The 113,225-nt window shown below is 60.2% G+C and carries 104 protein-coding genes, 1 other RNA gene and 3 pseudogenes (2 of these 108 only partly in view); 60 read left to right on the top strand and 48 right to left on the bottom strand.

From position 1 onward, the window contains the following. Positions 1-833, top strand: partial view of a polyphosphate kinase 1 gene (gene ppk1 / locus AACY49_RS06965; RefSeq protein WP_339522576.1) — the end only. It extends 1,390 nt beyond the left edge of the window; the window shows 833 of its 2,223 coding nt (coding positions 1,391-2,223); the start codon falls outside the window, past its left edge; it ends in the stop codon at positions 831-833. 173 nt (positions 834-1,006) lie between these two features. Here the strand turns inward: ppk1 and ppx are convergent, their stop codons facing one another. The 5 genes from ppx to AACY49_RS06940 all read right to left on the bottom strand — a co-directional run bounded on the left by ppx (position 1,007) and on the right by AACY49_RS06940 (position 5,614). Continuing rightward, positions 1,007-2,509 carry an exopolyphosphatase gene (gene ppx, locus AACY49_RS06960; RefSeq protein WP_258698550.1) on the bottom strand — a complete coding sequence of 501 codons (1,503 nt, stop codon included), beginning with the start codon at positions 2,507-2,509 and terminating at the stop codon, positions 1,007-1,009. A 245-nt stretch (positions 2,510-2,754) separates the two neighbouring features. Beyond that, positions 2,755-3,492 carry an amino acid ABC transporter ATP-binding protein gene (locus AACY49_RS06955; RefSeq protein WP_320392949.1) on the bottom strand — a complete coding sequence of 246 codons (738 nt, stop codon included), beginning with the start codon at positions 3,490-3,492 and terminating at the stop codon, positions 2,755-2,757. Continuing rightward, complete coding sequence (locus tag AACY49_RS06950; RefSeq protein WP_320392950.1) at positions 3,479-4,129, bottom strand: amino acid ABC transporter permease; 651 nt, start codon at positions 4,127-4,129, stop codon at positions 3,479-3,481. The genes AACY49_RS06955 and AACY49_RS06950 overlap by 14 nt, the downstream gene beginning before the upstream one ends. Then, positions 4,126-4,806 (bottom strand): amino acid ABC transporter permease, encoded by a 681-nt coding sequence (locus AACY49_RS06945; protein WP_258698553.1) that lies wholly within the window; start codon positions 4,804-4,806, stop codon positions 4,126-4,128. The genes AACY49_RS06950 and AACY49_RS06945 overlap by 4 nt, the downstream gene beginning before the upstream one ends. 22 nt (positions 4,807-4,828) lie before the next feature. Further along, a complete protein-coding gene (locus AACY49_RS06940) occupies positions 4,829-5,614 on the bottom strand; it encodes a transporter substrate-binding domain-containing protein (protein WP_339522572.1) in 786 nt (261 codons plus the stop codon). Positions 5,615-5,871: 257 nt separating this feature from the next. Here AACY49_RS06940 and AACY49_RS06935 point away from each other — a divergent pair, with 257 nt between their 5' ends. From AACY49_RS06935 to AACY49_RS06915, 5 genes are all read left to right on the top strand, one after another. After that, a complete protein-coding gene (locus AACY49_RS06935; protein ID WP_258698555.1) occupies positions 5,872-6,579 on the top strand; it encodes a FadR/GntR family transcriptional regulator in 708 nt (235 codons plus the stop codon). Between the two features lie 120 nt (positions 6,580-6,699). After that, positions 6,700-7,029, top strand: coding sequence for a thioredoxin TrxA (gene trxA, locus AACY49_RS06930; RefSeq protein WP_003206727.1), 330 nt, complete (start codon positions 6,700-6,702; stop codon positions 7,027-7,029). A gap of 247 nt (positions 7,030-7,276) precedes the next feature. Beyond that, positions 7,277-8,536 carry a transcription termination factor Rho gene (rho, locus tag AACY49_RS06925; protein WP_007899384.1) on the top strand — a complete coding sequence of 420 codons (1,260 nt, stop codon included), beginning with the start codon at positions 7,277-7,279 and terminating at the stop codon, positions 8,534-8,536. A gap of 138 nt (positions 8,537-8,674) precedes the next feature. Continuing rightward, positions 8,675-10,141 carry a 4-hydroxy-3-polyprenylbenzoate decarboxylase gene (gene ubiD, locus AACY49_RS06920; RefSeq protein ID WP_258698556.1) on the top strand — a complete coding sequence of 489 codons (1,467 nt, stop codon included), beginning with the start codon at positions 8,675-8,677 and terminating at the stop codon, positions 10,139-10,141. Continuing rightward, on the top strand, positions 10,141-11,109 hold the full coding sequence (locus AACY49_RS06915) for a CDP-6-deoxy-delta-3,4-glucoseen reductase (protein ID WP_339522569.1): 969 nt from the start codon (positions 10,141-10,143) through the stop codon (positions 11,107-11,109). Before ubiD ends, AACY49_RS06915 begins: the two co-directional genes overlap by 1 nt. A gap of 14 nt (positions 11,110-11,123) precedes the next feature. On the opposite strand, the gene AACY49_RS06910 is transcribed toward AACY49_RS06915, so the two are convergent. After that, complete coding sequence (locus AACY49_RS06910; RefSeq protein ID WP_320392953.1) at positions 11,124-11,600, bottom strand: sn-glycerol-3-phosphate transporter; 477 nt, start codon at positions 11,598-11,600, stop codon at positions 11,124-11,126. A gap of 351 nt (positions 11,601-11,951) precedes the next feature. Between AACY49_RS06910 and AACY49_RS06905 the strand changes: the two genes are divergently transcribed. Further along, positions 11,952-12,620 carry a gamma-glutamylcyclotransferase gene (locus AACY49_RS06905; RefSeq protein WP_339522566.1) on the top strand — a complete coding sequence of 223 codons (669 nt, stop codon included), beginning with the start codon at positions 11,952-11,954 and terminating at the stop codon, positions 12,618-12,620. Here the strand turns inward: AACY49_RS06905 and AACY49_RS31770 are convergent. Together AACY49_RS31770 and AACY49_RS06890 are read right to left on the bottom strand one after the other, a co-directional pair. Continuing rightward, positions 12,596-13,179 (bottom strand): annotated as a pseudogene (locus tag AACY49_RS31770) (hypothetical protein). The gene AACY49_RS06905 and the pseudogene AACY49_RS31770 sit on opposite strands and share 25 nt — an antisense overlap. A 205-nt stretch (positions 13,180-13,384) precedes the next feature. Beyond that, positions 13,385-14,362, bottom strand: a complete 978-nt coding sequence (locus AACY49_RS06890; protein ID WP_339522563.1) for an NADPH:quinone oxidoreductase family protein — start codon at positions 14,360-14,362, stop codon at positions 13,385-13,387. Between the two features lie 150 nt (positions 14,363-14,512). On the opposite strand from AACY49_RS06890, the gene AACY49_RS06885 reads away from it, so the two are divergent. Next, on the top strand, positions 14,513-14,920 hold the full coding sequence (locus AACY49_RS06885; RefSeq protein ID WP_258698560.1) for a flagellar basal body-associated protein FliL: 408 nt from the start codon (positions 14,513-14,515) through the stop codon (positions 14,918-14,920). A gap of 100 nt (positions 14,921-15,020) precedes the next feature. Here the strand turns inward: AACY49_RS06885 and AACY49_RS06880 are convergent, their stop codons facing one another. The 4 genes from AACY49_RS06880 to AACY49_RS06865 all read right to left on the bottom strand — a co-directional run bounded on the left by AACY49_RS06880 (position 15,021) and on the right by AACY49_RS06865 (position 20,403). After that, on the bottom strand, positions 15,021-16,139 hold the full coding sequence (locus AACY49_RS06880; RefSeq protein WP_320392957.1) for an ABC transporter permease: 1,119 nt from the start codon (positions 16,137-16,139) through the stop codon (positions 15,021-15,023). Continuing rightward, positions 16,139-18,862, bottom strand: a complete 2,724-nt coding sequence (rbbA, locus tag AACY49_RS06875; protein WP_339522560.1) for a ribosome-associated ATPase/putative transporter RbbA — start codon at positions 18,860-18,862, stop codon at positions 16,139-16,141. The genes AACY49_RS06880 and rbbA overlap by 1 nt, the downstream gene beginning before the upstream one ends. Further along, positions 18,859-19,824 (bottom strand): HlyD family secretion protein, encoded by a 966-nt coding sequence (locus tag AACY49_RS06870; RefSeq protein ID WP_258698563.1) that lies wholly within the window; start codon positions 19,822-19,824, stop codon positions 18,859-18,861. The genes rbbA and AACY49_RS06870 overlap by 4 nt, the downstream gene beginning before the upstream one ends. A gap of 129 nt (positions 19,825-19,953) precedes the next feature. Beyond that, complete coding sequence (locus AACY49_RS06865; RefSeq protein WP_339522557.1) at positions 19,954-20,403, bottom strand: EVE domain-containing protein; 450 nt, start codon at positions 20,401-20,403, stop codon at positions 19,954-19,956. A gap of 194 nt (positions 20,404-20,597) precedes the next feature. Between AACY49_RS06865 and AACY49_RS06860 the strand changes: the two genes are divergently transcribed. Continuing rightward, complete coding sequence (locus AACY49_RS06860; RefSeq protein ID WP_007899400.1) at positions 20,598-20,747, top strand: hypothetical protein; 150 nt, start codon at positions 20,598-20,600, stop codon at positions 20,745-20,747. A 35-nt stretch (positions 20,748-20,782) separates the two neighbouring features. Here the strand turns inward: AACY49_RS06860 and AACY49_RS06855 are convergent, their stop codons facing one another. The 4 genes from AACY49_RS06855 to AACY49_RS06840 form a co-directional block, all read right to left on the bottom strand. Then, entirely contained in the window at positions 20,783-21,388 is a 606-nt protein-coding gene (locus AACY49_RS06855; RefSeq protein ID WP_339522554.1) for a 5-formyltetrahydrofolate cyclo-ligase, read from the bottom strand. 85 nt (positions 21,389-21,473) lie between these two features. After that, a non-coding RNA gene (gene ssrS / locus AACY49_RS06850) (6S RNA) lies at positions 21,474-21,652 on the bottom strand. Between the two features lie 30 nt (positions 21,653-21,682). Further along, on the bottom strand, positions 21,683-22,000 hold the full coding sequence (locus tag AACY49_RS06845) for a cell division protein ZapA (RefSeq protein WP_258698566.1): 318 nt from the start codon (positions 21,998-22,000) through the stop codon (positions 21,683-21,685). Further along, entirely contained in the window at positions 21,997-22,206 is a 210-nt protein-coding gene (locus AACY49_RS06840) for a TIGR02449 family protein (protein ID WP_007982902.1), read from the bottom strand. The genes AACY49_RS06845 and AACY49_RS06840 overlap by 4 nt, the downstream gene beginning before the upstream one ends. 123 nt (positions 22,207-22,329) lie before the next feature. On the opposite strand from AACY49_RS06840, the gene AACY49_RS06835 reads away from it, so the two are divergent. From AACY49_RS06835 to gcvH, 9 genes and pseudogenes are all read left to right on the top strand, one after another. Further along, positions 22,330-22,884, top strand: a complete 555-nt coding sequence (locus AACY49_RS06835; protein ID WP_258698567.1) for a YecA/YgfB family protein — start codon at positions 22,330-22,332, stop codon at positions 22,882-22,884. A 27-nt stretch (positions 22,885-22,911) separates the two neighbouring features. After that, complete coding sequence (gene pepP, locus AACY49_RS06830) at positions 22,912-24,246, top strand: Xaa-Pro aminopeptidase (protein WP_258698568.1); 1,335 nt, start codon at positions 22,912-22,914, stop codon at positions 24,244-24,246. Continuing rightward, the gene (ubiH, locus tag AACY49_RS06825) at positions 24,243-25,430 is read left to right on the top strand and encodes a 2-octaprenyl-6-methoxyphenyl hydroxylase (protein WP_339522552.1); all 1,188 of its coding nucleotides are present in this window, start codon (positions 24,243-24,245) and stop codon (positions 25,428-25,430) included. The genes pepP and ubiH overlap by 4 nt, the downstream gene beginning before the upstream one ends. 16 nt (positions 25,431-25,446) lie before the next feature. Further along, positions 25,447-25,536: pseudogene (locus AACY49_RS06820) on the top strand (tetrameric acyl-CoA thioesterase); the annotation flags it as partial. Between the two features lie 9 nt (positions 25,537-25,545). Further along, a complete protein-coding gene (locus AACY49_RS06815; protein ID WP_258700641.1) occupies positions 25,546-26,763 on the top strand; it encodes a 2-octaprenyl-3-methyl-6-methoxy-1,4-benzoquinol hydroxylase in 1,218 nt (405 codons plus the stop codon). 247 nt (positions 26,764-27,010) lie between these two features. Continuing rightward, a complete protein-coding gene (locus AACY49_RS06810) occupies positions 27,011-28,015 on the top strand; it encodes an extracellular solute-binding protein (RefSeq protein WP_258698571.1) in 1,005 nt (334 codons plus the stop codon). Positions 28,016-28,155: 140 nt separating this feature from the next. Then, a complete protein-coding gene (locus AACY49_RS06805) occupies positions 28,156-29,772 on the top strand; it encodes an ABC transporter permease (RefSeq protein ID WP_339522549.1) in 1,617 nt (538 codons plus the stop codon). Between the two features lie 156 nt (positions 29,773-29,928). Next, the gene (gcvT, locus tag AACY49_RS06800; RefSeq protein ID WP_258698573.1) at positions 29,929-31,011 is read left to right on the top strand and encodes a glycine cleavage system aminomethyltransferase GcvT; all 1,083 of its coding nucleotides are present in this window, start codon (positions 29,929-29,931) and stop codon (positions 31,009-31,011) included. Between the two features lie 50 nt (positions 31,012-31,061). Further along, a complete protein-coding gene (gene gcvH / locus AACY49_RS06795; RefSeq protein WP_258698574.1) occupies positions 31,062-31,445 on the top strand; it encodes a glycine cleavage system protein GcvH in 384 nt (127 codons plus the stop codon). A gap of 98 nt (positions 31,446-31,543) precedes the next feature. Here gcvH and AACY49_RS06790 read toward each other — a convergent pair whose 3' ends face one another. After that, complete coding sequence (locus tag AACY49_RS06790; protein WP_339522544.1) at positions 31,544-32,683, bottom strand: DegT/DnrJ/EryC1/StrS family aminotransferase; 1,140 nt, start codon at positions 32,681-32,683, stop codon at positions 31,544-31,546. Between the two features lie 153 nt (positions 32,684-32,836). Here AACY49_RS06790 and gcvP point away from each other — a divergent pair, with 153 nt between their 5' ends. After that, the gene (gene gcvP / locus AACY49_RS06785; protein ID WP_339522542.1) at positions 32,837-35,710 is read left to right on the top strand and encodes an aminomethyl-transferring glycine dehydrogenase; all 2,874 of its coding nucleotides are present in this window, start codon (positions 32,837-32,839) and stop codon (positions 35,708-35,710) included. Positions 35,711-35,886: 176 nt separating this feature from the next. Here gcvP and AACY49_RS06780 read toward each other — a convergent pair whose 3' ends face one another. The 5 genes from AACY49_RS06780 to AACY49_RS06760 form a co-directional block, all read right to left on the bottom strand. Further along, a complete protein-coding gene (locus AACY49_RS06780; RefSeq protein ID WP_258698576.1) occupies positions 35,887-36,207 on the bottom strand; it encodes a DUF2388 domain-containing protein in 321 nt (106 codons plus the stop codon). A 68-nt stretch (positions 36,208-36,275) separates the two neighbouring features. After that, positions 36,276-36,713, bottom strand: coding sequence for an NfeD family protein (locus tag AACY49_RS06775; protein WP_339522539.1), 438 nt, complete (start codon positions 36,711-36,713; stop codon positions 36,276-36,278). An 11-nt stretch (positions 36,714-36,724) separates the two neighbouring features. Continuing rightward, a complete protein-coding gene (locus AACY49_RS06770; protein ID WP_339522537.1) occupies positions 36,725-37,639 on the bottom strand; it encodes an SPFH domain-containing protein in 915 nt (304 codons plus the stop codon). 243 nt (positions 37,640-37,882) lie between these two features. Next, positions 37,883-39,667: a GspE/PulE family protein gene (locus tag AACY49_RS06765; RefSeq protein ID WP_258698579.1), complete on the bottom strand. Its 1,785-nt coding sequence runs from the start codon at positions 39,665-39,667 to the stop codon at positions 37,883-37,885. A gap of 102 nt (positions 39,668-39,769) precedes the next feature. Continuing rightward, positions 39,770-40,108 carry a hypothetical protein gene (locus AACY49_RS06760; protein WP_258698580.1) on the bottom strand — a complete coding sequence of 113 codons (339 nt, stop codon included), beginning with the start codon at positions 40,106-40,108 and terminating at the stop codon, positions 39,770-39,772. A 126-nt stretch (positions 40,109-40,234) separates the two neighbouring features. Between AACY49_RS06760 and AACY49_RS06755 the strand changes: the two genes are divergently transcribed. Next, positions 40,235-40,699 carry an Lrp/AsnC family transcriptional regulator gene (locus AACY49_RS06755; RefSeq protein WP_339522534.1) on the top strand — a complete coding sequence of 155 codons (465 nt, stop codon included), beginning with the start codon at positions 40,235-40,237 and terminating at the stop codon, positions 40,697-40,699. A 127-nt stretch (positions 40,700-40,826) separates the two neighbouring features. On the opposite strand, the gene AACY49_RS06750 is transcribed toward AACY49_RS06755, so the two are convergent. Then, on the bottom strand, positions 40,827-42,194 hold the full coding sequence (locus AACY49_RS06750) for a CYTH domain-containing protein (protein ID WP_258698581.1): 1,368 nt from the start codon (positions 42,192-42,194) through the stop codon (positions 40,827-40,829). A 320-nt stretch (positions 42,195-42,514) separates the two neighbouring features. Here AACY49_RS06750 and argE point away from each other — a divergent pair, with 320 nt between their 5' ends. Together argE and argA are read left to right on the top strand one after the other, a co-directional pair. Further along, positions 42,515-43,684, top strand: coding sequence for an acetylornithine deacetylase (gene argE, locus AACY49_RS06745; RefSeq protein ID WP_339522531.1), 1,170 nt, complete (start codon positions 42,515-42,517; stop codon positions 43,682-43,684). Between the two features lie 266 nt (positions 43,685-43,950). Next, entirely contained in the window at positions 43,951-45,249 is a 1,299-nt protein-coding gene (argA, locus tag AACY49_RS06740; RefSeq protein ID WP_339522529.1) for an amino-acid N-acetyltransferase, read from the top strand. Between the two features lie 162 nt (positions 45,250-45,411). On the opposite strand, the pseudogene tauA reads toward argA, so the two are convergent. After that, positions 45,412-45,651, bottom strand: a pseudogene (gene tauA / locus AACY49_RS06735) (taurine ABC transporter substrate-binding protein); the annotation flags it as partial. A 454-nt stretch (positions 45,652-46,105) separates the two neighbouring features. Between tauA and AACY49_RS06730 the strand changes: the two are divergent. The 8 genes from AACY49_RS06730 (at position 46,106) to AACY49_RS06695 (ending at position 53,275) form a co-directional block, all read left to right on the top strand. Continuing rightward, positions 46,106-47,452: an OprD family porin gene (locus tag AACY49_RS06730; RefSeq protein WP_258698583.1), complete on the top strand. Its 1,347-nt coding sequence runs from the start codon at positions 46,106-46,108 to the stop codon at positions 47,450-47,452. 293 nt (positions 47,453-47,745) lie between these two features. Then, on the top strand, positions 47,746-48,384 hold the full coding sequence (locus tag AACY49_RS06725; protein ID WP_258698584.1) for a peroxiredoxin: 639 nt from the start codon (positions 47,746-47,748) through the stop codon (positions 48,382-48,384). A 211-nt stretch (positions 48,385-48,595) separates the two neighbouring features. Then, on the top strand, positions 48,596-49,189 hold the full coding sequence (gene ssuE, locus AACY49_RS06720) for an NADPH-dependent FMN reductase (RefSeq protein ID WP_258698585.1): 594 nt from the start codon (positions 48,596-48,598) through the stop codon (positions 49,187-49,189). A gap of 101 nt (positions 49,190-49,290) precedes the next feature. Beyond that, on the top strand, positions 49,291-50,256 hold the full coding sequence (locus AACY49_RS06715; protein ID WP_258698586.1) for a sulfonate ABC transporter substrate-binding protein: 966 nt from the start codon (positions 49,291-49,293) through the stop codon (positions 50,254-50,256). 25 nt (positions 50,257-50,281) lie between these two features. Then, entirely contained in the window at positions 50,282-51,430 is a 1,149-nt protein-coding gene (gene ssuD, locus AACY49_RS06710; protein WP_007939251.1) for an FMNH2-dependent alkanesulfonate monooxygenase, read from the top strand. A 9-nt stretch (positions 51,431-51,439) separates the two neighbouring features. Continuing rightward, positions 51,440-52,222: an aliphatic sulfonate ABC transporter permease SsuC gene (ssuC, locus tag AACY49_RS06705; protein WP_258698588.1), complete on the top strand. Its 783-nt coding sequence runs from the start codon at positions 51,440-51,442 to the stop codon at positions 52,220-52,222. Then, the gene (gene ssuB, locus AACY49_RS06700) at positions 52,219-53,025 is read left to right on the top strand and encodes an aliphatic sulfonates ABC transporter ATP-binding protein (protein ID WP_339522525.1); all 807 of its coding nucleotides are present in this window, start codon (positions 52,219-52,221) and stop codon (positions 53,023-53,025) included. Before ssuC ends, ssuB begins: the two co-directional genes overlap by 4 nt. A gap of 34 nt (positions 53,026-53,059) precedes the next feature. Further along, positions 53,060-53,275, top strand: coding sequence for a TOBE domain-containing protein (locus AACY49_RS06695; RefSeq protein WP_003229256.1), 216 nt, complete (start codon positions 53,060-53,062; stop codon positions 53,273-53,275). A 192-nt stretch (positions 53,276-53,467) separates the two neighbouring features. Here AACY49_RS06695 and AACY49_RS06690 read toward each other — a convergent pair whose 3' ends face one another. Continuing rightward, the gene (locus tag AACY49_RS06690) at positions 53,468-54,100 is read right to left on the bottom strand and encodes a TetR/AcrR family transcriptional regulator (protein ID WP_339522523.1); all 633 of its coding nucleotides are present in this window, start codon (positions 54,098-54,100) and stop codon (positions 53,468-53,470) included. Between the two features lie 292 nt (positions 54,101-54,392). Next, a complete protein-coding gene (locus AACY49_RS06685) occupies positions 54,393-55,769 on the bottom strand; it encodes a glutamine synthetase family protein (RefSeq protein WP_320392979.1) in 1,377 nt (458 codons plus the stop codon). Positions 55,770-56,047: 278 nt separating this feature from the next. On the opposite strand from AACY49_RS06685, the gene AACY49_RS06680 reads away from it, so the two are divergent. From AACY49_RS06680 to AACY49_RS06645, 8 genes are all read left to right on the top strand, one after another. Continuing rightward, positions 56,048-56,824: a gamma-glutamyl-gamma-aminobutyrate hydrolase family protein gene (locus tag AACY49_RS06680; RefSeq protein ID WP_339522520.1), complete on the top strand. Its 777-nt coding sequence runs from the start codon at positions 56,048-56,050 to the stop codon at positions 56,822-56,824. Between the two features lie 37 nt (positions 56,825-56,861). Then, entirely contained in the window at positions 56,862-58,220 is a 1,359-nt protein-coding gene (locus AACY49_RS06675) for a glutamine synthetase family protein (protein ID WP_258698592.1), read from the top strand. Between the two features lie 57 nt (positions 58,221-58,277). Beyond that, positions 58,278-59,642 (top strand): aspartate aminotransferase family protein, encoded by a 1,365-nt coding sequence (locus AACY49_RS06670; protein ID WP_258698593.1) that lies wholly within the window; start codon positions 58,278-58,280, stop codon positions 59,640-59,642. 182 nt (positions 59,643-59,824) lie between these two features. Next, positions 59,825-60,922 carry a polyamine ABC transporter substrate-binding protein gene (locus AACY49_RS06665; protein ID WP_217857542.1) on the top strand — a complete coding sequence of 366 codons (1,098 nt, stop codon included), beginning with the start codon at positions 59,825-59,827 and terminating at the stop codon, positions 60,920-60,922. A gap of 187 nt (positions 60,923-61,109) precedes the next feature. Further along, on the top strand, positions 61,110-62,207 hold the full coding sequence (locus AACY49_RS06660) for a polyamine ABC transporter substrate-binding protein (RefSeq protein ID WP_258698594.1): 1,098 nt from the start codon (positions 61,110-61,112) through the stop codon (positions 62,205-62,207). 61 nt (positions 62,208-62,268) lie between these two features. Then, positions 62,269-63,411, top strand: a complete 1,143-nt coding sequence (locus AACY49_RS06655) for an ABC transporter ATP-binding protein (protein WP_258698595.1) — start codon at positions 62,269-62,271, stop codon at positions 63,409-63,411. A gap of 35 nt (positions 63,412-63,446) precedes the next feature. After that, positions 63,447-64,328: an ABC transporter permease subunit gene (locus tag AACY49_RS06650; protein WP_258700642.1), complete on the top strand. Its 882-nt coding sequence runs from the start codon at positions 63,447-63,449 to the stop codon at positions 64,326-64,328. Continuing rightward, complete coding sequence (locus tag AACY49_RS06645; RefSeq protein ID WP_258698596.1) at positions 64,325-65,215, top strand: ABC transporter permease subunit; 891 nt, start codon at positions 64,325-64,327, stop codon at positions 65,213-65,215. The genes AACY49_RS06650 and AACY49_RS06645 overlap by 4 nt, the downstream gene beginning before the upstream one ends. 227 nt (positions 65,216-65,442) lie before the next feature. Here the strand turns inward: AACY49_RS06645 and AACY49_RS06640 are convergent, their stop codons facing one another. Together AACY49_RS06640 and AACY49_RS06635 are read right to left on the bottom strand one after the other, a co-directional pair. Beyond that, the gene (locus AACY49_RS06640) at positions 65,443-67,845 is read right to left on the bottom strand and encodes a penicillin acylase family protein (protein WP_339522513.1); all 2,403 of its coding nucleotides are present in this window, start codon (positions 67,843-67,845) and stop codon (positions 65,443-65,445) included. Between the two features lie 103 nt (positions 67,846-67,948). Beyond that, positions 67,949-68,527 carry a DUF6436 domain-containing protein gene (locus AACY49_RS06635; RefSeq protein ID WP_258698598.1) on the bottom strand — a complete coding sequence of 193 codons (579 nt, stop codon included), beginning with the start codon at positions 68,525-68,527 and terminating at the stop codon, positions 67,949-67,951. Positions 68,528-68,624: 97 nt separating this feature from the next. Between AACY49_RS06635 and AACY49_RS06630 the strand changes: the two genes are divergently transcribed. Then, positions 68,625-69,572, top strand: a complete 948-nt coding sequence (locus AACY49_RS06630) for an alpha/beta hydrolase (RefSeq protein WP_339522510.1) — start codon at positions 68,625-68,627, stop codon at positions 69,570-69,572. 128 nt (positions 69,573-69,700) lie between these two features. Here the strand turns inward: AACY49_RS06630 and AACY49_RS06625 are convergent, their stop codons facing one another. Next, complete coding sequence (locus tag AACY49_RS06625) at positions 69,701-70,453, bottom strand: DUF2059 domain-containing protein (protein ID WP_320392989.1); 753 nt, start codon at positions 70,451-70,453, stop codon at positions 69,701-69,703. Positions 70,454-70,586: 133 nt separating this feature from the next. On the opposite strand from AACY49_RS06625, the gene AACY49_RS06620 reads away from it, so the two are divergent. Both AACY49_RS06620 and AACY49_RS06615 read left to right on the top strand, forming a co-directional pair. Continuing rightward, entirely contained in the window at positions 70,587-71,219 is a 633-nt protein-coding gene (locus AACY49_RS06620; protein WP_258698601.1) for a 2OG-Fe(II) oxygenase, read from the top strand. Between the two features lie 2 nt (positions 71,220-71,221). Next, positions 71,222-71,707: a DUF523 domain-containing protein gene (locus AACY49_RS06615; RefSeq protein WP_258698602.1), complete on the top strand. Its 486-nt coding sequence runs from the start codon at positions 71,222-71,224 to the stop codon at positions 71,705-71,707. 31 nt (positions 71,708-71,738) lie between these two features. Here AACY49_RS06615 and AACY49_RS06610 read toward each other — a convergent pair whose 3' ends face one another. Beyond that, complete coding sequence (locus AACY49_RS06610; RefSeq protein WP_320392992.1) at positions 71,739-72,323, bottom strand: transporter substrate-binding domain-containing protein; 585 nt, start codon at positions 72,321-72,323, stop codon at positions 71,739-71,741. A gap of 136 nt (positions 72,324-72,459) precedes the next feature. Here AACY49_RS06610 and AACY49_RS06605 point away from each other — a divergent pair, with 136 nt between their 5' ends. Further along, positions 72,460-72,885: a DUF4399 domain-containing protein gene (locus AACY49_RS06605; RefSeq protein ID WP_258698604.1), complete on the top strand. Its 426-nt coding sequence runs from the start codon at positions 72,460-72,462 to the stop codon at positions 72,883-72,885. A gap of 130 nt (positions 72,886-73,015) precedes the next feature. Here AACY49_RS06605 and serA read toward each other — a convergent pair whose 3' ends face one another. Beyond that, entirely contained in the window at positions 73,016-74,245 is a 1,230-nt protein-coding gene (gene serA, locus AACY49_RS06600; RefSeq protein ID WP_223488214.1) for a phosphoglycerate dehydrogenase, read from the bottom strand. Positions 74,246-74,450: 205 nt separating this feature from the next. On the opposite strand from serA, the gene AACY49_RS06595 reads away from it, so the two are divergent. The 4 genes from AACY49_RS06595 (at position 74,451) to AACY49_RS06580 (ending at position 78,842) form a co-directional block, all read left to right on the top strand. Continuing rightward, a complete protein-coding gene (locus AACY49_RS06595) occupies positions 74,451-75,845 on the top strand; it encodes an FAD-binding oxidoreductase (protein WP_339522501.1) in 1,395 nt (464 codons plus the stop codon). A gap of 36 nt (positions 75,846-75,881) precedes the next feature. Then, complete coding sequence (locus AACY49_RS06590; RefSeq protein WP_258698605.1) at positions 75,882-76,547, top strand: fumarylacetoacetate hydrolase family protein; 666 nt, start codon at positions 75,882-75,884, stop codon at positions 76,545-76,547. Positions 76,548-76,802: 255 nt separating this feature from the next. Next, positions 76,803-77,732: an SdiA-regulated domain-containing protein gene (locus AACY49_RS06585; protein ID WP_258698606.1), complete on the top strand. Its 930-nt coding sequence runs from the start codon at positions 76,803-76,805 to the stop codon at positions 77,730-77,732. Positions 77,733-77,924: 192 nt separating this feature from the next. Further along, complete coding sequence (locus AACY49_RS06580) at positions 77,925-78,842, top strand: SdiA-regulated domain-containing protein (protein ID WP_339522498.1); 918 nt, start codon at positions 77,925-77,927, stop codon at positions 78,840-78,842. A 145-nt stretch (positions 78,843-78,987) separates the two neighbouring features. On the opposite strand, the gene rpiA is transcribed toward AACY49_RS06580, so the two are convergent. Continuing rightward, the gene (gene rpiA, locus AACY49_RS06575; protein WP_111448403.1) at positions 78,988-79,662 is read right to left on the bottom strand and encodes a ribose-5-phosphate isomerase RpiA; all 675 of its coding nucleotides are present in this window, start codon (positions 79,660-79,662) and stop codon (positions 78,988-78,990) included. A 349-nt stretch (positions 79,663-80,011) separates the two neighbouring features. On the opposite strand from rpiA, the gene ilvA reads away from it, so the two are divergent. Together ilvA and AACY49_RS06565 are read left to right on the top strand one after the other, a co-directional pair. Continuing rightward, positions 80,012-81,526, top strand: coding sequence for a threonine ammonia-lyase, biosynthetic (gene ilvA / locus AACY49_RS06570; protein WP_258698608.1), 1,515 nt, complete (start codon positions 80,012-80,014; stop codon positions 81,524-81,526). Positions 81,527-81,565: 39 nt separating this feature from the next. Continuing rightward, complete coding sequence (locus AACY49_RS06565; RefSeq protein ID WP_339522494.1) at positions 81,566-81,994, top strand: DUF2269 domain-containing protein; 429 nt, start codon at positions 81,566-81,568, stop codon at positions 81,992-81,994. A gap of 121 nt (positions 81,995-82,115) precedes the next feature. Here AACY49_RS06565 and AACY49_RS06560 read toward each other — a convergent pair whose 3' ends face one another. Beyond that, on the bottom strand, positions 82,116-82,772 hold the full coding sequence (locus AACY49_RS06560) for an HAD family hydrolase (RefSeq protein ID WP_339522493.1): 657 nt from the start codon (positions 82,770-82,772) through the stop codon (positions 82,116-82,118). Positions 82,773-82,915: 143 nt separating this feature from the next. Between AACY49_RS06560 and AACY49_RS06555 the strand changes: the two genes are divergently transcribed. Both AACY49_RS06555 and ptsP read left to right on the top strand, forming a co-directional pair. After that, positions 82,916-83,395, top strand: a complete 480-nt coding sequence (locus AACY49_RS06555) for an RNA pyrophosphohydrolase (RefSeq protein ID WP_007897732.1) — start codon at positions 82,916-82,918, stop codon at positions 83,393-83,395. Between the two features lie 22 nt (positions 83,396-83,417). Continuing rightward, positions 83,418-85,697: a phosphoenolpyruvate--protein phosphotransferase gene (ptsP, locus tag AACY49_RS06550; RefSeq protein ID WP_258698611.1), complete on the top strand. Its 2,280-nt coding sequence runs from the start codon at positions 83,418-83,420 to the stop codon at positions 85,695-85,697. Between the two features lie 162 nt (positions 85,698-85,859). On the opposite strand, the gene AACY49_RS06545 is transcribed toward ptsP, so the two are convergent. After that, on the bottom strand, positions 85,860-86,606 hold the full coding sequence (locus AACY49_RS06545; RefSeq protein ID WP_339522490.1) for an NRDE family protein: 747 nt from the start codon (positions 86,604-86,606) through the stop codon (positions 85,860-85,862). A gap of 134 nt (positions 86,607-86,740) precedes the next feature. Between AACY49_RS06545 and AACY49_RS06540 the strand changes: the two genes are divergently transcribed. The 3 genes from AACY49_RS06540 to AACY49_RS06530 all read left to right on the top strand — a co-directional run bounded on the left by AACY49_RS06540 (position 86,741) and on the right by AACY49_RS06530 (position 89,451). After that, positions 86,741-87,523 (top strand): sulfite exporter TauE/SafE family protein, encoded by a 783-nt coding sequence (locus AACY49_RS06540; RefSeq protein WP_339522488.1) that lies wholly within the window; start codon positions 86,741-86,743, stop codon positions 87,521-87,523. 83 nt (positions 87,524-87,606) lie between these two features. Next, complete coding sequence (gene lgt / locus AACY49_RS06535) at positions 87,607-88,416, top strand: prolipoprotein diacylglyceryl transferase (RefSeq protein WP_339522486.1); 810 nt, start codon at positions 87,607-87,609, stop codon at positions 88,414-88,416. 63 nt (positions 88,417-88,479) lie between these two features. After that, positions 88,480-89,451, top strand: a complete 972-nt coding sequence (locus tag AACY49_RS06530; protein ID WP_339522484.1) for a thymidylate synthase — start codon at positions 88,480-88,482, stop codon at positions 89,449-89,451. 122 nt (positions 89,452-89,573) lie between these two features. Here the strand turns inward: AACY49_RS06530 and cadR are convergent, their stop codons facing one another. After that, positions 89,574-90,023, bottom strand: a complete 450-nt coding sequence (gene cadR / locus AACY49_RS06525; protein ID WP_258698615.1) for a Cd(II)/Pb(II)-responsive transcriptional regulator — start codon at positions 90,021-90,023, stop codon at positions 89,574-89,576. A gap of 84 nt (positions 90,024-90,107) precedes the next feature. Here cadR and AACY49_RS06520 point away from each other — a divergent pair, with 84 nt between their 5' ends. After that, on the top strand, positions 90,108-92,393 hold the full coding sequence (locus AACY49_RS06520; RefSeq protein ID WP_339522481.1) for a heavy metal translocating P-type ATPase: 2,286 nt from the start codon (positions 90,108-90,110) through the stop codon (positions 92,391-92,393). A gap of 102 nt (positions 92,394-92,495) precedes the next feature. Here AACY49_RS06520 and AACY49_RS06515 read toward each other — a convergent pair whose 3' ends face one another. Together AACY49_RS06515 and AACY49_RS06510 are read right to left on the bottom strand one after the other, a co-directional pair. After that, positions 92,496-93,872, bottom strand: a complete 1,377-nt coding sequence (locus AACY49_RS06515; RefSeq protein ID WP_258698617.1) for a GTPase/DUF3482 domain-containing protein — start codon at positions 93,870-93,872, stop codon at positions 92,496-92,498. Next, positions 93,865-95,244: a DUF2868 domain-containing protein gene (locus tag AACY49_RS06510; protein WP_339522478.1), complete on the bottom strand. Its 1,380-nt coding sequence runs from the start codon at positions 95,242-95,244 to the stop codon at positions 93,865-93,867. Before AACY49_RS06510 ends, AACY49_RS06515 begins: the two co-directional genes overlap by 8 nt. 85 nt (positions 95,245-95,329) lie before the next feature. Here AACY49_RS06510 and AACY49_RS06505 point away from each other — a divergent pair, with 85 nt between their 5' ends. Continuing rightward, positions 95,330-95,842 (top strand): dihydrofolate reductase, encoded by a 513-nt coding sequence (locus AACY49_RS06505; RefSeq protein ID WP_339522476.1) that lies wholly within the window; start codon positions 95,330-95,332, stop codon positions 95,840-95,842. A 120-nt stretch (positions 95,843-95,962) separates the two neighbouring features. On the opposite strand, the gene AACY49_RS06500 is transcribed toward AACY49_RS06505, so the two are convergent. After that, positions 95,963-97,354: an L-cystine transporter gene (locus AACY49_RS06500; protein ID WP_339522474.1), complete on the bottom strand. Its 1,392-nt coding sequence runs from the start codon at positions 97,352-97,354 to the stop codon at positions 95,963-95,965. A gap of 238 nt (positions 97,355-97,592) precedes the next feature. Here AACY49_RS06500 and AACY49_RS06495 point away from each other — a divergent pair, with 238 nt between their 5' ends. Further along, the gene (locus tag AACY49_RS06495) at positions 97,593-98,660 is read left to right on the top strand and encodes a haloacid dehalogenase-like hydrolase (protein WP_339522472.1); all 1,068 of its coding nucleotides are present in this window, start codon (positions 97,593-97,595) and stop codon (positions 98,658-98,660) included. 202 nt (positions 98,661-98,862) lie between these two features. On the opposite strand, the gene ilvD is transcribed toward AACY49_RS06495, so the two are convergent. From ilvD to AACY49_RS06470, 5 genes are all read right to left on the bottom strand, one after another. Continuing rightward, positions 98,863-100,704, bottom strand: a complete 1,842-nt coding sequence (gene ilvD, locus AACY49_RS06490; RefSeq protein ID WP_339522470.1) for a dihydroxy-acid dehydratase — start codon at positions 100,702-100,704, stop codon at positions 98,863-98,865. 257 nt (positions 100,705-100,961) lie between these two features. Then, a complete protein-coding gene (locus AACY49_RS06485) occupies positions 100,962-102,182 on the bottom strand; it encodes an MFS transporter (protein ID WP_339522468.1) in 1,221 nt (406 codons plus the stop codon). Continuing rightward, complete coding sequence (locus AACY49_RS06480) at positions 102,175-103,152, bottom strand: diiron oxygenase (RefSeq protein WP_339522466.1); 978 nt, start codon at positions 103,150-103,152, stop codon at positions 102,175-102,177. The genes AACY49_RS06485 and AACY49_RS06480 overlap by 8 nt, the downstream gene beginning before the upstream one ends. Beyond that, positions 103,149-104,228, bottom strand: coding sequence for a SagB/ThcOx family dehydrogenase (locus AACY49_RS06475; RefSeq protein WP_258698625.1), 1,080 nt, complete (start codon positions 104,226-104,228; stop codon positions 103,149-103,151). The genes AACY49_RS06480 and AACY49_RS06475 overlap by 4 nt, the downstream gene beginning before the upstream one ends. Before the next feature lie 435 nt (positions 104,229-104,663). Further along, positions 104,664-105,860 carry a class I SAM-dependent rRNA methyltransferase gene (locus tag AACY49_RS06470; protein ID WP_017341306.1) on the bottom strand — a complete coding sequence of 399 codons (1,197 nt, stop codon included), beginning with the start codon at positions 105,858-105,860 and terminating at the stop codon, positions 104,664-104,666. A gap of 345 nt (positions 105,861-106,205) precedes the next feature. On the opposite strand from AACY49_RS06470, the gene AACY49_RS06465 reads away from it, so the two are divergent. Genes AACY49_RS06465 through AACY49_RS06455 form a run of 3 tightly spaced genes read left to right on the top strand, consistent with a single transcriptional unit; the run spans position 106,206 to position 108,239 of the window. Next, a complete protein-coding gene (locus AACY49_RS06465; protein ID WP_258700643.1) occupies positions 106,206-107,018 on the top strand; it encodes an HDOD domain-containing protein in 813 nt (270 codons plus the stop codon). Positions 107,019-107,048: 30 nt separating this feature from the next. Further along, positions 107,049-107,861, top strand: a complete 813-nt coding sequence (gene mutM, locus AACY49_RS06460) for a bifunctional DNA-formamidopyrimidine glycosylase/DNA-(apurinic or apyrimidinic site) lyase (RefSeq protein WP_052964970.1) — start codon at positions 107,049-107,051, stop codon at positions 107,859-107,861. A 54-nt stretch (positions 107,862-107,915) separates the two neighbouring features. After that, positions 107,916-108,239: a multidrug transporter gene (locus AACY49_RS06455; RefSeq protein ID WP_258698627.1), complete on the top strand. Its 324-nt coding sequence runs from the start codon at positions 107,916-107,918 to the stop codon at positions 108,237-108,239. A 92-nt stretch (positions 108,240-108,331) separates the two neighbouring features. Here the strand turns inward: AACY49_RS06455 and AACY49_RS06450 are convergent, their stop codons facing one another. From AACY49_RS06450 to AACY49_RS06430, 5 genes are all read right to left on the bottom strand, one after another. Further along, positions 108,332-108,583, bottom strand: coding sequence for a YfhL family 4Fe-4S dicluster ferredoxin (locus AACY49_RS06450; RefSeq protein ID WP_003195146.1), 252 nt, complete (start codon positions 108,581-108,583; stop codon positions 108,332-108,334). Between the two features lie 148 nt (positions 108,584-108,731). Further along, a complete protein-coding gene (gene coaD / locus AACY49_RS06445) occupies positions 108,732-109,211 on the bottom strand; it encodes a pantetheine-phosphate adenylyltransferase (RefSeq protein ID WP_040071510.1) in 480 nt (159 codons plus the stop codon). A gap of 115 nt (positions 109,212-109,326) precedes the next feature. Then, on the bottom strand, positions 109,327-110,922 hold the full coding sequence (locus AACY49_RS06440) for a GMC family oxidoreductase (protein WP_339522456.1): 1,596 nt from the start codon (positions 110,920-110,922) through the stop codon (positions 109,327-109,329). 128 nt (positions 110,923-111,050) lie between these two features. Beyond that, complete coding sequence (locus AACY49_RS06435) at positions 111,051-111,596, bottom strand: twin-arginine translocation pathway signal protein (protein WP_320393013.1); 546 nt, start codon at positions 111,594-111,596, stop codon at positions 111,051-111,053. Between the two features lie 28 nt (positions 111,597-111,624). After that, positions 111,625-113,055 carry a coniferyl aldehyde dehydrogenase gene (locus AACY49_RS06430; protein ID WP_339522454.1) on the bottom strand — a complete coding sequence of 477 codons (1,431 nt, stop codon included), beginning with the start codon at positions 113,053-113,055 and terminating at the stop codon, positions 111,625-111,627. A 141-nt stretch (positions 113,056-113,196) separates the two neighbouring features. Here AACY49_RS06430 and AACY49_RS06425 point away from each other — a divergent pair, with 141 nt between their 5' ends. Beyond that, a protein-coding gene (locus AACY49_RS06425; RefSeq protein ID WP_258698631.1) for a TetR/AcrR family transcriptional regulator crosses the window boundary here: on the top strand, positions 113,197-113,225 show its start. 643 nt of this gene lie beyond the right edge of the window; 29 of the gene's 672 nt are visible here — the first part of the coding sequence; its start codon is at positions 113,197-113,199; the stop codon falls past the right edge of the window.

The following is a 113,225-nucleotide window of genomic DNA, read 5'->3' as shown; positions in this document are numbered from 1 at the left end:
TGGCCAGCCGTCTGCAAGCGGCCGGTGCGGTGGTGATTTATGGCGTGGTGGGCTTCAAGACCCACGCCAAGATGATGCTGATCTTGCGTCGTGAGGCTGGCGAGATTGTCCGTTACGCCCACTTGGGGACCGGCAACTACCACGCGGCCAACGCCCGCCTGTACACCGACTACAGCCTGCTGACCTCCGACGATGCCTTGTGCGAAGACGTCGGCAAACTGTTCAGCCAGTTGATTGGCATGGGTAAAACCCTGCGCATGAAGAAACTGCTGCACGCGCCGTTCACGTTGAAGAAGGGCATGCTCGACATGATTGCCCGGGAGACTCAGTTCGCTCTGGACGGCAAACCGGCGCACATCATCGCCAAGTTCAACTCGCTGACCGATCCGAAGATCATCCGCGCGTTGTACAAGGCCAGCCAGTCCGGGGTGCGCATCGATCTGGTGGTGCGTGGCATGTGCTGCCTGCGGCCGGGCATCGCCGGGGTCTCGCACAACATCCACGTGCGCTCGATCATCGGTCGCTTCCTGGAACACACCCGGGTCTTCTACTTCCTCAATGGCGGTGAAGAGCAGATGTTCCTGTCCAGTGCCGACTGGATGGAGCGCAACCTCGACAAGCGCGTCGAGACTTGCTTCCCGGTTGAAGGCAAGAAGCTGATTTTGCGGGTCAAGAAAGAGCTGGAGCTTTATCTCACCGATAACACTCACAGCTGGAGCCTGCAGTCGGACGGTCGCTACGTGCGCAATACGCCGACCGGCAACCAGAACCCGCGCAGTGCCCAGGCAACGTTGCTTGAGCGTTTGGGCAGTCCGATTCTGGCTGTTCGTTAACGTAGATTCGGTTGATACAAAAAAGGGCGATCCGCATGGATCGCCCTTTTTTACCCCGCCCGAGCGGTGAATGACTTGTGGCGAGGGAGCTTGCTCCCGTTGGACTGCGCAGCAGTCCCTCTTTTTGGGGCCGCTTCGCAGCCCAGCGGGAGCAAGCTCCCTCGCCACAGAGTTTAGCGAACGTTCAGCACAAAGCTGACGCGGGTCAGCCATTCCGCTTCGAGGGCGAAGTCGGCCTGGGTCAGCTGGTTGTCGTCCAGCCAGTGTTCCGGGAACAACACGTCCAGGCTATGGCCGTTGACGCGCAACACGACCTGAGGCATTTCCTGGGTGCCGCGGATGTGGTGAAACAGGATCGCAAAGCGCAGCAGCACGCACAGACGAATCAGCTTGATGCCGTCGTCGCCGAATTCGGCGAACTTGTCCTTGGGAATGTTGCGTCGGTGGCCCCGCACCAGCAGCGCGAGCATTTGCTGGTCTTCGCGGGAGAATCCGGCCAGGTCCGAGTGCTCGATCAGGTAGGCGCCGTGCTTGTGGTACTGATAGTGTGCGATGTCCAGGCCCACTTCATGGACCTTGGCCGCCCAGCTCAGCAGCTCGCGCCAGACGCCGTCATCCAGCTCCCAATCCTCAGCCACTTGATCGAAGGCATGCAGCGCCTTGCGTTCGACTCGTGCCGCTTGTTCGAGGTCGACGTGATAACGCTCCATCAACGAGCTGAGCGTGCGCTCACGGACGTCTTCGTGATGATGACGGCCCAGCAGATCATAGAGCACGCCTTCGCGCAGGGCGCCTTCACAGTGGTCCATGCGTTGCAGCTCGAGGGCATCGAAGATCGCTTCGAGAATCGCCAGGCCAGCGGGGAAGATCGCCCGGCGGTCGGGCTTGATGCCTTCGAAGTCGATTTTCTCGACATCGCCGAGTTTGATCAGCTTGCGCTTGAGCCAGGCCAGGCCTTCGGCATTCACCTCGCCAGTGCCATGCCCGCCGGCCTTCAGCGCCAGGCCAATGGCGCGAATGGTACCCGAGGAGCCGATGGCTTCATCCCAGGTCAGGCGGTGCAGGGCGTGTTCGATGCTCATGATCTCCAGCCGCGCCGCGGTGTACGCCTGGGCGTAGCGGGCCGGGGTGATCTTGCCGTCCTTGAAATAACGTTGGGTGTAGCTGACGCAACCCATTTGCAGGCTTTCACGCAGCAATGGTTCGAAGCGCTGGCCGATGATGAATTCGGTACTGCCGCCGCCGATGTCGGCCACCAGGCGTTTGCCCGGGGTATCGGCGAGGGTGTGGGAGACGCCGAGGTAAATCAGGCGCGCTTCTTCACGGCCGGAGATGACTTCTACCGGATGGCCGAGGATTTCTTCGGCGCGGTGGATGAATTCGCCGCGGTTACGGGCTTCGCGCAGGGCGTTGGTGCCGACGATCCGTACGGTGCCGGGTGGCATACCGTTGATCAGTTGGGCAAAACGCTTCAGGCAATCGAGCCCGCGCTGCATCGATTCTTCGCTGAGTTGACGTTCTTCGTCGATGCCGGCGGCCAGCTGAACCTTCTCCCCGAGACGCTCGAGAATCCGGATTTCGCCGTTCTGGGCCTTGGCCACGACCATGTGAAAGCTGTTGGAGCCCAGGTCGATGGCGGCGATCAGGGACAGATTCTTGACTTGGGGTAGCGGCATGGTCAGGGGTCTCGGTCGATAACCCCGACATCGTGCCACGATCAAACGCTCGCGCCAACGCGCAGGAGCTGCCGAAGGCTGCGATCTTTTACCACGGGTGGCATTCGTGGGCGTTGCAGAAGGCCTCTTCGCGGGCAAGCCCGCTCCCACAGGTTTTTGCGTCGAACACATGATCGCGTTCCAACAGAGAACCCTGTGGGAGCGGGCTTGCCCGCGAAGGCGGCCTTAAAGGCACTGAATATCCTTCAGCCCGCCGCTTCCACCGTCCCAATGAAATTCGCCAACTCCGCCGTCTGCGGGTTGGCAAACAGAATCTTCGGATCCCCCACCTCATGCACTTTGCCCTGGTGCATGAACACCAACTTGTCCCCAACCTCGCGGGCAAAGCGCATTTCATGGGTGACCATGATCAGCGTCATGCCTTCCTTGGCCAGTTGCCGGACCACGCTCAACACTTCGTTGACCAGTTCCGGGTCCAGGGCCGAGGTAATTTCATCGCACAACAAGACTTTCGGCGACATGGCCAGCGCCCGGGCGATTGCCACGCGCTGTTGCTGGCCGCCGGAGAGTCGATCCGGGAAGGCGTCGAATTTCTCCCCCAGCCCGACCCGCTCCAGCATCTCTCGCGCCAGTTCGGCGGCTCTGGCTTTTGGCACTTTCTGCACCACTTGCGGCGCGAGCATGACGTTCTCGCCGACGGTCAGGTGCGGGAACAGGTTGAACTGCTGGAACACCATCCCGACTTTCTGCCGCAGGCTGCGCAGGTCGGCGCGGGCGGCGTCGAGGTATTCGCCGTCGACTTCGATCACGCCGTCATTGATCGACTCCAGGCCATTGAGGGTGCGCAACAAGGTGGATTTTCCCGAGCCGCTGCGGCCGATGATCGCCACGACCTGGCCTTCTTCGACACTCAGGTCGATGCCTTTGAGCACATGGTGGTCGCCGTAATATTTATGCAGGGCGGAAATTCTAAGCAGAGGCATGCAGTCTCCTTTCCAGGTAGCGCGCACTGAGGGACAAGGGGTAGCAGAGCAGGAAGTAACCGAGGGCGACGAGGCCGTAAACCATGAACGGCTCGAAGGTCGCGTTGGCGAGCATGCCGCCGGTTTTGGTCAGTTCGGTGAAGCCGATGATCGAGGTGACGGCGGTGCCTTTGACCACTTGCACCGAAAAGCCCACGGTTGGCGCCACGGCGATGCGCAGGGCTTGCGGCAGGATCACGTAACGCAATTGCTCCAGCGGGTTGAGCGCCAGGCTCGACGAGGCTTCCCACTGGCCGTTGGGGATCGAGTCGACGCAACCACGCCAGATCTCCGCCAGGTAGGCGCTGGTGAACAGCGTCAACGCAATCGCCGCCGCCATCCACGGTGAAATTTCCACGCCGGCCAATGCCACGCCGAAGAACACCAGAAACAGCTGCATCAACAGCGGCGTGCCCTGGAACAGTTCGATGTAGGTGCGGGCGAAGTGGCTGGGCAGGGATTTTTTTGAAATCCGCATCACCATGATCAGCAGGCCGATCACCCCGCCGCCGATAAACGCCACCAGCGACAACGCCAGGGTCCATTGCAGGCCCGTGAGCAGGTTGCGCAGGATGTCCCAGAAGGTAAAGTCGCTCATTGACTGGTCCTTACGCTGCTTCTTGATATAAACCGGCGGCCGATCCAGTTCAGCAATTGGCGGATCAACAGCGCCATGCACAGGTAGATCAGCGTGGTCAGGGCATAGGTTTCAAAGGCGCGAAAGTTGCGCGATTGAATGAAGTTGGCGGCGAAGCTCAACTCTTCGGTGGCGATCTGCGAACAGACCGCCGAGCCGAGCATGACGATGATGATCTGGCTGCTCAGGGCCGGCCAGACCTTGCCCAGCGCCGGCAGCAGAACCACGTGGCGGAAGGCTTCGAGGCGAGTCATCGCCAAGGCAGCCGCGGCTTCCAGCTGCCCACGGGGGATCGCCTGAATGCCGGCGCGGATGATCTCGGTCGAATAGGCGCCCAGGTTGATCACCATCGCCAGCACCGCCGCCTGCCATTCGGAAATCTGCAGGCCCAGCGACGGTAAACCGAAGAAGATGAAAAACAACTGCACCAGGAAGGGCGTGTTGCGGATCAACTCGACGTAGACCCCGAAAATGCCGGCAAACGGGCGGATGTTCCACGCCCGCACCAGCGCCCCGACGATGCCTACGCTCACCCCGAGTAACGCGCCGATGGCCGTCAGTTCAAGGGTGAACAGCGCACCGCGTAGCAGCAGATCGGTGTTTTCCACCACTGGCAAGAAATCGAACTGATAAGCCATAAGTCGTCTCCCGCGCGAACGATCAGAGGTCGGCCGGCAGCGGCTCTTTCAGCCAGGTTTGCGCGTTCTTTTCCAGTGCACCGTCAGCCTTGGCCGTGGTGAGGATGTCGTTGACCTTGCCCAGCAGCGCCGGCTCGTTCTTGTTCACGCCAACGTAAACCGGCGAGTCCTTGAGCTTCACTTTCAGGGCTGGCACGCGTTTCGGGTTTTTCTCGCTGATCGCCACCATCACCACGTTGCCGCTGGCGATCAGGTCGACTTGCCCCGCGAGGTAGGCGGCGATGGTCGAGTTGTTGTCTTCGAAGCGTTTGATGGTTGCGCCTTCGGGGGCGACTTTGGTCAGCTCGATGTCTTCGATGGCGCCACGGGTGACGCTGATGGTTTTGCCCTTGAGATCGTCCAGACCCTTGATGGCGGCGTCTGGCGGGCCGAACACGGCGAGGTAGAACGGCGCATAGGCACGGGAGAAGTCGATGACTTTCTCGCGCTCAGGGTTCTTGCCGAGGCTGGAAATCACCAGGTCGACCTTGCCGGTGGTCAGGAACGGGATGCGGTTGGTGCTGTTGACCGGGGTCAGTTCGAGTTTGACCTTGAGCTGGTCGGCCAGCAGTTTGGCGGTGTCGATATCGAGGCCGCGAGGCTTCATGTCCGGGCCGACCGAGCCGAACGGCGGGAAGTCCTGGGGCACGGCAACTTTGAGGGTGCCGCGTTTGACCACGTCCTCCAGACCGTCGGCGTGGGCGGGTGCCTGGCTCAGCATCAGGCTGGCAAACAGGGCTGCGAGGAGGACGCTGTAACGCTGGGTCATGGCAAATCTCCGGATCGGCGGGAAGTGATTTCTGCGGATCGACAGAGCACGGGCCATGCCAAGATTAGGTTTTGGGGGGCGCAGGCCACGGTTTTGCTGGTGTCGTTCGGTCTTACTGGTCTGAACAGTTGGGTGGCATTTCGCACCCTGATGGCGCACCCGTGAAAATTCCCGAACCCCCATGGGGCACGACTTGCCGGACGTCGCGAATAGCTTTACAACTAGCCGCTCATTGGCCTGGCTCGTCTGAAAAAACCATGAACTCGATCTCTCGCGCGGTGCCCGAAGTGGCGCTGCAAGCCATCCGCAAACTGATCACCGAGCAAGGCTTCGGGGCGGGGGATGCGTTGCCCTCGCAACGGGACCTGGCGGTGCAATTGGGGGTCAGTCGGGCGTCGCTCCGCGAGGCGTTGTCGTCCCTGAGTGCGCTGGGCGTGATCAGTATCCAGCCGGGCAAGGGCGTGTTCGTGCAGTCACCGGTCGATTTGCCCCGGGGTGATGCGACGCCGGGCTGGCCGTTCGCGGCCCAGGCATCGCCGTTGGACATCTTCCAGTTGCGCTACGCGCTGGAAGGTTTTGCCGCCGGGTTGGCAGCCGTGACCCTGAGCACCGATGAGCTCGATGCCCTGGAAGACAATGTCGCTGCCATGCGCAACGAACTGCGTGCCGCCGACTTCGATGCGGCGGCGCGACTGGACTTCGAGTTTCACCGGCGCATCCTCCTGGCCAGCGGCAATCAGGCGATGCTGAGCATCCTGACGGCCAGCGCCGACATCTTCCTGGAGAGCCAGAAGCTACCGTTCATCCGGGCCGAACGGGCCATGGAAACCTGGCAGGAACACCGTAAAATCCTCCGTGCGCTGGCTCGCCGGGCCTCAGGTGCCGCGCAGAAGGCCATGCAGGAACACGTACGCAACGCCGCCCTGCGCACCGGAATTGCCTTCGTCGCTCCCGCCACCTCGTGACTTGAGCTATACCCAAATTCATGGGGCACCATAGCGAGACTCAATCATCTGCGGCTTCCTGAACGGGGGAAGGGCAGCTATGATGGGCCACGTTTTTTTGCTTACAACCTGGAGACTTCCATGAGCAGCGATCTTATCAAACACGTTAGCGACGCTAGCTTCGAGGCTGACGTACTCAAGGCCGAAGGCGCTGTACTGGTCGACTACTGGGCTGAATGGTGCGGCCCTTGCAAAATGATCGCTCCTGTTCTGGACGAAATCGCTGAAACCTACAAAGGCAAGCTGACCGTTGCCAAACTGAACATCGACGAGAACCAGGAAACTCCGGCCAAGCACGGCGTGCGTGGTATCCCGACGCTGATGCTGTTCAAGAACGGCAACGTCGAAGCCACCAAGGTTGGCGCGCTGTCGAAGTCGCAACTGGCGGCCTTCCTCGACGCCAACATCTAAGCGTTGTTATAAAGCGTCATGAAAAGGCCCCGCATATTGCGGGGCCTTTTCGTTATTGAGGGCTAGACGCTCCGAAACTCAGGTGGTACATTCGGCCCCGCACTGGTTTCTCCACTGCCCCCTGCTAGCCGTCGCCGACGCACTCCTTTTCGAATAAGTACGCGATCCTGTCGCCTTCTCTGCGGCGCGGCCTCATTAAGCCAAAAGCTTAATTTCCCCCCTCCATAAATGATTACGTCATTCCTATATGAATCTGACTGAACTCAAGCAAAAGCCGATTACCGAACTGCTCGAATTGGCCGAACAGATGGGCATAGAAAATATGGCCCGTTCGCGCAAGCAGGACGTGATTTTCTCCCTGCTCAAAAAGCACGCTAAAAGCGGCGAGGAAATCTCCGGTGATGGCGTGCTGGAGATTCTCCAGGACGGCTTCGGCTTCCTGCGCTCCGCTGACGCTTCCTATCTCGCCGGCCCGGACGATATCTACGTCTCGCCGAGCCAGATCCGCCGCTTCAACTTGCGCACCGGTGACACCATCGTTGGCAAGATCCGCCCTCCAAAGGAAGGCGAGCGGTATTTCGCGCTGCTCAAGGTCGACACGATCAACTACGATCGTCCCGAGAACGCGAAAAACAAGATTCTCTTCGAGAACCTGACCCCGCTGTTCCCGACCGTGCGCATGAAAATGGAAGCCGGCAACGGTTCCACCGAAGACTTGACCGGTCGTGTCATCGACCTGTGCGCCCCGATCGGCAAAGGCCAGCGCGGCCTGATCGTTGCTCCGCCGAAAGCCGGTAAAACGATCATGCTGCAGAACATTGCGGCGAACATCGCACGTAACAATCCTGAAGTTCATCTGATCGTATTGCTGATCGACGAACGTCCGGAAGAAGTAACCGAAATGCAGCGTACCGTGCGCGGCGAAGTGGTTGCCTCGACGTTCGACGAGCCGCCAACCCGCCACGTGCAGGTTGCCGAAATGGTGATCGAGAAGGCCAAGCGCCTGGTCGAGCACAAGAAGGACGTGGTGATCCTGCTCGACTCCATCACCCGTCTGGCACGTGCCTATAACACCGTGATCCCGAGCTCCGGCAAGGTGCTGACTGGTGGTGTCGATGCTCACGCCCTGGAGAAACCGAAACGTTTCTTCGGCGCTGCACGGAACATCGAAGAAGGCGGTTCGCTGACCATCATCGCTACCGCGCTGGTTGAAACCGGCTCGAAGATGGACGAAGTGATCTACGAGGAATTCAAAGGCACCGGCAACATGGAACTGCCTCTGGATCGCAAGATCGCCGAAAAGCGTGTGTTCCCGGCCATCAACATCAACCGTTCCGGTACTCGCCGCGAAGAGTTGCTGACGGCCGACGACGAACTGCAGCGTATGTGGATCCTGCGCAAGCTGTTGCACCCGATGGACGAAGTCTCTGCCATCGAGTTCCTGGTCGACAAGCTGAAACAGACCAAGACCAACGATGAGTTCTTCCTGTCGATGAAACGCAAGTAAATCGAACAGGCCAAAAAGCCGGGGAAACCCGGCTTTTTGCTATCTGATTTTTGATCAACGGCAGTTCGTGGTTCTGAACTGAGGGGTTCGGCGCTAAACTGCCACCCCCGAACGCCACGGCCAAAACGAGGCTCACGCATGCAGTATCGCGACTTGCGCGACTTTATCAGCGGCCTGGAAAAGCGCGGCGAACTCAAGCGCATCCAGGTTCCGGTGTCCCCAGTGCTCGAAATGACCGAGGTCTGCGACCGCACATTGCGCGCCAAAGGCCCGGCCCTGCTTTTCGAAAACCCGACCGGTTATGACATCCCTGTGCTCGGCAACCTGTTTGGCACGCCTGAGCGCGTGGCGCTGGGCATGGGTGCAGAAGCGGTCAGCGAGCTGCGCGAAATTGGCAAGCTGCTGGCGTTCCTCAAGGAACCCGAGCCGCCGAAAGGTTTGAAGGACGCCTGGTCCAAGCTGCCGATCTTCCGCAAGATCATCTCGATGGCGCCGAAAGTGGTCAAAGACGCGGTCTGCCAGGAAGTGGTCATTGAAGGCGATGATGTCGATCTGGCGATGCTGCCGGTGCAGACCTGCTGGCCAGGCGACGTCGGTCCGCTGATCACCTGGGGCCTGACCGTCACCAAAGGTCCGAACAAGGATCGGCAGAACCTCGGCATCTACCGTCAGCAAGTGATCGGCCGCAACAAGGTGATCATGCGCTGGTTGAGCCACCGTGGCGGCGCGCTGGATTATCGCGAGTGGTGCGAGAAACACCCCGGCCAGCCGTTCCCGGTTTCCGTCGCACTGGGCGCTGACCCGGCAACCATTCTTGGCGCCGTGACGCCGGTGCCGGACAGTCTCTCCGAATACGCCTTCGCTGGTCTGCTGCGCGGCAATCGCACCGAACTGGTGAAATGCCGCGGCAATGACCTGCAAGTCCCGGCTACCGCCGAAATCATCCTCGAAGGCGTGATCCATCCGGGTGAAATGGCCGATGAAGGTCCATACGGCGACCACACCGGCTACTACAACGAAGTCGACAGCTTCCCGGTGTTCACCGTCGAGCGCATCACCCACCGGATCAAACCGATCTACCACAGCACCTACACCGGCCGTCCGCCGGATGAGCCGGCGATTCTCGGCGTGGCGCTGAACGAAGTGTTCGTGCCGATCCTGCAAAAGCAGTTCCCGGAGATCACTGATTTCTACCTGCCGCCTGAAGGCTGCTCATACCGCATGGCCATCGTGACCATGAAGAAGTCATATCCCGGTCATGCCAAGCGGGTAATGCTCGGTGTCTGGTCGTTTTTGCGACAGTTCATGTACACCAAGTTCGTTATCGTCACCGACGACGATATCAACGCACGGGACTGGAACGACGTGATCTGGGCCATTACCACGCGCATGGACCCCAAGCGCGACACGGTGATGATCGACAACACGCCGATCGACTACCTGGACTTCGCCTCGCCGGTCTCCGGCCTGGGTTCGAAGATGGGGCTCGATGCCACGCATAAATGGCCGGGCGAAACCACTCGCGAGTGGGGCCGGGTCATCGTCAAGGATGAAGCCGTTACCCAACGGATCGATGCCATCTGGAATCAGTTAGGAATAGATTGATGCGTGTAACTTTGCAGCCCTCCGGAGCAGTGCTACAGATTCTGCCCGGCGAGCGGATTCTCGATGGCGCGCGGCGCCTGGGCTATGAATGCCCTCAAAGCTGTCGCAACGGCAATTGCCATGTGTGCGGCGCATTGTTGGTGGAAGGGCGGGTCGAACAGGCCGGTGATGTGCGCGACCATGGCGAGTTCTACACTTGCATTGCAGAGCCGCTGGAAGACTGCATCGTGCTGTGGGATGGCGTGCTCGCGCTGGGAGAACTGCCGGTGCGTAGCGTGTCGTGTCAGGTCATTGAGTGCAGAGACGTCGGCGGCGATACCTGGCGCGTGCGTCTACGGGCGCCAGCGGGCAAGCCGCCGCGCTATCACGCCGGCCAGTACCTGATGATCGAGCGTGAGAATGGCGAGAAGTCGGCCTTCTCCCTGGCCTCTGCGCCGCATTCCGGCCGTGATCTGGAAATTCATGTGCTGGCGCGCGAAAGCAGTGCGTTGAGCCTGATCGCGCAGCTGCAACGCAACGCCATGGTTCGGATCGAAATGCCGTTCGGCGATACCCATCTGGCGGAACTGCCTGACGGTCCACTGGTATTGATTGCTGCCGGTACCGGCATGGGCCAGATCCATAGCCTGATCGAACATTGCCGGGCCACGGGTTTCAAGCATCCGGTGCATCTGTATTGGGGCGTGCGTCGTCCCGAAGATTTTTATGAAATCGAACATTGGGATGAATGGCTGAAATTACCCAATCTGTTCCTGCATAAAGTTGTCAGCGATCAATGTGGCTGGGAAGGGCGCTGCGGGATGCTGCATGAAGCCGTGTGTGAGGATTTCTCTGATCTGAAAGCCTTGCACGTCTATGCCAGCGGCTCTCCGGCCATGGTTTACGGCACGTTGGATGTGTTGGTCGAAGCGGGGATGGATGCCCATCAAATGCGCGCGGATGTATTTGCTTACGCTCCGCGATCGTAGGTGGGCGAGTCGTTCTAGAAGCGCACGCCGGTCGTCACCATGACGGCATTGAAGCCGAGCAACGCCAGCTCGGCTGTCAACGGTCCGTAGTGCGCACCGACTGAAGGAATGATCACTGGCGCGACCCCGAAGTGATTCAGGGGGATCTTGTCCTGATACTTGCCGCTGTAACCTTGCAACAGACCACCACTGAGTTTTATGTACACGGGGTAGTCGGCGCTCTCGTAGCGTTTTCCCGCATACACATAATATGAACGCTGGCTGAACGAGTTGCGAAAAGTTGCGCCACCAAACAACCAACCGGACGCTTGCTCGCGCTCAAGGCCGATGAGGTCCTGATTGTTATTGTGGTCGGGGTCGTGGGAGTAGTGTTTGGTATAGACGCTGGTCTGCAAATACCAGGAGCCCGTGTCTTTCTCAGAGGTATCCTCCGCTAGCGAGTGCTGCGCCGTGAGCATCAGAAGTAGCGCGTAAATCCATGGTTTTTTCATTGTTCAGGCCTTTGAGGCAGTTTGGCTTGCGCCTTTGGTGGCCGTTATACGCGACGTTAGCTGCAGTGGGCAGGCGGGAAATCCGAAGGGTTTGTAGGAAGTTTCTCCTAAGTGGGTTTTATCGTAGACGCGCCGAATGCTTATGTATATTTCGTTCTGGTATTTAAGAATTCTCCTAAATGATATTAGGGTATATAGCCAAGCCCTCCAGCTTCAGCATTGGAACTTTTAGGGGGTTATGCAAGATCATAGGTCTCTTAGCACTTTTCGTTTTGGTATTACTGCTATATGTTCTATAGCGTGAAGGTTGCTTATATTTTGTAATAATTGCAGGACCGAAATCCCATCGCCATGAGTGCCATTGAATCTGCTTTTTTGAATCTGGCTTACCCTCCGCGACTCGATCTGGGGCCGCAGCTTACGCACGAACAATTGCTCAGCTCGATGCAATCGACCATGGCCTGCCACAAGGGTGGGCCGGTCTGGCTGTTCGCTTACGGTTCGCTGATCTGGCGCCCTGAATGCCCGGCGGTGGAGCGGGTGCGCGGCCGGGTGCATGGCTATCATCGCGGCTTGTACCTGTGGTCCCACGAACATCGCGGCACGCCGGAAGTACCGGGTCTGGTGTTTGGCCTGGATCGCGGCGGCTCTTGCAGCGGGTTCGCCTATCGCTTGCCCGAAGAACAACTCGAAGCTTCGCTTTATGCGCTCTGGCAGCGTGAAATGCCATTCCCGTCCTATCGCCCACACTGGCTCAACTGCCGTCTTGAAGACGGAAGCCAGGTTCAGGCATTGGGATTCGTTCTGGAGCGGCACCTGCCCAGCTATGCCGGCAACTTGCCGGATCATGTGCTGAGTCAGGTGTTCGAAAACGCTTGCGGGCGTTACGGCACCACTCGCGAGTATGTCGAGCAGACCGCCCACGCCCTGCGTAGCCACGCCATGCCAGACCGGAATCTGGAGGCGCGGCTCAAGCGCTGTAAATCAAAGGTTGATCAGGCGAGCGCTTCGCGACCCTGACTGGCGACGTTCTTGTGGCCCAGAGTGGGTGCCAGGAACGCCATCGCCAGCAGGCAGGCAACGACCAACAGAATGAAGCCGCCATCCCAGCCAAAATAGTCCACCGTGTAGCCCATCATGGCACTGGCCGCGACTGAACCACCCAGCGAGATCATATCGACCATCGGGTTACCCGGTGGATTCAGCCAGTACACGATCGTCGCAACTGTCACCAGCGCCATGAACACCATGCCGGTCAGGCCACGGTTGCCCCGGAAGATCTTGTCCGACATCCAGCCGCACAGCAGCGTGCCGGGAATGCCTGCCCACTCGTACAGGAAATACGCCCACGACGTTTTGTCGAAGTCGAAGTGCTTGACCTCTTTAAGGTTCCTTTTGTATAGCCTTGGGCGATCAGATCCGGGAACGCCAGGGTGAAGTTCTTGCGCAACAGGTAGTAACCCGCGTACCCAATGAAAATCCCGGCGAAGATCTGCCAGCGAAGGCGCCGGTAGGTGCTGTCTATTTTTTCTTCAGGCAATGGAGCCTGATGTGCGGCAGGACGAAAGAAAGCAAACATTCAAGAGCTCCAGATTTCTTGTTTTGACTGCGGATACGAATGTTACAGTTTCGTTACCGAAAATAGCATCGGTTCGCATCGGCAAAACAGCGGAAATGTTGGAGATGGTATGTTCCTTTATGAACATGTCGCTCAGGTATAAATGCAGGTCGTTGTAGGGATGGTGGACCCGAGTCGCGAGGCTGCGACTCGGTCAGGTAAACAATCAGCGAACCTGCACCACCACTTTCCCGACCGCCTTGCGCTGACCAAGATCATTGATCGCCTGCGCCGCATTGCTCAGCGGATACACCTGCGACACCAGCGGCTTCAACTTGCCTTCGGCAAACCAGCCAAACAACTGCTGGAAGTTCGCCGCGTTGTCCTGGGGCTGGCGTTGGGCGAAGGAGCCCCAGAACACGCCGACCACTGCTGCGCCCTTGAGCAGCGCCAGGTTCACTGGCAATTCCGGAATGCGTCCGCTGGCGAAACCGACCACCAGCAGGCGGCCGTTCCAGGCGATGGCGCGGATGGCCTGGTCGAACAGGTCGCCGCCCACCGGATCGTAAATCACGTCGGCACCCTGGCCGTCGGTCAGGCGTTTGATCTCGTCCTTGAGGCTGGTTTCGCTGTAGTTGATCAACTCATCGGCACCGGCGGCCTTGGCCACCGCGAGTTTTTCCGCGCTGCTGGCGGCGGCGATCACCCGGGCACCCATGGCTTTGCCGATTTCCACGGCGGCGAGGCCGACACCGCCGGAAGCGCCGAGCACCAGCAAGGTTTCGCCAGGTTGCAGGTTGCCCCGTTGCTTGAGGGCGTGCATCGAAGTGCCATAGGTCATGCTGAATGCGGCGGCGGTGTTGAAGTCCATCGATGGCGGGATCGGCAGCACGTTGTAGCCCGGCACCGCGACCTGCTCGGCGAAACTGCCCCATCCTGTCAGGGCCATGACCCGGTCACCGACCTTGAGGTGGCTGACCTTTTCGCCCACCGCGCTGACCACGCCGGCCGCTTCGCCGCCCGGTGAAAACGGGAAGGGCGGTTTGAACTGGTATTTGCCCTCGATGATCAGCGTGTCCGGGAAGTTCACCCCTGCGGCGTGCACGTCCAGCAGGATTTCGTTCTTCTTCGCGACAGGACTGGCGACGTCTTCCAGCACCAGCGCTTCGGCAGGGCCGAAGGCTTTGCACAGCACGGCTTTCATCAGGGCTATTCCTTTGGGAGTGATGGCCGATAAGTGTAGGTGTGTGAGTCAACGGGTCAACGAGCATGCCCGACCCTGATAGTCAGCCATAAGCTTGTGCTTGAGCGGCGGGTCGTTATGCTAGGCCGCAAACCGGATAAGGAGCGAATTGTGAAAGCGTGGATCATGTTGATGCTGGCCCTGTCTCTGCCTGTGGCAGCGATGGCCGAAGAAGCCAAAGAAGGTGAAGCCCCGAAGGTCAACTACATCACCCTGAGCCCGCCGTTCGTGGGCAACTATGGGCTGGACGGCACGCAGAAGCTCAAGGTCTACAAGGCCGATGTGGCATTGCGGGTGACCGGCGAAGAGGCGACCAAAGCGGTGAAGGCCAACGAGCCATTGATCCGTAATCAGCTGGTGGCGTTGTTTACGCAGCAGACCACCGAAACCATGAACAATGTCGAAGCCAAGGAAAAGCTGCGTCAGGAAGCCTTGAAGCAGACCCAGCAAGTGATGAGCGATGAAACCGGTAAGCCGGTGGTTGAGGATTTGTTGTTCAACAACCTCATTATCCAGTAAGACTTTTGTTGTCTGGGCTGGCCTCATCGCGGGCAAGTCGGATCGCCGCACCGCCGCTCCCACAGGAACTGCGCAAATCCTGTGGGGGACGACCGGTCCGTCAGGACGTCAGGCTCCTGCGAAACCGCATCAGCGCAATGGTAAAAAACAGCAGGCCAATGGCGCTCAACGCCAGCAAGTCCGGCCAGACCACGCTGATGCCAGCATCGCGAAACAGTATCGCGGCGCTGAGGCTGACGAAGTGCGTCGATGGCGAGCCTTGCATCACCCATTGCAACCATTGCGGCATGCTGTCGAGCGGTGTACTGCCGCCAGAAAGCAGCAACATCGGGATAATCACCGGAATCGCCAACAGGCCGAACTGCGGTGTCGAGCGGGCGAGGGTCGCGAGAAATATCCCCAGCGCTGTGCTGGCGAACAGATAAACCGCCGTCACCAGTAAGAACAAAGTCATGGAGCCGGCCAGCGGCACGCCGAGGGCGCCTTTGACAATCACCTCCAACGAGATCCAGGTGCACAGCACCACCACCAGCATGTTGCTCCAGATTTTTGCCAGCATGATCTCCAGCGCCGTCAGTGGCAGCACCAGCAAATGGTCGAGAGTGCCGTGTTCGCGCTCACGCAGCAGCGCTGTGCCGGTCAGGATGATGGCGAGGATGGTGATGTTGTTGACGATCTGAATCACCGCCAGGAACCAGCCACCCTCCAGGTTGGTATTGAACAGCGCTCGCGTCGTCAGCCGCACGGGTGTCGTGCTCGCCGCATCGGCCTGGCCACTGTAAGTCAGCAGCTCACGCTGGAAAATCCGTCCGATGTAGCCCGCGCCCATGAACGCCTGGCTCATGGCGGTGGCGTCGACGTTGACCTGCAACGCCGGCTGGCGGCCGGCCAACAGATCCGTCTGGAAATTGGCCGGAACATTGATCACGAAGGTGTATCGCCCGCTGTCGAGCACTTCGTCCATTTGCCCATAGGGCAGCGACACCGGCGGCTGGAATTCCGGGGGTTGCAGGGCTTGGGCCAATTGTCGTGACAGGTGGCTGTGATCTTCATCGACCATGGCCACGCTGGCATTGTGCACGCCGATCACGGAGCCCGCGGCCGGCATGTAGATCGCCACTGTGAAGGCGTAGAACAGGAACAGCAGCAACACACTGTCGTGTCGCAGGCTTGTGAGTTCCTTGAGACCAAGACGCAGGATGTGCGCAAGCTTATGCATCAGACCTCCTGCTTTTTCAGCATGGCCAGGCTAAGCCCGGTGAACCCGAGAAAGAACCCGAACAGTGCCAGGCACTGCGGCCACAACTGCCGGATATCCAGCGCCTTGGTAAAGGTGCCGACGGCGATGTCGAGGAAGTAGCCCGCCGGAAACAACATCCCCATGACGGCGGCCGCACCATCAAGGGACGAGCGCGGCACGATCAAACCGGAAAACTGAATGGTCGGCAGACTGGTGATGATCATGGTGCCGAGGATGGCGGCGATCTGGGTTCGGGTGAACGCCGAAATCAGCAGACCCATGCTGGTGGTTGCCAGCACGTAGAGCAGCCCGCCGAAGGCCAGGGTCAGTGCGCTGCCCTTGAAGGGCACGCCGAACAGCCAGCGGTTCATGGCCGTCAGGACGGCGAGGTTGATCAGGCTGACGGCCAGATACGGCGCTTGTTTGCCTAGCAGGAACTCCAGGCGGGTCAGCGGTGTGGCGTAGAAGTTGGTGATCGAACCCAGTTCTTTCTCCCGCACGATGCCCAGCGCAGTCAGCATGGCCGGGATGAACGCCAGGATCAGCGCCATCACCCCGGGACCGATGGCGTTGACGCTGATGACGTCCTGGTTGTAGCGGAAGCGGGTTTCCAGTTCGGCCGCTGCTTGCCGGTTTGGCGCTGGGCTGGACTGCTCGGCCAATTGCTCCAGATTGGCCAGGTGTACCGCTTCCACATAGTTGCGGCTGGTTTCGGCGCGAAACGGCATGCCGCCATCGAGCCAGGCCGCCACAGCGGGTTGGCGACCGGCGAACAGGTCTCGGCCGAACCCTGGCGGGATCTCCAGCGCCAGTTTGATTTCCGAGCGCTGCAGCCGTCGATGCAACTGCGTCGCATCGCTTATGGGGGGTTGCTCATCGAAGTAGCGGGAGCCGCGGAAGGCCTCCAGATAAGCCCGGCTTTGCGGAGTCTGGTCCTGGTCGTAGACCGCGAAGGCGAGTTTTTCCACATCCAGGGAAATGCCGTAGCCGAAGATCACCATCATGAGCATCGCCCCGAGCAGGGCGAAGGCCATGCGCACTTTATCGCGCAGCAGTTCCTTGCCTTCACGACTCGCCAGTGCCCGCAGCCGTCCAAAACTGAAGCCGTGATCTTTCATCGGCGTGGTCGGTGCGATTGTCGCGTCGATGGATGCTGGTGGCGCCGCCGTTGCGTTCGGGCCCTGGGCCTGTTCCAGGCAGGTGACGAATGCGGCCTCCAGTGTCTGGCCGTTGAACTGCTGTTGCAGGGCTGCCGGGGTGTCGCAGGCCAGTACCTTGCCGGCATGCATCAGTGAAATGCGGTCGCAGCGCTGGGCTTCGTTCATGAAATGGGTGGACAGGAAAATCGTCACGCCCTGTTCGCGGGACAGTTCGATCAGCAGTCGCCAGAAATCGTCCCGGGCCGCCGGGTCGACGCCGGAGGTCGGTTCGTCGAGGATCAGCACTTCCGGGCGATGCAGTACCGCCACCGCCAGGGATAACCGTTGGCGCAGGCCAAGCGGCAGTGCACCGGATGATTGATGAGCGACGCTGCCCAGGTTGAAGCGCTGGATCAGCTCGTCGATGCGCTGCGCGCTGTCGGCCTTGGGCAAATCGAACAGTCGCGCGTGCAAGTCCAGGTTCTGCCGCACGCTGAGTTCGCCATACAGCGAGAAGCTCTGGGACATGAAGCCGACGCGTTTGCGGGTGGCCAGATCCTTGGCGTTCACCGGATTGCCCAGCAGCGTGGCGCTGCCTTCGCTGGCAGGAATCAGCCCGGTGAGCACTTTCATGGTGGTGGTTTTGCCGCAGCCGTTGGAGCCCAGAAACCCGAAGATCTCGCCGCGGCCGATGGCGAAGCTGACCTTGTCCACAGCCGTGAAATCGCCGAAGCGCAGGGTCAGGTCATGGGCTTGGATGGCGATGTCGGCAGTGGCATTGGTTCGAGAAGGGATTGCCAGCGGCTGGTTGTCATGGCCAGTGACGCCCTGAAAATGGGTGAAGGCCTCATCGAGCTTGCCGCTGGGGGTAGCCGCTCCCAAGTCGCGGCTCAAACCGGCGGCGATCAGTTTGCCGCCATCGAGCATCAGGCAGTGTTCGAACTGCTCGGCCTCTTCCATATACGCGGTAGCGACCAGTAGCGTCAGTTGCGGGCGTTGGCGCCGAACGTCATCAATCAACTCCCAGAAGCGCCGCCGGGACAAGGGATCGACGCCAGTGGTCGGTTCATCGAGGATCAACAGGTCCGGTTCATGGATCAGCGCACAACAGAGGCCGAGCTTCTGTTTCATTCCGCCCGATAGCTTGCCGGCCGGGCGCTCGGCAAAGCGCAGTAGATCAGTGGCCAGCAGCAGGCTATGCATGCGCTGATCGCATTCGGCCCCGGACAGCCCGAACAGTGTGGCGAAGAAGTGAATGTTCTCGCGGATCGAGAGATCAGGGTACAGGTTGCCGCCCAAACCTTGAGGCATGAACGCGATTCGCGAGTAGAGGCTGTTGCGGTGGCGCCGGTCCTGGATCGAGCCACCGAGCACTTCCAGTTGGCCGTCTTGTAACGTCTTCACGCCGGCGATCAATCCCAGCAGGCTGGATTTACCGGCACCATCCGGACCAATCAACCCGCATCGGATACCGGCGGGCAGGCTGAACGTGATGTCGGTCAGCGCCTGCTGTTGGCCATAACGGTGCTGAAGGCGCGTGGCGTTCAGTGCCAGGCCGGTCATTGAAGATTGGCCGGCCAGTCAATGGGAGCGGTGCGCACGTAGCCACTACCGGGCATCCCCGGTTTGGCCTGGGGCACGGCGCTGGGTTGGGTCAGGCGTAGCTTGACCCGAAACACCAGTTTCTGACGCTCGTCGCGGGTTTCGACTTCTTTGGGCGTGAACTGCGATTTGGCCGCCACGAAACTGATTTTCGCCGGCAACGGCTGGCCGGGCAGGGCGTCCAGCAGAATCCGCGCATCATCGCCGACCGCCAGGCGTCCGGCCACGGATGCCGCTAGATAGAGGTTCATGTACTGGTCGTTCGGGTCGATCAGCAGCAGTACCCGCCCACCGGCGCCGAGCACTTCACCGGGTTCGGCCATGCGAAGCTGAATCACTCCGTCGATGGGGGCCCGTAAGCTGCTGTCGTCAATTTCGCTGGTTAACTGAGCGACTTGTGCCTGAGCCGCGCCAATGGCTGCGCCAACGGCGGACACCTGAGCGCGGGCCGCGGTGACGGCCGCGTTACCGGTGTCGAAGCGCGACTGCTGTTGGTCGATGATCTGGCCACTGGCGAACCCGCGCTTGAACAATTCCTGGGAGCGTTTGAGCTCTTGATGGGCAAGCAGTTGCTCGCTCTGGCGCAGTTGCACATTGGCCTGGGCGGCAGAGAGGTTTTCCCGGGCGCGTATCACTTCGGCTTCAGCCTGACGGCGTTGAGCTTCAAGGGTTCGGGTGTCCATGCGGGCCAGCAGTTGGCCTTTGGTCACCTTGTCGCCTTCGTCCACCAGTACTTCAGCCAGCCGGCCGGGTGTCTTGCTGGCGATCTGCACTTCAGTGGCTTCAAGCCGGCCATTGCCGACATACAGCCCTGCAGGCAGCCGGTTGAGCGTCGACTTCCAATAACCAAATCCCCCAGCGGCCAGTAGCAAAGCCCCCAGTAGAAAAGCGAAAAAAAGCGAGGAACGGCTGTGCGTCGACATGTCTGCATCCTGCGTCTGTAGCGTCGTAGTCTGACAGGCAAGCGCCTGGGCGACTTGATGTCAGTCAACTGAGGGCCAAACCTGACCGATCGGTAAGGTAAGCCAGAGTGACGGGCGGTTCTGCTTTATTTAGCGCAGACCAAGCACCGCTGCCCATTGCTCGGCCGTCACCGGCATCACCGACAGTCGCGAACCTTTCTGTACCAGTGGCATCTGCGCCAGCGCCGCTTGCTGCTTCAGATAGTCCAGCTTCAGAACGTTGGGAAACGTTTTGACGTGAGCAACATCGATCGCGCTCCAGGCGTTTTTCTCCTGGGTGGCTTTCGGGTCGAAGTAATGACTCTCCGGCTCCAGTGCCGTCGGGTCCGGGTACGCCGCCTCGACAATCTTGCCGATCCCGGCAATCCCTGGCTCAGGGCAGCTGGAATGGTAGAAAAAGAACTCATCCCCCACCGCCATGGTTCGCAGAAAATTCCGTGCCTGATAGTTACGAACCCCGTCCCAGCGCGCTCGGCCAAGCTTCTCCAGATCTTGGATAGATAACTCGTCCGGCTCGGATTTCATCAGCCAATAGGCCATGTTTTTTGCTCCTTGCGAGGTAGTGGCAAACTTGTCAGGCAATTTTATGACAAACCGACGGTCGGTTGACGCCAGCGTTTGCGTGTGGGTTCACGTTGTCGCAAAATGCCGGCCTTCTAAGCTTGACGCTGCTGCACGGCCTACAACGGAAACCGCTGCTGTCATCGTGTTGATATGCCTTTGGGGGGCAATCGATGAAACGCAAACCGGATTTACTATGGATATTGGTTATTTTGTTCGGTTTGGGCGTCGTGACCACCGGCTATGCCCAAAGCCTGTGGGCCAACAAGACCGATGCTCCCGTCGAGATCGCGCAGCAACAGCCGTCGGCCTTCAAGCGCTGAACTGGTCTTTTGGACGCCGCTGATTTCAGTGGCGTCTAGCCCGCGAGATACCACGCCTTGTCCGTGACCGTTCCCTGCAGCGGCACATCCCAGCTCGCCTGAGCCAATCGTTGAACCTTCTGACATTCATGGGCCAGGCCCAATAGCGTCGGCTTGCGCCAATTTTTACGGCGCGCCAGGTACGCCAGGCTCCGATCGTAGAAACCACCGCCCATTCCCAGGCGCCCGCCGACATCGTCAAACCCCACCAGCGGCAACAACACCAGATCCAGCGCCCAGACCTTGCGCTGTCGGGCGATGTTGTGCCGTGGTTCGGGGATACGGAAGCGGTTGGGTTTGAGCTTTTCGCCGGGACGAATCCGCTGGAACACCATTTTGGTTCGCGGCCAGGCACTGAGCACCGGCAGATACGTCGCCTTGCCCCGACGTTGCGCGGCACGCATCAGCAGGCGCGGATCGATTTCACCGTCGGTGGGCAGGTACAGAGATATGTGTTTGGCGCGGCGGAACAGCGGGTGCTGGGCCAATTGCTTATACAGCCCGCGAGCGGCCTGGCGCTGCTGACTGGGAGTCAATGCGCGGCGGGTCTTGCGCAGCATGCGTCGAAGTTGCGGGCGGGGCAGCAGCGCAGGTTCGGTCATGGATTCGGGCTTCGGATGTGCGAGTACTAAAGCGTACCCGTAAAAAAGCCGATGCCGGTATGAGAACCGGCATCGGACTGAAATCAGGCTCCCCGGATGAACCGCTGTCGACTTAGCCCTTGAACCCGAAAGTTCAAGGTGGAAGATGCAGTAGGCTTTAAGGCTTTCCGTCTAGCGGACATGCACACCAGCCCAACGTGCAACCTCCAGGGTAGTGCGAATCGGCTCAGGGACGTCGTCAACTGGCAAGCACCCCAGGGAGTGATGCGAGTATACCCCAAGCGGTCTCGCGTTTCAGCCCTTGGTGACATCCGGATCGGTCGACAGCACCAGATCGACGCGGTCCAGCAGGTCGCGAACCTGCTCTCGGGTCGAGCTGCTGGCCTGCACATCCGGGCGTTCTTCCTTGTGCAGGAGATCGTGCGTAATGTTCAGCGCGGCCATCACGGCGATGCGGTCGGCGCCGATGACTTTGCCGCTGCTGCGGATTTCGCGCATCTTGCCGTCCAGGTAACGGGCGGCGCTGATCAGGTTGCTGCGCTCTTCCTGGGGGCAGATGATCGAATATTCTTTGTCGAGGATCTGCACGGTAACGCTATTGCTTGAACTCATGAGTCTTGCTCCAGGGCCTTGAGGCGCGAAATCATCGATTCGACCTTACGCCGGGCGATTTCATTTTTTTCAATGAGGTGCGCGCGTTCCTCGCGCCAGGTCTTTTCCTGAGCTAATAGGAGTCCATTCTGACTCTTTAGTTGCTCGACTCGAGTAATTAGCAGTTCGAGTCTGGCCATCAGCGCTTGCAGGTCGGTGTCTTCCATTGGGTCCACTGGGGTCTGATGGATGGTAGCGGGCGGACAGCCTTTAATAGTCTTGGCGAGTCTGTCGATGTAGGATACAAGGCCTTCATTCTAGACATAGCGCCGTCTGGCGCCTAGCTGCCCATGCCCATTCAGAATTCTCCGTACCAAGCCTTTGCCACCCTGCTGAGCACCAGCGGCCATCCCGTCTCGCCTGCCGAACTGCACGGCCTGTTGCTCGGCCGCAGTTGCGCCGGTGCCGGTTTCGATGCCGACAGCTGGCTGGCCGACGCCACCGAGCTGCTCGAAGGCGAGCCGCAAGACAACGTTCGCAACGCCTTGATCGGCCTGCAAGAGATGGTCAAGGGCGAGCTGACCAGCGACGACATGACCGTGGTTCTGCTGCTGCCGACCGACGACGCGCCGCTCACCGAGCGTGCGGCCGCGCTGGGCCAGTGGTGCCAGGGCTTCCTCACCGGCTTCGGGCTGACCCGTCGCGAATATGCCCTGAGCACTGAAGCCACCGAAGTGCTGCAGGATCTGGCCGCCATCGCCCAGGTGCAAGACGCCCTGGAAGAGTCCGACGACGGCGAAAGCGACTACATGGAAGTCATGGAGTACCTGCGCGTCGCGCCGCTGTTGCTGTTCACCGAAACCAAGAAAACCGACGAAGCGGCTGCCAAACCGTCGTTGCATTAATCGCGTGCAAGGGAAAGCCATCTGCCCATGATTCATATCCCGAAATCGGAATACAGCCGTCGCCGCAAGGCCCTGATGGCGCAGATGGAACCCAACAGCATCGCCATTCTGCCCGCTGCCGCGGTTGCCATCCGCAACCGCGACGTCGAGCACGTCTACCGTCAGGACAGCGACTTCCAGTACCTCAGCGGGTTTCCCGAGCCTCAGGCCGTTATCGTGCTAATGCCGGGTCGCGAACATGGCCAATACGTGCTGTTTTGCCGTGAGCGTAATCCCGAGCGTGAATTGTGGGACGGTTTGCGCGCCGGTCAGGAAGGCGCGATCCGCGATTTCGGCGCTGACGACGCTTTCCCGATCTCCGACATCGACGACATCCTGCCGGGCCTGATCGAAGGCCGTGACCGGGTGTATACGGCCATGGGCAGCAACCCGGAGTTCGATCGACACCTTATGGACTGGATCAACGTGATCCGCTCCAAGGCGAACCTCGGCGCCCAGCCGCCGAACGAGTTCGTTGCCCTGGATCATCTGCTTCATGACATGCGCCTGTATAAATCGGCGGCAGAAGTGAAGGTGATGCGCGAAGCCGCGCGGATTTCCGCTCAAGCCCATATTCGTGCGATGCAGGCCAGCCGCGCCGGTTTGCATGAATTCAGCCTCGAAGCCGAGTTGGATTACGAATTCCGCAAGGGTGGGGCGAAGATGCCGGCCTACGGTTCGATCGTCGCCGCTGGGCGCAACAGCTGCATCCTGCATTACCAGCAGAATGACGCGGTGCTCAAGGACGGCGATCTGGTGCTGATCGACGCCGGTTGCGAGATCGACTGCTACGCCAGCGATATCACCCGCACCTGGCCGGTCAACGGCAAGTATTCACCGGAACAGAAGGCGATCTACGAGTTGGTGCTGGCTTCCCAGGAAGCGGCGTTTGCCGAAATCGCGCCGAACAAACACTGGAATCAGGCGCACGAAGCCACGGTCCGGGTGATTACCGCCGGGTTGGTGAAATTGGGCCTGTTGCAGGGCGATGTCGACGAACTGATCGCCAGCGAAGCCTACAAGGCGTTTTACATGCACCGCGCCGGCCACTGGCTGGGCATGGATGTGCATGACGTTGGCGAGTACAAGGTCGGCGGTGAATGGCGCGTGCTGGAAGTCGGCATGGCGCTGACGGTGGAGCCGGGCATCTACATTGCTGCGGACAACCAGAACGTGGCGAAGAAATGGCGCGGCATTGGCGTGCGTATCGAGGACGACGTGGTGGTCACCAAAACCGGTTGTGAAATCCTGACTGACGGCGTGCCGAAAACGGTCGCCGAGATCGAGGCCTTGATGGCCGCTGCACGGACACAAGCGGCATGAATCGAGTCAATCTGGCAATCATCGGCGGTGGCCTGGTTGGCGCCAGTCTGGCGTTGGCGTTGCAGGCCGGGGCCAAGGCCCGTGGCTGGAAGATCGTGCTGATCGAACCGTTTGCCCCCGGCGATACGTACCAGCCAAGCTATGACGCCCGTTCTTCGGCGCTGTCCTTTGGCGCCCGGCAGATTTATCAACGGTTGGGTGTGTGGCAGGAAATCTCCCGCCGCGCCGAGCCGATCAAACAGATTCATGTCTCCGACCGTGGGCGTTTCTCCACCGCGCGGCTGTCGGCAATGGAAGAGGGCGTTCCGGCGCTGGGTTATGTGGTGGAAAACGCCTGGCTCGGCCAATGCCTCTGGCAAGGTCTGGACAAGGACGTGATCAGTTGGCGTTGCCCGGCGGAAGTCACCGGCATGGAACCGCTGACCGATGGCTATCGCCTGACCCTCAACGATGAAACCCTGCTGGAGTGCGACCTCGCGGTGCTGGCCGATGGCGGGCGTTCGGGGCTGCGTGAACAACTGGGGATCGGTATCAAAAAACGCCCTTACAACCAGAGCGCGCTGATCGCCAACATCACCCCGAGCGAAGCCCACAACGGCATGGCCTTCGAGCGTTTTACCGACGATGGCCCGATGGCCTTGCTGCCGCTGCCGGACAATCGCTGCGCCTTGGTCTGGACCCGTCTGGGCATGGACGCGCAACGGCTGGCGGCCCTCGATGAGCGCAGCTTTCTCAGCGAGTTGCAGGGCGTCTTCGGTTATCGCCTGGGCACCCTGAAACAGGTCGGTGCACGGAATTTGTATCCGCTGTCGCTGATCGAAGCCGAGGAACAAGTCCGCCCGCATCTGGCGATCCTCGGCAACGCCGCTCACAGCCTGCATCCGATTGCCGGACAAGGCTTCAACCTGTCCCTGCGCGATGCCCAGGCCTTGGCCGACACCTTGTTGAGCAGCGAGACAGCGCCCGGCGACTTCGCCACCTTGCAGGCCTACCGTGAGCGCCAGCGTCTGGACCAGAACCTGACCGTGGGTTTCTCCGATCAGGTCACCCGGTTGTTCGGCAGTACCCAGCCGCTGGTTTCCCTGGGCCGCAACATCGGCCTGCTCGGCCTCGATCTGCTGCCGCCGGCCAAGCGCTGGTTCGCCCGGCAGGCCATGGGCCTGGGTACGCGTCCCGATGTTTGAGTGGCTGGCGAACCCAGTCGATATTCACGACGGCGCAGGCACCTTGGTGGCGTGCGTCGAGAAAACCCTTTACGTGCGGCTCAAGCCGCAAGCGAGACAGGCCTAAAGCATGGAAATGCGCGCAGATCTGCTGATTGTCGGGGCCGGAATGGTCGGCAGTGCCCTGGCGCTGGCGTTACAGAACAGTGGGCTCGAAGTCCTGCTGCTGGACGGTAGCCCCCTGAGCGTCAAACCCTTCGATGGGCAAGCGCCGTTCGAACCGCGAGTAAGCGCCCTGTCGGCGGCCAGCCAACGCATACTCGAACGCCTGGGCGTCTGGGACGGCATCGCCAATCGACGCAGCAGCCCCTACACCGACATGCACGTCTGGGACGGCAGCGGCACCGGGCAGATCCATTTCTCGGCGACCAGCGTACATGCCGACGTGCTCGGGCATATCGTCGAGAACCGCGTGGTTCAGGACGCCTTGCTCGATCGACTGCACGACTGCGATCTCGGGATGCTGGCCAATGCGCGTCTGGAGCAGATGCGCCGCTCCGGTGACGACTGGCTGCTGACCCTGGCCGATGGCCGTACCTTGCGGGCGCCGTTGGTGATCGCGGCGGATGGCGCCAACTCGGCGGTGCGGCGCCTGACCGGCGTCGCGACCCGCGAGTGGGATTACATGCACCACGCGATCGTCACCAGTGTGCGCAGTTCCAAACCTCATCAAATGACCGCCTGGCAGCGTTTCACCGACAACGGCCCGCTGGCGTTTCTGCCACTGGAACGGGACGGCCAGCAGGATTGGTGCTCGATCGTCTGGTCGACCACGCCGAGCGAAGCCGAACGCCTGATGGCGCTGGACGACGAAGGCTTCTGCAAGGCGCTGGAGCGGGCCTTTGAAGGCTGCCTCGGCACGGTACTCAGCGTCGACCCGCGCCTGTGCGTGCCGCTGCGTCAGCGTCATGCCAAGCGTTACGTGGCCGAAGGCCTGGCGCTGATCGGTGACGCGGCCCACACCATCCATCCGTTGGCCGGGCAGGGCGTGAACCTCGGCTTTCTCGATGCCGCGGTGCTGGCCGAAGTGCTGCTGCAAGCGGCCGCGCGCGGTGAGCGGTTGGCGGATGTGAAAGTGCTCAGTCGCTACGAGCGTCGGCGCATGCCCCACAACCTGGCGTTGATGGCGGCGATGGAAGGGTTCGAGCGCTTGTTCCAGGCCGATCCGTTGCCGGTGCGCTGGTTGCGCAATGCCGGGTTGAAGATGGTCGATCAGATGCCCGAGGCCAAGGCGTTGTTCGTGCGCGAAGCGCTTGGGTTGATCGGGGATTTGCCGGCGCTTGCCAAGGCTTGAGATCTTCGCTGCGGTAACTGGCCCCATCGCGGGCAAGCCCGCTCCCACAGGATCTTCAGGGCTCACACATAATGCATTAACACCTGAATACCTGTGGGAGCGGGCTTGCCCGCGATGGCGGCAGATCAGACACCTCATATCCCTAGCTGTGCAACATCTGGTAACGCCTCCACCCACTGTTCGATTGAGAAGCGAAATGTGAGTCCTTATCATTTGGCATCACTTCCCCTTTCGAGAGACCGCCTCCATGTTGGCACCCAAGCGTCTACTGACCGCACTGGCCCTGACCCTGATTGGCAGCGCCGCCGCCCAGGCCGCCGACGAGGTGGTGGTTTACTCCTCGCGTATCGATGAACTGATCAAACCGGTCTTCGATGCCTACACCCAAAAGACCGGCGTGCAGGTGAAGTTCATCACCGACAAGGAAGCGCCGCTGATGCAGCGGATCAAGGCCGAGGGCGAAAACGCCACCGCCGACCTGCTGCTGACCGTCGATGCCGGCAACCTCTGGCAGGCCGAGCAGATGGGCATTCTCCAGCCGTTCACGTCCACGGTGATCGACGCCAACATCCCGCTGCAATACCGCGCTTCTTCCCATGCCTGGACCGGTCTGAGCCTGCGGGCGCGGACCATCGCCTACTCCACCGGCCGGGTAAAACCCGGTGAGCTGACCACCTACGAAGCGCTGGCCGACAAACAGTGGGAAGGCCGCCTGTGCCTGCGCACGGCGAAGAAGGTCTACAACCAGTCCCTGACCGCCACCATGATCGAAGTCCATGGCGCCGAGAAAACCGAGAAAATCCTCAAGGGCTGGGTCAACAACCTGTCCACCGACGTGTTCTCCGACGACATCGCGGTACTGGAAGCGATCAACGCCGGTCAGTGCGACGTCGGCATCGTCAACACTTACTACTACGGCCGCCTGCACAAACAGAAGCCAGACCTGCCGGTGAAGCTGTTCTGGCCGAATCAGGGCGACCGGGGCGTACACGTGAACCTGTCGGGCATTGGCCTGACCAAGCACGCGCCGCACCCGGAAGCCGCCAAGGCTTTGGTGGAGTGGATGACCACGCCTGAAGCGCAAAAGATTTTCGCTGACGTGAACCAGGAGTTCCCGGCCAACCCTGCCGTTCAGCCTTCAGCGGAAGTCGCGAGTTGGGGCAAGTTCGTGGCCGACACCTTGCCGGTGGAAATCGCCGGCAAGCGCCAGGCTGAAGCGATTCGGATGATGGATCGGGTCGGCTGGAACTGAGTCTGTTGTTTTAAAGATCAAAAGATCGCAGCCTTCGGCAGCTCCTATATTGGGATGATGTACGCCCGGTAGGAGCTGCCGCGGGCTGCGATCTTTTTGCATATTCCCTACACTTCGTTGATTTACCCGAGAGCTTTTCCTTGGCCCACCCCGCCCAACGCCGCTGGTATCCCCTGGTCTTCGCCATCGCTGCGCTGGTCCTGCTGCCCCTGAGCGTCCTGCTTCTCTCCTGGCAAACCATCGATCAGCAGATCTGGTCCCACCTGTGGGACACCCAAATGCCGCGACTGCTGGGCAATACCCTCACTTTGGTACTCGGCGTTGGCTTCGGTGTAACACTGCTGGGCGTCAGCCTGGCCTGGCTCACCAGCCTCTGTGAGTTCCCGGGGCGGCGGTGGCTGGACTGGGCGTTGATGCTGCCATTCGCGATTCCTGCTTACGTGCTGGCCTTCGTCTTCGTCGGCCTGCTGGATTTCGCCGGCCCGGTGCAAACCCTGCTGCGCGAATGGTTCGGCAGTGGTTTGAGGCTGCCGCGAGTGCGCTCCACCGGCGGCGTGGTTCTGGTGCTGGTGCTGGTCTTCTATCCCTATGTTTACCTGTTGGCGCGCACCGCGTTTCTGGCCCAGGGCAAGGGGTTGATGGAAGCGGCGCGAGTCCTTGGGCAATCCCCGTGGCAGGCGTTCTGGCGAGTTGCGTTGCCGATGGCACGTCCGGCCATCGGCGCGGGGGTGGCGTTGGCGCTGATGGAAACCCTGGCGGATTTCGGTGCGGTGTCGGTGTTCAACTTCGATACGTTCACCACCGCCATCTACAAGACTTGGTACGGATTTTTCAGTCTCTCCACCGCCGCGCAACTGGCCAGTCTGTTGCTGTTGGTGGTGATGGTCGTGCTGTATGGCGAGCGTCGGGCCCGTGGGGCCAATCGGGCGAGTAACGAGCGGCCGCGGGTCAAGGCGTTGTATCACCTGCGCGGAGTCAAGGCACTGGCGGCCATGAGCTGGTGTGGTCTGGTGTTCGCCTGCGCCTTCGTCATTCCCGTGCTGCAACTGGTGGTGTGGTTCTGGCAACGCGGGCGCTTCGATCTGGATGAGCGTTATGCCGGATTGATCGTCCATACCCTTTACCTGGGCGGCGTGGCGGCGCTGATCACCGTCAGTGTCGCACTGGTGCTGGCCTTTGCCCGTCGATTGGCGCCGACCCGGGCGATCCGTTCCGGCATCAGCCTGGCCAACCTTGGCTATGCCTTGCCGGGCTCGGTGTTGGCGGTATCGATCATGCTGGCGTTCAGTTACCTGGATCGCGAACTGGTGGTTCCATTGTCGGGCTGGTTTGGCGGCGCGGGCAAGCCGTTGCTGCTGGGCAGCCTGTCGGCGTTGTTGCTGGCCTATCTGGTGCGATTCATCGCCGTGGCTTATGGCCCGCTGGAAAGCAGCCTGGCGCGAATACGACCCTCTTTGCCCGAAGCAGCACGTAGCCTTGGCGTCAGTGGGCCACGACTGTTTTTCAAAGTGTATCTTCCGTTGCTGCTGCCGGGCACGTTGAGCGCGGCGTTGCTGGTGTTCGTCGATGTGCTCAAGGAAATGCCCGCAACCCTGCTGATGCGCCCGTTCGGCTGGGACACGCTGGCGGTGCGGATCTTTGAAATGACCAGCGAAGGCGAATGGGCCAGGGCCTCGTTGCCGGCACTGACCCTGGTTTTGGTCGGGCTGTTGCCGGTCATCGGATTGATCCGGCGTTCGGCGCATCGAAACAGCTAGGTGCCAGTCCTACACCTTGCGGCTACAATGCGCGGCATTCGGTGCGGTCCGTCTTTGAGACCGGTTCGCTGAAATCGGCTGAAAGCCTTTATTTCAAGGCGTTTCACCCCGTACAGCGTCTGTCCGCACCTTCGCCACGCCCGGAAGGAGAAACCCATGGGACAGCGCACGCCTCTGTATGACCTTCATCTCGCCCTCGGCGCGAAGATGGTCGATTTTGGCGGTTGGGATATGCCTCTGCATTACGGCTCGCAGGTCGAGGAACACCATCAGGTGCGCCGCGATTGCGGGGTATTCGATGTATCCCACATGACCGTGATCGATGTCGACGGCCCCCAGGCCAAGGCCTGGCTGCAATATTTGCTGGCCAATGACGTCGAACGCCTGCACAGCCCCGGCCGTGCCTTGTACAGCGCCATGCTCAACGAGCACGGCGGTATCGTCGACGACATGATCGTCTATCGTCTCGATGACGGCTATCGGCTGGTGGTCAACGCCTCCACCCGCAACCAGGACCTGGCCTGGATGCAGGCTCATCTCGGCGACTTCGATGTGCAGCTCAACGAGCGCTCCGAGTTGGCGATGCTGGCCATTCAAGGGCCTCACGCCCGGCACAAGATTGCCGAACTGGTGACGCAGTCCCGTAGCACGTTGATCCAGCAACTCAAATATTTCGAGGGGCAGACCGACGGTGACTGGTTCATTGCGCGCACCGGTTACACCGGTGAGGATGGTCTGGAAATCGTGCTGCCGGCCGATCAGGCGCCGGGGTTCTTCAACGATCTGGTGGGCGCGGGTATTTCCCCGATCGGCCTCGGCGCGCGGGATACCTTGCGGGTCGAAGCCGGCATGAACCTCTACGGTCAGGACATTCATCAAGAGGTTTCACCGCTGGCCTCCAACATGGCCTGGAGCATTGCCTGGGAACCGGCCACGCGCCAGTTCATCGGTCGTACTGCTCTGGAAGCCGAACAGGCCAGTGGCGTGCAGCACAAACTGGTCGGTCTGGTCCTTGAGGAACGTGGGGTTTTGCGTGCTCATCAGGTGGTTCGCATCGCCGATGTTGGCGAAGGGGAGATCACCAGTGGTAGTTTCTCTCCTACGCTTAGCAAGTCGATTGCACTGGCGCGCGTGCCGGTGGCCACCGCCGACCGCGCTGAAGTGGAAATCCGTGGCAAGTGGTACCCGGTCCGAGTGGTCAAACCGACCTTCGTACGCCACGGCAAAACCTTGATCTAACTTTTTTTGGCGGGCAATGACCGCTGACATTTTTCTTGAGGACACAGAACATGAGCGAAATCCCTGTCGACCTGCGTTTTGCCGAAAGTCACGAATGGGCCCGTCTAGACCATGATGGCGGCGTGAAAGTGGGTATTTCAGACCATGCTCAGGAAGCCTTGGGTGATGTAGTGTTCGTTGAGCTACCGGAAATCGGCAAAGTGTTCGCTGCCGGTGAGGCTGCGGGTGTCGTCGAGTCGGTCAAGGCCGCGTCGGATATCTACTCGCCAGTCTCCGGCACAGTCATTGCCGTTAATGAAGAGCTGGCCAACAGCCCGGAACTGGTCAACAGCGCGCCCTATGACAGCTGGTTCTTCAAACTGGAGCCAAGCGATACCTCTGAGCTGAACAACCTGCTCGACCCGGTGGCCTACAAGGCCGCTATCGGCGAGTAATTCATGTGGGAGCGAGCCTGCTCGCGAAAGCGGTGTGTCAGCAAACATTTATGCCAACTGACACGCCCACTTCGCGAGCAGGCTCGCTCCCACAGGTTCTACGGCTTTAGAACGGCTTTCACCGCTGCCACCGAACGCTCGACATCCGCTTTATCCATGGTCGTGAACATCGGTAGCGAGACGATCAGTCGTCCGACCCGTTCGGCTACCGGGAACATGCCTTCCTTGAACCCGCGTTCGCGGTAAAGACTCAGCAGGTGGATCGGCGGGTAGTGATAGCCGATACCAACCCCCAGTGCCTGCATCTGCTCCATGAACGTGGCCCGTGCCGGTTTGCCATCCTGGCGTTCCGGGAGCACCAGCTGGAACAAATGCCAATTGCTGTTCTCGAAGTCCGCAGGGGGCAGTTGAGCCCCGTATTGCGCTTCGAAGTCCTCGCCAAAGCAGGCGAAATAATGTTTGGCCAGCTCACGACGATGAGCGGTGATCGCCTCGATGTGGGCAAACTGCCCCAGGCCAATGGCTGCCGCGACATCGGTCATGTTGAACTTGCCGCCCAGCACATCAACGTCCAGCCCATCGAACCCGCTGCGGGTGACGCCCTGCAAGCGGTACTTTTCCGCCAACCGCACTTCCTCGGCATTGTTCAGCACCAGGCAACCGCCCTCTGAGCAGGTGACGTTCTTGTTCGCCTGGAAACTGAAGGACACGAAATCGCCAGTCGCACCGATTCGCTGCCCGTTCCAGCTCGAACCCAATGCTTGGGCCGCGTCTTCCACTACTCGCAAACCGTGCTTTTTTGCCAGCGCGTAAAGGCGCGTCATGTCCACGGGCAGTCCCGCGAGAAACACCGGGATGATGGCTTTGGTGCGCGGGGTAATCGCCGCTTCAAGCTGAGCCAGGTCGATATTGCGGGTGACCGGGTCGATGTCGGCAAACACGGGCGTAGCGCCAACTTCCAGAATCACGTTGGCGGTGGCCACCCAGGAAATCGGCGTGGTGATCACTTCATCGCCCGGCCCGACTCCGGCAATACGCAACGCGATCTCCATGGTACAGGTGCCGGAATTGAACGTACGCACCGGGCGCCCGCCAAAATATTCCGAGAGTTGCGCTTCAAAAGCCTGCACCTTGGGGCCGCTGGTAATCCAGCCCGAGCGCAGCACATCGCCGACAGCGGCAATCGTGGCTTCATCGATGGTGGGTTTGGAGAAGGGCAGGAAAGACAGTTGGCTCATAAATGCAGATACCCGATCAGCGAACGTTTGTAGGCCCCGAGCATGATGATCCGGATTGACCAACGGCGCCACGCCATCCGTGCGGGTATCGACTGCTATGCTGGTTTGACCGTATCGCATCGACGCTGAGCGCCAGTCAAGAGAGAGCCCGTCATGTCCCAGTTGCCGTCCTTGAGTCAGTTACGCGATCCCAATGCTTTCCTGCGCCGCCACCTCGGGCCCGATGCCGCCGAGCAGCAGGCGATGCTCGACAGCCTCGGCCTTGGCAGCCGCGTCGAGTTGATCGAGCAGACGGTGCCGCCGGGAATTCGCCTCAACCGACCGCTGGACCTGCCGCCCGCCCTCGATGAAGAAGCCGCGCTAGCCAAACTGCGCAGCTACGCCGAACAGAACCAGGTCTGGACCAGCCTGATCGGCATGGGTTATCACGGCACTCTCACACCGGCCGTCATCCTGCGCAACGTGCTGGAAAATCCCGGTTGGTACACCGCTTACACGCCCTATCAACCGGAGATCGCCCAAGGCCGGCTCGAAGCGTTGCTGAACTTCCAGCAGCTGACCATCGACCTGACCGGTCTGGAACTGGCCAACGCCTCGCTGCTGGATGAAGCCACGGCGGCGGCCGAGGCCATGGCCTTGGCCAAACGCGTGGCCAAATCCAGAAGCAACCTGTTTTTCGTCGATGAGAATTGCCATCCCCAGACCATTTCCGTGGTGCAGACCCGTGCCGAAGGCTTCGGTTTCGACCTGATCATCGACGCTGTGGATAACTTGAAGCAGCATCAGGTGTTCGGCGCGCTGCTGCAATATCCCGACACCCATGGTGAAGTACGCGATCTGCGTCCATTGATCGATCATCTGCATGCCCAGCAAGCCCTGGCCTGTGTGGCGACCGATCTGCTGAGCCTGCTGTTGCTGACTCCGCCGGGAGAGTTGGGCGCCGATGTGGTGTTCGGTTCATCACAGCGCTTTGGTGTGCCCATGGGCTACGGCGGCCCGCACGCGGCGTTTTTTGCCAGTCGCGATGAATACAAACGGGCGATTCCCGGGCGGATCATCGGCGTGTCGAAAGATGCTCGCGGCAACGTGGCATTGCGCATGGCCCTGCAAACCCGCGAGCAACATATTCGCCGGGAGAAGGCCAACTCCAACATTTGCACCGCCCAGGTACTGCTGGCCAATATCGCCAGTTTCTACGCGGTCTACCACGGCCCGGAAGGGCTCAAACGGATTGCCCAGCGCGTCCATCGACTGACCTGCATCCTCGCCGCCGGCCTGGAACGTCACGGGATCACTCGTCTCAACCAGCACTTCTTCGACACCCTGACCCTGGAGGTCGGTGGTACTCAGACCGCGATCATCGAAAGTGCCCAGGCGGCGCACATCAACTTGCGCATTCTCGGTCGTGGGCTGTTGGGCCTGAGCCTCGACGAAACCTGTGACGAAGCCACCGTGGCGAAGCTGTTCGATGTATTTCTCGGTGCCGACCATGGGCTCAATGTCGACGAACTGGACGCTGAAGTCCTGTTGTCCGGCATCCCTGCGGAGTTGCAGCGCCGTACGCCTTGTCTGCGTCATCCGGTGTTCAACGCTCATCACAGCGAAACCGAAATGCTGCGTTACCTCAAGCAGCTGGAAAACAAAGACCTGGCGCTCAATCAGTCAATGATCCCGTTGGGCTCCTGCACCATGAAGCTCAATGCCACCAGCGAGATGATCCCGATCACCTGGCCGCAGTTCGCCAACCTGCACCCGTTCGTACCGAAAGAGCAGGTGGTGGGTTATTCGTTGATGATCGAGGAACTGGAGCGTTGGCTCTGCGCAATCACCGGTTTCGATGCGATCTGCATGCAACCCAACTCGGGCGCTCAAGGCGAGTACGCCGGGTTGCTGGCGATCCGCAAATATCACGAGAGCCGCCATCAAGGCGCGCGGGATATCTGCCTGATCCCGTCCTCGGCCCACGGCACCAACCCGGCCTCGGCGCAAATGGCCGGGATGCGGGTGGTAATCGTCGAGTGCGACGAGGCGGGTAACGTCGATCTGGATGATCTGAAGGAAAAGGCCACGCAGGCGGGGGACAAACTCGCCTGCCTGATGGCGACCTATCCTTCGACCCACGGGGTCTACGAGGAAGGCATCAGCCAGATCTGTGAAGTTATCCACAGCCATGGCGGTCAGGTGTACATGGATGGCGCCAACCTCAACGCGCAGGTCGGGTTGGCGCGGCCGGCAGACATCGGTGCCGACGTGTCGCACATGAACCTGCACAAAACTTTCTGCATTCCCCACGGCGGTGGCGGACCGGGGATGGGCCCGATTGGCGTCCGGGCACACCTGGCGCCGTTCGTCGCCAATCACCCGGTGGTGCCGATCGATGGCCCGCTGCCGGAGAACGGTGCGGTGAGTGCGGCCCCCTGGGGCAGTGCAAGCATTCTGCCCATCAGCTGGATGTACATTGCCATGATGGGGCCGCAACTGGCGGATGCGAGTGAGGTGGCGATCCTCGCCGCGAATTACCTGGCGCAGCATTTGTCCGGGGCGTTCCCGGTGCTCTACACCGGGCGCAACGATCGAGTGGCCCATGAATGCATTCTCGACTTGCGGCCGCTCAAGGCGCTGACCGGGATCAGCGAAGAAGACGTTGCCAAGCGCCTGATGGATTACGGCTTCCATGCGCCGACCATGTCGTTCCCGGTGCCGGGGACGTTGATGGTCGAGCCTACCGAGAGTGAATCGAAGGCGGAGCTGGACCGTTTTATCGGCGCGATGCTGAGTATTCGTGCGGAAATCACCGAGGTACAGAATGGCAACTGGCCGGCGGAGGACAACCCGCTGAAGCGTTCGCCGCATACCTTGGCCGACATCACCGGGGTTTGGGAGCGGCCGTACAGCATCGAGCAGGCGGTGACGCCGGATGCTCACACCAAGGCCCATAAGTACTGGCCGGTGGTGAACCGTGTGGACAATGTCTACGGCGACCGCAATCTGTTTTGCGCGTGTGTGCCGGTGGACGAATACCGCTGAAGTCACGGAACACACAAACCCAATGTGGGAGCGAGCCTGCTCGCGATAGCGGCGTAACAGTCACTGATGGTTTCGACTGATCCACCGCTATCGCGAGCAGGCTCGCTCCCACAGGGATTTGCATCAGGCAAAAAAATGCCGCTCATCCAGAGCGGCATTTTGTTGAGCAACGAACCTTATTTCGAGGCGATGGCATTCTTCGCCAGGATGGCGTTCGCCAGTTCCATGTCCGTGGCTTGCAGGCCAGGGTTTTCAGCGCGGACTCTCTGCATGGCGGCTTCCAGATAGGGGCCGCGAATGGCGCCGTCACTGGCGACAAAGCTACCGGCGTCGTCTTGGGCGGCGACGACCAGTTTGTGATCCCTGGAGGTCAGGTAGGACGTACCGGTGGTGGCACCGGAAGTAAGGACGTTACGCAAAAAGCTGTCATCAGCCATCGCCGAACCGACTGGAAGGGACAACACGGCGAAGGTAGCGACAGCAAGTTTGAGACGCATAAAAGGTGACTCCACTGGGTTTTAACTGCGGCCTTTGATTGCCCATAACCCAATCGAGTTCCGTGACGTTAGTCGGCCCGCTCCACCAGTAAAATTGCCCCTTGCTGCCCGACCACCCGAACACGGCTGCCAGATGCGGTGTCGGGCCCCCGGGCCATCCACACGCCGTCGGCGACCTTGATCTTGCCGCGGCCGTCGACAATCGCTTCGGTGACCACGAACACCTTGCCGATCAGCTCTTGCCCTCGCAGGTTCAGGTTCGGCTGATCGCTGGCCCGCACCACACCGCGTTGACGTCTCCACCAGTACAGGGCGGTGAGGATTGAAAAGACGGCAAACAGCAGCACCTGCAATTCCCAGGGCAAGCCCGGTATCACGAAGGTCAGCACGCCGACGGCGGCGGCCGCCATGCCGATCCACAGCAGATAACCGCCGGCACCGAACACTTCGAGGATCAATAGCAGCGTGCCCAGGGCCAACCAGCTCCAGAACGAAAACAGTTCCATGGGCAGCGACCTCAGCCTTTCTTGCCGTCGAAGGTGGCTTTGACGATTTCGCCAATGCCACCGACGGCGCCGATCATCGAACTGGCTTCGAGCGGCATCAGGATCACTTTGCTGTTGTTGGCCGAAGCCAGTTTGCCCAAGGCATCGATGTACTTCTGCGCAACGAAGTAATTGACCGCTTGCACGTTACCGCCGGCGATGGCTTCGGACACCACTTTGGTGGCTTGGGCTTCGGCCTCGGCCTGACGCTCCCGGGCCTCGGCTTCGAGGAACGCCGCCTGACGGCTACCCTCGGCTTCGAGAATCTGCGCCTGCTTCTTGCCTTCGGCGGTGAGGATCGCCGAGGCGCGCAAACCTTCGGCTTCAAGAATCTGTGCGCGTTTGATTCGCTCGGCTTTCATCTGGCCGGACATGGCGGCCATCAGGTCGGCGGGAGGGCTGATGTCCTTGATCTCGATCCGGGTGATCTTGATGCCCCACGGCGCCGTGGCCTCATCGACGGTGCGCAGCAGCTTTTCGTTGATGTTGTCGCGCTGGCTGAGCATCGCGTCCAGCTCCATGGACCCGAGCACGGTGCGGATATTGGTTTGCAGCAGATTGCGGACGGCATGTTCGAGGTTGTTCACCTCGTAGGCGGCCTGGGCGGTATTGACCACCTGGAAGAAGCACACGGCGTCGATCTGCACGGTGGCGTTGTCGGCGGTGATGACTTCCTGGGGCGGAATGTCCAGCACGCTTTCCATCACGTTGATCTTGCGGCCGATGCGGTCCATCACCGGAATGATGATGCTCAGGCCTGGCTTGAGGGTGTTGGTGTAGCGGCCGAAGCGTTCGACCGTCCATTCAAACCCCTGGGGCACCACTTTGAAGCCCATGAAAAGAATGGCCACGGCCAGCGCGACAAAGAGAATCAGTGCAATGCCCATAACGGTCCCTGTCCAGTCTGGTTGAGTTGCGATGACCAGAGTGTAGGGCAAAAGATTTGAATGCGACTTGGAGAGGCCAAATGCCGGTAAGTCTAGAAATTTGAGCGACGAAAATCCTGTGGGAGCGTGGCTTGCCCGCGAAGAACGATGACGCGTAATACCTGAAAAAACGCGGTGTATTCTTCGCGGGCAAGCCACGCGCCCACAGGTTATGCGTCCTGACTTGCCGGCATTAGGGGCTGTCTATTTCTGCTCACTCTGCGGCGTCACTCGCAACACCTCTTCGAGCGTGGTCAAACCCGCCGCCACTTTCTGCGCCCCCGACAAGCGCAAACTGCGCATGCCTTCCTTGAAGGCCTGGCGCCGGACCGCGAGCAAATCGGTGTCGGGGTTGATCAGCGCTTTGATGCCGTCCGTCAGCTGCATGATTTCGTAAACCCCGGCGCGACCGCGATAGCCGGTTTCGCGGCATTCCAGGCAACCGATGGCGCGTTGGGCATTGCCTGGCAATGGTGCTTGCCAGGGGCGGGTCAGGGTTTGCCAGTCGTCCTCACCCAAGGTCAGCGGCGCCTTGCAGTGAGGGCATAACGTGCGAACCAGGCGCTGGGCCATGACCCCGAGCACCGTGGCCTTGATCAGGTAATGCGGCACGCCGAGTTCCAGCAGGCGGCTGATGGCGCTCGGGGCATCGTTGGTGTGCAACGTCGACAGCACCAAGTGGCCGGTGAGTGCGGCCTGAATTGCCATCTCGGCGGTTTCGAGGTCGCGGATCTCGCCGATCATGATGATGTCCGGGTCTTGCCGCATCAGCGCGCGCACGCCGGCGGCAAAGGTCAGGTCGATGTTGTGCTGGACCTGCATCTGATTGAACGCCGGCTCGACCATTTCGATCGGGTCTTCGATGGTGCAGAGGTTGACCTCTGGCGTCGCCAGTTTCTTCAGGGTGGTGTACAGCGTGGTGGTTTTGCCTGAGCCGGTGGGCCCGGTCACCAGAATGATGCCGTTGGGCTGGCGGATCATGTCCTGCCAGCGGCGCAGGTCATCGGCGGAAAAGCCCAACTGATCGAAATCCTTGAGCAGCACTTCCGGGTCGAAGATCCGCATGACCATTTTTTCGCCGAATGCAGTCGGCAAGGTCGACAGCCGCAGCTCGACTTCGCCGCCGTCCGGGGTTTTGGTCTTGACCCGACCGTCCTGGGGTTTGCGCTTTTCCGCGACGTTCATTCGCCCCAGGCTTTTCAGGCGACTGACGATGGCCATGGTCACCTGCGGCGGGAATTGATAGACGTTGTGCAGCACGCCGTCGATGCGAAAGCGCACCGTCCCTTGCTCGCGCCGGGGTTCGATGTGGATATCGCTGGCCCGCTGCTGGAATGCGTACTGGAACAGCCAATCGACGATATTGACGATGTGCGCATCGTTGGCGTCCGGCTCCTGGTCGCTGGCGCCGAGGTTGAGCAACTGTTCGAAGTTGCCCAGGGTGCTGGTCTGCTGATCAGCGTTGGTGGCGCCGCTGACCGATTTGGCCAGGCGGAAAAACTCCACGCTGAAGCGCTGGATGTCCACCGGGTTGGCCACCACGCGCTTGATCGGCAGCTTCAACACGTGGGTCAGATCGGCTTCCCAGCCGCTGACGAAGGGTTGGGCGCTGGCCACGGTGACGGCGTCGCGGTCGATGGACACTGCCAGAATCTTGTGGCGTTGGGCGAAGGCATAGGACATCAGCGGCGTAATGGCCGCGACGTTGATTTTCAGTGGGTCGATGCGCAAGTAAGGCTGGCCGGCCTGCTGAGACAGCCACAGCGTCAGGCTTTCCAGGTCGAGATGTTTGCCGGGACGACTGAGGTCGTCCAGGTGTTGGCTGGCGATGAACTCCAGCGGGTGCTGCTGAGCATTTATGGCGTGACGGCGGCGGGCGTTGAGTGCGTGTTCGGCCGAGTCCTGGCTGATGAAGCCTTGGGCGACCAGTTCACGCAGCAAATCGTTAAGGTCCAGCCAGCGGTCCTGAGTGGCAAGTTGAACGGACATGCGGGCTCCTTATGAACAACCGTTCGCAAAGGATAGCTGCGCTCCCGCAGACCGTTGGGCCACTACCGGACCAAGGCGTGTCGGTTTTTTTCAGGTTTTTTTTTAACCAGCTGCCTGAACCGGCTCATCCCACGCAGAGTCAGCGGCTTGCAGATTCACTGAGCAGACGCTGATCAGGTTACGTAATTTTTCCGCGATCACCTGAGCACGGTGCCAGCTCAGGCCGTCCATGACGATGTCGACCGACAGCAGATCGTCCATGCGCTGCACGTTGACCCGCTGCGGCGTCAGAAACTGCAAGGCGAACAGGTTGAGCGCCCGGCACAGCAGATCCGGCTCGGCCTCGGCCAGCAGTTGGTAATGAACCCGGCAGTGGGCGTTGCTGACGTTCCAGACATCGGCGCGGACGGGAAGGGGGTTCACGGCTTCAAGAGGCGGCATGGTCGGGCTCCAAAATTACTGGAGGAATTTTTACATTCGGTGCGGGGTATTTCTTATCTATGATGGAGACTATTGACGGTTTTTCGAATAGTTCAATTCGATTTTATGCAAACTATGGGTTTTTCTATGCACAGCGAGCTGGATAGCTACGACCGCAAGACTCTCGCGTTGCTGCAGGAGGACGCTTCGCTCTCCAGCGCGCAGATCGCCGAACAGGTAGGGCTCTCGCAGTCGCCATGCTGGCGGCGGATTCAGCGGATGAAGGAGGAGGGAATCATTCGCGGTCAGGTGACGTTGCTTGACCGCAAGAAAATCGGCCTTAACACGCAGATCTTCGCCGAGATCAAACTCAACGCTCACGGACGTTCGAACTTCACCGAATTCACCGAGGCGATTCGCGGTTTTCCCGAAGTGCTGGAGTGTTATGTGCTGATGGGGTCGGTGGATTTCTTGCTGCGGATCGTCACGGCAGACATCGAGGCTTATGAGCGCTTCTTCTTCGAGAAGTTGTCGATGGTGCCGGGGATTCAGGAGGTCAACTCGATCGTGGCCTTGTCGGAAATCAAGTCCACGACGAGTTTGCCGGTCTGAAGCTTTTGCGGTGAATGTGCTGGCCTCATCGCGAGCAGGCTCGCTCCCACACTTGATCTTCAGCGAACACAAAATATGTGTACGACAGATAACTCAAGTGGGAGCGAGCCTGCTCGCGATGGCGGTATTACAGACGCAGCAAAGTCTTCCAGGCACGATTCTGATACACCGCGATCGCCTGCTGCTTGCGCGCATCCAGCGACTCATCGGTGATCGGCTCGTTAGCTAGCAGGGCAAGCTGTTTCAGCTCACCGTACAGGCGATCCATTTCCGGGATGTCCAGCACGCTACGGGCGTGGTGCAGCCAGGCCTGGATACGCTCGATGCGCGGCAGTTGCTCGGCCAGGTCCTCCGGCTGTTGCTGGTAACGCTGCAATTGCAGCGAGTTGGCTTCTTCGCCCAGAAGGCGTGGCAGCCAGCTGCCCAGTTGCGCGGCGCCCTGGCGATTGCCACGGGTGTTGCGATCGGCAGCCCAGGTACGGGCCAGCAACCAGCGCGAAGTGTTCAGCGAGAACAGGCCCCAACGCGGGTCTTCCAGCTCTTCGAGGAACTGCTCCGGCGCGGCTTTGCGCACGTCTTCGTCGTCCAGGCCGGCTTGTACCAGCGGGCGCCAGTCTTCCAGCAAGGCATCCAGCGCGACCCGCAGATCGTGAGTCGACTGACGCGGCGCGGCCTGACCGAGGCTGCTGATCAGCGCGCGCATTTCAGCGAGGTTCTCGACCCAGTCTTGCAACAGGCGCCAGTGGCCATTGAAGCGATATTGCTCGGCCAGGCGCTGGCTGCTGCCCAGCAAATGCCAGCACAGGGCGGCGAACGCATCGTCCAGCGGCATTTCGGCGGTGATCTGCGGCGCCGGCAAGCTCAGCGAGTAGCTGTTGGCGTCGAACAGGCGATAACCGCGTTCGGCCTTGCTGATGTCGCATGGCATCAGCGGCAGGGTCGCGGCCAGTTCGGCGGCCAGTTCCAGCAGCGCGGCCGGCTCGCCTTCGCGCAGTTCCAGTTCCAGTTCGCAGATTTCTTCTTTCTGCTTGCCGACCACCACGTGGCCCAGGTCCAGCGCGGCTTCGATGACCACTTTGGTCTTGCCACGGCCCCAGGCGATTTCCGCGCGTTCGCGAACGAAATCGGTGGTGAAGATGGCTTTCAGGGTTTTCTTGTCCAGCTCGGCCAGCTCTTCGGGCCAGCATTCGCCGTCGAGTTTCTTCACGTCGAGCTTGGCTTTGGGTAGATCCCAGTCGTATTCGTGACGCTCGGACAGGCCGGCGACGCTCTGACCACGGGTTTTGAGGGTCTGAATCACTTCTTCGCCATCGCGGCGCAGGCGCAGGGCAACCTTGGCGCGGGCCAGATCGCGCTCGGGCGTGTCGAAGTACTGGTTCATCAGTTCACGGCGTTCCCAGCCACTTTTGTTGCGTTTTTTCAGTAACGGGTGCTCGCGCAAGGCGGCGAGGGTTTCGCGGCTGACGCGGAGTTTGATTTCGGTTTCTTTCTGCATGGCCGGAAAATCCAGGATCGGGAGCGCAGCCGGGGGAATGTGTGGCTGCCAAGGTCGTGCAGTGTACAGGACTCACCCGAGATAGGGTCTGTTGACGCTTGGTGACGACCGGGACGGGCCCCACTTGGCGCAGGGCTGCGTTGCTCGGAACTTATTTGGGACAACCAAACCACGTTCCTCGCGCCTTGCCCTGCACCAAGTGGGCCGCCGTCGCGGCTCGTCACCAAGCGTCAACAGACCCTACCCGCGTCGCGGCGGTTTATTCCTGTCGCCGGATGGTTCTATGATGGACTTCAATTCGGGAGTGTTGGGAGTCAGCGATGCCTTTGCCGTCCATGAAAGATCAGTTCGCTGCGCTGATTGCCGCGCCGTCCGTCAGCTGTACCCAACCCAGCCTGGATCAAACCAATCGGCCGGTCATCGACTTGTTGGCGACATGGCTCGGGGACTTGGGTTTTGCCTGCGATATCCAGCAGGTCAGCACCGGCAAATTCAATCTGCTGGCCAGTTTTGGTTCCGGCCCCGGCGGCCTGGTGCTGGCTGGTCACAGCGATACGGTGCCGTACGACGCGGCGCTGTGGCAGACCGACCCGCTGAAACTGACGGAAGTGGACGGCCGTTGGGTCGGCCTGGGCAGTTGCGACATGAAGGGTTTTTTCGCCCTGGCCATCGAAGCGGTCAAACCCTTGCTCGACCAACCGTTCAAGCAACCCTTGCTGATCCTCGCCACCTGCGATGAAGAAAGCTCGATGTCCGGGGCTCGCGCCTTGGCCGCAGCCGGGCGTCCACTGGGCCGGGCGGCGGTGATCGGCGAGCCGACCGGGCTGAAGCCGATCCGTCTGCACAAAGGCGTGATGATGGAGCGTATCGACATCCTCGGTCAGAGCGGTCACTCCTCGGACCCGAGCCTGGGCCATAGCGCCCTCGAAGCCATGCACGATGCCATCGGCGAACTGCGCGGCTTGCGTCTGGCGTGGCAGCGGGAATTTCGTAATCCGCAGTTCAGCGTGCCGCAGCCGACGATGAATTTCGGCTGTATTCACGGTGGCGATAACCCCAACCGCATCTGCGGCCAGTGCTCCCTGGAGTTTGACCTGCGTCCGCTGCCGGGCATGGATCCCGGCGCCCTGCGCGCGGCGATCCTGGAGAAGCTCAACCCCATTGCCGCGCGGCACCAGGTGAAGATCGATTACGCGCCGCTGTTCCCCGAAGTGCCGCCGTTCGAGCAGGCCGAGGACTGTGAATTGGTCCGGGTCGCGGAAAAGCTCACCGGCCATCGCGCCGAAGCAGTGGCGTTCGGCACGGAAGCGCCTTATCTTCAGCGTCTTGGCTGTGAAACACTGGTCTTGGGCCCCGGCGATATCGCCTGCGCCCACCAACCGGGGGAATACCTCGAAATGTCACGTTTGCAGCCTACCGTGCATCTATTACGTCAACTGATCGAACATTACTGCCTGACGCCGGCCAAAACGGCGATGTCAGTCAGTTGAGCGCATATACAAGTGGGAGCGGGCTTGCTCGTGAATAGGGAGTGTCAGTTGATATTAATGTGCCTGATACGCCGCCTTCGCGAGCAAGCCCGCTCCCACAGGTTCTGTGTTTTGACTGGCTAACCGTATAAATTGCCGATGTCCCAACCCGTATTCATGAGGAGAGCGCGCGTGTCGCCAAGCCTGTTCCGACGATAACCATCAGCCCGCTGTGCGTTTATTGCGTTACTCTTTTTTCGGCTGCTATTTATTACAGGCCCAGGTTCATGCCCGAATACGTCAATTGGCTTCGTCACGCTTCGCCTTACATCAACGCCCACCGCGATTGCACCTTCGTCGTCATGCTGCCCGGCGACGGCGTGGAGCACCCGAACTTCGGCAACATCGTCCACGACCTGGTGCTGCTGCACAGCCTGGGGGTGCGTCTGGTGCTGGTTCACGGTTCCCGTCCGCAAATTGAAACCCGCCTCGCTGCTTGCGGCCTGACCCCGCATTACCATCACGGCATGCGCATCACCGATGCGGCGACGCTGGAGTGCGTGATCGATGCGGTCGGTCAACTGCGCATTGCCATCGAAGCGCGACTGTCCATGGACATGGCCTCGTCGCCGATGCAGGGTTCGCGCCTGCGGGTTGCCAGCGGCAATCTGGTCACCGCACGGCCGATCGGTGTGCTCGAAGGTGTCGACTACCACCACACCGGCGAAGTGCGCCGGGTCGACCGCAAGGGCATCAATCGCCTGCTGGACGAACGCTCCATCGTGCTGTTGTCGCCGTTGGGTTACTCGCCGACCGGTGAGATCTTCAACCTCGCTTGCGAAGACGTCGCTACTCGCGCGGCCATCGACCTTGGGGCAGACAAGCTGCTGTTGTTTGGCGCGGATCTCGGTCTGATCGACGAAAATGGTCGTCTGGTGCGCGAACTGCGTCCGCAACAGGTGCCGGCGCATTTGCAGCGTCTGGGCAGCAACTATCAGGCCGAGCTGCTGGACGCGGCCGCTGAGGCGTGCCGGGGCGGTGTGGCGCGCAGTCATATCGTCAGCTATGCCGAAGACGGCGCGCTGCTGACCGAACTGTTCACCCGTGACGGTGGCGGTACGCTGGTGGCTCAGGAGCAATTCGAAGTTGTGCGCGAGGCTGCTATCGAGGATGTCGGCGGTTTGCTGGACTTGATCAGCCCGCTGGAAGAGCAGGGCATTCTGGTGCGTCGTTCTCGCGAGGTGCTGGAGCGTGAGATCGAGCAATTCAGCGTGGTCGAACGTGAAGGCATGATCATCGCCTGCGCGGCGCTGTATCAGATTGCCGATTCGGATGCGGGGGAGTTGGCGTGTCTGGCGGTGAACCCGGAGTACCGCCATGGCGGTCGCGGCGATGAATTGCTGGAACGCATCGAAACCCGCGCCCGGGCTCAGGGGCTGAAAACCTTGTTCGTGCTGACCACCCGGACCGCCCACTGGTTTCGTGAGCGGGGTTTCGTGCCGAGCAGCGTCGAACGGCTACCGTCGGCGCGGGCGTCGCTTTACAACTACCAGCGTAATTCGAAGATCTTCGAAAAAGCGCTCTGACGAAATGGCCGTCGGTGTCTCGGCTTTTGTGGCGAGGGAGCTTGCTCCCGCTGAGTTGCGAAGCAGCCCCAAAACCAGTGAACGCGTTATGACTGATTCACCGCGTTGTCGGGTTTGGGAGTCCTCCGGCCTCCAGCGGGAGCAAGCTCCCTCGCCACGGGGTTACTCGGCGACAAACTTCGCGCTGACATACGGCGAATAATCCGGCAGCACCGTTTCTACCTTTCCTTGCTCCTTCAAGAACTTCGCCGTCTCGCCAATCGCCTGGGCCGTGCCACCGTCCAACAGCGCGGTGATCCGTTGTGCCTTGGCATCCGGGAAGGCGGAACCAGCCAGCAGTTCCGGCACATCGAGGGCATTGGCACCGGTCAGTTTGGCGATTTTCTGCACCGGTACCGAATCGACGTGAGATTCGCTGCCTGGGCGGAGAAAGAAAATACTAGCGATATACAAACTGTAACAAATTGACTAGATAGTGCGCGTTTAGTCATGATCGCGTCGCCTTTTCGAAAGTGATTGACGTATAGGGGATGCGGCAACGCTAATCGATCTAAAAAAATGGCAATAAATACCATTTAGGAATTAGCTTATGAGTCGATACCTTGTGATCCGGCTCGAATCATTGGTAGCGAGCTATATTCCTAAAAGGTATGAAAAAGAGTTGAATAATTCTTTTTGGGTTTATGAGGAAATCATTACCCTGCAGGGACCAAATTACTGCGGTTAGACCTTGGTCGTAGACACACATGGTTGCAATTGACTTGGCAGTCACGGTCCAGAGCTAATCGCGCATCTGTGGATCTGGGGCGTTAGACCCGAGACCAAAGAACACAAAAATTAGAACGAGGAGCGATACATGAAGAAGTCCACCTTGGCCCTGGCTGTGGCCGTAGGGGTTTTGGCGCAGCAGGCAGGCGCCGCCGGTTTCATCGAAGACAGCAAGGCCACATTGGGGCTGCGTAACTTCTACATCAACACCGATAACCGCGATTCTGCTGCCAGCACCGCTGCGGGCGTTCAGAACAAAAACGAAGAATGGGGCCAAGGCTTCGATCTGCGTTTCACCTCGGGCTACACCCAAGGCACCGTTGGCTTCGGTATTGACGCTATCGGCCTGCTGGGCGTGCGCCTGGACTCGGGTGGCGGCACTAACGGTGCCACTTCGACTTCTTACGGCGGCACTGTTTTCCCAAGCAAGTCCAACGGCGAAGCGGTTGATAACTTCTCCAGCCTGGGCCTGACTGCCAAAGCCAAGATCTCCCAGACCGAACTGAAGTTGGGCACCCTGCAGCCAAAACTGCCGGTGATCGTGACCAACGACGGTCGTATGCTGCCGCAAACCTTCCAGGGCGGTCAGATCACCTCGAACGAAATCAAAGACCTGACACTGGTCGGCGGTCAGATCGAGCACGCCAAGGGCCGTAACTCCAGCAACAACGAAGAACTGTCGATTGCTGGTGCGAACGCTCACACTGCTGCCGGTCGTGACAGCAACAAGTTCATCTACGGTGGCGGTGACTACAAAATCACCAAAGACCTGACTGCCCAGTACTACTACGGCAACCTGGAAGACTTCTACAAGCAGCACTTCCTGGGTCTGGTGCACAACTGGTCCATCGGTCCGGGCGTACTGAAAAGTGACCTGCGTTACTTCAACAGCAAAGACGATGGCGCCAACGGTCACAACTCCAGCTACTACACAAGCGGCTACTACCCGGACAGCACCCCTAAAACCAAGGGTAAAGTCGACAACAACCTGTACAGCGGCTTGTTCCTGTATACGGTTGAAGGTCACACCTTTGGTGGCGGCTACCAGGTCAGCAGCGGCAACAGCGACTTCCCATGGTTGAACCAGGGTGACGGTTCGTCGGCCTACCTGACCACCGACATGCAGATCCAGAAATTCGCCCGTGCCGGCGAACGTACCTGGCAAGCTCGCTACTCCTATGACTTCGCCAAGGTCGGCCTGCCGGGCGCTACCGCCGGTATCGTTTACCTGAAAGGCGATGACATTGATAACGCTTCTGGCGACAACCTCAGCGAGTGGGAACGCGACCTGACCCTGTCCTATGTCGTTCCGGAAGGCAAGCTGAAAAACCTGGGCTTCACCTGGAAAAACGCCATGTGGCGCAACGACGTCCCAGGTCAGCGCGACCAGGACGAAAACCGTCTGATCGTCAGCTACTCGATCCCGCTGTTGTAATAGCGCTCGCGTAACCGACGTAAAAAAGCCCCGCCCGGCATCACGCCGGGCGGGGCTTTTGCGTTTTCAAGGCGGGCTCACCCCCGTAAACCCTCCTTGAAGTTCCCTTCTTTTGCAGCAACTCAAGGCCTTCTCGAACCTTGTGATCGATGTTCGTCCCGATGACCGTTCAGGTCCAGTGAACAGATCTTTAATATTCTTTTCGGGTCTAAATAAATCGATATTTATTCTTTTTAATTAAGTTTGAACGCAGGCACAGTTGAGCTCAACAAGCACTCACCAGGAGCCGCACCATGAGCCTCAGACTTGGCGATATCGCCCCCGATTTCGAACAGGATTCCAGCGCCGGCACCATCCGTTTCCATGAATGGCTGAGCGATAGCTGGGGCGTGCTGTTTTCCCATCCGGCGGACTTCACGCCGGTGTGCACCACCGAGTTGGGCTTTACCGCCAGGCTCAAGGATGAATTCGCCCAGCGCGGCGTCAAAGCCATTGCTCTGTCGGTAGACCCGGTGGACTCGCACCACAAGTGGATCGAGGACATCAACGAAACCCAGAATGCCATCGTTAACTTCCCGATCCTCGCCGATGCGGACCGTAAAGTGTCCGACCTCTACGACCTGATCCACCCGAACGCCAACGACACCCTGACCGTGCGTTCGCTGTTCGTGATCGACCCGAACAAGAAGATTCGGCTGACCATCACTTACCCGGCGAGCACCGGCCGTAACTTCAATGAGATTCTGCGGGTGATCGATTCGCTGCAGCTCACCGACAACTACAAGGTGGCCACTCCGGCGAACTGGCAGGACGGTGATGAGGTCGTGATCGTGCCGTCGCTCAAGGACGAAGATGAAATCCAGCGACGTTTTCCCAAGGGGTATCGGGCGGTGAAGCCTTACCTGCGCCTGACGCCGCAACCTAATCGTTAGCGATCTGTTCAAGGCATACACCAAAGCAGGGGATTTCGGGCCGTTTCGATGGCCTGTTTTTTTGCCTGGAAAAGACAATTGGCATATTCATTTAGGGAATAATAAAATGAATAAATATGATTTATAGATATATAAATCGCCTGCTAAGGTCACTCCATCGACGCGAGATCGCAAGCCGCGTATCGCCAACACCGCTCAAGGAATTGTCTGAATGCTGGTCGTCTCACTCGGTGGCAGTCCCAGCCCACGTTCCCGTTCCGGGGTGCTGCTGGAACGCTCCCAACGCTGGTTGCAAGCGCAAGGTGTGGAAGTGGTGAGTTATCAGGTACGGGACTTCCCGGCCGAAGACTTGCTGCATGCCCGCTTCGACAGCCCGAAGGTGATCGACCTGTTGCAACAGATTGATAACGCCGATGGATTGCTCATCGCTACACCGGTTTACAAGGCGTCGTTCTCCGGTGCGCTGAAAACCGTACTCGATCTGCTGCCCGAACGCGCCCTGAGCCACAAGGTGGTTCTGCCGATGGCCACCGGCGGCAGCATCGCCCACATGCTGGCGGTGGATTACGCGCTCAAGCCGGTGTTGTCGGCGTTGAAGGCCCAGGAAATGCTCCACGGGATTTTCGCCGTAGACAGTCAGATCGCTTACGGCGAAGGCAGTGCCCAGGCGCAGTTGGCACCGGAGCTTGCACAACGACTGAATGAATCGCTGGAGCTGTTTTTCAGCGCCATGGCCCGACGGCCGAAACCGCTCGATCCGAACCTGTTGAACGAACGTTTGTTGAGTGCTCGCTGGAGCATTTAAGCCGGCACTTAAGCCACACCTGAATTTGAAGTACTCACCTTACTCAGCCGCTAACGGCCAAGCAGGTGCAGCCAAAACCCAACTGCAAAAAGGAGAGCGCTATGCGCACTGTCATTTTGCGTCGGGGTCTGGTCGCTCTGTTTGCTGCGGCTGTGTCCTTCGGCGTCATTACTCAAGCTCAAGCCGAGACGTTGCGAATCGGCTATCAGAAATACGGCACTCTGGTGCTGCTCAAAGCCAAAGGCACCCTGGAAAAACGCCTCGCCGCCCAAGGCGTGGACGTGCAATGGACTGAATTCCCCGGAGGCCCGCAACTGCTCGAAGGCCTGAACGTAGGCTCCATCGATTTTGGCGTCACCGGTGAAACGCCGCCCGTGTTCGCCCAGGCGGCCGGCGCCGATCTGCTCTACGTCGCCTACGAGCCGCCAGCGCCGCACAGCGAAGCGATCCTGGTGCCGAAGGACTCGCCGATCAAATCGGTGCAGGAGCTCAAGGGCAAGAAAGTCGTGCTCAACAAAGGCTCCAACGTGCACTACCTGCTGGTGCGCGCACTTGAAGACGCCGGCCTCAAATACACCGACATCCAGACCGTGTTCCTGCCTCCAGCCGATGCCCGTGCCGCGTTCGAGCGTGGCAGTGTCGACGCCTGGGTGATCTGGGACCCCTACCAGGCCGCCGCCGAACAACAACTGCAAGCGCGCACCCTGCGCGATGGCAAAGGCCTCGTCGACAACCACCAGTTCTACCTGGCGACCAAACCCTACGCGCAGAAAAATCCTGAAGTGATCAAGGCGCTGGTGGAAGAAGTGCGCGCGGTTGGCGAATGGTCCAAGGCCAATCCCGAGGACGTGACCAAGCAAGTTTCGCCACTGCTCGGCCTGCCAGCGGACATCACCCTGAACTCGGTGAAACGCCAGGGCTACGGCGCGCTGTTCCTTACGCCGGAAGTAGTCGCGGCCCAGCAAAAAATCGCCGACAGCTTCTACCAGCTCAAGCTGATTCCCAAGCCCTTGAGCATCAAAGACGTGATCTGGACACCCTCCGCCGCTGTGGCCAAAGCGCCGTAATTCGATTCCCTAAGGAGACGACTCCATGAGCCTCAATATCTTCTGGTTCCTGCCTACCCACGGAGACGGCCATTACCTTGGCACCGCCGAAGGCGCTCGCGCCGTCGACCACGGCTATTTGCAACAGGTTGCGCAAGCGGCGGATCGTCTGGGCTTCGGCGGGGTACTTATTCCAACCGGTCGCTCCTGCGAAGACTCGTGGCTGGTGGCCGCGTCGCTGATCCCGGTTACCCAGCGTTTGAAATTCCTTGTTGCCCTGCGCCCCGGGATCATTTCCCCGACGGTGGCGGCGCGTCAGGCCGCGACACTGGATCGTCTGTCCGGCGGTCGTGCGCTGTTCAACCTGGTCACCGGTGGCGATCCGGAAGAATTGGCCGGCGACGGTTTGTTCCTCAGTCACGAAGAACGCTATCAGGCCTCGGTGGAATTCACCCGTATCTGGCGCCGGGTACTGGAAGGCGAAACCGTCGATTACGACGGTCAGCACATCAGCGTGAAGGGCGCCAAGTTGCTCTATCCGCCGATTCAGCAACCGCGCCCGCCGCTGTATTTCGGTGGCTCGTCGGAAGCGGCGCAAGACCTTGCGGCGGAGCAGGTCGAAATGGTCCTGACCTGGGGTGAGCCACCGGCCGCCGTGGCAGAAAAGATCGAGCAGGTTCGCGCCAAAGCCGCGAAGCTCGGCCGCACCGTGCGCTTCGGCATTCGCCTGCATGTGATCGTTCGCGAAACCAACGCCGAGGCGTGGCAGGCCGCGGATCGACTGATCTCTCATCTGGACGACGACACCATCGCCCGTGCCCAGGCTTCTCTGGCGCGTTTCGATTCGGTCGGCCAGCAGCGCATGGCGGCATTGCATGGTGGCAGTCGCGACAATCTGGAAGTCAGCCCTAACCTGTGGGCCGGCGTCGGTCTGGTGCGCGGCGGTGCCGGCACGGCGCTGGTCGGCGATGGCCCGACCGTGGCCGCTCGGGTGAAGGAATACGCCGATCTGGGCATCGACACGTTCATCTTCTCCGGTTATCCACACCTGGAAGAATCCTACCGGGTGGCTGAGTTGCTGTTCCCGCACCTGGACATCGAGCGTCCGGAACTGCCGAAAAGCGCCGGTTACGTCAGCCCGTTCGGCGAGATGGTGGCCAACGACATTCTTCCCAAAGCCGCGTCCCAGAGCTGAGGCGCCGCCATGAAGAAAATTATCCACAGCCTCGCGCCCTGGGCGTTGCCGCTCTTGCTGCTGGCGGTATGGCAGTTGTCGGTGTCGGCGGGCTGGTTGTCGACGCGGATTCTGCCGGCGCCGATCGCAGTGATCGAAGCGGGTGTGAGCCTGTTCCGCAGCGGTGAAATCTGGACTCATCTGGCCATCAGCGGCTGGCGCGCGGCGCTCGGTTTCGCCATTGGCGGCGGCATCGGTCTGGCCCTGGGTTTCATCACCGGCCTGTCGAAATGGGGCGAACGCCTGCTCGACAGTTCGGTGCAGATGATCCGCAACGTGCCGCACCTGGCGCTGATTCCGCTGGTGATCCTGTGGTTCGGCATCGACGAGTCGGCGAAGATTTTCCTGGTGGCGTTGGGCACATTGTTCCCGATCTACCTCAATACGTATCACGGCATCCGCAACGTCGATCCGGCGCTGGTGGAGATGGCGCGCAGTTATGGCTTGTCCGGTTTCAGTCTGTTTCGCCAGGTGATCCTGCCGGGGGCATTGCCTTCGATTCTGGTCGGCGTGCGTTTTGCCCTGGGCTTCATGTGGCTGACCCTGATCGTCGCCGAAACCATCTCCGCCAGCTCCGGCATCGGCTACCTGGCGATGAATGCCCGGGAGTTCTTGCAGACCGACGTCGTGGTGCTGGCGATTCTTTTGTACGCGGTGCTCGGCAAGCTGGCCGACCTTGCGGCGCGCGGACTTGAACGCGTGTGGCTGCGCTGGCATCCGGCCTATCAGGTTGCCAAGGGAGGTGCCGCATGACGGCTCAACAACCTCCACGCTTGCTGCGCGGCATTCCGCTGGTGGTGCGCAAACTGCAAAAAACCTTCGGTTCGCGGCGAGTGCTGCGTGAAATCGATCTGCACATTCCGGCCGGGCAGTTTGTGGCGGTGGTCGGGCGTAGCGGTTGCGGTAAAAGTACCTTGCTGCGCTTGCTCGCCGGTCTCGACAAACCCACGGGGGGCGAGTTGCTTGCAGGCGCAGCGCCGCTGAGTGAAGCCCGGGAAGACACCCGACTGATGTTCCAGGAAGCACGTCTGCTGCCGTGGAAAAAGGTCATCGACAACGTCGGTCTCGGGCTCAAGGGCAACTGGCGGCCGCAAGCATTGGACGCGCTGGAAGCGGTCGGCCTGGCGGATCGCGCCAACGAGTGGCCGGCAGCGTTGTCCGGTGGGCAGAAGCAGCGTGTGGCCCTGGCTCGCGCGCTGATCCATCAACCGCGCTTGCTGCTGCTCGACGAGCCCCTGGGCGCACTGGATGCCTTGACCCGAATCGAGATGCAGCAACTGATTGAACGGCTCTGGCAACAGCATGGCTTCACCGTGTTGCTGGTGACCCACGACGTCAGCGAAGCGGTGGCGATCGCCGATCGGGTGATCCTGATTGAAGAGGGCGAAGTCGGCCTCGACCTGACGGTGGAACTGCCGCGCCCTCGGGTTCGTGGTTCCCATCGGCTGGCGGCGCTGGAAACCGAAGTGCTCAATCGCGTGCTGTCCTTGCCCGGCCAACCGCCGGAACCGGAACCTGTTTCACCACTGCCTGCGCAATTGCGCTGGGCTCAATAACTTAAAGATTCATCCAACGACAGGAATCAACATCATGACTATCAAAGCCATCAACGTTCGTAACCAGTTCAAAGGCTCGATCAAGGAAATCGTGCTGGGTGACGTGTTGTCGGAAATCGACGTTCAGACTGCCTCCGGCATCGTCACTTCGGTGATCACCACCCGTTCGGTGAAAGAGCTGGAGCTGGTGGTCGGCAGTGAAGTGATCGCGTTTGTGAAATCCACCGAGGTGTCGATCGCCAAGTTGTAAGTGCGTGCGCAAACAACAACCCCGGAGGGTGTGAGCCCTTCGGGGTTTTCCTAAGTCTGCCTGATTTGAAAATGGTGGTGCTGCCATCGCGGGCAAGCCCGCTCCCACAAGGATCTCCAGTGGATTCAGATTTTGTGAGCGACAGATAAACCTGTGGGAGCGGGCTTGCCCGCGATGAGGCCAGTGAAGGCGCTAGAGATTTCTCTTGGGCAGGTAGGGCGGCAGATACAGCCCCAAATAAGCATCAAACACCCGCATCCCTTCCTCAGCCATTCGCGGCGTGATCTGCCCATGCTGCTGTACCGAGCGTGCATACACCCGGTCCCCCAGCTCCATGGCCAGCGCAAACACATCGACATCCGTCGGCAGCGTTGGCAGTTCGAAGTGGTGATCGAACAGCTTGTGCATCAGGTCGCCGAGCTCGATGTCGTGCTGGCGGTCAGCCTGGGTGACTTCGGTCAGGCCGTGCTGGGCGAGGATCAGTTGGCGGGCGGCGGCGTCTTCGTCGTAGATGGCGAGCATGCGTTGTTCCACCAGTCGCGACAGGTCGCGCCAGCCGTTGAGGGCGCTGTGGTCGATGGGGGCTTGCAGGCAGGCACGGAACGCAGCGTGGACGTCGGCGGTCAGGGCTTCAAGCAGGGCCGGAACGCTGGCGAAGAAATGGTAGACGGAGGAGGGCGGGATCTCCGCGCGCTCGGCGACGCTGTAGATCGACAGACTGGCCACCCCCTCGGCGGCCAGCAGCGTGCGGGCGGCATCGAGTATCGAGTCGATCCGGGCCTGACTGCGGGCGCGGGGTTTGCGAATGGTGGCGGTGCGCGTCATTGAAGTCTCCTGCGGGGCAGCGGGCATTGTACGAGTCGAGTTGTGTGTTGTCTTCTCGGCCGCCGTCGCGGGCAAGTTGATCGTTCCCACGCTCTGCGTGGGAGTGGAGCCCGTGACGCTCCGCGTCACATCGATGTCAGGCAAGACATCATCGGTGAGACTGGAACGCGGAGCGTCCCTTGATGCATTCCCACGCAGGAGCGTGGGAACGATCGAAGTCGGATCGCCGCAGGCGGCCATAAAAAACGCCGCAGGCTGTGAGGCCGGCGGCGTTCTTTTTTACTGCAACCGCTTATACGGTATGCAGGTACCAGTTGTACTCGAGGTCGGAGATGGAGTGTTCGAACTCCTCCAGCTCGCTCTCTTTACAGGCCACGAAGATATCGATGTATTTCGGATCGATGTACTTGGCCATGACTTCGCTGTCGTCCAGCTCGCGCAGTGCATCGCGCAGGTTGTTCGGCAGGCTTTGCTCGTTCTGCTCGTAGGAGTTGCCTTCCACGGGTGCGCCTGGCTCGATCTTGTTGGTCAGGCCGTGGTGCACGCCCGCCAAAACCGAAGCCATCAACAGATACGGGTTGGCGTCGGCGCCGGCGACACGATGCTCGATGCGCACGGCATCGGAGGAACCGGTCGGTACGCGGATGGCCACGGTGCGGTTATCCAGGCCCCAGCATGGCGAATTCGGCACGTAGAACTGTGCGCCGAAACGACGGTACGAGTTGACGTTCGGGCAGAGGAAAGCCATCTGCGCCGGCAGGGTCTCGAGCACACCGCCGATCGCGTGACGCAGTGCGGCGTTCTGCTCGGGATCCTCGCTGGCAAAAATGTTTTTGCCATCTTTATCAAGAATCGAGATGTGGACGTGCAGACCGTTACCTGCCTGGCCCGGATAAGGCTTGGCCATGAAGGTGGTGTCCATCTCATGGTCGTAGGCGATGTTTTTGATCAGACGCTTGAGCAGGACCGCATAGTCGCAGGCCTTGATCGGGTCGGCCACGTGGTGCAGGTTCACTTCGAACTGTGCAGGGGCACTTTCCTTGACGATCGCATCGGCAGGGATGCCTTGCTCTTTCGCACCTTCCAGAATGTCCTGGAGGCAGTCGACGTACTCGTCGAGGTCGTCGATCAGGTAGACCTGGGTCGAGTGCGGGCGTTTGCCGGAGATCGGCGAGCGCGGAGGTTGCGGGCGGCCGTTCACGTTTTCCTGGTCGATCAGGTAGAACTCCAGTTCGAACGCAGCGCAGATGGTCAAACCCATCTCGTCAAACTTGGCAACGACTTGACGCAGGACTTCGCGAGGATCGGCGAAGAATGGCTCACCTTCGAGTTCGTGCATGGTCATTAACAGTTGCGCGGTCGGGCGCTTCTGCCAGGGCTCATTGCACAGGGTGTCGGGGATTGGATAGCAGATTCGGTCAGCATCGCCGATGTCCAGGCCCAGGCCGGTGCTTTCCACCGTCGAGCCATTGATATCCAGAGCAAATAGAGAGGCCGGCAGGTTGATGCCTTTCTCGTAAACCTTGTGGAGGCTGGTGCGTTCGATGCGCTTGCCGCGCACCACACCATTCATATCCGCAATCAGAAGGTCAACGTACAGAACCTCAGGATGTTCCTTAAGGAACGCGTTCGCTTCGTTAAGCTGAACGGCACGCGGGGGTACCGACATGATGCAACACCTTTGTTGTTAAAAATATCAATCATTGATCTCTTCGGATTCCAGTCAACCCGAACGGCATGCCGAAGTCAAGCGAGGCCTTTTTTGCCCTAAAAAAGCGCTCGTTGGGCTTTTTTGAGGCACTTTGGAGCGTTTTTTTGCCTTCTGACGTCTTGGTTCCCGCGAGCTTGAGCGGGCCGTGTTGTATTTTTTACGGGGGTGTTGTGTAAAAAAATGAACAAGGCTAAGCTCGATTCAAACCCATAACAGCAATAATACCGGGGTGCTTCATGTCTCGCCTGCCGTTAATCGGCGTCACCGCCTGCTCAAAGCAGATCGGTCTGCATGCTTATCACATCAGTGGCGACAAATACGTACGCGCCGTGGCTTCAGCTGCCAAGGGCCTGCCGTTGGTCCTTCCATCCCTGGCGGATCGACTGGCGCCGTCCGATATTCTGGACGCTCTGGACGGCATTCTCTTTACAGGCTCTCCTTCTAATATAGAACCGTTTCACTATAACGGCCCGACCAGCGCGCCAGGCACTGCTCATGATTCTGCACGCGATGCCACTACTCTCCCGCTGATCCGCGCCGCTGTCGAGGCCGGCGTTCCCGTGCTCGGCATCTGCCGCGGCTTCCAGGAAATGAATGTGGCGTTCGGCGGCAGCCTGCATCAGAAGGTTCATGAGGTCGGTCCCTTCATGGATCACCGTGAAGACGACAGCCTGCCGCTGGAAGGGCAGTACGCCCCCAGTCACCCCGTGCACGTCCAGCCGGGCGGTGTACTGGCGGGCCTGGGCCTGTCTCGCGAGATTCAAGTCAATTCGATTCATGGTCAGGGCATTGAACGACTGGCGCCGGGCCTTCGCGTGGAAGCCGTAGCGCCCGACGGGTTGATCGAAGCCATCTCTGTGATCGAAGGCAAGGCTTTTGCTTTGGGCGTGCAATGGCATCCTGAATGGCAGGTAAGCTTGAATCCTGACTACCTTGCGATTTTCCAGGCATTTGGCGATGCCTGCCGCAAGCGCGCACGACAACGCGACGCCGATGCGTCAAATAACGCCTGACTTATAAAAGTCAGGAAACTCAGCCTAAGAGGCATTTATGAGTAACAACCTCGACCAGCTCACCGATTGGTTGAAAGACCACAAGATCACAGAAGTCGAATGCATGATTGGCGACCTGACCGGCATCACCCGGGGCAAGATCTCGCCGACCAACAAGTTCATTGCCGAAAAAGGCATGCGCCTGCCCGAAAGCGTTCTGTTGCAGACCGTGACCGGCGACTATGTCGAAGACGATATCTATTACGAACTGCTCGACCCGGCCGACATCGACATGATCTGCCGTCCCGACCAGAACGCCGTGTTCCTGGTGCCCTGGGCCATCGAGCCCACCGCCCAGGTGATCCACGACACCTACGACAAGCAGGGTAACCCGATCGAGCTGTCGCCGCGCAACGTGCTCAAGAAGGTGCTGAAACTCTACGCCGACCACGGCTGGCAGCCGATCGTGGCGCCGGAAATGGAGTTCTACCTCACCAAGCGCAGTGATGACCCGGACTACCCGCTGCAACCGCCGATTGGCCGTTCCGGTCGTCCGGAAACCGGTCGCCAGTCTTTCTCCATTGAAGCGGCGAACGAATTCGACCCGTTGTTCGAAGACGTCTACGACTGGTGCGAACTGCAGGAGCTGGACCTCGACACGCTGATCCACGAGGACGGCACGGCACAGATGGAAATCAACTTCCGTCATGGCGATGCCCTGTCCCTGGCCGACCAGATTCTGGTGTTCAAGCGCACCATGCGCGAAGCCGCGCTCAAGCACAACGTGGCCGCGACCTTCATGGCCAAGCCCATGACCGGCGAGCCGGGCAGTGCCATGCACTTGCACCAGAGCGTCATCGACATCGAGACCGGCAAGAACGTCTTCTCCAATGAAGACGGGACCATGAGCCAGCTGTTTCTCAATCACATCGGCGGTTTGCAGAAGTTCATCCCTGAGCTGCTGCCGTTGTTCGCACCCAACGTCAACTCGTTCCGCCGCTTCCTGCCGGATACCTCGGCGCCGGTGAACGTGGAGTGGGGGGAAGAGAACCGCACGGTGGGCCTGCGGGTTCCGGATGCCGGGCCGCAGAACCGTCGGGTGGAAAACCGTCTTCCGGGTGCCGATGCCAACCCTTACCTGGCCATCGCCGCCAGCCTGTTGTGCGGCTTTATCGGCATGGTCGAAGGGCATAACCCGAGTGCTCCGGTGGTGGGGCGTGGTTACGAGCGGCGCAACCTGCGCCTGCCACTGACTATTGAAGACGCCCTGGATCGCATGGAAAACAGCAAGACCATCGAAAAGTACCTGGGCAAGAAATTCATCACGGGCTACATCGCGGTCAAGCGGGCCGAGCATGAAAACTTCAAGCGCGTGATCAGTTCGTGGGAGCGGGAGTTCCTGCTCTTCGCCGTCTGATGCGCCGGGCGCGACGGATCCTCGTCGCGTCGTCACTGCAATCCAAGGAGAATTCGCATGACCAGCAACAATCCGCAAACCCGTGAATGGCAAACCCTGAGCAGCGATCACCACCTGGCCCCGTTCAGCGACTTCAAGCAGCTGAAAGAGAAAGGCCCGCGGATCATCACCCATGCCAAGGGCGTCTACCTCTGGGACAGCGAAGGCAACAAGATCCTCGACGGCATGGCCGGCCTGTGGTGCGTCGCGATCGGTTATGGTCGCGATGAGTTGGCCGATGCGGCCAGCAAACAGATGCGCGAACTGCCTTATTACAACCTGTTCTTCCAGACCGCTCACCCGCCGGTGCTGGAGTTGGCCAAGGTCATCGCCGATATAGCGCCTGAAGGCATGAACCACGTGTTCTTCACCGGCTCCGGCTCCGAAGGCAACGACACCATGCTGCGTATGGTCCGTCACTACTGGGCGATCAAGGGCCAGCCGAAGAAGAAAGTCATCATCAGTCGCAAGAACGGCTATCACGGTTCCACCGTGGCCGGCGCGAGCCTGGGCGGCATGACCTATATGCACGAACAGGGCGACTTGCCGATTCCGGGTATCGTCCACATCGCCCAGCCGTACTGGTTCGGCGAAGGCGGTGACATGACGCCGAACGAGTTCGGTATCTGGGCGGCCAATCAGTTGGAAGAGAAAATCCTGGAGGTCGGCGTCGACAACGTCGGTGCCTTTATTGCCGAGCCGATCCAGGGCGCCGGCGGCGTGATCATTCCGCCAGACAGCTACTGGCCGCGGATCAAGGAAATCCTCGCCAAGTACGACATTCTGTTCGTGGCCGACGAAGTGATCTGCGGTTTCGGCCGTACCGGTGAGTGGTTCGGTACCGATTTCTACGACCTCAAACCTCACATGATGACCATCGCCAAAGGCCTGACCTCCGGCTATATCCCGATGGGTGGCCTGATCGTGCGTGACGACGTGGTCGAGGTGCTCAACGAAGGTGGCGATTTCAACCACGGTTTCACTTATTCCGGGCACCCGGTGGCCGCTGCGGTGGCGCTGGAAAACATCCGCATCCTGCGCGACGAGAAGATTGTCGAGCGCGTGCGTGCAGAAACGGCACCTTATTTGCAAAAGCGTCTACGGGAACTGAACGATCACCCGTTGGTGGGGGAAGTGCGTGGGGTCGGTCTGTTGGGGGCCATCGAACTGGTTCAGGACAAAGCCACCCGCAAACGTTACGAAGGGCGGGGCGTCGGCATGATCTGCCGGCAGTTCTGCTTCGATAACGGCCTGATCATGCGTGCCGTCGGCGACACCATGATCATTGCTCCGCCACTGGTGATTACACCGGCTGAAATCGACGAGTTGGTAACCAAGGCACGCAAGTGCCTGGACCTGACCCTGAGTGCGTTGCAGGGCTAAGTGCTAGGCTCTGAGCGAGGTGCGAAGATCGCGCTTCGCTCAGTGCAAACAAAGGATGGGTCTTTCCTTGAAAGCCTGCCTTGGATCTTGCCAGACTACCGGTTGTTCGGATGCCCAGTAACAGGCCGCTGAGCACGTGGTTAAAAAGAAAAATTGGAGCATTACCCATGAAGGCATTAGGTATGAAGATAGCTGGCAAGACCCTCCTCGCCATGTCCCTGATGGGCGTGATGGCGGGTGCCGTTCAGGCCGACGACAAGGTGCTGCACGTGTACAACTGGTCCGATTACATCGCACCGGATACCGTGAAGAAGTTCGAGGCCGAGTCGGGTATCAAAGTCGTCTACGACGTGTTCGACAGTAACGAAACCCTTGAAGCCAAGTTGCTGGCAGGCAAGTCCGGCTACGACATCGTCGTGCCGTCCAACAACTTCCTGGCCAAGCAGATCAAGGCCGGCGTTTACCAGAAGCTGGACAAGTCCAAGCTGCCTAACTGGAAAAACCTGAACACCGACCTGCTCAAAGCGGTATCGGTGAGCGACCCGGGTAACGAACACGCGTTCCCTTACATGTGGGGTTCGATCGGTATCGGTTTCAACGCCGAGAAGGTCAAGGCTGCACTGGGTGCCGATGCGCCAACCAACTCCTGGGACTTGCTGTTCAAACCTGAGAACGCTGCCAAGTTGAAGTCGTGCGGTATCAGCTTCCTCGATTCGCCAACCGAGATGATTCCGGTGGCGTTGCATTACCTGGGCTATCCAACCGACAGCCAGGACAAGAAACAACTGGCTGAAGCCGAAGCACTGTTCCTGAAAATCCGTCCTTCGGTGGGCTACTTCCACTCCTCCAAGTACATCTCCGACCTGGCCAACGGCAACATCTGCGTCGCCGTGGGTTACTCGGGTGACATCTACCAGGCCAAGGCTCGCGCCGCTGAAGCCGGTGACAAGGTGAAAGTCAGCTACAACATTCCGAAAGAAGGTGCCGGCAGCTTCTATGACATGGTCGCCATCCCTAAAGATGCCGAAAACGTCGAAGGTGCCTACAAGTTCATGACCTTCCTGCAGAAGCCGGAAATCATGGCTGAAATCACCAACGCGGTACGTTTCCCGAACGGTAACGCGGCGTCTACCGCACTGGTTGATAAAGAAATCACCAGCGATCCAGGCATCTACCCGCCAGCGGAAGTACTGGCCAAGCTGTACGCGATTGCCGACTTGCCGGCCGCGACCCAGCGGATCCTGACTCGTAGCTGGACCAAGATCAAATCCGGTAAATAAGCCGGTTTGAGGCAATACCTGTTGCCGTCGTCTGCGCGACGGCGGCAACAGGAATAATTAAATGACAGAAAGTTTTGCTGGAACGGTTTTTCGAGGGTAAGTTGCGCGCCGGTTTTGTTGCCAGGCAGCCATGGCTGTCATGGAGCACGGGGCAACTTGGGCCCAACTAATTTTAGAGGACCTCCACTTGCCTATTTTTTCTTTGTTGCGCAATGCCCTGCTGGTCGGCGCCGGGCTGACGCTTGCCGTCAGTGTTCAGGCCGCTGGCACGGTGCATATTTATAATTGGTCGGACTACATCGGTGCGACCACCCTGGCCGACTTCCAGAAAGAAACCGGCATCAAGCCGGTATATGACGTCTTCGATTCCAACGAAACCCTGGAAGGCAAGTTGCTGGCCGGGCGCACCGGTTACGACGTGGTCGTGCCGTCCAACCACTTCCTTGGCAAGCAGATCAAGGCGGGCGCTTTCCAGAAGCTCGATAAATCGAAGCTGACTAACTATTCCAACCTCGACCCGGTGCTGCTTAAGCGCCTGGAGCAGAACGATCCGGGCAACCAGTACGCCGTGCCGTACCTGTGGGGCACCAACGGCATCGGTTACAACGTCGACAAGGTCAAGGCGGTGCTGGGCCTCGACAAGATCGATTCCTGGGATGTGGTGTTCGAGCCGCAGAACATCAAGAAGCTGCACAGCTGTGGCGTAGCGTTCCTCGACTCCGCCGATGAGATGATGCCGACGGTCCTCAACTACATGGGCCTCAACGCCAACAGCACCAACCCTGAAGACTATAAAAAGGCCGAAGCCAAGTTGCTGGCGGTACGGCCTTACGTGACGTACTTCCACTCGTCCAAATACATCGCAGACCTGGCCAATGGTGACATCTGCGTGGCGATCGGTTTCTCCGGCGATATGTTCCAGGCCAAGGCCCGCGCGGCTGAAGCCGGCAAAGGCATGAACATCGCCTACGCGATTCCGAAAGAGGGTGGTGCGCTCTGGTTCGACATGCTGGCGATCCCCAAGGATGCCGCCAACGCCAAAGAAGCCCATGCCTTCATCAACTATTTGCTCAAACCCGAAGTGATCGCCCAGGTCAGCGATTCCGTAGGCTACGCCAACCCGAACCCCGGGTCGGACAAACTGATGGAACAGTCCATACGCACCGACGCATCGGTCTATCCACCGCAAGCGGTCCTCGACAAGACGTACGTATCCATCGAGTTGCCACCGAACATTCAACGTTTGATGACGCGCAGCTGGACCAAGGTCAAGTCGGGCAAATAGCTTCAAACTATCCAGGTTCGCCACGTTGAGCGAACTGCAAATTCTGTTGGGAGTTTCGTAAATGGCAGTTGCCTCCGGCGCCTATAAGAAAGCCCTCGAGGGCGACCAGACACCTAAACAGGTGCTGGTCAAAATCGACCGGGTCACCAAAAAGTTCGACGAGACGATTGCCGTGGACGACGTGTCCCTGGAAATCAAGAAAGGCGAAATCTTCGCCCTGCTCGGCGGCTCGGGTTCGGGCAAGTCCACCTTGCTGCGGATGCTGGCAGGTTTCGAACGGCCCACGGAGGGGCGCATTTATCTCGACGGCGTCGACATCACGGAGATGCCGCCGTACGAACGGCCGATCAACATGATGTTCCAGTCCTACGCCTTGTTCCCGCACATGACGGTGGCGCAGAACATCGCCTTCGGCCTCAAGCAGGACAAGATCCCATCGGCTGAAGTCGATGCTCGTGTGGCCGAGATGCTCAAGCTGGTGCAGATGAGCCAGTACGCCAAGCGCAAACCCCATCAGTTGTCCGGCGGCCAGCGTCAGCGTGTGGCGCTGGCGCGTTCGTTGGCCAAGCGGCCGAAGCTGTTGCTGCTCGACGAACCGATGGGCGCGCTGGACAAGAAGCTGCGTTCGCAAATGCAGCTGGAACTGGTTGAGATCATCGAGCGGGTCGGCGTGACCTGCGTCATGGTGACCCACGATCAGGAAGAGGCCATGACCATGGCCGAGCGCATCGCGATCATGCACCTGGGCTGGATCGCCCAGATCGGCAGCCCGATCGACATCTACGAAACCCCGACCAGCCGTCTGGTCTGCGAGTTCATCGGCAACGTCAACATCTTCGAAGGCGAAGTGGTGGACGACGCCGAGGGCCATGCGCTGATCACCTGCAAGGACCTGGATCGCAACATCTACGTGGGCCACGGCATCAGCACCTCGGTGCAGGACAAGTCCGTCACCTACGCGATCCGTCCGGAAAAACTGCTGGTGACGGCCGACATGCCGACCTGTGAACACAACTGGTCCAGCGGCAAGGTGCACGACATCGCCTACCTGGGCGGCCACTCGGTGTTCTACGTCGAACTGCCGAGCGGCAAACTGGTGCAGTCCTTCGTCGCCAACGCCGAGCGCCGTGGCCAGCGGCCGACCTGGGGTGATCAGGTTTACGTGTGGTGGGAAGACGACAGCGGCGTGGTACTTCGCTCATGAACATGCGCAAACTCAAACGCCGCCTCAATCGAATAATTCCCGGTGGCCGTCAGCTGGTCATCGGGGTTCCGTTCATCTGGCTGTTCCTGTTCTTCATGTTGCCGTTCTTCATCGTCCTGAAGATCAGCTTCGCCGAAGCAGACGTGGCCATACCGCCGTACACCGAGATCTATAGCTTCATCGACCAGAAGCTCCAGGTGCTGCTTAACCTGGGCAACTACGCGATGCTCGGTGACGATGAGTTGTACATCGCCGCTTACCTCGGCTCGCTGAAGATGGCGCTGGTCAGCACCATCCTCTGCCTGCTGATCGGCTACCCGATGGCCTACGCCATCGCCAGTGCGCGCAAAGAGCTGCAAACGGTGCTGGTGCTGCTGATCATGATGCCGACCTGGACCGCGATCCTGATCCGCGTGTATGCGTGGATGGGCATCCTAAGCAACAACGGCCTGCTCAATGGTTTCCTGATGAGCATGGGCTGGATCGACGAACCGCTGCAGATCCTCAACACCAACCTGGCCGTGTACATCGGCGTGGTGTATTCGTACCTGCCCTTCATGATCCTGCCGCTCTACGCCAACCTGGTCAAACACGACACCAGCCTGCTGGAAGCCGCATCGGACCTCGGCTCGAGCACCTTCAACAGTTTCTGGAAGATCACCGTGCCGCTGTCGAAAAACGGCATCATCGCCGGCTGCATGTTGGTGTTCATCCCGGTGGTGGGGGAGTTCGTGATCCCGGAACTGCTCGGCGGTCCGGAAACCCTGATGATCGGTAAAGTGCTCTGGCAAGAGTTCTTCAACAACCGTGACTGGCCGGTGGCGTCAGCGCTTGCGGTGGTGATGCTGGCGATCCTGATTGTGCCGATTATCCTGTTCAACCGTAGTCAGGCCAAAGAAATGGAGGGCAAGGAATGAAGCGCTTCCGTTTCTCAAGTTTCATGCTGGTAGCGGGTTTGCTGTTCATCTACGCGCCGATGCTGATCCTGGTGATCTACTCGTTCAACGCCTCGAAACTGGTGACGGTGTGGGGCGGCTGGTCGATCAAGTGGTACGTGGGGTTGCTGGACAACACCCAATTGATGGGCTCGGTGGTGCGCTCGCTGGAAATCGCCTGCTACACGGCGATTGCAGCGGTGGCACTGGGGACGCTGGCGGCCTTCGTGCTGACCCGCATCACCCACTTCAAGGGCCGCACGCTGTTCGGTGGCCTGGTGACCGCGCCGTTGGTGATGCCCGAAGTGATCACCGGCCTGTCGTTGTTGCTGCTGTTCGTGGCCATGGCGCAGATGATCGGCTGGCCGCAGGAGCGCGGCATCGTCACCATCTGGATCGCTCACACCACGTTCTGCGCAGCCTATGTGGCGGTGGTGGTGTCGGCGCGCTTGCGTGAGCTGGACCTGTCCATCGAAGAAGCGGCCATGGACCTCGGTGCGCGGCCGTGGAAGGTGTTCTTCCTGATCACCATCCCGATGATCGCACCGTCCCTGGCGGCGGGGGGCATGATGTCGTTCGCGTTGTCCCTGGATGATCTGGTGCTGGCGAGCTTCGTGTCGGGCCCGGGTTCCACGACCCTGCCGATGGAAGTGTTCTCGGCGGTGCGCCTGGGCGTGAAACCCGAGATCAACGCCGTGGCCAGTCTGATTCTGCTGGCGGTGTCGCTGGTGACCTTCCTGGTCTGGTTCTTCAGCCGCCGTGCCGAAGAGATTCGCAAGCGTGCGATCCAGCAGGCTATCGAGGAAGGCGCCGCCGACTCCTGGAAACAACCGGACGTGCGCCGAGCGCCGGCGCCGGAAGCGGCTTGAGCGTCTGCAGGGTGACTACAAATGTGTGGCCACCCAGACCCACTGTGGGAGCGGGCTTGCCCGCGATAGCGATCTATCCATCGACATCTATGTTGAAGGTGAGGACGCCATCGCGGGCAAGCCCGCTCCCACAGTGGTTTTCTGTCATACACATGTTTTGTGTTCGCTGAAGATCAACTGTAGGAGCGAGGCTTGCCCGCGAAGGCGTCAGCCGGGCCAGCAAAAATCTACCGCGCCGGCAACAGCTTCAAGGTGCTGCGGGTATTGGCCGTCACTTCTTCATCATTGAAATTCGCCTGGTAATAAACCCCTTCGGTATACGCCTCGGCCTGGTCGGCATAGTGGCTGTCGAACGGCACGCCGCTCTGGCCGACCGGGTTGATGGTCAGGCTGTGGGCCGGGTCGGCGAAGTCGATCAGGCGCCGGGTCGACGGGCCGTAGGTCACGGGCCACGGCGCCGGGCCGATCTTGGCCGAGAGGTTGTTCGGCACTTCGTGGGTGCCGGGTGCCGCGAACGGGCCAACGTTGAAGATCCGGTCCAGCGGCTTTTGCATCCCCAGCGGATGGCCGTGGGTCAGGGTGTGAGCCTTGCCCCACTGCCATTGCGTGACATCGGCGCCCAGGGTGGTCTTGAGGTGAGCCATGCTCGTTTGCCAGGCCACCTTGACCGTATCGGCGCGGGTTTCCTTGTCGGGGGTGTTGCGGTTGTCCCACCACGGCGAATCGGCGGAGGCCGCCAGACGCGGCAGTGCGGCATCGATCACCCGGGTCGGGAGCAACGTTTCGAAGAAGTCATTGCCCAGTTCATCGCGCATCGCTGCGTCGGCGAGGTTGAACAAGAACTGGTTGAACAGCGTGGCGCTGATGGAGTCCAGCGGGTAGTCGCCGCTCCACTGCGCCAGTTGCTCCACCCGTTTGAGCTCGGCGGAGTCGCTCACCACTTCACGCAGCACCGGCAACAATGGCGCCAGCAAACGCGGACCGTAGGCGGTGGTGGTGCCCAGTTGCAGCTTCTGGTTGGCTTCGTTGTCCCACTTCACGTTTTTGTCGCTGAGCTGACGATTGAGCTGCTGACCGCGATCGGCGAGGTTGTAGTAACCGGGAATCTCCATGCCGGTCGGCGATACCGGCTGGAAATTGGCCGAGACGATGTAGCCCCGCGCCGGATTCTCTTCCTGTGGGTTGGCGCTGAACGGATAAAAGCCTTCCTTGTCCGCCTGAGGGGTACTGCCGTCGAGGATGAAACCGGGCTTCACCCCGGCCGGGCGCTTGGGCAGCAGCGCCGAGGCCCACCAACCGATGTCGCCCTTGGCGTTGGCGTAGACGATGTTCAGCCCCGGTGCCTGAACCTTGGCCGATGCGGCGCGGGCCTTGGCCAGGGTGTCGGCGCGGTTGAGCTGATAGAAGCCGTCGAGGATCGGATTCGGGGTCTCGAGGAAGGCCCACCACATGGCAACCGGTGTCTTGCCGGCGGCAGTGCCGAGTGCATCGTTGATGATCGGACCGTGGGGCGATTGACGCAGGGTCAGCGTGACCGGTGACTGGCCTTTGACCGCGATCTGTTGTTCGGTGTTGACCATGTCGACCCACTGGCCGCGATACCAGACCTGGTTCGGGTTGTCCGGGTTGACCTTCTCGGCGATCAGGTCCAGATCGTCGTTCTGGAACATCGTCAGGCTCCAGCCGAAGTCCAGGTTGTGGCCGAGAAATGCAAACGGCACCAGCGCCTGATGGTAGCCATAAAGCTCGAAACCCGGCGCTGACAGGTGCGCTTCGTACCACACCGACGGCACCGAGAAGCGAATGTGCGGGTCACCGGCCAGCAGTGGTTTACCGCTTTTGCTGCGGTTGCCGGAAATCACCCAGGCATTGCTGCCTTCGAATTGCGGCAGGCCGTGGTCGGCCTGCGCTTGCTCACTCAAACGGGCGAGGGCGTTCAGGTCCTTCCAGTCATTGGCGGTGAGGGCCGGTGCGGGGGTGGTGTGCCCTTTGGCCAGCACGCCCTTGGGCTGCCAGTCGAGATCGAAGATGTTCAGGTATTCGACGCCCAGTTGGTCACGCACGTAAGTCAGCAAGGGTTCGGTGCGAAACGCCGCGGCAAAGCTGTAGGCCATGTAGCCGGCGATGCTGATGCTGTCTTCGGCGGTGAAAGGGCGCTTGGGGATCCCCAGCACGTCGAACTCTGCCGGCGCAGCGTGGTTGTCCTGATATTGATTGATGCCGTCCAGATAAGCTTGCAGGGCCTTCCACGCCGGCGACTGACGATCCAGCGCGGCCACGTAGCTTTCAGCCCGTTCGCGGATGCGCAGGCTGCGAAACAGTTTGTCGGTGTCGAGCAGTTTCGGGCCGAGGACTTCGGCCAGCTCCCCACGGGCCAGGCGCCGCACGGCTTCCATCTGGAACAATCGGTCCTGGGCTTGCACGTAGCCGAGGGCGCGATAGAGGTCGGTTTCGTTTTCGGCGCGGATATGCGGCACGCTGCGCTCGTCGTAGCGCACGGTCACCGAACCTTGCAGGTGCTGCAACTTCACCAGGCCCTGGCGCGTCGGTTGCTTGCTGTACACATACCAGCCGCCCCCGGCGACGAGCACGACGATCAGCAAGGCAAGTACGGTCAGGACGCGTTTCATGGTGACTCCTTGTTCGGTCGGGATTGCCGCCCGCGTGGGCTGCAAACGTGTAGCACAGCCCTCCTGTGCCGGGCATCGCGGTCCTGGAAAAGCCAGGAATGCCTTACTTCACCTGCGCAGGCCACGGGCAGTAGCAACCCACCGCCAGCGTATGGGTGGCGTTCACCGCCCGGCCTTCGTTCAGCGCTTGCAGGATGGGCTCGATAAAACTGTTGCTCGAATTGCAGGTCAGGCCTTCGCTGTACGGACCGAAATACGCCAGCTGGCCGCTGCGGTCCCAAATCGCTACTGCCGGGCTGGCAGGGATCTGTTCGGAGCCTGGCAGGACGGCGATGGTTTTAAGGCGGCTCAAGGTGCCGGGCAACTGAGCATGGCTGCCGGGCTTTTGTACCGCATAGAACTCGACGCCCTGCGGTACATATTGCTCAACCAGTTCGGTCAGGTGTTGTTGGTTGCCGACATTGCACGGGCAGGCCGGGTCCCAGAAGTGCACCAGGCGGATGGCGCCGGGGCCGGCAAGTTCGTCCGGCAAGTGCAACGGGTCGCCGGAGAACACCGCCGTGTGCGAACTGAAGGCTCGCAAGTAGCGCCCCTGAAACCAGTCATAGGCGGCCCACAGCCCGCCGGCACACACAAGGGCGAGCAGGCTGGCAAGCAGTGTGGTGCGGTAGGCCGGGCGCATGGGTTTCAATCCTCGAAGGTCGGCTAGCTTGCCATGCTTGCCGCGACAGATGAATATCGCAGGCCCATAAAGTCCGTTTAGCGCTTTGGAATAGCCCATGCCTGCCACTTTCGACCCCGATCATTTGCGTGCCAGCCTGCGGCCATTGGCCGAGTGGCAGCCGCTGTCGACGGAGGCCATGGCCTATCAGCGTTTTTATGGGCTGGACTTTGCGCCGCGAGCCCTGCGCAGTGGCCTGGGGCGTTTCGAGGTCGATGGCTATGAAGTGGTCAGCCAGCTCTGGTGGCCCGAGCGGGCAAAGGCGACGCTGTTTTTGTTTCACGGTTTCTACGATCACACCGGGCTCTACGGGCATGTGATCGAGTGGGCGCTGGACCAGGGTTTTGCGGTGATCGCCTGTGATCTGCCGGGGCATGGGCTGTCCAGTGGCGAACGGGCGAGCATCAAGGACTTCGCCGAGTATCAGGACACTCTGCAAGGGCTGTTGGCCGAGGCGCAGTCGCTGGGCCTTCCGCAGCCCTGGCACTTGTGCGGGCAAAGCACCGGCGGGGCGATCGTGATCGACCATGTGCTCAATCAGGGGGCGAACAGCCCGGCCCAAGGGCAGGTGATTCTGCTGTCGCCACTGGTGCGGCCGCGAGCCTGGGGCTGGTCGCAGCTCAGTTATTACCTGCTCAAGCCGTTCGTCAATGGCATCGCCCGGCGCTTCAGCGAGAACTCCAACGACCCTGACTTCCTGGCGTTCCTGCAAGCCGATCCGTTGCAGCCGCTACGTCTGCCAACGGCCTGGGTCGGTGCGCTGGGACGGTGGATCAAGCGTATCGAAGCGGCACCGAAGAGCCCGCGGCGGCCGCTGATTGTGCAGGGGCAGGCGGACATGACCGTGGATTGGGAGCACAACCTTGAAGTGTTGCGGGCAAAGTTCGATCGGCCTCAGGTATTGATGCTGCCTGAGGCGCGGCACCATCTGGCGAATGAGTCACCGGGGTTGCGGCAGGAGTATTTCGGTTTTTTGAGCAAGCAGATCGAGGGGCGGAATCTTTAGCGGTCGTTCGGGCCACATCGCGGGCAAGCCCGCTCCCACAGTATCTGTGTAAGTCACCCATTTTGTGACCCGTACAAAACTTGTGGGAGCGGGCTTGCCCGCGATGGCGATCTGGCGGACGCCAAAAACTACTGGGCCAGGCTCGACGTGCTTTGCCCCACCGCCAACCCCGCACGAATCGCCGCCAGTGCCGCTTGATAGTAAGCCTTGCCTTCAGTGGACTCGGCAAAGGTCGAAAACTCTTCCAGTTCGTCATCCGACAGGTCGCGATAGACATACAGCAGCGTGTTGTTCAGGTCGGCGCCGATCTGCTCCATCAGGCGCTGGCGCTGGCCGTTCAACATGCCCTGAGCCTGACCACCGCCGAGCAGGCCGGGGATCATCGAACTCAGGCTGTCGGCTGCCACGCCAGCGATCGCGAGGCTGACTTCCGCGCCGGCCTCGCGGGCGGGCAGGGCCTGGGCGAGGTGGCCGATGATCAGCTGGCGAGTATCGCTGGCCTGCATTTTCGGCAAGCCCTTGGCGTTTTTCGCCAATTGATCGCGACGGGTCGCCAGCAACTCGGCGGCGACGACTTTCTTGCCCAGGGGCGATTGGAAGAAGGTCAGCGCAGGTTTCGGGTCGGCGAGCTTCTTGCGCAGCTGCGCTTCGGCACGCTGGTCCATGGATTTGGGGGCGAAACGCTGATTGCTGTTGTTGACCAGGGCCTGAAACACCGCTGGCGGCAGGCTGTTCTGGTAACGCTGCTGAGCGGCCGAGAGCGCATCGTTGAAATGCGCGCGTTGTTCTGGCCAACCGGCGACCTTGTACAACTGGTCGTGGCCGTCCGCCCAGGCGGGCAAAACGCAGAACATCAGCAGTGAGAAAAGCAAGCGACGCATAGGGGCTCCTGTCAGCAGCCGACTATTCTCCGTGCGGCATTCGTACTTGTCGAGAATTCGTATCAGGTTGAGTGCCTTATCCGACCAATCCTCCGCTGCGCGGCTCTGTCGGATTTGCGGGCACAGGAATACTATGCGCGCCATGCACATACCCTCTGATCACCCGCTGCTGTTACGTATCGTCGACGACCTGGCTGCACGCGGCTGGTCGCGGCAGAATATTTTCCTGCCTCTGGATCTGACCCGGGCACTGGCGGCCGAGTGCCGCAAGCGTGCCGCCGAGGGCGAGCTCGCACCGGCCGCCGTGGGGCGCGGGCCGTTTTCGGAGATCCGTGAGGGCATTCGCGGCGACCATATCCAGTGGATCGAGCCCGGTCAGGTCGAGGCTTGCGACCGCTATCTGGGGTTGATGGACAGCCTGCGCGAGGCGATGAATCGCGGCTTGTTTCTGGGGCTGGAAGATTTCGAAAGCCATTTCGCCCTGTACCCGCCTGGTGCTTTCTACCTCAAGCATGTCGACCGTTTCCGCGACGACGACCGGCGCATGGTCTCGGCGGTGATCTACCTCAATGACGCCTGGCTGCCCGAGCATGGCGGTCAGTTGCGCATGTACCTGGATGAGGGCGTCGAACACGATGTGGTGCCCACCGGCGGATGCCTGGTGGTGTTCCTGTCGGGCGAAGTCCCCCACGAAGTCTTGCCCGCGACCCGAGAGCGCCTGTCGTTGACGGGCTGGTTCCGCCGTCGTGGCAACGAGCCGTTCTGATCATGCAAAAGATTCTGGTAAGCCGCTGTTTGCTCGGTCACCGCGTCCGTTATGACGGCGGGGCCAGCGGGCCGTTCGATCTGTTGGAGCAGTGGATTGCCGAAGGCCGGGTGGTGCCGTTGTGCCCGGAAGTCGCCGGTGGTTTACCGACGCCAAGGGCCGCGGCGGAAATTCCGGGCGGGCAGGGCGGTGAAGTGCTTGATGGCTGTGCATCGGTCATCACCACCGAGGGCAAGGATGTCAGTGCCGAGTTTCTTTCGGGGGCTTATCAAGCGCTGGAACTGGTGCGGCAGCACGGCATCCGGATTGCCGTTCTCAAGGCCAACAGCCCGTCCTGCGGGAATCTGTTGGCCTATGACGGGACGTTCAGTGGCGTGAAGGTCAGCGGTGAAGGTGTCACAGCGGCCTTGCTCAAGCGCCATGGCGTTCAGGTATTCAGCGAGTTGGACTTGGCCGAAGCGGCGCACGCTCTGGCAACCCTGAACTAGCGCCTTGCCCAAAACCCATGTGGGAGCGATTTCAGGGTTTCGGCACACCCGTATCCGCCCCAAACCATTTCTGCTCCAGTGCCTCCAGCCGGCCATCGGCCTTGATCCGCTGCAATGCGTTTTCCAGGCTGACGTGAAACGCCGGGTTACCCTTCTGAAACGGAATCGCCAGGCTCACAGCAGGGGCGGCTTTCGGCTTTTCCTCCGTCAGCGACTGCACCAACAGGATTGAACGCGGTTGCTCGTCTTTCTGCGCGATCAATTGCGCATCGGTGTGAATGTAAGGTTCGCTGAAGTCGAAACGATCCTTCAGGTCCGGAGTCAGTGCTATGTGATTGATGGCGACGTCGTACTTGCCGCTTTCGACGCCGGTCAACAGATCGTCGGAATCGGTGACGACGAAGTCGGCCCGTACATCCAGCTCATTGGCCAGCAGTTGACCCAGCTCGACCTCGAACCCGGCCAGTTTGTCGCCTTCCTTGAAATTGAAGGGCGGTGTATTAGCCTCAAGGGCAATGCGCAATTCGCCGCGGTCGTTTACATCGTCAATCAGTTCGGCATGAGCCAAGGGGCTCAAAAGGGGTAGCAGGCAGATCAGGCCAGGCAAAAAACGCATGGTCACTCCTTTGAATTCATTTATCGCGACGCGCTGTTCAGGCTCGCTTTGCTATGGTTATCGAGTGCCTTCGACAACGAATGGCCGTTAAGTTATTCACGGCCGAGCGAATTTTACGGAAAAACTGGAGAAGAGAATGAAAAGCTTTATGTCACGTGCAGCGTTGGCTGGTGTGCTGATGGGTATTTCGGTGCTGGCCAGTGCCGCCACCCCGGCTCCGAAGGGGGCAGAAGTATTCATCGTTTCTCCCGAGGACGGGGCCACTGTTGCGCAGACCTTCATTGTCAAGTTCGGCACCAAGGATGTTGCGCTCGCGCCGGCCGGTGATGTCACCAAGAACACCGGCCACCATCACCTGCTGATCGACGTCGACAAGATGCCGGCCGCCGGTCAGCCGATTCCGAACGATGCCAATCACATGCACTTCGGCAAAGCGCAGACCCAGGCTGAACTCAAACTGGCCCCGGGCAAGCACACCTTGCAGCTTGAACTGGGCGACAGCGGTCACATGCCGTTCGATCCGCCGATCGTTTCGAAGAAAATCACCGTAACGGTGAAGTGATTTTTCCACCGGTATGAAAAAGGGAGACCCTCGGGTCAATGCCTGTCAGTTAAGCGCAATCCACGTGGGAGCGTCTTAACTGACGGGCATTGGGCCCTTGGGTCTCCCTTTTTTGTCGCTCAAGTCGCTATCAGAACAATACACGGCAACGAATGGTGCCGTTGATGTGCTGCAGCTTCTCTTGCGCCAGGTCCGAGTACTCGGCATCGACGTCGATCACGACGTAACCGACTTTCTCGTTGGTCTGCAGGAACTGACCGGAAATGTTGATGCCGTTTTCGGCGAAGACCTTGTTGATCTCGCTCATCACACCCGGAATGTTCTCGTGGATGTGCAGCAGGCGGTGCTTGCCAGGGTGAGCCGGCAGGGCCACTTCCGGGAAGTTCACCGACGATACCGACGTACCGTTGTCGCTGTACTTGACCAGTTTTTCCGCCACTTCCAGACCGATGTTGGCCTGCGCTTCAGCGGTGGAACCACCGATGTGCGGGGTCAGGATCACGTTGTCCAGGCCACGCAGCGGGCTTTCGAACTCTTCTTCGTTGGAGCGCGGCTCCACCGGGAATACGTCGATGGCCGCGCCGATCAGGTGCTTGTCCTTGATCGCGTCCGCCAGGGCGTCCAGTTCAACAACAGTGCCGCGCGCGGCGTTGATCAGAATGCCGCCTTTCTTGATGGCGCGGATTTCCTTCTCGCCGATCATCCACTGGGTGGCAGCGGTTTCCGGAACGTGCAGGGTGACGATGTCGGACATGCCCAGCAGCTCGGTCAGGCTGGCAACTTGCGTTGCGTTGCCCAATGGCAGCTTGGTCACGGTGTCGTAGAAATACACCTGCATGCCCAGGCCTTCAGCCAGAACAGACAGTTGAGTACCGATCGAGCCGTAACCGACGATACCCAGCTTCTTGCCGCGGATTTCGAAGGAGTTGGCTGCGCTCTTGATCCAGCCGCCACGGTGGCAGGAAGCGTTCTTCTCTGGGATGCCGCGCAGCAACAGGATCGCCTCGGCCAGTACCAGCTCGGCAACGGAGCGAGTGTTGGAGTACGGCGCGTTGAATACCGCGATACCGCGTTCGCGAGCCGCGTTGAGGTCGACCTGGTTGGTGCCGATGCAGAAACAGCCGACAGCCACCAGTTTCTTCGCGTGATCGAAGATTTCTTCGGTCAGTTGAGTGCGGGAGCGAATGCCGATGAAGTGAGCATCAGCGATCTTTTCCTTCAGCTGGGCTTCCGGCAGAGAACCTGTGAGGTACTCGATGCTGGTGTAGCCCGCCGCCTTGAGGACGTCGACAGCCGATTGGTGGACGCCTTCGAGAAGAAGGAACTTGATCTTGCTCTTATCGAGAGAAGTCTTGCTCATCTGCGTAAACCTGTGTCCCGGAGAAAAAATGGCAGGAAGTGGTCAACAGAGGCTGACCCGGACGGCAAGAAAGCCGTCACCGCAGAACAGCCTTTGGGCACTATCCTGCGGGGTCGGTATGCTAGCATATGCACCCCGCTAAACACTCATTCCTGCGACGTGAAGCGTTCTCAGGATGACCATGAAATGTTCGAGAGTTCTGTCGATGACCAATCCTGCCCTGATTGATGAGCTGAAGACCCTGGTTGAGCCTGGCAAGGTGCTGACCGATGCCGACTCCCTGAATGCTTACGGTAAGGATTGGACCAAGCATTTCGCCCCGGCCCCGACGGCCATTGTGTTCCCCAAGACCACTGAGCAGGTCCAGGCCATTGTCCGTTGGGCCAATGAGCACAAGGTTGCGCTGGTACCGTCCGGCGGTCGTACCGGGCTTTCCGCGGCTGCGGTGGCGGCCAATGGCGAAGTGGTCGTGTCCTTCGACTACATGAACCAGATCCTCGACGTGAACCTGACCGACCGCACGGCCGTTTGTCAGCCGGGCGTAGTCACCGAGCAATTGCAGAACAAGGCCGAAGAGCACGGCCTGTACTATCCGGTGGACTTCGCTTCGGCAGGTTCCAGCCAGATTGGCGGCAATATCGGCACCAATGCCGGCGGGATCAAGGTGATTCGCTACGGCATGACCCGCAACTGGGTGGCCGGCATGAAAGTCGTCACTGGCAAGGGTGATCTGCTGGAACTGAACAAGGACCTGATCAAGAACGCCACCGGCTACGACTTGCGTCAACTGTTCATTGGCGCCGAAGGCACCCTGGGCTTTGTGGTCGAGGCCACCATGCGTCTGGACCGTGCGCCGAAAAACCTCACCGCGATGGTCCTCGGCACCGCCGATTTCGATTCGATCATGCCGGTATTGCACGCGTTCCAGAGCAAACTGGACCTGACCGCGTTCGAATTCTTCTCTGACAAGGCCCTGGCCAAGGTCATGGCGCGCGGCGATGTGCCGGCGCCATTCGAATCCGACTGCCCGTTCTATGCGCTGCTGGAATTCGAAGCGACCACCGAAGAAGTGGCCAACCACGCCCTGGAAACCTTCGAGCACTGCGTCGAGCAGGGCTGGGTGCTGGACGGCGTGATGAGCCAGAGCGAAACCCAGTTGCAGAACCTCTGGAAGTTGCGCGAGTACATCTCCGAAACCATTTCCCACTGGACGCCGTACAAAAACGACATTTCGGTCACTGTGTCGAAAGTTCCGGTGTTCCTGAAGGAAATCGACGCGATCGTCGGCGAGCACTACCCGGATTTCGAAATCGTCTGGTTCGGCCACATCGGCGATGGCAACCTGCACTTGAACATCCTCAAGCCGGATAACCTGAGCAAGGACGAGTTCTTCGCCAAATGCGCCACCGTCAACAAGTGGGTGTTCGAAACCGTCGAGAAGTACAACGGTTCGATTTCCGCCGAGCACGGCGTGGGCATGACCAAGCGTGACTACTTGACCTATAGCCGTTCCCCGGTTGAGATCGAGTACATGAAAGCCGTCAAAGCGGTATTCGACCCGAACGGCATCATGAACCCGGGCAAGATTTTCGCTGTTTGATTCTTCGAATTTAAGAGCACGAAGCAGGAGTCGGTAATGAGCTATCAGCACCAGTATGTCGACGGTACGCGAATTCATTTCCCGCTGGGGAAGGTGGTGTGCATCGGCCGCAACTACGCCGAACACGCCAAGGAACTGGACAACCCGGTGCCTACCGAGCCACTGCTGTTCATCAAGCCCGGCAGTTGCGTGGTGCCGCTGGAAGACGGTTTCAGCATTCCGACCGAGCGTGGCTCGGTGCATTACGAGGCAGAAATCGCCGTGTTGATCGGCAAACCGTTGTCGACCAAGCCAAGTCGTGAAGAAGTGCTGGATGCCATCTCCGGATTCGCCCCGGCCCTGGACCTGACCCTGCGCGACAAACAGGCTGAGCTGAAAGCCAAGGGCCTGCCGTGGGAAATCGCCAAGTCCTTCGACGGTGCGGCGGTGATTGCACCGTTCGTGGCCGGCAGCACCTTTGCCGACCTGACCGACATCGCCATTCGCCTGACCATCAATGGCGAGGTCCGCCAAGATGGCAACAGCAAGGACATGCTCAATCCGATCGTACCGATGATCCAGTACATGGCCGGCTGCTTCTCGCTGCAGGCCGGTGATGTGATCCTCACTGGCACGCCGGTGGGCGTTGGCCCGCTGAATGTCGGCGACGAACTGGTGCTCGAATTGCCGGGCGTCAGCCGTTTCACCAGCAGCGTCCGCTAGCACCAACACCGCAAAACCCTGTGGGAGCGAGCCTGCTCGCGATGAGTCCATAACATTCAACATCTATGTTGACTGTTACACCGCCATCGCGAGCAGGCTCGCTCCCACATTTGTTTTGTGATCGGCCATAGAAGGGCGATCCCGCCATTTCCCGTTTTTTTCACATCGTATCTGGATAATTCCGGGGCTTCTGGCGTCTGAGCCTGCCTCAATGTGCTATTACCTATAGCCTGATTTTCTGGAACGCATCCCTGCATGACCACCCAACCGCTGCCCAAGCTGAAAATTGCCCGCCGCTCGCGCTTTGTCATGCGTTGGTATTCCTGGCTTTTACTGGCGGCGGTCGCTGCATATGGCCTTGCGTTTGCGATGCATTGGGATGATCGCGGCGTACTCTGGGTGAAGGAGCGCTTCGAAAGTCCGGCCGAACGTCAGGAGAGTGTCTGGCTGCCGGATTACCGGGCGGTGATCGACGCCAAGCTGCTGCCGGGCATGGAGACGGACGAAGCCTCGGATGTGTCTTATGACCCGCAGACCAAAACTCTGTTTGCGGTGATGGGCAAGCACCCGTTCCTGGTCGAGCTGACGTTGCAGGGCGACGTATTGCGCAAGATGCCGCTGGTAGGCTGGAGCAACCCGGAAGGGGTGACGGCAATGGGCAACGGTCTGCTGGCGATTACCGATGAGCGCGAACACCTGCTCTCCATCGTCAAGGTCGATGCCGATACCCGCGAGCTGAACATCGCCAATTTCCCGAAATACGACCTCGGCCCGTCGAAAGACCAGAATAAAGCCTTCGAAGCCGTCGTCTGGGATGCACACAACCAGCAGCTGCTGTTGGGTGAAGAACGTCCGCCGGCGTTGTTCAGCTGGAAAAGCGACGGCAGCCAGACCCTCAAGGGCGACAAGCAAAAACTGCCCAGCGATGCACTGGATATCCGCAATTTGTCGGCCTTGGCCATCGACTCGCGCACCGGCCATACCCTGGTGCTGTCCGCCGACTCTCACTTGTTGCTGGAATTGGACGAGAAAGGCGAGCAGGTCAGTTTCATGACCTTGTTCGGTGGTTTCAACGGCCTGAAAAAAACCATTCCCCGCGCCGAAGGCGTGACCATTGACGAGGCGGGCACGCTCTACATGGTGAGCGAGCCGAACCTGTTCTACCGCTTCGAAAAACAACGCTGACCCTGTGGGAGCTGCCGCAGGCTGCGATGATCTTGATCTTTAGTCATGTCAGCACCGCCAGAAGATCAAAAGATCGCAGCCTTCGGCAGCTCCTGCGAGTTCGATGGTTGTGGTCGAAGGCCAGTGGCCATTAAGCTTGAATTCATACAGCCGTGGTATTTCATCCGCCCGTCCTGTTTTCGAGCTGCCTGAATGCACCGACTTGTCCGTCCCAAGCCCCTGATACTGATTCTGTCGGTCATTGCACTGAGTGTGCTGGTTGCCGTCGGCCAGTACCTGCGCCTGTTCGAGCGCACCTGGTTCAATGTGCAGGCGCTGTGGCAGCCGATGAATGCCCAGTCCATTGGTCTGGATCAGTATCAGGTCGCGATCGAGGCGCGAGTCATTGACGGTCTGGACGACGATGTTTCAGCGCTGACCTTCGATCCTGTGCGCAAAAGCCTGTTCACCGTCACCAACAAAAACGCCGAGCTGATCGAATTGTCCCTGGAGGGCAAAATCCTGCGGCGTGTGGCGCTGGTCGGGTTTGGCGATCCGGAAGCGGTGGAGTTCATCAGCGCTGACACTTACGTGATCACCGACGAGCGCCAGCAACGGCTGATAAAGATTCATCTGGAGAAGGGCACGACGTTCCTGGATGCGGCGGATGCCGAACAGATGACCCTCGGTGTGCACATGGGCGGCAACAAGGGGTTCGAAGGGCTGGCCTATGATTCGGTGGGCAAGCGCCTGTTCGTCGCCAAGGAGCGCGACCCGATGCTGATCTACGAAGTGCAGGGCTTTCCCCATTACAACCCGGAGAAATCCTACGCGGTGCACGTGGTGAACAACCCCAGGCGCGATGCCGGAATGTTCGTGAGAGACCTGTCGAGCCTGCAATACGACGAGCGCAGCGGCCATCTGCTGGCGCTGTCCGATGAGTCGCGGCTGATTCTGGAGCTGGATGTGGATGGGCGACCGCTGAGCACGCTGTCACTGAGCAAGGGCCGTCAGGGATTGCGCAAGCCTGTGCCGCAAGCGGAAGGCATCGCCATGGATGACGACGGCACCCTGTACCTCGTCAGCGAGCCAAACCTTTTCTACGTCTTCAAAAAACCGGCACAACCCTGACAAACACCCCAAAACACCGTGGGAGCGGGCTTGCCCGCGATAGCGGCCTTTCAGTCAACATCAATGTTGAATGTGACGGCCCCATCGCGGGCAAGCCCGCTCCCACAGGTATTTCATCTGCCCGCAGATATGTGGGCAATTTCGCTTACTGGGCGCGCAGGGTTTTCACACCTTCACTCGTTCCCAGCAGCAGCAAGTCGGCCGGGCGGGCCGCGAACAAACCGTTGGTGACCACGCCGACGATGGCGTTGATCTGTGTTTCCAGCTCCACCGGGTTGGTGATCTGCATGTTGAACACGTCGAGGATGATGTTGCCGTTGTCGGTCAGCACGCCTTCACGGTAGACCGGGTCGCCGCCGAGCTTCACCAGTTCGCGGGCCACATGGCTGCGGGCCATCGGGATCACTTCCACCGGCAGCGGGAACGCACCGAGGACCGGCACCAGTTTGCTGGCGTCGGCGATGCAGATAAAGGTCTTGGCCACGGCCGCCACGATCTTCTCGCGGGTCAGGGCTGCGCCGCCGCCTTTGATCAGGTTCAGGTGTTCATCGCTTTCGTCGGCGCCGTCGACATAGAACTCCAGATCGCTGACGGTATTGAGTTCATACACCGGAATGCCGTGGCCCTTGAGGCGAGCGGCGGTGGCTTCGGAGCTGGCAACTGCGCCGTCAAACGCGCCTTTGTGCTTGGCCAGGGCGTCGATGAAACAGTTGGCGGTGGAGCCGGTGCCGACGCCGACGATGCTCTTGTCGTCGAGTTTCGGAAGGATGAAGTCGACGGCGGCCTGGGCCACTGCCTGTTTGAGTTGATCCTGGGTCATGCGGGCTCCGAAGTGCCGAAGAGGGGACGATAGGCCGGCATTATAGGCCTCGCGATGGGGAAGGTCATTGCCGGTATGTCGAATGGTGACGGGGGGGGCTTGCCTGTGGCGAGGGAGCTTGCTCCCGCTCGGCTGCGCAGCAGTCGTAAAACCTGCTGATGCGGTGTGTCTGAAAGAATGGGAGTGTCTGTTTTGGGAGCGCTTCGCGCTCCAACGGGAGCAAGCTCCCTCGCCACAATGAGTCTCTTGCGCTCGCGAGCGGCTAAAACCATCTGTTTAGTGTGGTCGCCCGCCCAATAGCCGGGTTAGACTCCTTGGTCCTGCCCAACCCGCTCAGTGATGCTTTCCGATGCTCGAACAGTACGTCAAAAAGATCCTCACCTCGCGCGTTTATGACGTTGCCGTAGAAACCCCATTACAGACTGCCCGCCAGCTCTCCGAGCGGCTGGGCAATGAAATCTGGCTCAAGCGTGAAGACCTGCAACCGGTGTTCTCGTTCAAGATTCGCGGCGCTTATAACAAGCTGACGCAGTTGAGCGATGAAGAGCGCGCGCGCGGCGTGGTCACCGCTTCGGCCGGCAACCATGCGCAAGGCCTGGCCCTGGCCGCCAAGGTATTGGGCGTGAAAGCGACCATCGTGATGCCCAAGACCACCCCGGAGATCAAGGTCGAAGGCGTGCGTTCGCGCGGCGGCAAAGTGTTGCTGCACGGGGATTCGTTCCCCGAAGCCCTGGCCTACTCGCTGAAACTGGTCGATGAAAAAGGCTACGTCTACATTCACCCTTACGACGATCCCCACACCATTGCCGGGCAGGGCACGGTGGCCATGGAGATTCTGCGCCAGCACCCGGGGCGTCTGGATGCGATTTTCGTTCCTGTGGGCGGCGGCGGGCTGATTGCCGGGATCGCGGCGTACGTGAAATACCTGCGCCCGGACATCAAAATCATCGGCGTCGAACCGGATGACTCCAACTGCCTGCAAGCCGCCATGGCGGCCGGCGAGCGCGTGGTGCTGCCGACCGTGGGCCTGTTTGCCGACGGCGTCGCGGTGGCGCAGATCGGCCAGCACACTTTCGATATCTGCAAAGACTACGTTGATGAAGTGTTAACCGTCAGCACCGACGAGATCTGTGCCGCAATCAAGGATATCTACGACGATACCCGCTCGATCACCGAGCCTGCCGGCGCCTTGGGCGTGGCCGGGATCAAGAAATACGTTGAGCAACACAGCGTCACCGGCCACACCTTCGTTGCCATCGACTCCGGTGCCAACGTCAACTTCGACCGCCTTCGCCATGTCGCCGAGCGCGCCGAGCTGGGCGAGGGCCGCGAAGCGATCATCGCCGTGACCATCCCCGAGAAACCGGGCAGCTTCAAGGCGTTCTGTGAAGCGATCGGCAAACGGCAGATCACCGAATTCAACTACCGCTACAACACCGGCAGCGAAGCGCACATCTTTGTCGGCGTGCAGACCCATCCGGAAAGCGATCCACGAAGTGCGCTGCTCGCCAGCCTCACCGAGCAGGGTTTCCCGGTGCTCGACCTGACCGACAACGAGCTGGCCAAGTTGCACATCCGCCATATGGTTGGCGGGCGTGCTGTGCATGTGGTCGATGAAGTGGTGCTGCGCTTCGAGTTTCCGGAGCGTCCGGGCGCGTTGTTCAACTTCCTCAACAAGCTCGGCGGGCGCTGGAACATTTCGATGTTCCACTACCGTAACCACGGCGCCGCGGATGGCCGTGTGGTCGCGGGCCTGCAAGTGCCGCACGACGAGCGTCATCTGGTACCCGCTGCACTGGAAGAAATCGGCTACCCGTACTGGGACGAAAGCGACAACCCGGCCTATCAGCTTTTTCTCGGCTGAACGGCTACGCTGACGAGCAGGCCATAAGGAAATCGAACAATGGAAACGTTAACCACCCTCAAAATCGCTCATGCCGTGGCGACAGTGCTGCTGTTGATCAGCGCACCGGGGCTGGCGATCTGGGTCTGGCGCACACGCCGTAACGGTGATGCGACGGCTCATGTTCGTACCTTGCGACGGGCGCAGGTGTTCATCTGGCTATTGATGGGGCTGGCGTTGCTGAGCATGCCGTTCACCGGGTGGTGGATGGTGCATCTGGTGGGCTGGCCGTTGGGGCAGACCTGGCTGCTGGCGTCCAGTGTGCTCTACACCGTGGCGGTACTGGGCTGGTTCTGGCTGCTGGTGCGGCTCAATCGGCTGCGCACGGCGCCGACGGGGGGGAGTGGGAAGTTTACGTTTGCGTTGGCGCTGTTCAGTTTTGTCTGCTTTATCGCCATTGCGGGGTTGATGGGGGCCAAGCCGGTTTAAGGCTTCAGACCGAGTCGACCCAATCGCGGGCAAGCCCGCTCCCACAAGGTTCTGCTGTGTGGCATAGATAGTATTTACAACAGAGATCCCTGTGGGAGCGGGCTTGCCCGCGAAGGCGATCTCAATCGCGCAACGAAATCACCGGCCAACCCCGTTTCTCGGCCTCGGCCCGCAGGTTCGGGTCTGGATCGACAGCGATCGGATTCGTTACTTGCTCCAGCAACGCCAAATCATTCATCGAGTCGCTGTAGAAATAGCTGTCCTCCAGGCTGTGGCCAGTTTCTTCCAGCCAACGATTCAAGCGTGTCACCTTGCCTTCACGGAAGCACGGGACATCGGTGCTGCGCCCGCTGTAACGGCCGTCGATCATTTCGCATTCGGTGGCGATCAGGGTTTCAACGCCTAAGCGCGTGGCAATCGGCCCGGTCACAAAGCGGTTGGTGGCGGTGATGATCACCAGCTTGTCGCCAGCCTCGCGGTGTTGGGCCAACAGATCGAGGCCCTTGGCCAGCACGATCGGTTCGATGCAGTCGCGCATGTAGTCCATGTGCCATTGACCCAGCGTGGCCATGTCGGTGCGACCGAGGACTTCCAGGCAGAAGTTCAGGTACGCGTCGTTATCCAGCTTGCCGGCCAGGTAGTCCTGATAGAACTCGTCGTTGCGTGCCTTGTAGGCGACGGCGTCGAGGAAGCCGCGTTCGCACAGATAATCGCCCCAGGCGTGGTCACTGTCACCGCCCAGAAGCGTGTTGTCCAAGTCGAATAAAGCCAGCCGCATTGAAGTTACTCGCTGAAAAGTCTGTAGAAAGGTGTCCAGAATACGGACTTTTCACAAGAGTGCACATAAGGTAGGTCGGCGCGTTGCTGCTTTCACAACCTTTGTGGAACAATGCGACGACATGCGTTTGCGAGGTTGTTGCCGTGATCGACCCCGATGGTTTCCGCCCCAATGTCGGGATCATTCTGACGAATGATGCTGGCCAGGTGCTATGGGCTCGCCGTATCAATCAAGATGCCTGGCAGTTTCCACAGGGCGGGATCAACCCCCAGGAGACGCCGGAAGACGCCTTGTACCGCGAGTTGAACGAAGAAGTGGGCCTGGAGCGCGAAGATGTTGAAATTCTCGCCTGCACCCGGGGCTGGTTGCGTTATCGTTTGCCGCAACGCTTGGTCAGAACGCACAGCCAACCGCTGTGCATCGGCCAGAAACAGAAATGGTTTCTCCTGCGCCTGATCTCCAACGAGCAGCGGGTGCGGATGGATTTGACCGGTAAACCGGAATTCGATGGCTGGCGCTGGGTCAGTTATTGGTATCCGTTGGGCCAGGTGGTGACATTCAAGCGCGAGGTGTATCGACGCGCTCTCAAAGAGCTTGCCCCGCGCCTTTTAGCGCGCGACTGACGACGGAGTTCGACCCCGAGCCATGCTCAATACGCTGCGCAAGATCGTCCAGGAAGTTAACTCCGCCAAGGATCTCAAGGCGGCGTTGGGGATTATTGTGTTGCGCGTCAAAGAGGCCATGGGCAGCCAGGTCTGCTCGGTCTACCTGCTTGACCCAGAGACCAACCGCTTCGTGCTGATGGCCACCGAGGGCTTGAACAAGCGCTCGATCGGCAAAGTCAGCATGGCACCCAACGAAGGTCTGGTCGGCCTGGTCGGCACGCGTGAAGAACCCCTGAACCTCGAAAACGCCGCGGATCACCCGCGCTACCGTTACTTCGCCGAGACCGGTGAAGAGCGCTACGCGTCGTTCCTCGGGGCGCCGATCATTCACCACCGTCGCGTCGTCGGCGTGTTGGTCATTCAGCAAAAGGAACGCCGCCAGTTCGATGAAGGTGAAGAAGCCTTCCTCGTGACCATGAGCGCGCAGCTCGCCGGTGTTATCGCTCACGCCGAGGCCACCGGTTCGATCCGCGGCCTGGGTCGTCAGGGCAAAGGCATCCAGGAAGCAAAGTTCATTGGCGTACCGGGTTCGCCGGGCGCGGCGGTCGGTACCGCGGTCGTCATGCTGCCACCGGCCGATCTGGACGTGGTGCCGGACAAGACCATCAGCGACATTGATGCAGAGCTTGCGCTGTTCAAGACCGCCATTGAAGGCGTGCGCGCCGACATGCGCGCCTTGTCCGCCAAGCTGGCGACCCAGCTGCGGCCGGAAGAGCGAGCGCTGTTCGACGTTTACCTGATGATGCTTGACGATGCCTCGCTCGGTAGTGAAATCACCACCGTGATCAAGACCGGTCAGTGGGCTCAGGGCGCGTTGCGTCAGGTGGTCACCGAACACGTCAACCGTTTCGAATTGATGGACGACGCCTACCTGCGTGAGCGCGCCTCGGACGTCAAAGACCTCGGCCGTCGCTTGCTCGCCTACTTGCAGGAAGAGCGGCAGCAGACGCTGGTCTACCCCGATAACACCATTCTGGTCAGCGAAGAACTGACGCCGGCGATGCTCGGCGAGGTGCCGGAAGGCAAGCTGGTCGGTCTGGTGTCGGTACTCGGCTCCGGTAACTCCCACGTGGCGATCCTGGCACGCGCCATGGGTATCCCGACGGTGATGGGCCTGGTCGACCTGCCGTATTCCAAGGTCGACGGCATCCAGATGATCGTCGACGGCTACCACGGCGAGGTTTATACCAACCCCAGTGACGTGCTGCGCAAGCAGTTCGCCGACGTGGTCGAGGAAGAGAAGCAACTGGCCCTCGGGCTGGATGCATTGCGTGACCTGCCGTGCGTAACGGTCGACGGCCACCGCATGCCGCTGTGGGTCAACACCGGCCTGCTGGCGGACGTGGCGCGGGCGCAAAAACGCGGTGCCGAGGGCGTAGGCCTGTACCGCACCGAAGTGCCGTTCATGATCAACCAGCGCTTCCCGAGCGAAAAGGAACAGCTGGCGATCTATCGCGAGCAGCTCGCCGCGTTCCATCCGCAACCGGTGACCATGCGCAGCCTGGACATCGGCGGCGACAAGGCGCTGTCGTACTTCCCGATCAAAGAAGACAACCCGTTCCTCGGCTGGCGCGGCATTCGTGTGACCCTCGACCACCCGGAAATCTTCCTGGTGCAGACCCGCGCCATGCTCAAGGCCAGTGAAGGCCTGAACAACCTGCGCATTCTGCTGCCGATGATTTCCGGCACTCACGAACTGGAAGAAGCCCTGCACCTGATCCATCGGGCCTGGGGCGAAGTCCGCGACGAAGGCACCGACGTGCCGATGCCGCCGGTTGGCGTGATGATCGAGATTCCGGCGGCGGTGTATCAGACCAAGGAACTGGCGCGGCAAGTGGACTTCCTGTCGGTCGGCTCCAATGACCTGACCCAGTACCTGCTGGCCGTGGACCGCAACAACCCACGGGTGGCCGACCTTTACGACTACCTGCATCCGGCCGTGTTGCAAGCCTTGCAGAACGTGGTGCGCGACGCTCATGCCGAAGGCAAGCCCGTGAGTATCTGCGGCGAAATGGCCGGTGACCCGGCAGCGGCAGTGCTGTTGATGGCGATGGGCTTCGACAGCCTGTCGATGAACGCCACCAACTTGCCGAAAGTGAAGTGGATGCTGCGTCAGATCAATCTGAGCAAGGCCAAGGAGTTGCTGGCGGAGCTGATGACCATCGACAACCCGCAAGTTATCCACAGCTCGCTGCAACTGGCGCTGAAGAACCTTGGGTTGGCGCGGATGATTAATCCGGCTTCGGTCAAAACCCTCTAAAACGCTGAGGGCCTGTGGCGAGGGAGCTTGCTCCCGCTGGAGGCCGAAGGACTCCCGATTCAGGTAACCGTGTTCTTTCATTGAGACACGGTTGTCTGGTTTCGCGGCTGCTGCGCAACCGAGCGGGAGCAAGCTCCCTCGCCACAGTTTATCGCTCGACCTTCAAATCCTGACCTCAACTTCCCCCAAATGCCCCCCATACGGTCCGAAGCTCCGCTCGACCATATGCCGCACTCCATCCGCCTGCACGATCAACGCCGTGCTCGCCCGTGTCCCGTAAGTCGGACTCTTGATAAACACGCTCGACAACAACGTCTCGGTAGCCTGCCCCACGCCGGTGTCCGGCAGCTCGGCAAGCGGCGCCGTCTGCGGATCGCTCAGCAAGGCCAATAGTGCCTGCGGCTGCGGATCGTCCAGCACCTCGCTCAACGCTGCCTTGGCCTTGAGCACTTTTGGCCATGACGTATCCAGCCCTGCGTTCGATAACCCATAAACCCCAGGCTTGAGCCTGACCGCTTCGGTCTCCCGAGCATTGAAGTGCCACAACTCGCTGGCGTTACCGATTAACAGATTAAACCCGGCGTATTCAGGCGAACGTCGGATAACGTCGTTTAAATAGTCTTCAAGCGACATATCCCCACTGAGAAACTGCGCCACCAGTTCACCCCGCGACTTGCGCGCCGGTGGCTGAAGGGGATCACGAATGTTGGTCAGTGCCGCGAAGCGCCTGTTGGCGCCGACACCGAGCCACGTACCGCCGGCCTCAAGGTCGCGACCGGCATACACATGTGGGGCATGCGGCCATTGCGCCAGGGGCAGGCTGGGCCGGGCATAGAATTCGTCGCGGTTGGCCGCCACGATCAGCGGCTGGGCATGACCCGGCCGCCAGGCAAAAACAATCAGGCACATAAGGTGGTCCTTGTGTGTTTTTTGCTCACTCTACGCAGACATCGCTCATCGATCCATCGCCATCCACAGTGGAGCCCGAGGCCATGCATCCGTTACCATGCCGCTCCTGATTTGGGATGCTTGGGGATGTGGCCATGGAATTTCTGCTCTATCTGGCGCTGGGCGCCTGTGCGGGCGTGCTGGCCGGGCTGTTCGGGGTAGGCGGCGGGATCATCATTGTCCCGGTGCTGGTGTTCAGTTTCACTTTGCAGGGATTCGATCCGTCGATCCTGACGCATCTGGCAGTCGGCACCTCGCTGGCGACGATCATCTTTACGTCGGTCAATGCGGTTCGCGAGCATCATCGCCGCGGCGCCGTGCGTTGGCCGATTTTTGCCTGGATGACGCTGGGCATTCTGGTCGGTGCCGGTTTCGGCGCGCTGACCGCCGAAGCGATCTCCGGGCCGAATTTACAGAAGATCATTGGCGTATTCGCGCTGATCATCGCTGTTCAACTCGCTTTGGACTTCAAACCCAAGGCCAGCCGAACGGTGCCGGGCAAAGTCGGTCTGACCGTGGCCGGCAGCGTGATTGGCTGGGCCTCGGCGATTTTCGGAATTGGCGGCGGCTCGTTGACCGTGCCGTTCCTGACCTGGCGCAGCGTACCGATGCAGCAAGCGGTGGCCACTTCGTCGGCCTGTGGCCTGCCCATCGCCTTGGCCAGTGCATTAAGTTTCATGATTCTGGGGTGGCACGATCCACTGCTGCCGGCCCATAGTCTCGGTTTTGTTTATTTGCCGGCGCTGCTGGGGATCGCCCTGACCAGCATGGTATTCGCCCGCCTCGGTGCGCGACTGGCCCACACGCTGTCGCCGCGCTTGCTGAAAAGACTGTTTGCCGCTTTGCTGTTTTGCGTCGGCTTGAGCTTCTTGCTCTGACGCGTAGCGCAATCCTGGCTTAATCCTGGTGTGACAGCGTCACCCGGGAATTTTGAAGGTTTCAACTCTAACGAGGAGTCGCAATGCTGCCTTACCCGCAGATCGACCCGGTGGCCCTGGCCATCGGTCCGCTGAAAATCCATTGGTACGGCCTGATGTACCTGATCGGCATCGGCGGTGCATGGCTGTTGGCGTCCCGTCGGCTGAACCGCTTCGATCCGACCTGGAGCAAAGAGAAACTCTCCGACATGGTGTTCTGGATGTCGATGGGCGTTATCGTCGGCGGCCGCTTGGGTTATGTGCTGTTCTACGACCTGAGCGCCTACATCGCCAACCCACTGCTGATTTTCGAAGTATGGAAGGGCGGCATGTCGTTCCATGGCGGCTTTATCGGCGTGATGCTGGCGGCGCTGTGGTTCGGTAAAAAGAACAACAAGTCGTTCTTCCAGCTGATGGACTTCGTCGCACCGATGGTGCCGATCGGCCTGGGTGCCGGGCGCATCGGTAACTTCATCAACGCCGAGTTGTGGGGCAAGGCGACCGACGTGCCGTGGGCGATGGTCTTCCCGACCGATCCGGCGCAACTGGCGCGTCATCCGTCGCAGCTGTACCAGTTCGCGCTGGAAGGCGTGGCGCTGTTCGCGATCCTCTGGCTGTTCTCGCGCAAGCCGCGGCCGACCATGGCGGTGTCCGGGATGTTCGCGCTGTTCTATGGCATCTTCCGTTTCATCGTCGAATTCGTTCGCGTGCCGGATGCGCAACTGGGCTATCTGGCCTGGAACTGGCTGACCATGGGCCAAGTGTTGTGCGTACCGATGATCGTCGGCGGTCTGTTCCTGATCTGGCTGGCTTATCGACGCGCCCCGGCGGCTCCGGTTGCTCCAGCTGCTTAAGACGCCGCGCTATACATTCGAACCCTGGGGCTTCGGTCCCGGGTTCAAGGACACAGGTAATTCATGAAGCAATATCTCGAACTGGTCGCCCACGTCATCAAGAACGGCACCAAACAGGCCAACCGCACCGGCGTGAACACCATCAGCTTTCCGGGTGCGATGCTGCGCTTCGATTTGCAGGAAGGTTTCCCGGCGATCACCACCCGCAAGATGGCCTTCAAATCCGCCATCGGCGAGATGTGCGGTTTTCTGCGCGGGGTGAACAACGCTGCTGAATTCCGTGCGCTGGGCTGCAAGGTCTGGGACCAGAACGCCAACGAAAACGCCCAGTGGCTGGCCAACCCGTTCCGTCAGGGTGAAGATGACCTCGGCGAGATCTACGGCGTGCAATGGCGCAAATGGCCGGCGTACAAACAGATCCCGATCAGTAATCAGGCCGCCATCGAGCAGACCCTGAGCCAGGGTTATCGTCAGATCGCCGAAGGCGAAGAGGACGGTCAGGCTTATGTGGTGCTGTACAAGGCGATCGACCAGATTCGCCAGTGCGTCGACACCATCATCAAGGATCCGGGCAGCCGTCGCATCCTGTTCCACGGCTGGAACGTTGCGCAGCTTGATGAGATGGCCCTGCCGCCGTGCCACTTGCTGTACCAGTTCCACCCGAATGTCGAGACCAAGGAAATCTCCCTGACCCTCTACATCCGCTCCAACGACCTGGGCCTGGGCACGCCGTTCAACCTCACCGAAGGCGCCGCGTTGCTGAGCCTGATCGGTCGCCTGACCGGTTACACGCCGCGTTGGTTCACCTATTTCATCGGTGATGCCCACGTCTACGAAAACCACCTGGATATGCTGAATGAACAGCTCAAGCGCGAGCCGTTCCCGATGCCGAAACTGGTGATTTCCGACCGCGTGCCGGAGTTTGCCAAGACCGGTGTTTATCAGCCGGAATGGCTGGAGTTGATCGAGCCGAGTGATTTCTCGCTCGAAGGCTATGAGCACCATGCGCCGATGACGGCGCCGATGGCGGTCTGAAGATCAACGACTGAACCTGTGGGAGCGGGCTTGCCCGCGATGACGGCGTCACATCCAACATTGATGTGACTGACAAACCGCTATCGCGGGCAAGCCCGCTCCCACAGGTTTTTGTGGTGTTCTTAGTGGCCGTGACTCCTCCCGACATGGGAATGCTCCACCTCCGTCGCCACCACCCCGCCGCTCACTTCCAACCGCTGCAAAATCCCGCACTGATCGATATCCGGCCCTTCGCTGCAGCGTTGGCGCAGGTCGAGCAGTTGTGTCTGCAAGGCCAGCAAGCCGTCGATTCGTGCCTTCACATGGTGGATGTGTTCGTCGATCAGCGCGTTGACGTTTTCGCATTGATCCTGCGGGCTGTCGCGCAGGGCCAGCAGGCTGCGGATTTCCTCGAGGGTCATGTCCAGGGTGCGGCAATTGCGGATGAAGGTCAGGCGCTCGACGTGGGCCTGGGTGTAGACGCGGTAATTTCCGTCGCTGCGGGCCGGCTCCGGTAGCAGGTTTTCGCGCTCGTAGTAGCGGATGGTTTCCACGGCGCAGTCGGTGAGTTTCGCCAGTTCTCCTATTTTCATCGCGACAATCTCCAAAAGGATGCTTGACCCTATAGTGGCTACAGGGTCTTTACTTGGCAACAGGCACCTTCATGGACGCGACCAATGAGCGATTCTCTTCACACCCACAAACCCGAGGCTGATCACGATCACGATCACGATCACGATCACGATCACGGCCACAAGCTGCAGCCTGTGCAGAAACATGACCATGGCGGCCACGGCGATTCCTGCTGTTCCTCCAAAGTCGCGGTGCCATCGCTGATCAAGTTGAGCGAGACGCCGACCGCCGGCGCGCGGCTGAGCAATTTCCGCATCGAGGCCATGGACTGCCCGACCGAGCAGACGCTGATCCAGAACAAACTCGGGAAGCTTTCGGGCGTGCAGCAACTGGAATTCAACCTGATCAACCGCGTGCTGGGCGTGACCCACGACCTGCCGGGCACCGCGCCCATAATCGACGCCATCAAATCCCTCGGCATGCACGCCGAGCCACTGGAACAAGGCGTCGAAGCGCCAACTCCTGTGCCACAGAAAAAACCTTGGTGGCCATTGGCGCTGTCCGGCGTTGGTGCGCTGGCGGCTGAAGTTATCCACTTCACTAACGCTGCGCCCAATTGGGTGGTGGCAGTTATCGCGCTGATCTCGATCCTCAGCGGTGGCCTCAGCACGTACAAAAAGGGCTGGATTGCCCTGAAAAATCTCAACCTGAACATCAACGCGCTGATGAGCATCGCGGTGACCGGCGCGATCTTGATCGGTCAATGGCCGGAAGCGGCGATGGTGATGTTCCTGTTCACCGTGGCTGAGTTGATCGAAGCCAGGTCTCTGGACCGGGCACGCAACGCCATCGGCGGGCTGATGCAGATGACCCCCGAGCAAGCCACGGTGCAGCAGGCCGACGGCAGTTGGGTCGCTCAACCGGTGAAAAACATCGAATTGGGTGTACGGGTGCGAGTGCGTCCCGGCGAACGAATCGGTCTGGACGGCGAAGTGGTGGCCGGCAGCTCGACCGTCGATCAGGCGCCGATCACCGGCGAAAGCCTGCCGGTAGAGAAAACCGTCGGCGACAAGGTGTTCGCCGGCACCATCAACCAGTCCGGTTCGCTGGAATATACCGTGACTGCTGCGGCCAACCATTCGACCCTGGCGCGGATCATCCACGCCGTGGAACAGGCCCAAGGGGCGCGGGCGCCGACCCAGCGTTTCGTCGACAGCTTCTCGAAAATCTACACACCGGCGGTGTTCATCCTGGCCCTGGCCGTGGCAGTGATCCCGCCGCTGTTCATGGATGCGCTGTGGTTCGACTGGATCTACCGGGCGCTGGTGTTGCTGGTAGTCGCCTGCCCGTGCGCACTGGTGATTTCCACCCCGGTGACCATCGTCAGCGGCCTCGCGGCAGCGGCGCGCAAAGGGATTCTGGTCAAGGGCGGCGTCTACCTGGAGCACGGCCACAAACTCGATTACCTGGCCCTCGACAAGACTGGCACCCTCACTCACGGCAAACCGGTGCAGACCGACTACCTGTCCCTCGACCCGACCGCTGATGAAACTGCCCCGGCTATTGCGGCGGCGCTGGCCGGTCGTTCGGATCACCCGGTATCGCTGGCCATCGTCAATGCGGCTGTGGATAAACAACTTGCGCCGCTGATTGTGGATAACTTCGAAGCGCTGGCCGGTCGCGGTGTACGCGGTGACATCCACGGTAAGACCTACCACTTGGGCAACCATCGTCTGGTGGAAGAGCTGAACCTGTGCTCGCCTGCGCTGGAAGAAAAGCTGTTTGCTCTGGAGAAACAGGGCAAGTCGGTGGTGCTGCTGCTCGACCAGTCCGGCCCGCTGGCGCTGTTTGCCGTGGCCGACACCGTGAAAGAGTCCAGCCGCGAGGCCATCCGGCAACTGCACGATCTGGGCATCAAAACCCTGATGCTCACCGGCGACAACGTCCACACCGCCCAGGCAATCGCTGCTCAAGTCGGTATCGATCAGGCGAAAGGCGACTTGTTGCCAACCGACAAGCTACAGGCCATCGAAGCGCTTTATGCACAGGGCCATAACGTCGGCATGGTCGGCGACGGCATCAATGATGCTCCGGCTCTGGCGCGTGCCGAAATCGGTTTCGCCATGGCGGCTGCTGGTACCGATACCGCCATCGAAACCGCCGATGTTGCCCTGATGGACGACGATCTGCGCAAGATTCCGGCCTTCATCCGCCTGTCGCAGCAGACCTCGAATATCCTCAAGCAGAACATCGCCTTGGCATTGGTCATCAAAGCGATCTTTCTTGGGGTAACCTTCGCCGGGCTCGCCACCATGTGGATGGCGGTGTTCGCCGACATGGGCGTGAGCCTGTTGGTGGTGTTCAACGGTTTGCGCCTGTTGCGCAAATAGACGATTTGCTGAGGCTCCGGCTTAAGCATTGCGGTGACTGGTCTGGCGCCTTCGCGGGCTTGCTCGCGAAGGCGCCCGCCTGAACAACACATCACTCGGGCTCTACAACTGCTGCGCCAACACCTCAACCTGTTCCTGCCGCTCCGCCTGATTCAACTTCGAATGAGGATTGAGCGACGACCACTGCGGATGCGCCCGAGCCTTGTTCAGCGCTTCCGGCAGTTTGCCTTCGCGCCAGGTCTTGTCCTGCGGTGTAGCGACCTGAATGCTGTCCATCGCCGCATGCCCGCGCTGGTTCAGGGCTTGCAGCAATTGCCGCTGGCGCAAGGCCAACAGCCGCAGCACGCTGTCGTCGACGGTCAGTTCTCGCTGGCCTTTGATCTTGCCCAGCAGGCGGCTGCCGTAACTGCGCGCGGTTTGCAGGGCGCCACCGGCAATCGCTCCGGCCAGCGCCGCCGCGCCGAGGGTCAGGCCGCCCACCAGCAAGTCGACCCCGGCCCCGGCCGCTGCACCGGCCGCGATGCCGCCGCCGACCCGCACACCGAGCTGTTTCAGGGTTTCCGGGTTGAATAAGTCATCGCCCCAGCGGCCATCAAGCAGCGGCAGGTCACTGGCTGCCGCGTCTTGTGGGCGGAAGGCGTAGAGCTTGAGCAAGGCCTCGACGCAGCGTTGTTCGCGCTGACGCACCGCTTTGCGCAGTTCGCCGATCGCTTGCTGTTCCTGCTCCGCCTCGCTGACCACACTGCGGCGGCAGGCGGCGCAATCGATCAATAAGTCGGCAATCAGCTGCGCTGCACTCTGCTGACGGGCCAGGCGTTGGGCCTGTTGATCGGCGATCAAGCGTTCCAGCTGTTCACGAGAGTTTTCCAGCAGCAGCGCGAGGCTTTCATAGAGTCGGCGTTCGCCATCTTCCGGCGGCGCGACACTGTCGAACCGCACCAATGCGTGCAAGCCCAATCGCGCCAGGGCTTCACGCCAGTCAGGTTCGCGATGCTGGGCGCTGCTGACAAAGTTCAGCACCGGCAGCAGCGGTTTGCCGCAACTGGCCAGTACTTCCAGTTCGTCGCGGTACTTGGCCAGCACCGGCTCCCGGGCGTCAATCACATAGAGGCCAGCGTCCGAGGCGAGCAGTTGCCGCAGTACTTTGGCTTCTTGTTCGAAGCGCTGCCGGGCTTCGCAGCCCTCAAGGAATCGTGCCAGCCGTGCCGGGCCGTCGAGGCGTTCGCCGGGCCGCTCCAGGCGCTCGAGGTAGTCGAGCAGGGCGATGGCATCTTCCAGGCCCGGCGTGTCGAACAGATCGAGCAACGGCTCGCCGTCGACCGACAATCGCGCGCCTTCGACATGGCGCGTGGTGCTGGGGCGATGGGACACTTCGCCGAAACCGACATCCCGCGTCAGTGTTCGCAGCAACGAGGTTTTGCCGACGTTGGTGTGGCCGACCACGGCGAGTTTCAACGGCTGTTTCCAGGCATCAGTCATGACCCGTCTCCAGCCAGTTCAACGGTGCGCAATCGGCGAATGGCAGGTCCAGTTGTTGTAGCGCCACATGCCAGTCGCCCAGGCGTTCGGCATCCAGCGCTTCGCCGGGGGGCGCTTGCAGCAACCACACGCGGGTGGCGGTGGCGCTGCGGGCCAGTTCGGCAATCAGCGCCAGGCTGCCACGGTCCGGCGAACGCCGGGGATCGCAGGCGATAGCCAGGCGAGCCGGGGGAAAGCGACTCAGCTGTTCGAGCAGTCTGTGCCGGGACTCGCGGTTGTCGAGGACGCCGGCATTGTTGACGCTTTTCGGCAGCTGCGGCGGCCAGGGACGTTGATCGTCCAGCTCGATGGCCACCAACAGCGCGCCATCGCTTTGCAGATCGCTGGCCGCGTTTTCAACCCGATGAAGTTGCTCAGGCGCGGCATCGCTGATGCCCAGGCGTTCGCTGGTGGGCATCAGCCGTTCGCGCAGTTGGGCGTAGCCGGGCAGGTTCAAATCCAGACGCAAGGCTGTTTGACCGGTTTTCCAGCGCCACAGGCAGAACAGTGCGAGGAGCAGACGCGGTAAAACGCCGTACACCAGCAGCACGCCCACCAGCCACGCCGCCCAGGCCTGGCGAGCGCTTTCGATGTTCAGCGCGGCATCGCCGCTGGCGCGAATCATCTCCACGCTGGGCACACTGAAACCGAGCAAGGCCGGCAGGGCGCCGAGGGCCTGGGTCATGGCGACGAAGGTGTCGCCGCCGAGAATGGTGGTTTCCCAGACGAAGCCGTAGCGCCGGGTCGCCATCAGCGTCAGCACCATCACCAAGGCGCTGAGCATCGCCAGCAACCACAGTCCGTTGACCAGCACACCCAACGCCCAACGATTGAGTTTCTGTCGTTGCAGCAACAGCAGCAAGGCCGGCGCCAGTTGCGCGGCGTTGGCATCGCGGGCGAGTTTTTCACTGAGCCACAGCCACAAGCGTCCGAGGGCGGCACCCTGTTCGCCGGCGAGCACCAGGCCCAGGGCCCAGCTCAGTAGCAGAATCAGGTTCAGCCCGAGCAGACTGCCCAACGCCCAGAACACATTGACCGGGGTCTGACCGTCACCCAGCGCGGCAAACGCCAGGCCGGCGCCGCTGATCACCGCCAGCACGGCCAGCACGATCAGCGCCAGTCGCGCGCCTTGCAGCCAGTGTTTGAGGGCGCGTGTCTGTCCGTCGCGTTCGGCCAGCCACAGGGCGCGGCGTTGAATGCGCGTCGGCAGGTCGCCGCCAGCGCTACGGGCGATTCGGTTGGCTTCCAGATCATCCAGGGGGCCGGCGTGTTCTTCACGCAGGCGTATGGTTTCGCTCAGCCAGAGGTTTTGCAGGGGAGTCAGTTCAGTCACGCGGCATTCCGTCGCTTAATTGAGCGATGAGCATAACCGCTGTGACGCTTATCGGGGTAAGGGAGGCTCTGGTATCCTCGCCGGCATGACTAAATCACTCCCCCTCAGCCTGATCGCAGCCCTCGGTGAAAACCGTGTGATCGGCGTCGACAACAGCATGCCCTGGCACTTGCCGGGGGACTTCAAATACTTCAAGGCCACCACCCTCGGCAAGCCGATCATCATGGGTCGCAAGACCTGGGATTCCCTCGGTCGTCCGCTGCCGGGCCGGTTGAACATCGTGGTCAGCCGTCAGACGGATCTGCAGCTGGAAGGCGCGGAGGTGTATCCGTCGCTGGAGGCAGCGGTGGTTCGGGCGCAGCAATGGGCGAACGAGCAGGGCGTCGATGAGGTGATGTTGATTGGCGGTGCGCAGTTGTACACGCAAGGGTTGGCACAGGCTGATCGGCTATACCTGACCCGCGTGGCGCTGAGCCCGGAAGGGGATGCGTGGTTTCCGGAGTTTGATTTGAACCAGTGGAAACTGGTGTCGAATGTTCCGAATCCGGCGGAGGGTGACAAGCCGGCGTATAGCTTTGAGGTGTGGGAAAAAGCATAAAAGCATCGCGGGCAAGCCCGCTCCCACAGTGATCAGGGTGGAACACAAATTGTGTAAACACCAAAAAACCTGTGGGAGCGAGGCTTGCCCGCGAAGAGGCCCGCTCAGACGATGAAAGTCTTAAGCCTGAGCCAACGCCTCATGCTCATCGGCATCCAGCAGTTCTTTATCGGTCTGCTGCATCATCTGGCTGGTGATCGCCCCAGCGGTGATCGAACCACTGACGTTCAACGCCGTACGCCCCATGTCGATCAGCGGCTCAACCGAAATCAGCAACGCCACCAGTGACACCGGCAAACCCATGGCCGGCAGCACGATCAACGCGGCGAAGGTCGCGCCGCCACCGACCCCGGCCACACCGGCCGAACTCAGCGTCACAATCGCCACCAATGTTGCGATCCACAGCGGGTCCAGCGGGTTGATGCCCACGGTCGGCGCGACCATCACCGCCAACATTGCCGGGTACAGACCGGCACAGCCGTTCTGGCCAATGGTCGCGCCGAACGAGGCGGCGAAACTGGCGATGGACTGTGGAATCCCCAAACGGCTGGTCTGAGCTTCGATGCTCAGCGGAATGGTGGCGGCGCTGGAGCGGCTGGTGAAGGCAAACGTCAGCACCGGCCAGATCTTGCGGAAAAACCGCAGCGGGTTGATCCCGGCGGCCGATACCAGCAGGCCATGGACCACAAACATCAAACCCAGGCCGATGTAGGACACCACCACGAAACTGCCGAGCTTGATAATGTCTTGCAGGTTGGAGCCGGCGACCACTTTGGTCATCAGCGCCAATACGCCATACGGAGTCAGCTTCATCACCAGGCGCACCAGACGCATCACCCAGGCTTGCAGGGTGTCGATGGCGTTGATCACTTTCTGACCTTTCTCGACATCATCCTTGAGCAATTGCAGCGCCGCGACCCCAAGGAATGCGGCGAAGATCACCACGCTGATGATCGACGTCGGTTTGGCGCGAGCCAGGTCGGCGAACGGGTTCTGCGGGATGAACGACAACAACAGTTGCGGCACATTCAGGTCGGCGACCTTGCCCGCATAGTCGGTCTGGATGGTTTGCAGGCGAGCCATTTCCTGAGTACCGGCGACCAGGCCTTCGGCGGTGAGGCCGAACAGGTTGGTCAAGCCGATGCCGATCAGCGCCGCGATGGCGGTGGTGAACAGCAGCGTGCCAATGGTCAGGAAGCTGATCTTGCCCAGCGACGAAGCGTTGTGCAGACGGGCCACGGCGCTGATGATCGAGGCGAACACCAGCGGGATCACGATCATTTGCAGCAACTGCACGTAACCGTTGCCCACCAGATCGAACCAGCCGATCGAGGCTTTCAGTACCGGGTTACCCGCACCATAAATCGTGTGCAGGGCGACACCAAACGCCACGCCCAGCACCAGCGCCAGCAGCACCTTTTTGGCCAGGCTCCAGGTGGTGTGACGGGTTTGCGCCAGGCCAAAGAGCAAGGCGAGGAACACCAGCAGATTGAGGATCAGCGGCAGATTCATAGAGGCTCCATAGACTTGTGCCAGCCACCTTCGTGTGTGACTGCGAACCGGTAAGCCTAACAGCTTGATATGTAATGAATTAATATCAAAAACAGCGGTCGGCTGTCGTTTTTGGAATAAGCCGATGGCGCGATGAGGAATGCCGCTGGCGGAATCAGGATGCAAGCGGTCGCGGGCAGGCGAGGACTGTCACACTTATTTGTTAGCGTCGATTTCTTTGAAACGGGGAGAAACGCCGATGAAGCTTGCACCGAAATTTCTTGCTGCTGCACTTGGATTGGGTTTGAGCCTTGGCCTTGCCGGCCAGGCGTTCGCTACTGACCTGAAGCACTGGCCAGCCGATCAGGCCAAGGCGCTGGACGCGATGATCGCAGCCAATGCCAACAAGGGTAACTTTGCGGTGTTCGACATGGACAACACCAGTTACCGCTACGACCTCGAAGAGTCGTTGCTGCCGTTCATGGAAAACAAGGGCCTGATCACTCGCGAGAGCCTCGATCCCTCCCTGAAACTGATGCCGTTCAAGGACACCGCCGACCATAAGGAAAGCCTGTTCAGCTACTACTATCGCCTCTGCGAAATCGACGACATGGTTTGCTATCCATGGGTCGCCCAAGTGTTCTCCGGCTTCACGCTTCAGGAGCTCAAGGGCAACGTCGATGAGCTGATGGCGTCTGGCAAACCGGTGCCGAGCACTTATTACGACGGCGACGTGGTCAAGACCATCGACGTCAACCCACCGAAAATCTTCACCGGTCAGAAAGAGCTCTACAACAAGCTGATGGAGAACGGCATCGAGGTTTACGTGATGACCGCCGCCTCCGAAGAGCTGGTGCGCATGGTCGCTGCCGATCCGAAGTACGGCTACAACGTCAAACCGCAGAACGTGATCGGCGTGTCCCTGCTGCTCAAGGACCGCAAGACTGGCGAGCTGACCACGGCGCGTAAGCAGATTACTGCCGGCAAGTATGATGAGAAGGCTAACCTGGGCCTGGAACTGACTCCGTACCTGTGGACCCCGGCAACCTGGATGGCTGGCAAGCAGGCGGCCATCCTGACTTACATCGATGAATGGAAGAAACCGGTCCTGGTGGGCGGCGATACCCCGAGCAGCGACGGTTACATGCTGTTCCACAGCGTCGACGTGTCCAAGGGCGGCATCCATGTGTGGGTCAACCGCAAAGACAAGTACATGACCCAGATTAACGGCATGATGGCCAAAAACGCAGCAGCCCAGGCGAAAGAAGGGTTGGCGGTGACGGCGGACAAGAACTGGGTGATCGTGAAGCCGGAAGAGATTCAGTAAGACCGAGTCGCCTCCATCGCGGGCAAGCCTCGCTCCTACAGGGGCTGAGGTGATGATCGTTCCCACGCTCTGCGTGGGAATGCAGCCCGTGACGCTCCGCGTCACTGGACGCGGAGCGTCCCTTGAGGCATTCCCACGCGGGAGCGTGGGAACGATCAGCCCCGCACTTGGCGGGGCATTTTTTTTGTTCGACGGTTAAGTATTACAACCCGTCGAGCATCGCCTTGTTACGTACCGCACCCTTGTCGGCGCTGGTGGCCAACAGGGCATACGCTTTCAGCGCAGTGGTCACTTTACGCGGACGCACTTCCACCGGCTTCCAGCCTTTCTTGTCCTGCTCGACCCGGCGCGCGGCCAGTTCTTCGTCGCTGACCAACAGGTTGATCGAGCGGTTCGGAATGTCGATCAGTACCTTGTCGCCATCCTGCACCAGACCAATCGCGCCGCCGGCAGCGGCTTCTGGCGAAGCGTGGCCGATGGACAGGCCCGAGGTCCCGCCGGAGAAACGGCCATCGGTGAGCAGGGCGCAGGCTTTGCCCAGGCCTTTGGATTTCAGGTAAGACGTCGGGTACAGCATTTCCTGCATGCCCGGGCCGCCTTTCGGGCCTTCGTAACGAATGATCACGATATCGCCGGCCTTCACTTCGTCGGCGAGGATGCCGCGTACGGCACTGTCCTGGCTTTCGAAGATCTTCGCGTTGCCTTCGAAGACGTGGATCGACTCGTCGACACCGGCGGTTTTCACCACGCAGCCGTCCAGCGCGATGTTGCCGTACAGAACGGCCAGGCCGCCTTCTTTCGAGTAAGCGTGTTCGACACTGCGGATGCAGCCGTTTTCACGGTCGTCGTCCAGGGTTTCCCAACGGGTCGACTGGCTGAACGCGGTTTGCGTCGGGACACCCGCAGGGCCGGCCTTGAAGAAGTGATGCACCGCTTCGTCGTTGGTCTGGGTGATGTCCCACTTGGCGATACCTTCGGCCATGCTCTTGCTGTGCACGGTCGGCAGGTCGGTGTGCAGCAGGCCGCCACGGGCCAGGGAACCGAGGATGCTGAAGATCCCGCCGGCACGGTGCACGTCTTCCATGTGGTACTTCTGGATGTTCGGCGCGACCTTGCACAGTTGCGGTACATGGCGGGAGAGGCGGTCGATGTCGCGCAGGTCGAAATCGATCTCGGCTTCCTGGGCCGCGGCCAGCAAGTGCAGGATGGTGTTGGTGGAACCGCCCATGGCGATGTCCAGGGTCATGGCGTTTTCGAACGCCTTGAAGTTGGCGATGTTGCGCGGCAACACCGACTCATCATTCTCGCCGTAGTAACGCTTGCACAGCTCGACGATGGTGCGGCCGGCTTGCAGGAACAGCTGTTCGCGGTCGCTGTGGGTGGCCAGGGTCGAACCGTTGCCCGGCAATGCCAGACCCAGGGCTTCAACCAGGCAGTTCATCGAGTTGGCGGTGAACATGCCGGAGCAGGAGCCGCAAGTTGGGCAGGCACTACGCTCGTACTCGGCGACTTTCTCGTCGGATGCGCTGGAGTCGGCGGCGATTACCATGGCATCGACCAGGTCGAGACCGTGGCTGGCCAGTTTGGTCTTGCCGGCTTCCATCGGACCGCCGGAAACGAAGATCACCGGAATGTTCAGGCGCAAGGCGGCCATCAGCATGCCGGGGGTGATCTTGTCGCAGTTGGAGATGCAGACGATGGCGTCGGCGCAGTGGGCGTTGACCATGTATTCGACGGAGTCGGCAATGATCTCGCGGCTCGGCAGCGAATAGAGCATGCCGTCGTGGCCCATGGCGATGCCGTCATCCACGGCGATGGTGTTGAATTCTTTGGCTACGCCGCCGGCCCGTTCGATTTCGCGAGCGACCAGTTGGCCCAGATCCTTGAGGTGCACGTGGCCCGGTACGAACTGGGTAAAGGAGTTGGCAATGGCGATGATCGGCTTCTTGAAGTCGTCATCTTTCATCCCCGTGGCGCGCCACAGTGCGCGAGCACCGGCCATGTTGCGGCCGTGGGTGGATGTTTTCGAGCGGTAATCAGGCATGGAGCACTCCGGGCGGCTAATCAGGTATCAAAAGGGAAGTGAGCTTCTATTGACGTCTGGAACACTCAGAAATGGCCGTGTGTCCGGAAGTTGCCGATGACTTTGCGGGATCGCCGCGCGCTTCAGCTTGAGCTCATAAACCCGCCGGGGGATGACTGGCGATGAATCTCGCGATTCTACACCGCTGGCGTCAGGAGGGAATGCCGGAAAGCGTTGATCCAGCGCTGACGGGGCGTGTGGGGTGACGATCGGCGAGGTTATTCGACGCTTGGGCTGGCTTGCGGGCTTTTGGCTCGGCGATTGATACGACTGTTGAGCGCCAGCGCCACGCTGCTCAAGATGATGAAGCTGTATCCAAGGGTGGATTGCAGGTTGGCCGGGCTCAAGCTGATGAGCGCACTGATCAACCCGCCGCAGATGAAAATCACTGTGCTGCCGGCCGATGCCGAGGTTCCCGCATTTTCGGGGAACAGCCTCATGGCTTTGGAGGTGGCGGCCGGTCTGGCGATGGTGGTGCCGGCGGTACAGATGAGCATCGGTACCAGGACGGTGATCGGGGACAGCGCAAAGTGGCTTGAGAGGTAAAGCATGATCAGGCCGGACAACAGGATCAGGCTCAGCCCGCTGATGATTTGATGACCGGGACTGATGCGTTTACCCAGCAGCGTCGCAACCATGCCGCCGACGATGTAGGCACCGCCGTATACCAGCAGGATCAGCGAGAAGTCATAGGCCGATAGCTGGAGTTGATCCATGAAAATCAGCGGTGAAATGACGATGAAGGAAAAATGGCAGGCGAATGCAAAGGCTGAAATCAGCCAGTAGGACAGGAAGTCGAAATCGCACAAGACCCAGCGGTAGGGCTGGAAGATATTCGGTCGCGTTCCGGTTGCCGCGGGCCGAGTGTTTTCGAGAAAAAAACAGGCTTTGAGCAGCACTATTCCAGCCAGCACGGTAAACCCCCAGAAGCTGCCCTGCCAGCCCAGCGTGGCTTGCAGGAGCGTGCCGGCCAACGGTGAGACCGAGATGAAAACGCCGGTGGCGGTGACCATCAGGATCCGCAACCGGTCACGTTCCTCTCCCTCGAACAGATCCTGAACCAGTGCCTGTGACAACACGAAACACCCGCAGCCGAGCGCCTGAATGACACGGAACAGCAGGAAGTAGACATAGTCCTTGGCCAGTGTGCAGCCCACCGCACCCAGCATCGAAACGGTTATTCCGGCGAGCAACAGTCCTTTGCGCCCGATCACATCCGACAGCGGCCCAATCAGCAGTTGGGAGGCCGCTATACCGACGGCAAACAGACTGATCGAGAGCGCAATATCAGCGGGTGTGCTGCGAAAGTGTTCGGCGAGCGCAGGGAACGAGGGCAGCAGGACATCCAGCGGGAACACGCCAAGCAGCACCATTGCCAACAACAGGCTGACCGCCCCTCGATGCTGTTTGACGGTCGCCGCAGAGTGCCCTTTATCCATCGATAAGTCCTGCCTTCATAAACAGTTGCTGGTTGTAAGACAGGTCGAAGAAGCCGGCCTTTTTCAACGCCTGAAGCGTCGCGTCAGCACCGGATCGCGTCCTTTGAAGGGTGGCTTGGGGGGTAGTCAGTCCGCCGAGAATTTCCGTGAGGGTGGTCTCGCCGATACCCGCGCTGTACAGGCTTTCCCGCAGCCATCGTTCATCGGCCTCGAAGAAAATCCGGATGATGTCCAGCAGCAGTCTGGCGGCGAACATGCGTTGACGGTTGTTCAGCGTCAGCCACAGGTAATGGAACACTTCAGAGAAATAGCGACTGTGGCGCGCCTCGTCCGCCAGATGGTCCCTGAGCATTGCCCGGACGCTGGAAACCAGATTGTCGCGGCAGACGTCGAGCAGTTCCTTGGCAATGATCGTCTCCGACACGAACCCGACGAGAAACCAGGCCAGCGCCCTGTGTGTTTCAGGCGCGTGGTCGAGCAGGGTGTTCAATCGGGTTATGCGGTGGGGCATGACCGGGCGCAGGCTGATCCCGTAGAACCTGGCAATTTGTTCGGCCAGGCTATTGGAAAACAGGGCGTGATAACCCTCGTCGGTATAAAGCTGAAGCGCGGCGGTCTTCATCCGTGAGGGGATGTGGACCTTCAGTTCCCCGTGGATGATGGTTTCCACGGATCGGTTGACGATGCGGTGTTCGAGCAAGGTGGTGTAGTCGAGGAAGTACACCAGATGATTGGACGACAGCCGATGGGTGACGGTTTGACCCAATGCTTCGATAGCCGGGTGATTCAGGTAAGCCAGAAACCCCGGGGGAAACCAGTGGCGTGTTTCCAGTTGCTGCTCCAGGTCTGGCGGTAATAGATAGTCGTGCTCGCTGGTGCGCACCGAGGCGCGGTTATTCCAGTCGCCGAGGGTGAAACGAAGCGCCCGGGAAACGGGGGGATCTATTGGGGCAACGATGGGGGCGGTCATTGTTGCGGCTCCCGACTGCTCAGCAGATCTTTCAATTCCTTGCACATCACTTGCCCGTCGCTCTGCCCGCAACCGACAAAAAACAGCGGTTGCTCCGCACTGTCTTCAAGCCCAAGCAAGGCCTCGACCTGATCATCGGCCAGCGCCCCCGTCAGCCAGGTGTTCAACCCCAGCGCAGTGGCCACCAACTGGAACGTCTGAGAAATATGCCCGGCTTCCACGAAGGCCATTCGGTAGGCTCGCGAGTGTTCATATTTCCACCACAACTTGTCGAAGCGAGCGGTGATGAACAGGCCCATTGGCAGGTTGTTGATGAAGTGCTGCCCACACAGCAGCTGCCCCAGCGGCGATACAGGTGCCGGGTTAACGAAGCTCAGTGCATGCTCGGTGGGATGATAGGCGTAGAGCCCGGGTTTCAGGCCGTTGACGTTATGTACATGAAGAAAGCCTTCGCAGGCATTCAGTCCGCCACCGGATGGGCTGCTGCGCCGGGCATCGAGGCCTTCGACAAGGGTTTCGTCGACATCGTTTTCGCGCTCATGCAAGTAGCCCAGGGACAGGTAAAGCAGCGTGCCGATAGCATCCAGTGAAACAGCAGCATCGGTGAAGGTGCGGCAGGTTTTTCGGCCGATCAGGACGTTGGCAAGAGACCCTTCCGGCAGGCAGGAAGGTTTTGGCAGGGCAATCAGCTCCCGCGCCTGGCGTTCTGTGGGGCGGTTGCCCGGTGCAGGAGCGGCCAGCACGTCGGTGCAATGGTCCAGGTAGTGTCTCGACCATTCGTGAATATCCTGAGGGACATGTTCGCAGGGAATGTTTTTGGTGCCGATATGGAAGATCTTCGATAGTTCATCCCAGCCCCATTCAATAGTGCCTTGTATTGATGTTGTCAGTATTCCTGCGTTTAGGAGTTGAGTGTCAACTATATTGCTGTCGTTATACAGTTTGGGGTTGTTGATAAGTTGCGTAAGTCTGTTTGAGTATTCAGGGCTTAGTTCAAATTGTTTGTGGTTTTTGTAATCCCAGACTATTTGGCCGGGCGTGCGAGGAAGTATGAATAAATATGGGTTTATCTGCATGATGGGCGGTTCGCTCTGGGCTGTGCCAAAGAAAACGCTGGGTAGCCGGCACTCCCCAGCGCCTCATTTACTTAGCGGGCTTTTGGCGCAACCAGAAAAGCCAGATTAGCGATCTTGTTAGCTTCCAGAGTAATTGCTTTCATGTTTTGACTCCTTGTCATTGATAGTGAGTGTCACTTTGCGGTGACAACTCAATCATAGGCTGTAATGAACGCTTATCAAGGGGATATTAAGTAGGAATGTTCCAGTAATTTTGTCGGAGCGATCTTACGGTTGGAACAGGTTTGTAAGTTATGTTCTTTCAAATAAAAGATGCAGGGAAACGTCCTGCAAGTCTGTAGGGCTGCAGAGTAAGAAGTTGGGGTTGAAGAGTCGGTGCTGCGGCGTTGGAACGGCTGACGGAGAGCCTGTGGGCTCCCCGTCAAACCAGCGTACTCAGCTGTTTGGCAGCAGACGGCAGGTGATGCTCTTGATGTAACGAGTCTCGGCAATCGCCGGGTGTACCGGGTGATCCGGGCCTTGACCGCCACGCTCCAGCATCTGGATGTTGCGGTCCAGGTGACGGGCGCTGGTCAGCAGGATGTTCTGCAGATCGTCTTCCGGCAGGTGCATCGAGCACGAGGCGCTGACCAGAATGCCGTCCTTGCTGAGCAGGCGCATGGCTTGCTCGTTCAGACGACGGTAGGCGCCTTCACCGTTTTTCATGTCTTTCTTGCGTTTGATGAAAGCAGGAGGGTCGGCCACGATGACGTCGAAACGTTCTTCGCTGGCTTTCAGCTCTTTCAGGGCTTCGAACACGTCGCCTTCGATGCAGGTCATTTTTTCAGCGAAACCGTTCAGTGCGGCGTTGCGCTCCACGCCGTCGAGGGCGAAGGCCGAAGCATCGACGCAGAACACTTCACTGGCGCCGAAGGCGGCCGCTTGCACGCCCCAGCCGCCGATGTAGCTGTACAAGTCCAGCACGCGCTTGCCTTTGGCATAAGGTGCCAGACGCGCGCGGTTCATGCGGTGGTCGTAGAACCAGCCGGTTTTCTGTCCCTGGATGACTGGCGCTTCGAACTTCACGCCGTTCTCTTCCAGCGCCACCCATTCCGGCACCAGGCCGAACACGGTTTCGACATAGCGATTGAGGCCTTCGGCGTCACGGGCAGCGGAGTCGTTCTTGAACAGAATGCCGCTTGGCTTGAGCACTTGGGTCAGTGCCGCGATCACGTCATCTTTGTGCGCTTCCATGGTCGCCGAGGCGATCTGGACCACCAGAATGTCGCCGAAACGGTCGACCACCAGGCCTGGCAGCAAGTCGGAGTCGCCATAGACCAAACGATAGAACGGCTTGTCGAACAGGCGATCGCGCAGGGACAGGGCAACGTTCAGGCGATGCACCAGCAGCGACTTGTCCAGCGGCAACTTGATGTCGCGCGACAGCAGGCGCGCGCAGATCAGGTTGTTCGGGCTCATGGCAACGATGCCCAGCGGCTTGCCGCCGGCGGCTTCGAGAATCGCCTGATCGCCCGCCTTGAAACCGTGCAAAGGAGTAGCGGCTACATCGATTTCGTTGCTGTAAACCCACAAGTGGCCGTTTCGCAGGCGTCGGTCGGCGTTGGCTTTGAGGCGCAGGCTAGGCAGGGACATGACGTCGCTCCGGAAAAAAGAGCGGGAGTATAGCGTGTTGCGCAAGGGCTCGGCTTGGCGGATGGACATGCGGTGAGGGGGCCTGCAACTTGTGGGAGCGAGCCTGCTCGCGATGACGGCGGTACATTCAGCATCAATGTTGGCTAATCCGACGCTATCGCGAGCAGGCTCGCTCCCACAGGGAGTGCATTTGTTCTGGGCAATAAATGAAATGTCGGCGACATAACTGCGGATGTGTCGGACCCATCTTTTTAAGGGTTAGAATCCCCGCCTGACCCGGAGTGCGTACTGATGTCCCAAGAACTGACGACCGAACAGATTCAACAGTCCCTGCAAGGCATCAGCGTGCCGGCCCAGCCGCAGATCATGGTGGATCTGCAGATGGAGCAGTACATGCCCGACCCGGACCTGGAGGTGATCGCCAAGCTGATCTCCCAGGACCCAGGTCTTTCCGGCGCCTTGCTGAAGATCGTCAACTCGCCGTACTACGGTTTGAGTAACAAGATCACCGCGATCCAGCGGGCAGTGAACCTGTTGGGCAGCCGTTCGATCATCAACCTGATCAATGCGCAATCGATCAAGGGTGAGCTGAACGACGACGCCATCGTCACCCTCAACCGTTTCTGGGACACGGCACAGGACGTGGCGATGACGTGCCTGACCCTGGCCAAGCGTGTCGGCGTCCAGGCTGGTGATGAGGCCTATGCGCTGGGGCTGTTCCACGATTGCGGCATCCCGTTGATGCTCAAGAAATTCCCCGATTACATGAAAGTGCTGGAACAGGCCTATGGCAACGCCAGCGCCGAATGTCGCGTGGTGGATACCGAGAACAAGCAATACAACACCAACCACGCCGTGGTCGGGTATTACACCGCAAAATCCTGGCGCCTGCCCGAACATGTCACCCAGGCCATTGCCAATCATCACAACGCCCTGGCCATTTTCAGCGATGAGTCGTCCCGCAATACGCCGCTGAAAAATCTGCTGGCGCTCCTGAAGATGGCCGAACACATTTGCGCCTCTTTCCGGGTACTGGGTAACCAGTCCGAAGACCATGAATGGAACCTCGTCGGGCCCCTGGTGCTCGATTACATCGGTTTATCGGAATACGATTTCGAAACCCAGAAACAAGAGATTCGCGACCTCGCCACTCGTTGAGTGTCGAACCTCGCCTGATTCGAGAGCCCCATGCCTGAATTGCCGGAAGTCGAAACCACCCGCCGCGGAATTGCACCGCATCTGGAAGGCCAGCGCGTCAGCCGGGTAATCGTTCGCGAGCGCCGTCTGCGCTGGCCGATCCCCGAAGACCTGGATGTGCGGCTGTCCGGGCAGCGCATCGTGCTGGTGGAGCGGCGCGCCAAGTACCTGTTGATCAATGCCGAAGTCGGCACGTTGATCAGCCATTTGGGCATGTCGGGGAATCTGCGACTGGTGGAAGCCGGCATGCCGGCGGCCAAGCATGAGCATGTGGACATCGAACTGGAATCGGGCCTGGCCCTGCGTTACACCGACCCGCGACGGTTTGGGGCGATGCTCTGGAGTCTCGACCCACTCAACCATGAACTGCTGATTCGACTCGGGCCGGAGCCGTTGACCGACCTGTTCGACGGCGAGCGACTGTTCCAGCAATCCCGTGGGCGTTCCATGGCGGTCAAACCGTTCATCATGGACAACGCGGTGGTGGTCGGTGTCGGCAATATCTACGCAACCGAAGCGCTGTTTGCTGCCGGTATCGACCCGCGCCGCGAAGCCAAGAGCATTTCACGGGCGCGCTATTTGAAGCTGGCGATCGAGATCAAGCGCATCCTGGCCCTGGCCATCGAACGGGGCGGTACCACGTTGCGGGACTTTATCGGCGGCGACGGTCAGCCAGGTTACTTCCAGCAGGAACTGTTTGTGTATGGCCGTGGCGGTGAACACTGCAAGGTCTGTGGCACCGGGCTGCGGGAAGTCAAGCTGGGGCAGCGCGCCAGCGTCTTTTGCCCACGTTGTCAGAGCTGATATCGGCTACGGTCTATAGTCAGTGTTCTCACTGCATAGCCGAAGGACCGTGCCATGAATCTGTTTCGAACCTTTGTCGTTGCGCTGTTACTGAGCGTCGGTGCGCCCGCGCTGGCGGCTGAGAACGGCAGCGGCGACCCGCGTTACACCATCCAGAACCCGCCAGCCTACGCCATGCTTGGCGATCTACTGATTGCCCGACCGTTGCTGGTGGTGGCGACAGTGATCGGTGCCGGGGCGTTTGTGGTGTCGCTGCCGTTTACCGCGCTGGGTGGTGGCATTGGCGATGCGGGGCAGGCGTTGGTGGTCGACCCGGCGAAAGCGGCGTTTGTGCGGTGTCTGGGGTGCATCGGGGAAGGGTTTGAGCAGCGGGAGTGAAGCAGAATCAAAAGATCGCAGGCTTCGGCAGCTCCTGCTGGTGTACGCATTCCAGGGTAGGAGCTGCCGAAGGCTGCGATCTTTTCAGGCTTTCAAGCCTTACCGGTAATCTTGCGGTACTTCTCCATCAACTGTTCTTCAGTTTCCGGATGGGCCTCGTCCAGCGGGATGCAATCCACCGGGCAGACTTGCTGGCACTGCGGTTCGTCGTAGTGGCCGACACATTGTGTGCACAGGTTCGGGTCGATCACGTAGATCTCTTCGCCCTGGGAGATGGCGGCGTTCGGGCACTCGGGTTCGCAGACGTCGCAGTTGATGCAATCGTCGGTGATGATCAGGGACATGCTAACTCCAGCCGGGGCGGCAGGCCCGGGCGCAATAAACCAATGCGCACAATTGTGCCGCATTGGCGCCCGCAGTGCACGCGGGCGCGATCAAGTGCAGCGATCGAAGATTGCGGTAGCCGCAAAAGATCGCAGCCTGCGGCAGCTCCTACTTTTTAAAGCGCAGGGTGAGGGCGTCGGCCACCGCCGGGTGGACGAACTTGGTGATATCGCCGCCCAGGGCTGCGATTTCACGGACCAGCGTCGAGGAAATGAACGAATAACGCTCGGACGGGGTGAGAAACAGGCTTTCCACATCCGGTGCCAGTTGGCGGTTCATGTTGGCCAGCTGGAATTCGTATTCGAAGTCCGACACCGCGCGCAAACCGCGCAGGAACACGTTGGCGTTCTGCTCTTTGGCGAAGTGCGCGAGCAGCGTCGAGAAGCCGACGACTTCAACGTTCGGTAAATGTTTGGTGACCTCGCGGGCCAGCTCTACACGTTGTTCCAGGGGAAACAGCGGGTTTTTCTTCGGGCTGGCGGCGACGGCGATGATCACGTGATCGAACAGGCGCGCGGCGCGTTCGACCAGATCGCCATGGCCCTTGGTAATAGGGTCGAAGGTACCTGGGTACAACACTCGGTTCATCGCGTCGTCCTGGCGGGAGTCCGTTGGGGAGTCGGATGGTATCGCAGCCTTCCCGGTCGGCCAAGTCGCCTGTTGGGTAAGAAAGCACTATAGACGATGGGAATATTCCGCGTTTTCATGGGTTTTTCAAACGTTCGGCCAGTGAATTCGCCAGTTGCGCCGTCAGCCCGTAGACCGATAATTGTGGATTTGCGCCAATGCTGGTGGGGAATAGCGAGCCATCGTGAATCGACAGATTGCGCAGTTGGTGATGTCGGCCGAGGCTGTCGGTCACGGCGTTTTTCGGGTCTTCGCCCATGGCACAACCGCCCATCACATGAGCACTGCCCAGGCGCGTGCGATACAACTCAAGGCTCAGGCCATCTATCAGCGTGCGCGCTTCGGCGAGGGTTTTCACGTAGCGCGCGTCGGCGTGCATCGGCATCACGGCGTTGGCGCCACCGGCAAACTGGATCTCGGCCATGCTGTGGAACGCCCGGCGCAACCCATCCCAGGCGTAGGGTGAAACCTGATAGTCGAGCACTGGCGTGCCGTCACCGCGCAATTCGACACTGCCGCCAGGGCTGTCTGGGTGAAAACCGTCCCGCAGCAACGCCAGCATGGCGTGGGTGTGCGGCAGGTTTTCCATGTGCCGGGCGTTTTCCGTGCCGAAGCCGCCGAGCAGGGTGCTGGCCAGCGCCGGGTGCAGTGGTGGAACTTCCAGTTTGTAGGACATTTTGCCGGTGACGCCGTCCTGCCATTGGAAATGGTCGGAATAGATCGACTGCGGTGCACCGTAGAACGGGTTGATCACCTCGTCGAACAGCCCGGCGGACATGTTCACCAAGTGCAGAAAGGTCCGTTTACCCAGGCGCTCATGAGGATCCGGCGCCTCGGAGCGCAACAGCAGTGCCGGGCTGTTGATCCCGCCGCCGGCCAGTACGTAATGCCGTGCCTTGACCTTAATCGTGCGTCCGGTTGGCGCAACACAACGCTCATCCATCGCCACACAGTGCAGGCCTGTGACCTTGCCGTCGTCAATCGACAGTTTTTCGGCGCGGGCCAGATAGAGCAGCTCGCCACCTTTTTCCAGGGTCGCCGGGATGGTCGTGACCAGCATCGATTGCTTGGCGTTGGTCGGGCAACCCATGCCGCAGTAGCCGATATTCCAGCAGCCACGCACATTGCGCGGAATCACATGCCAGACGTAGCCGAGTTTTTCGCAACCTTTGCGGATGACATCGTTGTTGGCGTTGGGCGGCACCCTCCACGGGGCGACGCCCAGGCGTTGTTCCATGTGCTCGAACCAGGGCGCCATCTCGGCCGGCGTGTGGCCTTTGACGTCATGCTCTTTGGCCCAGTGTTCCAGCGTCGGGTCCGGGGTGCGAAAGCTCGAGGTCCAGTTGATCAACGTGGTGCCGCCCACCGCCCGACCCTGGAGGATGGTGATCGCACCGTCCTTGCTCATGCGCCCGATGCCTTCCTGATAGAGGCTGGTGTAGGCCTGGTCTTCGAGCATCTTGAAGTCACTGCTGGTTTTGAGTGGACCTTCTTCGATCAGCAACACCTTGTAGCCGGCGGCGCTGAGGATTTCGGCGGTGGTCCCGCCGCCAGCACCGCTGCCGATGATCGCCACGTCCGCGTCGAGGGTCAGGTCCTGGGTCAGTTGCGAACCGTTGTAGGTTTTCCAGCCACGGGCCAGGCCTTCGCGGAACGGATCGGGTACGGGCATGTTCGGGTTCTCTTATTATTTTGGATTCTGTGGTGAGGCAGCAGACGCTATCGCGAGCAGGCTCGCTCCCACATGGATCGCGTAACCCCTGTGGGAGCGAGCCTGCTCGCGATAGGGTCGCCACGATTTCAAACGGTTGGCGGCCCCGGATATCCGCAATGCACCCACGACTCCGCCCGGCTGTACCACGCCATCATCACCATTTGCAGCAATGAGCTATGCCCCATGCGCAACAGGCTTAACGAACTGTTTTCCCAACGATCAAGAAAGTGCCGGATCTGTTCGCTGCTGGCGTTTTCCCAACTGCCCCATACCCCGGTCAGTGGGCCACGGGTGATGCTCATCCCCAACACATCAAACAATTGCCCGGTCAGTTTGAGCATTTCCGGCGACAGGTGATTCAGTCCGTTATCAAGGCCGTGCAGGGTCTCGGCGACGGCAGTTGGCACTTTCTCGACGATCATGGCGCCGTCGAGCATCACCGGGATCAGTGCCCGCAGAAACAGCAGGTCACTGCTGCGCAGAATCGCGAAACCGCTGGCCGGGGTGCTCGACGAGCAGCCGCTGAGGCTCGCGCCTAATCCGGCCGTGGCCAGAAAGGCGCTGGCGCCGAGGCTGAGTTCAAGCAGGCCGCGCCGCGACAGCGCGGGTGTATCGGACAGGCTTGGGCTCATTATTGTTATTACCCGGCGGTGATGATCGTTAGCGGATGAATAGCTTCTGGATCAGTTTCTGAATGAATTTACCGTACGGCGGATAGATCAGCTTCGCTGCGTTGAAACGCTGTTTGATCAGTACGCCCTTGGCCTTGCTGAAGGTCAGGAAACCCTCGTGGCCGTGGTAGTGGCCCATGCCCGAGGCACCGATGCCGCCGAACGGCATGTCGTCCTGAGCAACGTGCAGCAAGGTGTCATTGAGGCAGACGCCGCCGGAATGGGTTTCGTGAAGGACGCGGTTTTGCTCGCGCTTGTCGTAGCCGAAGTAATACAGCGCCAGCGGACGAGGCCGTTGGTTGATGTAGGCAAACGCTTCGTCGAGATCCTTGTACGGCACGATCGGCAGCAATGGGCCGAAGATTTCGTCCTGCATCACCGTCATGTCGTCGCTGACGTTGAGCAGCAGGCTATGACTCATGCGTCGGCCCTGGCCCTGATCGAACAGCGGAATCAGCAGCGCGCCCTTGCTGGTGGCGTCGCTGAGGTAGCCGTTGAGCCGCGCCAGTTGTCGGTCATTGATGATGGCGGTGTAGTCCGGATTGTCGGCCAGGGTCGGATAAAAACCGCGAACCGCCTGACGATAGGCTTCGACGAAAGAGCCTACGCGGTCTTCCGGCACCAGCGCATAGTCCGGGGCGACACAGGTTTGCCCGGCGTTGAGGGTCTTGCCGAAAGCGATACGTTCGGCGGCGTCCTTGAGCGGGACATCGCGGGAAACGATGGCCGGGGACTTGCCGCCCAGTTCGAGGGTCACCGGCGTCAGATTCTCGGCCGCCGCGCGCATCACGTGTTTGCCGATGCTGGTGGCTCCCGTGAACAGCAAATGATCGAAACGCAGCCGCGAGAACGCCACACCGATATCGGCCTCGCCGAGCACCACGCAGACCAGATCCTGGGGGAAAACCCGGCCCAGCAGTTCCTTGAGCAGCAAACCGGTGGCGGGGGTCGATTCGCTGAGTTTGAGCATCACCCGGTTACCCGCCGACAATGCACCCACCAACGGCCCGACGGCCAGGTAAAGGGGGTAGTTCCACGGCACGATCACTCCGACCACGCCCAACGGTTGATAAACCACTTTGGCCGACGCTGGTTGGAAGGCGAGACCGACTTTGCGTCGCGAGGTTTTCATCCAGTTTTTGAGGTGCCGGCTGGCGTAGTGAATACCGTGCAAGCTGGGCATCAATTCGGCGAGCAGGGTTTCATCGGCGCTGCGGTGGCTGAAGTCCTGGCTGATGGCGTCGATCAGGGCCTGGCGCTCATTGCTCAGCAGGTCCTTCAACGCCTTTAGCCATTGCTGGCGCTGAGCGGCGGGTGGCATCGGGTTGGCTGCATACGCTGCGCGTTGAGCGTCGAACAGGGTTTGGAGTTCGTCCAGAGGCTGCTGCAGGTTGTTCAGGTAGGCAATGTCAGCAGGCATGGTCGGCACCGGATTTATTGGAATGAGGAACTTTTTAGAGTCTATGCTCTATAAAGTCAAATGGCACTTCGGTGCAGCTTTGTTTTAACCACGGGCGGATAGGTCGTAAGATGCCCTCATCGCACAATTAAAGCTCAAGCCATGGCCCCTCGGATCAAAACCAGCGAGCG

Origin of the sequence: Pseudomonas sp. EL_65y_Pfl2_R96 (assembly GCF_963970905.1) — a bacterium.
In the GTDB taxonomy this organism is placed as follows: Bacteria; Pseudomonadota; Gammaproteobacteria; order Pseudomonadales; family Pseudomonadaceae; genus Aquipseudomonas.
Note: the sequence above shows the minus strand (reverse complement) of the source record. Positions and strands in the feature narration are given on the sequence as shown.

Coding starts and splice junctions, on each gene's coding strand:
- ppx (WP_258698550.1), bottom strand. CDS start 2,509: ATGCCGCTACCCCAAGTCAAGAATCTGTCCCTGATCGCCGCCATCGAC.
- AACY49_RS06955 (WP_320392949.1), bottom strand. CDS start 3,492: ATGCCTCTGCTTAGAATTTCCGCCCTGCATAAATATTACGGCGACCAC.
- AACY49_RS06950 (WP_320392950.1), bottom strand. CDS start 4,129: ATGAGCGACTTTACCTTCTGGGACATCCTGCGCAACCTGCTCACGGGC.
- AACY49_RS06945 (WP_258698553.1), bottom strand. CDS start 4,806: ATGGCTTATCAGTTCGATTTCTTGCCAGTGGTGGAAAACACCGATCTG.
- AACY49_RS06940 (WP_339522572.1), bottom strand. CDS start 5,614: ATGACCCAGCGTTACAGCGTCCTCCTCGCAGCCCTGTTTGCCAGCCTG.
- AACY49_RS06935 (WP_258698555.1), top strand. CDS start 5,872: ATGAACTCGATCTCTCGCGCGGTGCCCGAAGTGGCGCTGCAAGCCATC.
- trxA (WP_003206727.1), top strand. CDS start 6,700: ATGAGCAGCGATCTTATCAAACACGTTAGCGACGCTAGCTTCGAGGCT.
- rho (WP_007899384.1), top strand. CDS start 7,277: ATGAATCTGACTGAACTCAAGCAAAAGCCGATTACCGAACTGCTCGAA.
- ubiD (WP_258698556.1), top strand. CDS start 8,675: ATGCAGTATCGCGACTTGCGCGACTTTATCAGCGGCCTGGAAAAGCGC.
- AACY49_RS06915 (WP_339522569.1), top strand. CDS start 10,141: ATGCGTGTAACTTTGCAGCCCTCCGGAGCAGTGCTACAGATTCTGCCC.
- AACY49_RS06910 (WP_320392953.1), bottom strand. CDS start 11,600: ATGAAAAAACCATGGATTTACGCGCTACTTCTGATGCTCACGGCGCAG.
- AACY49_RS06905 (WP_339522566.1), top strand. CDS start 11,952: ATGAGTGCCATTGAATCTGCTTTTTTGAATCTGGCTTACCCTCCGCGA.
- AACY49_RS06890 (WP_339522563.1), bottom strand. CDS start 14,362: ATGAAAGCCGTGCTGTGCAAAGCCTTCGGCCCTGCCGAAGCGCTGGTG.
- AACY49_RS06880 (WP_320392957.1), bottom strand. CDS start 16,139: ATGCATAAGCTTGCGCACATCCTGCGTCTTGGTCTCAAGGAACTCACA.
- rbbA (WP_339522560.1), bottom strand. CDS start 18,862: ATGACCGGCCTGGCACTGAACGCCACGCGCCTTCAGCACCGTTATGGC.
- AACY49_RS06870 (WP_258698563.1), bottom strand. CDS start 19,824: ATGTCGACGCACAGCCGTTCCTCGCTTTTTTTCGCTTTTCTACTGGGG.
- AACY49_RS06865 (WP_339522557.1), bottom strand. CDS start 20,403: ATGGCCTATTGGCTGATGAAATCCGAGCCGGACGAGTTATCTATCCAA.
- AACY49_RS06860 (WP_007899400.1), top strand. CDS start 20,598: ATGAAACGCAAACCGGATTTACTATGGATATTGGTTATTTTGTTCGGT.
- AACY49_RS06855 (WP_339522554.1), bottom strand. CDS start 21,388: ATGACCGAACCTGCGCTGCTGCCCCGCCCGCAACTTCGACGCATGCTG.
- AACY49_RS06845 (WP_258698566.1), bottom strand. CDS start 22,000: ATGAGTTCAAGCAATAGCGTTACCGTGCAGATCCTCGACAAAGAATAT.
- AACY49_RS06840 (WP_007982902.1), bottom strand. CDS start 22,206: ATGGAAGACACCGACCTGCAAGCGCTGATGGCCAGACTCGAACTGCTA.
- AACY49_RS06835 (WP_258698567.1), top strand. CDS start 22,330: ATGCCCATTCAGAATTCTCCGTACCAAGCCTTTGCCACCCTGCTGAGC.
- pepP (WP_258698568.1), top strand. CDS start 22,912: ATGATTCATATCCCGAAATCGGAATACAGCCGTCGCCGCAAGGCCCTG.
- ubiH (WP_339522552.1), top strand. CDS start 24,243: ATGAATCGAGTCAATCTGGCAATCATCGGCGGTGGCCTGGTTGGCGCC.
- AACY49_RS06815 (WP_258700641.1), top strand. CDS start 25,546: ATGCGCGCAGATCTGCTGATTGTCGGGGCCGGAATGGTCGGCAGTGCC.
- AACY49_RS06810 (WP_258698571.1), top strand. CDS start 27,011: ATGTTGGCACCCAAGCGTCTACTGACCGCACTGGCCCTGACCCTGATT.
- gcvT (WP_258698573.1), top strand. CDS start 29,929: ATGGGACAGCGCACGCCTCTGTATGACCTTCATCTCGCCCTCGGCGCG.
- gcvH (WP_258698574.1), top strand. CDS start 31,062: ATGAGCGAAATCCCTGTCGACCTGCGTTTTGCCGAAAGTCACGAATGG.
- AACY49_RS06790 (WP_339522544.1), bottom strand. CDS start 32,683: ATGAGCCAACTGTCTTTCCTGCCCTTCTCCAAACCCACCATCGATGAA.
- gcvP (WP_339522542.1), top strand. CDS start 32,837: ATGTCCCAGTTGCCGTCCTTGAGTCAGTTACGCGATCCCAATGCTTTC.
- AACY49_RS06780 (WP_258698576.1), bottom strand. CDS start 36,207: ATGCGTCTCAAACTTGCTGTCGCTACCTTCGCCGTGTTGTCCCTTCCA.
- AACY49_RS06775 (WP_339522539.1), bottom strand. CDS start 36,713: ATGGAACTGTTTTCGTTCTGGAGCTGGTTGGCCCTGGGCACGCTGCTA.
- AACY49_RS06770 (WP_339522537.1), bottom strand. CDS start 37,639: ATGGGCATTGCACTGATTCTCTTTGTCGCGCTGGCCGTGGCCATTCTT.
- AACY49_RS06765 (WP_258698579.1), bottom strand. CDS start 39,667: ATGTCCGTTCAACTTGCCACTCAGGACCGCTGGCTGGACCTTAACGAT.
- AACY49_RS06760 (WP_258698580.1), bottom strand. CDS start 40,108: ATGCCGCCTCTTGAAGCCGTGAACCCCCTTCCCGTCCGCGCCGATGTC.
- AACY49_RS06755 (WP_339522534.1), top strand. CDS start 40,235: ATGCACAGCGAGCTGGATAGCTACGACCGCAAGACTCTCGCGTTGCTG.
- AACY49_RS06750 (WP_258698581.1), bottom strand. CDS start 42,194: ATGCAGAAAGAAACCGAAATCAAACTCCGCGTCAGCCGCGAAACCCTC.
- argE (WP_339522531.1), top strand. CDS start 42,515: ATGCCTTTGCCGTCCATGAAAGATCAGTTCGCTGCGCTGATTGCCGCG.
- argA (WP_339522529.1), top strand. CDS start 43,951: ATGCCCGAATACGTCAATTGGCTTCGTCACGCTTCGCCTTACATCAAC.
- AACY49_RS06730 (WP_258698583.1), top strand. CDS start 46,106: ATGAAGAAGTCCACCTTGGCCCTGGCTGTGGCCGTAGGGGTTTTGGCG.
- AACY49_RS06725 (WP_258698584.1), top strand. CDS start 47,746: ATGAGCCTCAGACTTGGCGATATCGCCCCCGATTTCGAACAGGATTCC.
- ssuE (WP_258698585.1), top strand. CDS start 48,596: ATGCTGGTCGTCTCACTCGGTGGCAGTCCCAGCCCACGTTCCCGTTCC.
- AACY49_RS06715 (WP_258698586.1), top strand. CDS start 49,291: ATGCGCACTGTCATTTTGCGTCGGGGTCTGGTCGCTCTGTTTGCTGCG.
- ssuD (WP_007939251.1), top strand. CDS start 50,282: ATGAGCCTCAATATCTTCTGGTTCCTGCCTACCCACGGAGACGGCCAT.
- ssuC (WP_258698588.1), top strand. CDS start 51,440: ATGAAGAAAATTATCCACAGCCTCGCGCCCTGGGCGTTGCCGCTCTTG.
- ssuB (WP_339522525.1), top strand. CDS start 52,219: ATGACGGCTCAACAACCTCCACGCTTGCTGCGCGGCATTCCGCTGGTG.
- AACY49_RS06695 (WP_003229256.1), top strand. CDS start 53,060: ATGACTATCAAAGCCATCAACGTTCGTAACCAGTTCAAAGGCTCGATC.
- AACY49_RS06690 (WP_339522523.1), bottom strand. CDS start 54,100: ATGACGCGCACCGCCACCATTCGCAAACCCCGCGCCCGCAGTCAGGCC.
- AACY49_RS06685 (WP_320392979.1), bottom strand. CDS start 55,769: ATGTCGGTACCCCCGCGTGCCGTTCAGCTTAACGAAGCGAACGCGTTC.
- AACY49_RS06680 (WP_339522520.1), top strand. CDS start 56,048: ATGTCTCGCCTGCCGTTAATCGGCGTCACCGCCTGCTCAAAGCAGATC.
- AACY49_RS06675 (WP_258698592.1), top strand. CDS start 56,862: ATGAGTAACAACCTCGACCAGCTCACCGATTGGTTGAAAGACCACAAG.
- AACY49_RS06670 (WP_258698593.1), top strand. CDS start 58,278: ATGACCAGCAACAATCCGCAAACCCGTGAATGGCAAACCCTGAGCAGC.
- AACY49_RS06665 (WP_217857542.1), top strand. CDS start 59,825: ATGAAGATAGCTGGCAAGACCCTCCTCGCCATGTCCCTGATGGGCGTG.
- AACY49_RS06655 (WP_258698595.1), top strand. CDS start 62,269: ATGGCAGTTGCCTCCGGCGCCTATAAGAAAGCCCTCGAGGGCGACCAG.
- AACY49_RS06645 (WP_258698596.1), top strand. CDS start 64,325: ATGAAGCGCTTCCGTTTCTCAAGTTTCATGCTGGTAGCGGGTTTGCTG.
- AACY49_RS06640 (WP_339522513.1), bottom strand. CDS start 67,845: ATGAAACGCGTCCTGACCGTACTTGCCTTGCTGATCGTCGTGCTCGTC.
- AACY49_RS06635 (WP_258698598.1), bottom strand. CDS start 68,527: ATGCGCCCGGCCTACCGCACCACACTGCTTGCCAGCCTGCTCGCCCTT.
- AACY49_RS06630 (WP_339522510.1), top strand. CDS start 68,625: ATGCCTGCCACTTTCGACCCCGATCATTTGCGTGCCAGCCTGCGGCCA.
- AACY49_RS06625 (WP_320392989.1), bottom strand. CDS start 70,453: ATGCGTCGCTTGCTTTTCTCACTGCTGATGTTCTGCGTTTTGCCCGCC.
- AACY49_RS06620 (WP_258698601.1), top strand. CDS start 70,587: ATGCGCGCCATGCACATACCCTCTGATCACCCGCTGCTGTTACGTATC.
- AACY49_RS06615 (WP_258698602.1), top strand. CDS start 71,222: ATGCAAAAGATTCTGGTAAGCCGCTGTTTGCTCGGTCACCGCGTCCGT.
- AACY49_RS06610 (WP_320392992.1), bottom strand. CDS start 72,323: ATGCGTTTTTTGCCTGGCCTGATCTGCCTGCTACCCCTTTTGAGCCCC.
- AACY49_RS06605 (WP_258698604.1), top strand. CDS start 72,460: ATGAAAAGCTTTATGTCACGTGCAGCGTTGGCTGGTGTGCTGATGGGT.
- serA (WP_223488214.1), bottom strand. CDS start 74,245: ATGAGCAAGACTTCTCTCGATAAGAGCAAGATCAAGTTCCTTCTTCTC.
- AACY49_RS06595 (WP_339522501.1), top strand. CDS start 74,451: ATGACCAATCCTGCCCTGATTGATGAGCTGAAGACCCTGGTTGAGCCT.
- AACY49_RS06590 (WP_258698605.1), top strand. CDS start 75,882: ATGAGCTATCAGCACCAGTATGTCGACGGTACGCGAATTCATTTCCCG.
- AACY49_RS06585 (WP_258698606.1), top strand. CDS start 76,803: ATGACCACCCAACCGCTGCCCAAGCTGAAAATTGCCCGCCGCTCGCGC.
- AACY49_RS06580 (WP_339522498.1), top strand. CDS start 77,925: ATGCACCGACTTGTCCGTCCCAAGCCCCTGATACTGATTCTGTCGGTC.
- rpiA (WP_111448403.1), bottom strand. CDS start 79,662: ATGACCCAGGATCAACTCAAACAGGCAGTGGCCCAGGCCGCCGTCGAC.
- ilvA (WP_258698608.1), top strand. CDS start 80,012: ATGCTCGAACAGTACGTCAAAAAGATCCTCACCTCGCGCGTTTATGAC.
- AACY49_RS06565 (WP_339522494.1), top strand. CDS start 81,566: ATGGAAACGTTAACCACCCTCAAAATCGCTCATGCCGTGGCGACAGTG.
- AACY49_RS06560 (WP_339522493.1), bottom strand. CDS start 82,772: ATGCGGCTGGCTTTATTCGACTTGGACAACACGCTTCTGGGCGGTGAC.
- ptsP (WP_258698611.1), top strand. CDS start 83,418: ATGCTCAATACGCTGCGCAAGATCGTCCAGGAAGTTAACTCCGCCAAG.
- AACY49_RS06545 (WP_339522490.1), bottom strand. CDS start 86,606: ATGTGCCTGATTGTTTTTGCCTGGCGGCCGGGTCATGCCCAGCCGCTG.
- AACY49_RS06540 (WP_339522488.1), top strand. CDS start 86,741: ATGGAATTTCTGCTCTATCTGGCGCTGGGCGCCTGTGCGGGCGTGCTG.
- lgt (WP_339522486.1), top strand. CDS start 87,607: ATGCTGCCTTACCCGCAGATCGACCCGGTGGCCCTGGCCATCGGTCCG.
- AACY49_RS06530 (WP_339522484.1), top strand. CDS start 88,480: ATGAAGCAATATCTCGAACTGGTCGCCCACGTCATCAAGAACGGCACC.
- cadR (WP_258698615.1), bottom strand. CDS start 90,023: ATGAAAATAGGAGAACTGGCGAAACTCACCGACTGCGCCGTGGAAACC.
- AACY49_RS06520 (WP_339522481.1), top strand. CDS start 90,108: ATGAGCGATTCTCTTCACACCCACAAACCCGAGGCTGATCACGATCAC.
- AACY49_RS06515 (WP_258698617.1), bottom strand. CDS start 93,872: ATGACTGATGCCTGGAAACAGCCGTTGAAACTCGCCGTGGTCGGCCAC.
- AACY49_RS06505 (WP_339522476.1), top strand. CDS start 95,330: ATGACTAAATCACTCCCCCTCAGCCTGATCGCAGCCCTCGGTGAAAAC.
- AACY49_RS06500 (WP_339522474.1), bottom strand. CDS start 97,354: ATGAATCTGCCGCTGATCCTCAATCTGCTGGTGTTCCTCGCCTTGCTC.
- AACY49_RS06495 (WP_339522472.1), top strand. CDS start 97,593: ATGAAGCTTGCACCGAAATTTCTTGCTGCTGCACTTGGATTGGGTTTG.
- ilvD (WP_339522470.1), bottom strand. CDS start 100,704: ATGCCTGATTACCGCTCGAAAACATCCACCCACGGCCGCAACATGGCC.
- AACY49_RS06485 (WP_339522468.1), bottom strand. CDS start 102,182: ATGGATAAAGGGCACTCTGCGGCGACCGTCAAACAGCATCGAGGGGCG.
- AACY49_RS06480 (WP_339522466.1), bottom strand. CDS start 103,152: ATGACCGCCCCCATCGTTGCCCCAATAGATCCCCCCGTTTCCCGGGCG.
- AACY49_RS06475 (WP_258698625.1), bottom strand. CDS start 104,228: ATGCAGATAAACCCATATTTATTCATACTTCCTCGCACGCCCGGCCAA.
- AACY49_RS06470 (WP_017341306.1), bottom strand. CDS start 105,860: ATGTCCCTGCCTAGCCTGCGCCTCAAAGCCAACGCCGACCGACGCCTG.
- mutM (WP_052964970.1), top strand. CDS start 107,049: ATGCCTGAATTGCCGGAAGTCGAAACCACCCGCCGCGGAATTGCACCG.
- AACY49_RS06455 (WP_258698627.1), top strand. CDS start 107,916: ATGAATCTGTTTCGAACCTTTGTCGTTGCGCTGTTACTGAGCGTCGGT.
- AACY49_RS06450 (WP_003195146.1), bottom strand. CDS start 108,583: ATGTCCCTGATCATCACCGACGATTGCATCAACTGCGACGTCTGCGAA.
- coaD (WP_040071510.1), bottom strand. CDS start 109,211: ATGAACCGAGTGTTGTACCCAGGTACCTTCGACCCTATTACCAAGGGC.
- AACY49_RS06440 (WP_339522456.1), bottom strand. CDS start 110,922: ATGCCCGTACCCGATCCGTTCCGCGAAGGCCTGGCCCGTGGCTGGAAA.
- AACY49_RS06435 (WP_320393013.1), bottom strand. CDS start 111,596: ATGAGCCCAAGCCTGTCCGATACACCCGCGCTGTCGCGGCGCGGCCTG.
- AACY49_RS06430 (WP_339522454.1), bottom strand. CDS start 113,055: ATGCCTGCTGACATTGCCTACCTGAACAACCTGCAGCAGCCTCTGGAC.